The 88312-nt window shown below is 42.0% G+C and carries 87 protein-coding genes, 1 rRNA gene and 2 pseudogenes; 39 read left to right on the plus strand and 51 right to left on the minus strand.

Annotated elements, in window-relative coordinates; genetic code table 11:
* Positions 1–309: 309 nt before the first annotated feature.
* The 6 genes from lysM to FTV52_RS08145 form a co-directional block, all read right to left on the minus strand.
* A complete protein-coding gene (gene lysM / locus FTV52_RS08120; protein ID WP_004972325.1) occupies positions 310–783 on the minus strand; it encodes a peptidoglycan-binding protein LysM in 474 nt (157 codons plus the stop codon).
* A gap of 246 nt (positions 784–1029) precedes the next feature.
* Entirely contained in the window at positions 1030–1266 is a 237-nt protein-coding gene (acpP, locus tag FTV52_RS08125; protein WP_001279871.1) for an acyl carrier protein, read from the minus strand.
* A gap of 83 nt (positions 1267–1349) precedes the next feature.
* Positions 1350–2084, minus strand: coding sequence for a 3-oxoacyl-ACP reductase FabG (gene fabG, locus FTV52_RS08130; protein ID WP_019837736.1), 735 nt, complete (start codon positions 2082–2084; stop codon positions 1350–1352).
* A complete protein-coding gene (gene fabD / locus FTV52_RS08135) occupies positions 2081–3067 on the minus strand; it encodes an ACP S-malonyltransferase (protein ID WP_096902067.1) in 987 nt (328 codons plus the stop codon). Before fabD ends, fabG begins: the two co-directional genes overlap by 4 nt.
* A 204-nt stretch (positions 3068–3271) precedes the next feature.
* Positions 3272–3454 carry a 50S ribosomal protein L32 gene (rpmF, locus tag FTV52_RS08140; RefSeq protein ID WP_004972331.1) on the minus strand — a complete coding sequence of 61 codons (183 nt, stop codon included), beginning with the start codon at positions 3452–3454 and terminating at the stop codon, positions 3272–3274.
* 76 nt (positions 3455–3530) lie between these two features.
* Positions 3531–4088 (minus strand): DUF177 domain-containing protein, encoded by a 558-nt coding sequence (locus tag FTV52_RS08145; RefSeq protein WP_131260705.1) that lies wholly within the window; start codon positions 4086–4088, stop codon positions 3531–3533.
* 98 nt (positions 4089–4186) lie between these two features.
* Between FTV52_RS08145 and FTV52_RS08150 the strand changes: the two genes are divergently transcribed.
* The 6 genes and pseudogenes from FTV52_RS08150 to rluB all read left to right on the plus strand — a co-directional run.
* On the plus strand, positions 4187–4849 hold the full coding sequence (locus FTV52_RS08150; RefSeq protein WP_096902070.1) for an elongation factor P hydroxylase: 663 nt from the start codon (positions 4187–4189) through the stop codon (positions 4847–4849).
* 91 nt (positions 4850–4940) lie between these two features.
* Positions 4941–5558 carry an L-threonylcarbamoyladenylate synthase gene (locus FTV52_RS08155; RefSeq protein WP_004972336.1) on the plus strand — a complete coding sequence of 206 codons (618 nt, stop codon included), beginning with the start codon at positions 4941–4943 and terminating at the stop codon, positions 5556–5558.
* A 68-nt stretch (positions 5559–5626) separates the two neighbouring features.
* A complete protein-coding gene (locus FTV52_RS08160; RefSeq protein ID WP_096902074.1) occupies positions 5627–5899 on the plus strand; it encodes a hypothetical protein in 273 nt (90 codons plus the stop codon).
* A gap of 227 nt (positions 5900–6126) precedes the next feature.
* Complete coding sequence (locus FTV52_RS08165) at positions 6127–6921, plus strand: ScpA family protein (protein ID WP_179990527.1); 795 nt, start codon at positions 6127–6129, stop codon at positions 6919–6921.
* Entirely contained in the window at positions 6918–7511 is a 594-nt protein-coding gene (gene scpB / locus FTV52_RS08170) for an SMC-Scp complex subunit ScpB (RefSeq protein WP_154320996.1), read from the plus strand. The genes FTV52_RS08165 and scpB overlap by 4 nt, the downstream gene beginning before the upstream one ends.
* 41 nt (positions 7512–7552) lie before the next feature.
* Positions 7553–8473 (plus strand): annotated as a pseudogene (gene rluB, locus FTV52_RS08175) (23S rRNA pseudouridine(2605) synthase RluB); the annotation flags it as partial.
* Positions 8474–8804: 331 nt separating this feature from the next.
* Here the strand turns inward: rluB and bioD are convergent.
* The 6 genes from bioD to bfr form a co-directional block, all read right to left on the minus strand.
* Positions 8805–9455, minus strand: coding sequence for a dethiobiotin synthase (gene bioD, locus FTV52_RS08180; protein ID WP_179990530.1), 651 nt, complete (start codon positions 9453–9455; stop codon positions 8805–8807).
* Complete coding sequence (gene bioC / locus FTV52_RS08185) at positions 9452–10261, minus strand: malonyl-ACP O-methyltransferase BioC (RefSeq protein ID WP_179988531.1); 810 nt, start codon at positions 10259–10261, stop codon at positions 9452–9454. Before bioC ends, bioD begins: the two co-directional genes overlap by 4 nt.
* A gap of 8 nt (positions 10262–10269) precedes the next feature.
* Complete coding sequence (locus tag FTV52_RS08190; protein ID WP_004972348.1) at positions 10270–11427, minus strand: 8-amino-7-oxononanoate synthase; 1158 nt, start codon at positions 11425–11427, stop codon at positions 10270–10272.
* A complete protein-coding gene (bioA, locus tag FTV52_RS08195; RefSeq protein ID WP_179990564.1) occupies positions 11424–12707 on the minus strand; it encodes an adenosylmethionine--8-amino-7-oxononanoate transaminase in 1284 nt (427 codons plus the stop codon). The genes FTV52_RS08190 and bioA overlap by 4 nt, the downstream gene beginning before the upstream one ends.
* A 99-nt stretch (positions 12708–12806) precedes the next feature.
* Positions 12807–13538, minus strand: a complete 732-nt coding sequence (locus FTV52_RS08200) for a hydrolase (protein WP_179990532.1) — start codon at positions 13536–13538, stop codon at positions 12807–12809.
* 188 nt (positions 13539–13726) lie between these two features.
* Positions 13727–14191 (minus strand): bacterioferritin, encoded by a 465-nt coding sequence (bfr, locus tag FTV52_RS08205; protein ID WP_004972356.1) that lies wholly within the window; start codon positions 14189–14191, stop codon positions 13727–13729.
* A 324-nt stretch (positions 14192–14515) separates the two neighbouring features.
* Here bfr and FTV52_RS08210 point away from each other — a divergent pair, with 324 nt between their 5' ends.
* A complete protein-coding gene (locus FTV52_RS08210) occupies positions 14516–15577 on the plus strand; it encodes an aldehyde reductase (protein WP_136144292.1) in 1062 nt (353 codons plus the stop codon).
* An 86-nt stretch (positions 15578–15663) separates the two neighbouring features.
* Here FTV52_RS08210 and ligA read toward each other — a convergent pair whose 3' ends face one another.
* The 5 genes from ligA to FTV52_RS08235 all read right to left on the minus strand — a co-directional run bounded on the left by ligA (position 15664) and on the right by FTV52_RS08235 (position 24135).
* Positions 15664–17700 (minus strand): NAD-dependent DNA ligase LigA, encoded by a 2037-nt coding sequence (gene ligA, locus FTV52_RS08215; protein WP_004972359.1) that lies wholly within the window; start codon positions 17698–17700, stop codon positions 15664–15666.
* Positions 17701–17884: 184 nt separating this feature from the next.
* Positions 17885–18934, minus strand: coding sequence for a cell division protein ZipA C-terminal FtsZ-binding domain-containing protein (locus FTV52_RS08220; RefSeq protein ID WP_179988528.1), 1050 nt, complete (start codon positions 18932–18934; stop codon positions 17885–17887).
* 1 nt (position 18935) lies between these two features.
* Positions 18936–22400 carry a chromosome segregation protein SMC gene (gene smc, locus FTV52_RS08225; protein ID WP_179990534.1) on the minus strand — a complete coding sequence of 1155 codons (3465 nt, stop codon included), beginning with the start codon at positions 22398–22400 and terminating at the stop codon, positions 18936–18938.
* A 10-nt stretch (positions 22401–22410) separates the two neighbouring features.
* Positions 22411–23106 carry a GntR family transcriptional regulator gene (locus tag FTV52_RS08230; protein WP_004972365.1) on the minus strand — a complete coding sequence of 232 codons (696 nt, stop codon included), beginning with the start codon at positions 23104–23106 and terminating at the stop codon, positions 22411–22413.
* Between the two features lie 219 nt (positions 23107–23325).
* Positions 23326–24135 (minus strand): sulfite exporter TauE/SafE family protein, encoded by an 810-nt coding sequence (locus tag FTV52_RS08235; protein WP_004972366.1) that lies wholly within the window; start codon positions 24133–24135, stop codon positions 23326–23328.
* Positions 24136–24163: 28 nt separating this feature from the next.
* Between FTV52_RS08235 and FTV52_RS08240 the strand changes: the two genes are divergently transcribed.
* A complete protein-coding gene (locus FTV52_RS08240; protein ID WP_004972369.1) occupies positions 24164–24931 on the plus strand; it encodes a biotin--[acetyl-CoA-carboxylase] ligase in 768 nt (255 codons plus the stop codon).
* Positions 24928–25668 (plus strand): type III pantothenate kinase, encoded by a 741-nt coding sequence (locus FTV52_RS08245; RefSeq protein ID WP_004972372.1) that lies wholly within the window; start codon positions 24928–24930, stop codon positions 25666–25668. Before FTV52_RS08240 ends, FTV52_RS08245 begins: the two co-directional genes overlap by 4 nt.
* A gap of 136 nt (positions 25669–25804) precedes the next feature.
* On the opposite strand, the gene ffh is transcribed toward FTV52_RS08245, so the two are convergent.
* Positions 25805–27214: a signal recognition particle protein gene (gene ffh, locus FTV52_RS08250; protein ID WP_096902093.1), complete on the minus strand. Its 1410-nt coding sequence runs from the start codon at positions 27212–27214 to the stop codon at positions 25805–25807.
* 139 nt (positions 27215–27353) lie between these two features.
* Between ffh and FTV52_RS08255 the strand changes: the two genes are divergently transcribed.
* A complete protein-coding gene (locus FTV52_RS08255) occupies positions 27354–28163 on the plus strand; it encodes an inner membrane protein YpjD (protein WP_004972376.1) in 810 nt (269 codons plus the stop codon).
* A gap of 316 nt (positions 28164–28479) precedes the next feature.
* On the plus strand, positions 28480–29415 hold the full coding sequence (locus tag FTV52_RS08260; RefSeq protein WP_026438289.1) for a tRNA-dihydrouridine synthase: 936 nt from the start codon (positions 28480–28482) through the stop codon (positions 29413–29415).
* A 331-nt stretch (positions 29416–29746) separates the two neighbouring features.
* Here the strand turns inward: FTV52_RS08260 and FTV52_RS08265 are convergent, their stop codons facing one another.
* The 14 genes from FTV52_RS08265 to acnD all read right to left on the minus strand — a co-directional run bounded on the left by FTV52_RS08265 (position 29747) and on the right by acnD (position 41261).
* Positions 29747–30814, minus strand: a complete 1068-nt coding sequence (locus tag FTV52_RS08265; RefSeq protein ID WP_154321003.1) for a DUF1176 domain-containing protein — start codon at positions 30812–30814, stop codon at positions 29747–29749.
* A gap of 146 nt (positions 30815–30960) precedes the next feature.
* On the minus strand, positions 30961–31302 hold the full coding sequence (locus FTV52_RS08270; protein ID WP_004972386.1) for a YegP family protein: 342 nt from the start codon (positions 31300–31302) through the stop codon (positions 30961–30963).
* 240 nt (positions 31303–31542) lie between these two features.
* Complete coding sequence (locus tag FTV52_RS08275) at positions 31543–31884, minus strand: zinc ribbon domain-containing protein YjdM (protein WP_004972388.1); 342 nt, start codon at positions 31882–31884, stop codon at positions 31543–31545.
* A gap of 93 nt (positions 31885–31977) precedes the next feature.
* Positions 31978–32343 (minus strand): DUF488 domain-containing protein, encoded by a 366-nt coding sequence (locus FTV52_RS08280; RefSeq protein ID WP_179990536.1) that lies wholly within the window; start codon positions 32341–32343, stop codon positions 31978–31980.
* Between the two features lie 115 nt (positions 32344–32458).
* A complete protein-coding gene (locus FTV52_RS08285; RefSeq protein WP_004972392.1) occupies positions 32459–32836 on the minus strand; it encodes a ribonuclease E inhibitor RraB in 378 nt (125 codons plus the stop codon).
* Between the two features lie 185 nt (positions 32837–33021).
* Entirely contained in the window at positions 33022–33954 is a 933-nt protein-coding gene (locus FTV52_RS08290; RefSeq protein ID WP_154321004.1) for a DUF5660 family protein, read from the minus strand.
* A gap of 281 nt (positions 33955–34235) precedes the next feature.
* The gene (locus FTV52_RS08295) at positions 34236–34901 is read right to left on the minus strand and encodes an RluA family pseudouridine synthase (RefSeq protein WP_179990538.1); all 666 of its coding nucleotides are present in this window, start codon (positions 34899–34901) and stop codon (positions 34236–34238) included.
* A gap of 207 nt (positions 34902–35108) precedes the next feature.
* Entirely contained in the window at positions 35109–35822 is a 714-nt protein-coding gene (locus tag FTV52_RS08300) for an SIMPL domain-containing protein (protein WP_004972399.1), read from the minus strand.
* A 119-nt stretch (positions 35823–35941) separates the two neighbouring features.
* On the minus strand, positions 35942–36193 hold the full coding sequence (locus FTV52_RS08305) for a DUF6868 family protein (RefSeq protein ID WP_179990539.1): 252 nt from the start codon (positions 36191–36193) through the stop codon (positions 35942–35944).
* A 562-nt stretch (positions 36194–36755) separates the two neighbouring features.
* Positions 36756–37328, minus strand: a complete 573-nt coding sequence (locus FTV52_RS08310) for a DUF4126 domain-containing protein (protein WP_179990541.1) — start codon at positions 37326–37328, stop codon at positions 36756–36758.
* A gap of 106 nt (positions 37329–37434) precedes the next feature.
* A complete protein-coding gene (locus FTV52_RS08315) occupies positions 37435–37578 on the minus strand; it encodes a zinc ribbon-containing protein (RefSeq protein WP_004972403.1) in 144 nt (47 codons plus the stop codon).
* 130 nt (positions 37579–37708) lie between these two features.
* Positions 37709–38128, minus strand: coding sequence for a type II toxin-antitoxin system VapC family toxin (locus FTV52_RS08320; RefSeq protein WP_136144745.1), 420 nt, complete (start codon positions 38126–38128; stop codon positions 37709–37711).
* The gene (locus FTV52_RS08325) at positions 38128–38358 is read right to left on the minus strand and encodes an antitoxin (protein ID WP_004972406.1); all 231 of its coding nucleotides are present in this window, start codon (positions 38356–38358) and stop codon (positions 38128–38130) included. The genes FTV52_RS08320 and FTV52_RS08325 overlap by 1 nt, the downstream gene beginning before the upstream one ends.
* A 296-nt stretch (positions 38359–38654) precedes the next feature.
* On the minus strand, positions 38655–41261 hold the full coding sequence (gene acnD, locus FTV52_RS08330; RefSeq protein WP_096901558.1) for a Fe/S-dependent 2-methylisocitrate dehydratase AcnD: 2607 nt from the start codon (positions 41259–41261) through the stop codon (positions 38655–38657).
* Between the two features lie 256 nt (positions 41262–41517).
* Between acnD and FTV52_RS08335 the strand changes: the two genes are divergently transcribed.
* The gene (locus FTV52_RS08335) at positions 41518–42240 is read left to right on the plus strand and encodes a folate-binding protein YgfZ (RefSeq protein WP_179990543.1); all 723 of its coding nucleotides are present in this window, start codon (positions 41518–41520) and stop codon (positions 42238–42240) included.
* Positions 42241–42426: 186 nt separating this feature from the next.
* On the plus strand, positions 42427–43233 hold the full coding sequence (locus tag FTV52_RS08340; protein ID WP_026438287.1) for a tetratricopeptide repeat protein: 807 nt from the start codon (positions 42427–42429) through the stop codon (positions 43231–43233).
* A gap of 162 nt (positions 43234–43395) precedes the next feature.
* Here FTV52_RS08340 and tnpA read toward each other — a convergent pair whose 3' ends face one another.
* Entirely contained in the window at positions 43396–43794 is a 399-nt protein-coding gene (gene tnpA / locus FTV52_RS08345) for an IS200/IS605 family transposase (protein ID WP_004970281.1), read from the minus strand.
* A 59-nt stretch (positions 43795–43853) separates the two neighbouring features.
* On the opposite strand from tnpA, the gene FTV52_RS08350 reads away from it, so the two are divergent.
* Positions 43854–45161 carry an RNA-guided endonuclease TnpB family protein gene (locus FTV52_RS08350; protein ID WP_004974356.1) on the plus strand — a complete coding sequence of 436 codons (1308 nt, stop codon included), beginning with the start codon at positions 43854–43856 and terminating at the stop codon, positions 45159–45161.
* Positions 45162–45216: 55 nt separating this feature from the next.
* On the opposite strand, the gene FTV52_RS08355 is transcribed toward FTV52_RS08350, so the two are convergent.
* Positions 45217–46149 carry an AEC family transporter gene (locus FTV52_RS08355; protein ID WP_167845805.1) on the minus strand — a complete coding sequence of 311 codons (933 nt, stop codon included), beginning with the start codon at positions 46147–46149 and terminating at the stop codon, positions 45217–45219.
* A 124-nt stretch (positions 46150–46273) separates the two neighbouring features.
* On the minus strand, positions 46274–47410 hold the full coding sequence (locus tag FTV52_RS08360; RefSeq protein ID WP_167845804.1) for an NADH:flavin oxidoreductase/NADH oxidase: 1137 nt from the start codon (positions 47408–47410) through the stop codon (positions 46274–46276).
* Between the two features lie 288 nt (positions 47411–47698).
* Between FTV52_RS08360 and mutM the strand changes: the two genes are divergently transcribed.
* Together mutM and FTV52_RS08370 are read left to right on the plus strand one after the other, a co-directional pair.
* Positions 47699–48559, plus strand: coding sequence for a bifunctional DNA-formamidopyrimidine glycosylase/DNA-(apurinic or apyrimidinic site) lyase (gene mutM, locus FTV52_RS08365; RefSeq protein ID WP_004972419.1), 861 nt, complete (start codon positions 47699–47701; stop codon positions 48557–48559).
* A complete protein-coding gene (locus tag FTV52_RS08370; protein ID WP_004972420.1) occupies positions 48556–48834 on the plus strand; it encodes a peptidylprolyl isomerase in 279 nt (92 codons plus the stop codon). Before mutM ends, FTV52_RS08370 begins: the two co-directional genes overlap by 4 nt.
* Positions 48835–48925: 91 nt before the next feature.
* Here the strand turns inward: FTV52_RS08370 and mscL are convergent, their stop codons facing one another.
* Both mscL and typA read right to left on the minus strand, forming a co-directional pair.
* Positions 48926–49360 (minus strand): large conductance mechanosensitive channel protein MscL, encoded by a 435-nt coding sequence (gene mscL / locus FTV52_RS08375; RefSeq protein WP_004972423.1) that lies wholly within the window; start codon positions 49358–49360, stop codon positions 48926–48928.
* A 200-nt stretch (positions 49361–49560) separates the two neighbouring features.
* The gene (typA, locus tag FTV52_RS08380) at positions 49561–51399 is read right to left on the minus strand and encodes a translational GTPase TypA (protein ID WP_004972424.1); all 1839 of its coding nucleotides are present in this window, start codon (positions 51397–51399) and stop codon (positions 49561–49563) included.
* Between the two features lie 171 nt (positions 51400–51570).
* Between typA and FTV52_RS08385 the strand changes: the two genes are divergently transcribed.
* The 3 genes from FTV52_RS08385 (at position 51571) to FTV52_RS08395 (ending at position 55504) form a co-directional block, all read left to right on the plus strand.
* Positions 51571–52941, plus strand: a complete 1371-nt coding sequence (locus FTV52_RS08385) for a uracil-xanthine permease family protein (protein WP_179990545.1) — start codon at positions 51571–51573, stop codon at positions 52939–52941.
* 65 nt (positions 52942–53006) lie between these two features.
* Positions 53007–54044: a methyltransferase gene (locus tag FTV52_RS08390; RefSeq protein ID WP_179990547.1), complete on the plus strand. Its 1038-nt coding sequence runs from the start codon at positions 53007–53009 to the stop codon at positions 54042–54044.
* Entirely contained in the window at positions 54041–55504 is a 1464-nt protein-coding gene (locus FTV52_RS08395) for an amino acid permease (protein WP_179989193.1), read from the plus strand. The genes FTV52_RS08390 and FTV52_RS08395 overlap by 4 nt, the downstream gene beginning before the upstream one ends.
* A 504-nt stretch (positions 55505–56008) precedes the next feature.
* On the opposite strand, the gene omp38 is transcribed toward FTV52_RS08395, so the two are convergent.
* Positions 56009–57043: an outer membrane protein Omp38 gene (gene omp38 / locus FTV52_RS08400; RefSeq protein ID WP_179990549.1), complete on the minus strand. Its 1035-nt coding sequence runs from the start codon at positions 57041–57043 to the stop codon at positions 56009–56011.
* Positions 57044–57417: 374 nt separating this feature from the next.
* Here omp38 and FTV52_RS08405 point away from each other — a divergent pair, with 374 nt between their 5' ends.
* Complete coding sequence (locus FTV52_RS08405) at positions 57418–57936, plus strand: GspH/FimT family pseudopilin (RefSeq protein ID WP_179990551.1); 519 nt, start codon at positions 57418–57420, stop codon at positions 57934–57936.
* Between the two features lie 130 nt (positions 57937–58066).
* Positions 58067–59242 (plus strand): thiolase family protein, encoded by a 1176-nt coding sequence (locus FTV52_RS08410; RefSeq protein WP_179990553.1) that lies wholly within the window; start codon positions 58067–58069, stop codon positions 59240–59242.
* A gap of 131 nt (positions 59243–59373) precedes the next feature.
* On the opposite strand, the gene FTV52_RS08415 is transcribed toward FTV52_RS08410, so the two are convergent.
* The 4 genes from FTV52_RS08415 to FTV52_RS08430 all read right to left on the minus strand — a co-directional run bounded on the left by FTV52_RS08415 (position 59374) and on the right by FTV52_RS08430 (position 64187).
* Positions 59374–60360, minus strand: a complete 987-nt coding sequence (locus tag FTV52_RS08415) for a diaminopimelate dehydrogenase (RefSeq protein WP_004972441.1) — start codon at positions 60358–60360, stop codon at positions 59374–59376.
* A 307-nt stretch (positions 60361–60667) separates the two neighbouring features.
* Positions 60668–61153, minus strand: a complete 486-nt coding sequence (locus FTV52_RS08420; RefSeq protein ID WP_179990555.1) for a DUF934 domain-containing protein — start codon at positions 61151–61153, stop codon at positions 60668–60670.
* Positions 61146–62789, minus strand: a complete 1644-nt coding sequence (locus tag FTV52_RS08425; RefSeq protein ID WP_096901566.1) for a nitrite/sulfite reductase — start codon at positions 62787–62789, stop codon at positions 61146–61148. Before FTV52_RS08425 ends, FTV52_RS08420 begins: the two co-directional genes overlap by 8 nt.
* 237 nt (positions 62790–63026) lie before the next feature.
* Positions 63027–64187, minus strand: coding sequence for a CaiB/BaiF CoA-transferase family protein (locus tag FTV52_RS08430; RefSeq protein ID WP_179989190.1), 1161 nt, complete (start codon positions 64185–64187; stop codon positions 63027–63029).
* Between the two features lie 209 nt (positions 64188–64396).
* Here FTV52_RS08430 and FTV52_RS08435 point away from each other — a divergent pair, with 209 nt between their 5' ends.
* From FTV52_RS08435 to FTV52_RS08450, 4 genes are all read left to right on the plus strand, one after another.
* Positions 64397–65407 (plus strand): AraC family transcriptional regulator, encoded by a 1011-nt coding sequence (locus FTV52_RS08435; protein WP_004972448.1) that lies wholly within the window; start codon positions 64397–64399, stop codon positions 65405–65407.
* Positions 65408–65636: 229 nt separating this feature from the next.
* Entirely contained in the window at positions 65637–66842 is a 1206-nt protein-coding gene (locus tag FTV52_RS08440) for an acetyl-CoA C-acetyltransferase (RefSeq protein WP_179990557.1), read from the plus strand.
* A gap of 11 nt (positions 66843–66853) precedes the next feature.
* On the plus strand, positions 66854–68989 hold the full coding sequence (locus FTV52_RS08445) for a 3-hydroxyacyl-CoA dehydrogenase NAD-binding domain-containing protein (protein ID WP_179990559.1): 2136 nt from the start codon (positions 66854–66856) through the stop codon (positions 68987–68989).
* Between the two features lie 171 nt (positions 68990–69160).
* Complete coding sequence (locus tag FTV52_RS08450) at positions 69161–69493, plus strand: hypothetical protein (protein WP_004972453.1); 333 nt, start codon at positions 69161–69163, stop codon at positions 69491–69493.
* A gap of 112 nt (positions 69494–69605) precedes the next feature.
* On the opposite strand, the gene FTV52_RS08455 is transcribed toward FTV52_RS08450, so the two are convergent.
* Positions 69606–70028 (minus strand): GNAT family N-acetyltransferase, encoded by a 423-nt coding sequence (locus FTV52_RS08455; protein WP_004972455.1) that lies wholly within the window; start codon positions 70026–70028, stop codon positions 69606–69608.
* A gap of 23 nt (positions 70029–70051) precedes the next feature.
* Positions 70052–71272: pseudogene (locus FTV52_RS08460) on the minus strand (SAM-dependent methyltransferase).
* 107 nt (positions 71273–71379) lie between these two features.
* On the opposite strand from FTV52_RS08460, the gene FTV52_RS08465 reads away from it, so the two are divergent.
* Positions 71380–72027, plus strand: a complete 648-nt coding sequence (locus FTV52_RS08465) for a hemolysin III family protein (protein ID WP_004972459.1) — start codon at positions 71380–71382, stop codon at positions 72025–72027.
* Between the two features lie 185 nt (positions 72028–72212).
* Positions 72213–73526 carry an MFS transporter gene (locus tag FTV52_RS08470; protein ID WP_131260737.1) on the plus strand — a complete coding sequence of 438 codons (1314 nt, stop codon included), beginning with the start codon at positions 72213–72215 and terminating at the stop codon, positions 73524–73526.
* Positions 73527–73592: 66 nt separating this feature from the next.
* Here the strand turns inward: FTV52_RS08470 and FTV52_RS08475 are convergent, their stop codons facing one another.
* Complete coding sequence (locus FTV52_RS08475) at positions 73593–74603, minus strand: metallophosphoesterase (protein WP_179990561.1); 1011 nt, start codon at positions 74601–74603, stop codon at positions 73593–73595.
* Positions 74604–74779: 176 nt separating this feature from the next.
* On the opposite strand from FTV52_RS08475, the gene FTV52_RS08480 reads away from it, so the two are divergent.
* Positions 74780–76390 (plus strand): phospholipase D family protein, encoded by a 1611-nt coding sequence (locus FTV52_RS08480; RefSeq protein ID WP_257221695.1) that lies wholly within the window; start codon positions 74780–74782, stop codon positions 76388–76390.
* A gap of 97 nt (positions 76391–76487) precedes the next feature.
* Here FTV52_RS08480 and FTV52_RS08485 read toward each other — a convergent pair whose 3' ends face one another.
* Positions 76488–77306: a 1-acyl-sn-glycerol-3-phosphate acyltransferase gene (locus tag FTV52_RS08485; protein WP_096901584.1), complete on the minus strand. Its 819-nt coding sequence runs from the start codon at positions 77304–77306 to the stop codon at positions 76488–76490.
* A 292-nt stretch (positions 77307–77598) separates the two neighbouring features.
* On the opposite strand from FTV52_RS08485, the gene hflX reads away from it, so the two are divergent.
* From hflX to FTV52_RS08515, 6 genes are all read left to right on the plus strand, one after another.
* Positions 77599–78939, plus strand: coding sequence for a ribosome rescue GTPase HflX (gene hflX, locus FTV52_RS08490; protein ID WP_104853075.1), 1341 nt, complete (start codon positions 77599–77601; stop codon positions 78937–78939).
* A gap of 35 nt (positions 78940–78974) precedes the next feature.
* Complete coding sequence (locus tag FTV52_RS08495) at positions 78975–79346, plus strand: hypothetical protein (protein WP_004972466.1); 372 nt, start codon at positions 78975–78977, stop codon at positions 79344–79346.
* A gap of 9 nt (positions 79347–79355) precedes the next feature.
* A complete protein-coding gene (locus tag FTV52_RS08500) occupies positions 79356–80030 on the plus strand; it encodes an LrgB family protein (RefSeq protein WP_154321022.1) in 675 nt (224 codons plus the stop codon).
* 88 nt (positions 80031–80118) lie between these two features.
* Positions 80119–80565: a DUF2147 domain-containing protein gene (locus FTV52_RS08505; RefSeq protein WP_154321023.1), complete on the plus strand. Its 447-nt coding sequence runs from the start codon at positions 80119–80121 to the stop codon at positions 80563–80565.
* 179 nt (positions 80566–80744) lie between these two features.
* The gene (locus tag FTV52_RS08510) at positions 80745–81191 is read left to right on the plus strand and encodes a DUF2147 domain-containing protein (protein WP_179990562.1); all 447 of its coding nucleotides are present in this window, start codon (positions 80745–80747) and stop codon (positions 81189–81191) included.
* Positions 81192–81295: 104 nt separating this feature from the next.
* Positions 81296–81748, plus strand: a complete 453-nt coding sequence (locus tag FTV52_RS08515; RefSeq protein WP_004972473.1) for a DUF2147 domain-containing protein — start codon at positions 81296–81298, stop codon at positions 81746–81748.
* 83 nt (positions 81749–81831) lie between these two features.
* Here FTV52_RS08515 and FTV52_RS08520 read toward each other — a convergent pair whose 3' ends face one another.
* From FTV52_RS08520 to FTV52_RS08535, 4 genes are all read right to left on the minus strand, one after another.
* Entirely contained in the window at positions 81832–82680 is an 849-nt protein-coding gene (locus tag FTV52_RS08520; protein WP_096901578.1) for a symmetrical bis(5'-nucleosyl)-tetraphosphatase, read from the minus strand.
* Positions 82680–83492 carry a 16S rRNA (adenine(1518)-N(6)/adenine(1519)-N(6))-dimethyltransferase RsmA gene (rsmA, locus tag FTV52_RS08525; protein ID WP_004972477.1) on the minus strand — a complete coding sequence of 271 codons (813 nt, stop codon included), beginning with the start codon at positions 83490–83492 and terminating at the stop codon, positions 82680–82682. Before rsmA ends, FTV52_RS08520 begins: the two co-directional genes overlap by 1 nt.
* A gap of 19 nt (positions 83493–83511) precedes the next feature.
* Entirely contained in the window at positions 83512–84480 is a 969-nt protein-coding gene (gene pdxA / locus FTV52_RS08530; protein ID WP_136144143.1) for a 4-hydroxythreonine-4-phosphate dehydrogenase PdxA, read from the minus strand.
* A gap of 62 nt (positions 84481–84542) precedes the next feature.
* The gene (locus FTV52_RS08535) at positions 84543–84953 is read right to left on the minus strand and encodes a hypothetical protein (RefSeq protein ID WP_136144144.1); all 411 of its coding nucleotides are present in this window, start codon (positions 84951–84953) and stop codon (positions 84543–84545) included.
* A gap of 265 nt (positions 84954–85218) precedes the next feature.
* Here FTV52_RS08535 and rplM point away from each other — a divergent pair, with 265 nt between their 5' ends.
* From rplM to FTV52_RS08560, 5 genes are all read left to right on the plus strand, one after another.
* The gene (gene rplM / locus FTV52_RS08540; protein ID WP_004909012.1) at positions 85219–85647 is read left to right on the plus strand and encodes a 50S ribosomal protein L13; all 429 of its coding nucleotides are present in this window, start codon (positions 85219–85221) and stop codon (positions 85645–85647) included.
* 12 nt (positions 85648–85659) lie between these two features.
* Positions 85660–86046: a 30S ribosomal protein S9 gene (rpsI, locus tag FTV52_RS08545; protein ID WP_004972483.1), complete on the plus strand. Its 387-nt coding sequence runs from the start codon at positions 85660–85662 to the stop codon at positions 86044–86046.
* A 249-nt stretch (positions 86047–86295) separates the two neighbouring features.
* Positions 86296–86949: a glutathione S-transferase N-terminal domain-containing protein gene (locus FTV52_RS08550; RefSeq protein WP_136144145.1), complete on the plus strand. Its 654-nt coding sequence runs from the start codon at positions 86296–86298 to the stop codon at positions 86947–86949.
* A 10-nt stretch (positions 86950–86959) separates the two neighbouring features.
* A complete protein-coding gene (locus FTV52_RS08555; protein WP_136144146.1) occupies positions 86960–87388 on the plus strand; it encodes a ClpXP protease specificity-enhancing factor in 429 nt (142 codons plus the stop codon).
* 16 nt (positions 87389–87404) lie between these two features.
* On the plus strand, positions 87405–88055 hold the full coding sequence (locus tag FTV52_RS08560) for a hypothetical protein (RefSeq protein ID WP_004972488.1): 651 nt from the start codon (positions 87405–87407) through the stop codon (positions 88053–88055).
* Positions 88056–88193: 138 nt separating this feature from the next.
* Here the strand turns inward: FTV52_RS08560 and rrf are convergent.
* A 5S ribosomal RNA gene (rrf, locus tag FTV52_RS08565) occupies positions 88194–88308 on the minus strand.
* Positions 88309–88312 lie beyond the last annotated feature (4 nt).

Raw genomic sequence — 88312 nt, forward strand, 5'->3', positions numbered from 1 at the left:
GAAAGTTGGGTGTATTTCTTCATTGTGTGCTTTCCAATTGCGAGTTGAAAAAGTCTAATGATTCTATGAATACACCTAACTTTTTCAACTAACTACAAATGTGTTGCACTTGGGATTTGAATCTGCGTTTTTAAAATTTCTACAAACCTTTAAAAATCGTCATCTTACAAAATATTTATAAAACAAAGCCGTTTTTTTACTTCTTTTATTCATTATGAGAATAGGACAATAATCTAACCCCCCAAAAATGACAAAAAATAAAATAAAAAAAGGCGCATCACGCGCCTTTTTTATTCAGGCTGCTCACATTTAAGCTGGAATACGCAACACTTGACCAGGGAAAATGTCATCGGCATTTTTCAATAATGGACGGTTAGCTTCAAAGATTTTGTTGTATTGGTTGGCATCCCCATAAAATTCTTTAGAAATTTTAGATAAGGTATCGCCTGATTTTACTGTATAGAACTTGCTTTCTGGTTCTGGGGTTGCAACTGTGAGTTGATCATCTACTTGTGCAACATGGTCAATATTACCCACTGCAAGAATAATTTTTTCACGGTCTGCCTGACTGTTGACCTGTCCACGCACTGTCGCTAAGTCAGTAGTTGCGTTATAACTCACCGATAAACCTGTCACAGGTAAGCCTAAACTTTTCACATGCCCCAAAAGTTTATTGGCAATTTCTTGTGCTGATGGTTCTGCAGGTGTGCTTGGTGCAGCTTGTGGCTCTGCAGGTGCTGTATTTTTCTTACCAATCCCTTTTACAAAATCAAAAAGACCCATGAGGTGCTCCTATTTTCTTTTCTGCTGTTATAAAGCGTCACTCATTTGCATGAGCACGATGTTCTCATTTATTTATAACTAAAAAATAAGCCACTTCGGTTGTGATTAGACATTAGCTTGGTAACAAAATGTAAACTGCATCACATATTCAAAAACAAGCCGTTTTTCATGTTTCATTTTAAAACTCCAGCACATAAAAAAGCCACCTTGCGGTGGCTTTCATTTCAGCAGAGCTGAAATCAACAATTAACCAAGTTTTTTAGTTACGTAGTCAATTGCTGATTGAACTGTTGTGATTTCGTTAGAATCTTCGTCTGGGATTGTGATGTCAAAATCGTTTTCGAAAGACATTACAAGCTCTACTAAGTCTAAAGAGTCAGCACCTAAGTCATCCATAAAAGATGCTTCGTTTTTGATTTCTTCAGCTTTAAGACCAAGTTGTTCTGCAACCGCTTGTTTAACGCGTTGTTCGATATCGCTCACAGGAATTCTCCTCATTGCTTGTGGCGTTTTTAATGCCGTTAGTTTAATTGAATCTATAAAATTTTGAAAGTTTATACTTGAGCTTAGCTCATGTATAAACCACCATTTACGTGTAACACTGTACCAGTGATGTAACCAGCTTTGTCAGAAGCCAAGAAACTCACTGCATTTGCGATATCTTGTGGATCACCTAAACGGTTTAATGCCACTTGCTCACTCATTTTTTTGCGAATTTCTTCACTTAACTGATCTGTCATTTCAGTTGCAATAAAGCCCGGCGCAACCGAGTTTACTGTAATTTGACGACTGCCCATTTCTTTGGCAAGGCTTCGGCTGAATGCTTCAATACCGGCTTTTGCCGCAGAATAGTTGGCTTGTCCTGGGTTCGCAAAATGTGCCACCACAGAACTAATATTAATAATGCGTCCAAAACGTGCTTTGGTCATGCCTTTCAAGACACGTTTAGATAAACGGTAAACTGCCTTTAAGTGAATGTTGAGAATGTCATCCCAATCATCTTCTGACATACGCAGTAACAAATTATCTTTGGTGATACCCGCATTGTTGACCAATACCAAAACTGAACCATAGCTTTGTTCAATGTCAGAAACTAAGGCATCAATGGCAGCACCATCACGAACATCTAAAACTTTACCTGCACCGTTTTCTGCAAAACTTGCCGATAATTTTTCTGCGCCCGCTTCAGAAGTGGCAGTACCTACCACAAAAAAACCGTCTTGAATAAGTTGCTGAGCGATGGCTGCACCAATCCCTCGGCTTGCACCTGTGACTAATGCAACTTTACGTTCTTGTGTCATGCAATTTTCCCTTCTGCCACCAAAATGGCATTTAGCGCATCTTCCATACGACTTTGTGTGTCGAGTGGGAATGCTTTTTCGATATTCGGTAAACGCTTCGCAAGATTCGCCAATACGTTGCCTGGCCCACATTCCACGATATATTCAATACCTTGATCTTGTAGATATTGCATAGTTTGTGTCCACTGCACCGATTGATACAATTGCGCAGTAAGTGCCTGACCTAATTGCGCAACATCTGCCGCGATTCCAGCGTTGACATTTTGTATTACAGGAATACGCGGTAGCTCAATGGCAGTTTGTTCCAAAGCTTGTGCAAACTGTTCTGCCGCAGGTTTCATCAATGAACAGTGCGAAGGTACAGATACAGGCAGGGCAATGGCTTTACCGCCATTTTCTTTGGCCAATGCCATTACTGCTTCGACTAAAGTTTTATCGCCTGCAATAACCACTTGCCCTTGTGCATTGTAGTTGGCTGCTTCTACCGAGCCACGACCTTGCACATTCACTTGTTCACATAGCTCAAGCACTTTGGCATCTTCAAGGCCTAAAATGGCAGCCATTGCGCCCTGACCTTGTGGCACAGCGTTTTGCATTAATTTGCCGCGCAAGTTTACCAGTTTAACGGCATCGCCCAAGCTCAAGCTGCCTGCAGCTACTAATGCGCTGTATTCGCCCAATGAGTGTCCTGCCAAATATTTTGGTGCAACACCACCCAACTCTAACCACACACGCCATAAAGCGATACTTGCAGTGAGTAATACAGGCTGAGTAAATTCTGTTTGGTCTAAACCTTCACCACTTTGTGCAATGTGCCATAAGTCAAAGCCAATCGCTTCAGAGGCTTCTGCAAATGTTTCGCGCACACCGCTAAACTGTTCTGCAAGCTCAGCCAACATACCGGCTTTTTGTGAGCCTTGACCAGGAAAGACAAATGCAGTTTTAGTGGCTTGAGCTGCTTGCTCGAGTCGTTTAGCAGACATAAAAAATCCTTTAATTAAGATGCGCAAATTGTAGTTTTTTGCAGCTACAACCCACACCTTCTCATGTAAGCTCAGTTATGGAGCGGAAATTTAACACTTAATTTTGTTTTTAGTAATTGCCAAATACAACAAAAATCGGGCACAAAAAAAGGGAGCTTACGCTCCCATTTTTTCTACTAAGCTTGACGCTTAATACATCACCAATTATTCAGCATCTGCTTTAGCGAATAATTGACGACCACGGTAGAAACCATCTTTAGTTACGTGGTGACGACGATGAGTTTCACCAGTAGCTTGGTCTACAGTTAATGCATTCTCGGTTAAAGCGTCATGTGAACGGCGCATGTCACGGCGAGAGCGACTTTTACGGTTTTGCTGAACGGCCATGATGGCTCCTTACAAAGATCGAAAAAATGGATCAGAACAAATTGAGTTGTCTTAACTAAAAATTATAACATAATTTTCAGTTAAGTTTACCTTTCAAACTTGCCAAAACATCAAACGGATTATCACGTTTTTCTTCGGCAATGTTCTGAATGGCAGGTTGATGCTTATGCTCGCAAGCGTCATGCTTAGGAGATAAAGGCAACAACAATAACAATTCATCTTCTATAAGTGACAGTAAATTAGCCGTCGCAGGCGAATCATAATCGCCTTTGGTGGTGGCTTCACTTTCACCTAATACAATGAAATCAGCATCCTCATCCAAGCGCTCTATCAGTGACTCATCATCCACAAGAGCTAGATGAAAATCTGAAACGAGGTCTATTTCTACAGAACCCAAGCAGCGTTGGCATTCCATTGGAACTCTCGTTTCAATATGACCATCTAGCCATACAATGCGATGATACGCATCCATTGATAGCTTACAGTCTATGTTAACCAATTGATCATCAATTGATCCAACAGCTTCACGGGCGATACGAGCAAAGCGAGACAATGGCAGGTTACCTGACCATGTAAAGCCCTGTTCAGCCCATTTAAACGGCTCAATCTGTGCCGGAAAGGTATTTGCTGACATAATTAAGGCGGCAATTCTACAAATTCATCAGTACTCTGTCAAAGATTAAGATACAATTTTGTACTTATTTAGACAGACCAATTTTGGGTAACACAGTCATGCATCTGTTGCAGCCGCAAACAGAAGTGAATTTTTCATCACTTGTGAGCACACTTCCAACCACCAATTCTGACACTTCGCACCCCCAAGTGCAACTCTCGGACTGGGCAAAACTCAATACAGAAACGGAACAGGTGGACTGGCTCATCTTACACTTTAATCACTGGTTTTCCCACCTAAATGTGAACTTGGTCAAAGGTGATTTTGAACCTGAGTACTTTCCTGCCACGGCAACACAGCCTGCACGTATTCAATTTGCACATGGTTTCTTTAATAGCGCTTTACATGAAATTAGCCATTGGAGCATCGCGGGCGAACAACGACGTTTACTGCCAGACTTAGGCTATTGGTATGCTCCCGATGGTCGTACTCAGGAACAACAAGCCTTATTTGAACAGGTTGAAATTAAACCTCAAGCCATTGAATGGCTGTTTGCTCAAGCGTTTGGACGAAAATTCCGTGTATCTTTAGATAACCTGACCGGTGAAGGTGGAGATGGCCGCACATTTAAAGACAATGTCTTTGCCCAAGTGCAGCGTTATTTTAACGGAGAAGCCAAATTACCACGCGATGCAAAACGCTTTATTGAATGTATTTGTTACTGCACCCGAGGTGGCAAAACATTACAAATTGCAGAGTTTGAACGAAAAAATTTGGATTAAATGTAATAAAGCACAAGGCAATGATTGCAACTGACATCAATCCCCTTTCATAATGAGCCTAACGTCACATTTACGCTACTGAGGAATTCATATGTTGCATTTAAGAGTACATCCTGAAAATCCACAGCCGCGTCTAATCAGCCAAGCGGTTGAACGCATACGCGCAGGCGATGTGGTGGTCTATCCAACCGATGCTGCTTATGCGATTGGTTGCCAAATTGGTAATAAAAACGCGATGGAGCGCATTTCACAAATTCGTGGTTTAGGTGCAAAACACCAATACGCCATTATTTGTGCCGATTTATCGGATATTGCCACCTACGCCAAAGTGGACAATGCCATGTATCGTCTGCTGAAAAACAATACGCCTGCGGTCACCACATTTATTTTACCTGCGACCAGTGAAGTTCCGCGTCGCTTGATGCATCCCAATAAAAAAACCATTGGTTTGCGTATTCCAAGCAACCCCATTTGTCGCATGCTGCTTAAAGAATTAGGCGAACCTTTACTGACCAGCACCCTGATTTTACCGGGGCAAGAAGACCCTTTAGATGATCCATACGAGATTGATCTACAACTCAACAAACGTATTGATGTACTGATTGATGGTGGCTTAGGCACACTTAGCACCACCAGTATTATTGATTTATCGGGCGACAACCCGCAAATTGTGCGTCGTGGTGTGGGAGATGTGAGTGCTTTTGAATAAGCATTCACTACCTTCAAAGTGATTGACAGCACGGCAGTTTAAAAGCCTTGCTTGCATGAATTAAACCGATGACTTTATTTCAGGTATTGTTAAATTTGCAGCAGTTCTCGGATGAGATGCACATTTATGTGCAACATCCTTGGACATTAGAGTCCGATGCAATCGTATGTTCCAAAACTGCATTCACAGCAACAATGCCTGAACCTCCCGCTACTTATACTTATTTTTTAGATGCAGCATTATGCAAAGCACTTTTGGCACAATCAGAAAGCCGTAATCTTTGCCTGCAAGATAGCTGCATGGCAATGATTGAATACGCATTACAGAATAAACAGAAATAAATACTTAAAGATTGAATGAGTTAATTTTTACAACTTGCCTTAAATCTCCCTCAATCCCGATTTATTTTAGGCTTTTTTTGATATTTGGTCGTAGAACAGATTTATTTCAATCACGATATCCTTTAGACTAGCCGCTATTAATTCTGAGCTATTTCTCCATCTCCTTCTTATCTGAAGCGGAAATAGCATTTGCATGCTTTTGAAAATTCGCGTGGCCCAACACTGTAATGAATCAATCCCTCCACAATGCGATGGAACCTGCCCAACACATTCGTGTGTTAGATGAGTGGCAAGAGTCGATTCCTGAGGATTTGTATATTCCTCCTGCAGCATTTGAAATTCTGTTAGAGCATTTCGAAGGACCACTCGACTTTTTAATTTACCTGATTCAAAAAAATGGCTTCGATTTACTTCAGTTAGATATTGCCCCGATTGCATCGCAATATTTGTCGTATATGAATGCCATGAAATCGCTAAATATTGAACTGACTGCCGATTATATGGTGATGGCGGCATTACTGGCCGATTTAAAATCCCGCCTATTGTTGCCTAAACCTGCCAGTATCAGCAGCATTGAAAAAGACCCAAAACAAGAGCTGATTGACCGTTTAGAAACCTATTTAAGAGTCAAACAAGCAGCTGAACGCTTGGGGCAAATGCCTGTTTTAGAACGCGATACTTTTGCTACCAATGTTAGCTTAGGGCATACCGCAGTCAATAATGTCGGCTATGCAGCCGATCAATTACGTGATGCCTTGTTCTGCATTTTTAATCGTCCTGAACCTGTCACCCATCAAATTTTGCAAGAACCTGTTTTACTTGAAGAACGGATTGCATTTATTGAAGCCAAACTCGCATCGGGTGAAGTACTGAGTTTTGATGCGTTGCTAAAACCAAGTCAGGGACGCATGGGCATGGTTGTGACCTTTATGGCGATTTTAGAACTGACTCGCCAGCAAAAAGTGTGCATTATCAGCAGTGGGATTGAAACACCATTGAGCATTCAAGGGGCGCAGGCATGAATCCAGAACCCATGATTTCTAGCTTGTCTGAAGGCGAACAACAGCATGAAGTGCTGATGCAACTCGAAGCAATTATTTTTGCCAGTGACAGTGCTGTGTCTTTAGCGCGTCTGAAAGAAGCTTTTCAAGATAAATATAGCAAAGCGCAATTACGCCAGTTTTTACAACAATTGGCCATGTTACAACATGGTCGCTCGATTGAACTGATCGAAACCGCACAAGGTTTCCGTTTTCAGGTGCGGGCAAAGTATCGTACAATTATTACACAGGTGTGGCCTGAACGTCCGACCCGACTTTCGCCCTCACTGCTAGAAATACTGGCGGTGATTGCCTACCACCAACCTGTGACCCGAGCAGATATTGAACAAATTCGCGGAGTATCAAACAATAGTCAAATTTTACGCACATTGTTTGATTGGAACTGGATTAAAGAATCAGGTTTCCGAGAACTCCCAGGAAGACCTGCGTTGTTGGTTACAACGCCTCAATTTTTAAATGCGTTTGGCTTGAATTCCTTAAGTCAATTGCCTCCCCTACAGGATGCCAAGGAAGCTTTCATGGCACTCGATGCATCTGCGTCTGTGTCTTGAATAGGTAAACTGTTGATGATCATTTCTAAGGTTATGCTGTCATGAGTGAAAAGTTGCAAAAGGTACTCGCACGAGTAGGCTTGGGTTCTCGCCGTTATATGGAAGAAGTCATTGCCGCTGGTCGTGTGAGTGTCAACGGCCAAGTTGCCCAAGTGGGTGAACGTATCGAACCAGGTGATGAGCTTCGCATCGATGGTCGTAAAGTTCAGTTCCAAATTGAAGATGAAATTCGTCGTCGTGTTCTGATTTACTACAAACCAGAAGGCGAAATTTGCTCACGCAACGACCCAGAACAGCGCCCAACTGTATTTGATAACCTGCCTGCAATTGCCAATGATCGTTGGGTAATGGTTGGTCGTCTGGACATTAACTCGACAGGTTTATTGCTATTCACCAACGATGGTGAATTAGCCAACCGTTTAATGCACCCATCGAACGAAATTGAACGTGAATATGCAGTTCGTGTGATGGGTGAAGTGACACCACAACTGAAAAACAACATGCTGCGCGGCGTAGTGCTAGATGATGGCCCTGCCAAGTTTGAATCTTTCTCTGAAATTGGCGGTGATGGTATTAACCGCTGGTATCAAGTGGTGGTAAAAGAAGGTCGTAACCGCGAAGTTCGTCGTATTTTTGAATCACAAGGTCTGAAAGTCAGCCGTCTATTGCGTACCCGTTACGGCACGGTAATTTTACCGCGTGAATTACGTACAGGTCGCTGGATGGAATTGGATAAAAATGACATCGATAACCTTGCCAAAGCGGTTGAGTTAAAACCACGTCAAGGCACAGGTTTGTACGGCATGGCAAAACGTCGCAATGAGCGTATGCAGGAAAAACCGTTGGCAGCACGTCGTGGTGGTTTCTTGCGTCAGCAACGTCGTGACACCGAAGAAGCTGCACAAAACACAGGTTTTGCACCGCGTGAACGTCGTCAGGACGGTAACAGTTACGGCAACCGTGAGCGTCGTCAAGATGGTAACAGCTATGGCAACCGCGAACGTCGCCAAGACGGCAATAGCTATGGCAACCGTGAGCGTCGCCAAGACGGTAACAGCTATGGCAACCGCGAACCACGTCAGGATGGTAACAGCTACAGCAACCGTGAACCACGTCAGGATGGCAACAGCTACGGCAACCGTGAACGCCGTGACGAAAATGCACCACGCAAACCGTTTGGCAATAAAAGCTTTAAAAAATTCTAAAAGCTGAAATATGCCAAATTGATAAAAAGCCACACATGAATGTGTGGCTTTTTTATTGGGCAAATTTGTTGGAAAAAAATAATAAGGATTAGATATTCGGCAATACAGGAATTTCAATCCACTGTGCCTTTGGAAAGCTTTTTGCCAAATAATTTTTTAAATATTTGGCAGTATCCTGCGAAATTAAAGGGTCTTGTGATTCATCGTTCAAATTATATGCCAATGCATGCAAATTCAAACCACGTGTTTTTAAAGCTTCCAAACTGAGCAAAGTGTGGTTAATACTGCCCAAACGACCAGAACTCACCAAAATAACAGGATACTGTTTTTGCTCAATATAGTCGATGGTGAGCAGGTCTGTGGTCAGCGGCACCATGAGCCCGCCTGCACCTTCCAATAATACCGCATCATACTTTGCCGCCAATTGCGCAGTTGCAGCCTCAATTTTAGCAAAATCAATCTCACGACCATCAATTTGTGTAGCCAAATGCGGTGAAGCAGGATAACTAAAAATTTCAGGCATGGTGAGCTTGTCATCATCTTCAGGCAACCATTCACTGCCCATAATTTTACGATGCTGCTCAATATCTTCTGAAACGTCTTGATTGCCTGTTTGAATCAATTTTTGGGTAATAGTCTGAATACCCTGTCCATTCATGGTCTTGGCCAAATAACCTGTGGCATAGGTTTTACCAATCCCTGTATCAATACCACTCACAAAATAAACTTGAGCTGTCATGGCATTCTCCGTGCAAGACAATAAATAGGATGATACGTGAGCGTATAACTTTTTTGCTGTGAGCTATGCTGCTGACTAAACTGTTCATAGCCCCGATAAAATTCGGTTAAAGTCGTTTTGTTCCAACGCTGCCCTTGTGCTGTACCCGTGACACCTGTGGCTTTTAAATGCTGCAAAATCTGTTTGGGATGTTCAAAACTTAATGATTCAAGCTGCTCTGAACAGTGTAATACTTCAAAGCCCTGCTGTTTAAGCTGTTGTTGTAACGCATCCATACTCAAATAATGTAAGCCTTGACCTGTTAATTGCTTAATTTCAGTCAAGTTTTGAGGGCCAAACGTCGAAAAGCACAAATACCCTTGCGGCTTTAACGCTTGATTCGCCTTGCGCAATAATGCTCCAAAATCTTCCACCCATTGCAAAGCCGAACTCGAACAAATTAAATCCAAAGACTGCGGAAAATCGAGCTGTTCTATATCGCCAATTAAGCCATGAATTTGCGTACTAGTTGTTTGAGGATGATGCAGATACGCATGCAACACTTCGGCATATAAATCATTTAAAGTCAGCTGTTGAATTTGAAATTCACGCAGTAGCAAGTCGGTTAAATTCCCTGAACCACAGCCGATTTCCAAGACGTTTTCAAAGCAAGGCTGAGGTTGATCTGACAACTTTTGCTGCACAATATATTGCTGCATTTTTGCCATTAACTGCTGACAAATTTGCTGCTGTACCACGGCATGCGTTTTATAACTCTGATGAGCGCGGGCAAAACGCTGTGCCACTTGTGCCTTATCTATACGCATACGCACACTCAAAGCAAATCCAGTAACTGTGTTAAATCTGCCGTTTCAAATTGCGTATTTAAACAAATCCGCAGTCTTGAACTGCCTTGCGGCACAGTCGGTGGACGTACAGGCATCACATAAAAACCTGCAGTCTGTAACTGTCGGGCTTTGCTTACAGTTGCAGTAGAGTCGCCAATAATCACAGGTACAATTTGCGAAGTTGATGGGCAAGCAAAACCTTTGGCCTGAATCCCCTGCTGTATAGATTGGCTCAAGGCCGCCAAATGCTGACGCTGTGCCTGCATGTGCACAATCTGATTCAGCATAAACTGCGTCCACGCCATACAAATAGGTGGCTGTGCGGTACTAAAAATTAGCGGGCGCATCCGATTAATTAGGTAATCACGGATAATCGGATCACAGATCAAATATCCCCCAACTGAAGCAACGGCTTTGCCAAACGTCCCAACCAGAAAATCAATGGCATCAATCACGCCATATTGTTCGGCACAACCTAAACCTTGCTGCCCACGTACGCCAATCGCATGTGCTTCATCGACATATAACATGACTTTGGCAAAATGCTGTTTCAGCGCGACCAATGCGGCTAAATCAGTTTCATCACCATCCATACTAAAAATGGATTCAGTCACCACAATAATGCGTTCATAATTATCATCGGCATGATATTGCGTCAGCAATTGCTGCAAATGTGCCAAATCATTATGCCGATAACGCAAATATTTTGCAGATGACAAACGAATGCCGTCAATCATGCTGGCATGTACCAGTTTATCGGCCAAAATTAGGGTTTTCGCATCTGCCAATGCAGGTAAAATACCAATATTCATGTGATAGCCGCTATTAAACAGCAAGGCAGCTCGCCCATGAAATAATTGCGTTAATGTGGCTTCAAGCTGTTCATAGGCAGGGAAATTTCCAGTCAGCAAACGTGATGAAGATGCACTCATTAAACGCTGTGCATTGGGCGTTTCATCAAAAAACTGTTCACGTAAGCGCAAATCAGAGGCTAAACCCAAATAATCATTGGAAGATAAATTCAGCATCTGCTGTTGCTGAATTTCAATTGTTTTACCTTGCTGCTGATTGCTGCGAAATTGACGAAAATTGCCCTGTTGGCGAAGCTGATCAAGCTGTTCTGCATAGTGATCGAGTAAACTCATGCGCTCGCTCCTTGCATACCTGTCACCACCTCAGCCAATTGCTGCAATAAAGTATTTAGTTCTGCTGCTGTAATCACATACGGCGGCATCACATAAACCAATTTACCAAATGGACGCACCCAAATACCGCGTTGCACAAATTCTTGTTGCAGGCTTTGCATATCGACAGCATGTTTAAGTTCTACCACACCAATTGCACCTAAAACTCGCACATCCTGCACCCATGCCAAATTAGCCAATGGTGTTAAATGCTGTTCAAGTTGCTGTTGTATACGTTGAATATTGGCTTGCCAGTCTTGTTCTAATAATAATTGGGTACTTTTTACTGCAACCGCGCAGGCCAGTGGATTTGCCATAAAGGTCGGGCCATGCATAAACACACCTGCCTCACCTTGCGAAATCGTTTCTGCAACATGCTTCGTGGTCAATGTGGCAGACAAGGTCATATAACCGCCTGTCAGCCCTTTGCCGATACACATAATATCGGGTTCGACCTGTGCATGTTCCCATGCAAACAACTTGCCTGTACGCCCAAAACCTGTGGCAATTTCATCAAAAATTAACAACACATCATATTGTTCACAGAGCAATTTGGCTTGACGCAAATATTCAGGATGATAAAAGCGCATGCCGCCTGCACCTTGCACAATCGGCTCAATAATCATGGCAGCAACCTGCTGATGATGCTCTGCCAAACTTTGCGCCAATTCTGCAATATCAGCAGGATTCCATTCTTGATCAAAGGCTGTTTTCGGTGCAGATACAAAATAACGACGCGCCAAACTTGAGCCAAAAACCTGATGCATCCCTGTGACAGGATCACAGACCGACATGGCATTCCATGTATCGCCATGATAGCCAGAACGGGTGGTAATAAAATTGGTTTTCTCGGTTTTGCCTTGTGCTGTCCAGTATTGCACCGCCATTTTCAGCGCCACTTCAACAGCAACTGAACCTGAATCTGCATAAAAAATTTTATCTAAACTCGGTGGGGTAATTTCGAGCAGCAAACGCCCTAACTCAATAGCAGGACGATGGGTCAATCCACCAAACATGATATGCGCCATACTGTCGAGTTGCTCGGTCACAGCACGGTTCAGTTTAGGATGGTTGTAGCCATGAATCGCACACCACCACGATGACATGCCATCAATCAACTGGCGACCATCTTCAAGTTCAATGGTGCTGCCAAATGCCCGCTTAACCTTAAAGGTTGTTAAGGGCTGAGTCATAGAGGTGTAAGGATGCCAAAGATGTTCACGATCAAAAGCCAAATCCATCTGTTCTGTCATCCCACCATCATCCTTGATCTTGTAAAAAACTTGATGTGCTAAATCTTAAACCTGTCTACAGATAAAATAAATTGCGAGATTTGTCACTTATGGACCTGTTGGCGGGTTTTTCTGTAAATATTGGCAGATTTTGCTAGTCAACTCATCGGCATGGAACAATGGCAGCCCATGCGAGCCTTGCAAAACATCTACGCTTAAAAACTTTGCAGCTAAATTTTGCAGTTTAGCTGCAACTTTGCAATCAACTAAAACATCATGCTCGGCAAAAAGATGATACTGCAGACCTGTATAATTTTTAAGCTTAGTCACCAAGTTTAAGTTTTCCAATAAATCCAAACCGTGTTGAAGCAAAGATTGCGGCTGTGGCTGAACCAAACTTTGTAATTGTAATAGGTCGGTTTTACTACTAGTGACACCCTGACACACCATAAAACCAAAACGCTTTAGGGTCAGAATTGGGTCTTGTGCAAAAGATTGTTTAAACTGGGCAAACGTGGCTTGTGGCATAGCGGTATCCCAATCGGCTTGTGCAACAAAACACGGATTGGATGCAATGGTAATTAAGGTTTTATATCCTGCATATTGGCTGGCAATCGCATCGACCAGTAGCGTTGCCAATTGCCCACCCAGTGACCAGCCCATAATTACATCAAACTGACGTGCAAATTCAACCTGTTGCTGCATGACTTGAGCATCAGTAGCGTTAAAAATATTGATGAGCTCAACCCGAAAACCTTGTGCAGTTAAGGCTTGCTGTAACGGATTTAAGAGTGCAGTACCACCGCCCCAGCCTGTAATCAATAAAATCTGTTGTTGCACGTGGCTTGCTCTCAAGTTAGAAAATCACCTCAGTATAATACTGAATCGGCTCAATCGACATCTGCAAAGCACCAAGATACATCCTTAAAAAAACCAATTGATATAAAAAAGCCAATCTATAAAAACCGATCTATAAAAAAACCCGACTTATCATAAATCGGGTTTTGGTCTATTTTGCTTTGATCAGATTACATTTGCGATTGAATGTAGTTTTGTAAACCAATCAATTCAATTAAACGTAATTGTTTTTCCAACCAGTACGTATGATCTTCTTCTGTGTCGGTCATTTGCTGACGCAACATATCACGGCTGACATAATCGCCTTTTTCTTCACACAATTTTACGCCTTGCGCCAATTTTTCACGTACTTCGTATTCCAGTTTTAAATCGGCTTTTAAGCAAGACACCACATCTTCACCCACGTCGATGTCATCGCGCTGCATATTTGGAGTGCCTTCAAGGAACAATACACGACGAATTAAAGCATCGGCATGCTGCGCTTCTTCCTGCATTTCATGGTCAATGCGCTCAAAAATTTTGCTTAAACCCCAATCTTCATACATACGCGAATGAATCAGGTATTGATCGCGAGCAGCCAGTTCGCCACCAATCAACATATTTAAATAGTCTACGACTTCTGGATTGCCACGCATTTGCTGTACTCCCTTTCTTAATCCAGTCATTATGGACACATTCAGGCAAAATTGCAAAAGTTAATTATTGTAAACCCATGATTTTTATAAAATTAAAATGAGAAACATACGCATTTGCAATATAACTTAAAAATTCCCATATATAAAACAACTGCTTGGCAAAACTTAGCTTTAAAAATGACAATACAATGATTTTGCATCATTTTGTAAATATTGAAAGAAACCATACTTTGACGCTCAAGTATCGTAAAAAACGCCTAAAAAGCGGATTTTAAAACCCAGCTGCTTTATGATAATCACGAGTTCCATCACTTTCTTAAAATAATGACAAATCTAAATACATCTGCACCCATTTTAGTCACAGGCGCAACAGGCTATATTGCCAGTTGGGTCATTAAAAACCTGCTTGAACAAGGACATACCGTACACGCGACGGTGCGTGATCTGAAAAAAACCCACAGTTTTCAACATCTGACTGATATCGCGGCAAAAAGCACAGGCAACTTACAATTATTCCAAGCCAACTTACTTGAAGAAGGTGCTTTTGATCCCGCCATGCAAGGTTGTGAAATCGTGCTGCACATGGCCTCGCCTTTTGTGGTCACCAATTATAAAGATGCCATCAAAGACATTATTGAGCCTGCCGTAATTGGCACTGAAAATGTGTTAAACAGCGTTAATCGTACTGCATCGGTAAAGCGTGTAGTGGTGACTTCAAGTATTGCTGCAACCTATGGCGATGCGATTGATATTTTAAATACGGCCAATAATCGCTTTGATGAAAGTCACTGGAATACTAGCAGTAGCCCTGAGCATCAGCCTTATCCTTATTCAAAAGTGGCAGCTGAACGCAAAGCTTGGGAAATCGCAAAGGCACAAAACCGCTGGGATTTGGTCTGTATCAACCCTGCTTTGGTGCTTGGCCCATCGTTGACCAAAAACACCCAATCGGGCAGCGTGGAAGTGTTATTGCAGTTTGCCAACGGTATGACCTTGGCAGGTGTCCCTGCTATGTGGAATGGCATTGTCGATGTGCGTGATGTTGCCGATGCTCACATTCAGGCCGCATTCAACCCTGCTGCTGAAGGTCGCTATATTATTAGCGGTGGCACACTCAGCTTATTGGAAATGGGCAAAATTTTAGCGCAGCACTTTGGACGTAAATACCCTTTCCCACGCAATCAGTTACCTAAATTTGCCTTTAAAGCCTTTGGCCCTCTACTTGGTTTTTCCCGTAAATTTGTGGAACTGAATATGGGCTACCCAATTTATTTTAATGCGGAAAAAAGTCAGCGTGAATTGGGTATGCACTACCGCAATATTGAAACCAGTCTAGTCGAACATTTTCAGCAACTCATTGATGATGGCATTGTGAAGAAACGTTAAACCTTCGACTTCTCTCAGTAAAAACCAAGGCACTTCATCGTTGAAGTGCCTTTGTACCTATTAGTGGATAAAATGTAGGATGATGCTTATTCAAGCACACCATATTCCTGCATCAGCTGAATAAACTCAGCTTCATTCATGACCTGCACACCCAACTTCTCGGCTTTTTCCAGCTTTGAGCCAGCTTTCTCACCCGCCACGACACATTTGGTTTTACCCGAAACACTACCACTCACCCGTGCACCCAAAGCCTGCAACAACTGAGTCGCTTCATCGCGTCCCATTTGGCTCAACGTCCCTGTAATCACCCAACTTTCACCATTCAAAGGCTGACGTGTCGGTGCAATCGGAGCATCCCAATGAATGCCTGCAGCTAATAAACGATCCAACACTTCTAAATTATGCGGCGCTTGGAAAAAGTCCAAAATCCATTCTGCCGTAATATCTCCCACATCTGGAGTTTTCTTTAACGCTTCTAAATCAGCTTCACGCAAAGCCTCTAAAGTCTGAAAAGTATTGGCAAGCATCCGCGCGGTGGTTTCGCCCACACCACGAATTCCCAAGGCATAAATAAACGCAGCCAAAGTAGTTTTTTTGCTGTTTTCAATCGAGTCAATCAAGTTTTGAACCGACTTCTCACCCATTTTTTCAATGCCGAGCAAAGTGTCGCGGTGTTCGTGTAAATGATAAATATCAGCCACATTTTGTAGCAAGTTCAGATGCAGTAATGACTCCACCCAACGATCACCCAAACCTTCAATATCCATGGCTTTACGTGACACAAAATGACGAATCGCTTCAATACGCTGTGCCGCACAATACAAACCGCCTGAACAACGCGCCAAAGCCTCACCTTCAGGCATCACCACAGGCGAATCACACACAGGGCATTGTTCAGGTAAATGCACTTCTTGCGCATCGGCAAGGCGAAATTCAGGCCAGACTTTTTCAACTTTGGGAATCACATCACCACTACGGTAAACACTGACCGTATCGCCTAAACGCACATCCAAACGGTGAATTTCACCAATATTATGCAAAGTAACATTGGATACCGTCACACCACCTACCGCAACGGGGTTTAAACGTGCCACAGGCGTCAACGTACCTGTGCGCCCCACTTGCCAATCAATATTTTCAATGGTGGTTAAAGCGGCAACTGCAGGGAATTTATAGGCAGTCGCCCAGCGCGGCTCACGACTTAAAAAGCCCAATTGCTGTTGCTGTTTCAAGTCATTGACCTTGACCACCATGCCATCAATTTCAACGCTTAAATTCGGACGCTCAAGGTTAATTTGCTCATAGGCCGCCTGAACATCTTGAATGCTCTTGCAGACAAAATGACGTTCGCCAATTTCAAAACCAAACTGCCCCAACCATGCCAAACTGTCGGACATGGTGCTTTGTCCATGAGGCGGCACACATTGCGCAATGCCATAAGCATAGAATGCTAAAGGACGTGAAGCCGCAATATTCGGGTCTAACTGACGCAAACTGCCTGCTGCTGCATTGCGTGGATTGGCAAAGGTTTTTTCACCTTTGGCTGTATTGGCCGCATTGAGTTTTTCAAAACCAAGTTTTGGCATCAACACTTCACCACGCACTTCCAAAAATTCAGGAATAGCCGTTTCTGTCGCACTCAAAACTTTCGGTAAATTGCGGATAGTTTTGACGTTGTGGGTAATGTCTTCCCCTGTTTCCCCATCACCACGGGTCACACCACGCACTAAAACACCATGTTCATACCAAAGTGAAATCGCCAAACCATCAAATTTGAGTTCGACATCGTATTCAATATTTTGGTTGGGCAAACGCTCTTCGACACGTCTTGCAAAGGCAAATAATTCTTCCTGATTAAACACATTGCCTAAAGACAACATTGGCACAGCATGTGTAACCGTGGTGAACTTTGCCAAAGGTGTGCCACCGACTTTATTGGTCGGTGTATCGGGTTGAACTAAATCTGGATACTGTTGTTCCAACGCTTTTAGTTGATGGAAAAGCTGATCATATTCACTGTCTGCAATTGTCGGTTGATCCATCACATAATAGGCATGATTGTGCTTGGCAAGCAGTTGAATCAATTGACGCATTTGCGCCACGACGGTTAAATCTACAGACATATTTTCCACCATAAAAAAGGGCGGTCTTGTTCCGCCCTTCAATTTTTTCTATGTAGCGCATGCTACAGCTTGTATTGCTGCGCACATTATAAAAATGCGGCTGCAAAGTTGCAATTTATCCTACTGCACTCAGTTCATTTGCCAAACACTTGACGTAGCTTATACCCAGTACGAGATCGCAATTCTAGACATGACTTGCCTGACCAGCACGATAATCTATCGCCTGATGACGCCAGTGTTCACGTAATTGTGGAGTAAACTCTAAATGGTTTTGGTCATAGACCGTTCCATCAATTTCACGTGCAATCAGTCCTGAAATGCTGACCATGGTATCAAAGGCATTTTGCACATCGCTGTGCGGCAAAGCGAGGAAGAACGCTAAACCTTTAACTTGTTCGCTCGATAAAGTTTCTAAATCAAAACCATCTGCGCCTTCATCATTAATTTGTAAAACTGAAAATAATAATTTAGTGCCATCTTCGTTATAGCGATGGAAACATGACATTTCACCGAAACGTAAACCATATTTCATCAAGACTTTTAAGGCTTTATCGCCCGAAAGTATGCGACGTTCAGGGAAGACATTCAGCGCGATAAAAGATTCAGCGGTTGCCAAGGCACTTTCTTCATCCATGATTTTTTGTTCATGCAAATGCGAATCTAAAATGCTGCTTTCTTCATTAAATTCTGAAATTTCGGCAGTTTCAATGTGTTGATTCAGACTGTATTCAGTCGAAGCTTTGTTTTGCTCGACAGTCTGCGCATTCGGTTCAGTTTCTACAATCACTTGCTGAATTTCATCCGATAATGAATATTCTGAAGTTGTCGCTGTCGGGCTTGGCGTGTCTTGTGCAACTTCAGACTTCGATATCGTTGTGGATGGATCAAGCTCAGAATTTTCTGTATTTGCCTGCAAACTCGGTTCAACTTTGTCAGTTTCTGTGCTTGAAGAAGCCACGACATCATCCGTTAAAGCCTGTGGTTCAGACTTGGCAGGCGCATCTTGCGTAACTTCATCTACCGTTAAAGTCGGCTCCACACGCGGTGGCGTAGCGTCGCTTTGCAATTGGTCACGTACATGGCGTGGAATAATCGGTTTTTGGCTTTCTGCATTAAATTGCAGTTCCGAATCTAAGGATGGCGCTGAATCTACAGGTTTTTTTAGAATCATTTTCAAACCAAACGCCATGATCACAATAGCGATGACAATTCCAACGATTGTGGTGATTTCCATATTATGCCTCCGCGACTAGGCCGTATTCTGCGGCTTCTTCTAAATTTACGGTTACTAATTTTGAGGTTCCCGGTTCAGGCATGGTAACACCTAAGAGGTCGGTTGCCATCGTCATAGCAAGTTTATTATGTGTAATGTAAATGAATTGCACTTGTTCAGAAAGTTCTTTTACTAAATTACAAAAGCGCCCCACGTTAGCATCATCTAACGGTGCATCAACTTCATCGAGTACGCAAAATGGCGCTGGGTTTAAACGGAAGATTGCAAAAACCAAAGCCAAAGCTGTCAGTGCTTTTTCACCCCCTGAAAGTAAGGCCAAAGAACTGTTGCGCTTACCTGGTGGACGCGCCATCAATTTCACCCCAGATTGCCAGTCATCTTCCAAGCTCAGACTCGCTTCACCGCCATTAAAGACTTTAGGAAACAACTCCTGCAATTCGGTATTCACCTGATCAAAAGTATTCATAAACAGTTTACGAGTTTCCTGATCAATACTTTTCATTGCCGCCTGTAACTGCGAAACGGTATTTTCCAAGTCTTCAATTTGATGGCTTAATTCTGCAAAACGGGCAGATACTTCTTCATATTCTTCCGAAGCCGCCAAATTGACCGCACCCAATTTATCAAACTGTTGCTGCGCTTTCGCCAGTTTTTGTTGATGCGCAGCGACATCAATCTGCAAACCTGTGATGATCTCGCTGTTTAAATCTTTTAACTGTTCAGAATAATGCTGATAGTCCGACTTTGCCGATTGCCATGCCAAGCGCTTTTCTTCGAGTTTGGCACGTAATTGTTCATCTTGCTGCTGTTGCTGCTGCCGTTGCTCGGTCAGTTGCTGCTGTTTGGACTGCACACTGTTCAATTCCACTTGCCATTCCTGCCAAGTTTTTTGCAGCTTTTCAGTCTGCTGCTGCTGCTCTGAAAACTGAGTTTCCAAGTCAGGCAACTCCAACTGAACAGGATCGACAAACTTTTTGGCTTGTTCCATTTGCGCCACAATTTGTTGATATTGTGCTTTTAAGAAAGTGGCATCTTTTTCTAACAGTTCAATTTGCTGCTGAGTTTGTACCGCTTGACGACGTAACAGATCCACTTCTTGTTGCTGCTGCTGAAACTGTTGCTGTGAACTATCCAGCTGCTCATTCAGCTGCTCGACCTGAAATTGCAAGATTTTATACTGCGGTAAGGCTTGCTCAAGTTTAAAAGCCAAAGCATGCAAATCAATTTCCAGATCATCTTTTTGCATGGCATCTTCTTCAAGCTGCTCATCTAATTGTGCCAATTGATGCTGTAATTGCTGTTGCTGTACTGCAAAAGCCTGTGCCGCACTTTCGGCTTTCGCCATTTGCACATCTAGCGTTTGCAAGGCTTGCTGTTGCTGTTTGAGCTGTTGCTGTTGTTGCTGCAATTGCTGCTGCAACTGTTTTACCTGTTGCTGCAATTCAGGCAGTTGCTGTTCTGCTTGCTCATATTGTGGCAGTTGCAACGCCAACGCCTGTTCAATTTCATCCAAGCGAATCCGATGGCTTAATGCCCCTTGCCCTGCCTGTGCCGCTTCATCATAAAACAGCCCGATTACCCAGTCTGCTCCCACATGATAACCATCTAAACTAAGGATAGACTGCCCTGCTTGTAATTGCACTTGCAATGCCAAAGCCTGCGATAAACTTTCTGTAATTGCGACACTTTGCCACAAGCTACTTTGCGGTGAAGCAATCCAGTCACTGAGCGACTCACACCCCGAAAGCTGTATTTTTGATGTTTTTGAATCTACAGCCAAATGAATTTTTAGCTGACGTGCGCGGCTGTCCTGAAATTCAATATCTGCTTCTACCACCTGCGCAGATAACCATTTAGCCAAGAACTTTTCAATTAAATTGGCATGTGGTTTCGCCACATCTGCAAGTTGTAATACTTGCATCAACTGCACCACATCGGTTTGGGCTTTTGGACTTTGCTTAATGAGCAATTGATTGAGGTTTTTCTGTTCTGACTGCAAAATCTGAATCTCAGATTTTAAGGTCGCACACTGTGCTTTGTGCTCATTATAGTTGGTCTGCAACGTGGCGAGTTGCTGAGTGCTGTCTTGAATATTCTGTTCTAGTGTTAGCATTTCAGCCTGCAAGCGGGTCTTTTCGTCTTGCAGTTGTTGCATTCTCTCTTGCTGATCTTGCGGCTGAATTTGTGCAAACTGCTGTGTCAGGGTTTGTTTTTGCTGTTCAATACGGCTGATATTTTTGGCTAACTGCTCACTTTGCGCCTGCATGTGCACATGCTTTTGTTGTTGCTGTTCTACTTGCGCTTTGACTTGGGCATATTGTGCAGCTTGGGTTTGTTGCTGTGCTTTTAAATCCTGAAATTGCTGGCTCTGCTGCTGCGCCAAATGATCTTGCTGCTGTAGATTTGCCTGTTGGTTTTCTTGCTGATCGACCAAACTCTCTAGCTGCAATTCAATCAACTGCAAACGCTCTTTGGTTTGTGCTTTTTGTTGTTCAAGCTGCGATAAAGTCGCGGTATTTTGCTGAAACAAACTTTGTTTTTGTTCCAAAGTCATTTTCAGTTCAGCCAGTTTCTTTTCTGCCTGTTGCCATTCTTGCTGTAGCGGTGTCGATTGCTGAATCAAACGCTGAAACAACTCACTGGTCGCAGTTAAGTCATGTTCCAAAGTGGTCAGCTCAGAGCGCACCAATTTAAAACTTTCCCCTAACTCATTCATACTCAGGGTATATTCTTGCTGTAAACGTGCACTTTGTTCACACTGAAAAGACAACACTTCGACTTTAATGGTGCGAATTTCGCTCTCAAGCGCTTTGTATTGAATTGCTGTTTCTGACTGACGTTTTAAGGTTTTTAATTGCGATTTTAGTTCTGAAGCAATATCTTCCAAACGCGCCAAGTTCTGCGTGGTGTGATCCAAATGCAGCATGGTTTCACGACGACGCGCCTGATAACGTGACACGCCTGCCGCTTCTTCAATAAACACCCGCATTTCTTCAGGTTTAGCATCAACCAAACGATTAATCATGCCCTGTTCAATAATTGCATAAGAACGCGGGCCTAAACCTGTACCCAGAAAAATATCGGTGATGTCACGACGACGACACTTGGTTCCATTTAAAAAATATTCAGACTTACCATCACGGTTGACCTGCCGACGTACCGACAGTTCATTATAGGCGTTATAAGCACCGCCCAATTTGCCATAGGTATTGTCAAAACGCAGTTCAACACTGGCTACACCTACAGGTTTGCGTTTGGCAGTTCCTGTGAAAATTACATCCTGCATACTGCCGCCACGCAACTGGCGCGCACTAGATTCGCCCATCACCCAACGAATGGCGTCAATCACATTGGATTTACCACAACCATTCGGCCCCACCACAGCGGTACGGTTGGCTTTAAAATGTAAGGTCGTACTGTCGGCAAAAGATTTGAAGCCAGAAAGTTTTAAACTGCTTAAACGCATAATGTCCCAATTAACGGCGTGAACGTCTTGCCCATGCAAGCTCGATCTGTTTCATACGGGTCAGAGATTCCAACACCAAGTTGCGCAAGTGTCGGCAAAAATCTTCCATAAATAAAGTGGCTTGTTGTGATTTTCTGCTTAAAATTGCATCACTCACCAGTTTAAATAATTCAAAAGATTCTTGTAACTCCCGACGCGAAGTATTTAAGGTCAAAAAGTAACTGCGTCTTAACGATGGCAATAACTCTTGATAGAACTTCATTAAATATAAATTTCCCACCATATCAGGCTGCCGTGCCAGATATTGAAAAATTAAATCATAAAACTTTTCAGTATTGCCCAAGCGACATTGCTCTGCCAGTTGCAGCAAAAGTTGTTGTAAGGCTTCGGCTTCATGCATTCGCCACGTGTCCGCAATACGCTGCACAATATAACCCAATAACAAACTGCTGCTGTCAAACAAAGCTCGGACTTGCTGTGCCGACATTTCCGACACAATTGCACCACGACGTGGAAAAATTTCAATCAGATGAGTACGTTGCAATAACAACAGCGCTTCACGTACCGAACCACGACTCACGTCCAGTTCTTTGGCGATGCGCAATTCCTGAATACGCTCACCTTCAACCAAATCACCGCTAATAATCTGTTCTGCGATGTGTCGGGCAATTTGTTCCGATAAACTTTCTGATTCTTGTTGTTGCATACTGTTCCTATCTTGTTTTTATAAGATGCAGTGATGAAAATTCGGAGCTACTCTCATTTAAGACATCTCAGGATCATCCTTCGACTGCAAGCATAGCTCCGATACAAGCATCTTTCTTTTTACTGCGAAACAGATCACAACGCCATGACATTGTCCGACAATTTCATGGCGCTAGAGCCAATTTTACATGGCTTAAAACAAAGAAAATAGCGACTCAACTTAGAAAAATACTCGCATACCCTGATATACAAAATAACAGCCAACGGTGGTCAGCAAGCAGGCAAAACATTTTTTCAACATCGCTGGCGATAACAAATGTGCCACTTTCGCACCAACTTTGGCAGTAATAAAGCTCATCACACTAATGCCTATAAATGCATAAATGTGGATATAACCAATGGTATTGGGTACTGCAACTTCGGCTTGCTTACCAAACCACATAAAGCCTAATGCGCCCGCCACCGCAATTGGCAAACCACAAGCGGCTGAGGTTGCTACCGCTTTTTGCATGACCACGCCGTAACGGTTTAAGTACGGCACTGTTAAACTGCCACCGCCAATCCCAAAAATTGCAGAGGCAATGCCAATCCCACCGCCCGCCATGACTTGCTTTGCAGTTGAAGGCAAATGATGTGAAGGATCAACCGCAATATTTGCGCCTCTAAACATCTTAAAAGCCACCCACAGTGCAAAACCGCCAATTAATAATTGTAAGCCTTGCCCCGAAAGGAAATCGGCAATACCTGCACCAACAAATGCACCCACAATTAAACCAGGCGCAAGATTACGAAATACAGGCCACATCACCGCACCTTTTTTATGGTGTGCCGTAACTGAGCTGATCGAAGTTACAATAATGGTTGCCAATGATGTCCCCACCGCCATGTGCATTAACACCGATGGGTCATAATTGAGTTGAGTGAACACAATATATAAAATTGGCACAATAATTAAGCCGCCGCCCACGCCAAACAGCCCTGCTGCAAATCCAGCAATTGCACCAATCAATAAATATATGATTAACTCCATAAATATATTCCACTATTTGTAAATTCGTATGGATGTAGAAACCCGACAACTGCAACAACAACTCACAGAAGCAGGACAGCTTCCAGAAGTACTCATCCTGAAGCCGATTACCACTTCCACCAATGATGATGTACGGGAAATTGCACAAAAAGGTGTGCAGAGTGTCTTGGTATGCAGTACCAGACAAACGCATGGTCGAGGACAACGTCAACGGCAATGGGTATCACCCGAAGGGAACATCTATTTAAGCACATTGCTAAATTTACGAACACCTGTAAATGGGCGTTTGGCTTTAGAAATTGCGTTAAATATCTTGCAAATGCCGAGTCTACAGGCGCTGAATCTACAAGTAAAATGGCCAAATGACTTATACAGCCCGCAAGGCAAATGGGGCGGCATCTTAATTGAGCCAATTTCTGCACAGCAAGTCATTGTTGGGGTTGGGCTTAATCTTGCACCTGTCAGCTCAGCAGTTATTGATCAAAAAACCACATCTTTAACCGAACTGGGTTTGGTATCTATTGATCGTGTGCGCCTGATCGCAGAGCTTTATCTTGCCATTCAACAAGCCTGCGACTGGTTTAATCACGATTGCTATAATTTGGCATCTCGCTTCAATCATCATGCCGCATTTATGCAACAACAAGTTGAATTTGAACATTTTAAAGGTACTTGTCAGGGTACTTTTTTAGGCATTCAGGATGATGGCGCAGTGCAAATTGAAACGGCACAAGGGCTTGAAGTTTTTTATCAGGGACGTTTACGCCCTATCGATCATGCCGAGTCATCTTCATGAAAAATTTATGGCTAGATATTGGTAACACCCGCCTGAAATATTGGGTCACAGAACAAGACCGCATCATCGAACATGAAGCAGAATTGCATTTGCAATCTCCTGCCGATTTGTTGCTGGGTTTGATTCAACACTTTAAAAGTCTGAATGTGCATAAAGTAGGCGTGTCATCGGTACAAGATCAGAAGAATAATCAACGCATTCACTTGATTTTAAAAACCCTGAATGTGCCTGTGATTTATGCCAAAGTGCATGCAGATTATGCAGGTTTGCATTGTGAATATGATATTCAACAACTGGGGATAGATCGCTGGCTGCAAGTGCTTGCCGTGGCAAATGACCCACAAGAAAATTATTGTGTCATTAGTTGTGGTACGGCGCTGACTATTGATTTGGCGGATGGACTGACGCATTTAGGCGGCTATATTTTACCGAACTTATATTTGCAACGTGATGCACTGATTCAAAACACCAAAGGCATTAAAATTCCCGATGCTGCATTTGATGAACTCACCCCAGGACGCAGCACCATTGATGCTGTTCATCATGGTATTTTACTCGGCTTGCTCAGCACCATTGAGCATGTAATTCGACAGTCACCACGTAAACTGATTTTAACGGGTGGCGATGCACCGCTGTTTGCCAAATTCTTGCAGCAATATCAACCGCAAGTCGAGCAAGATTTATTGCTCAAAGGTTTGCAGCGTTATATTCAATATGCAACCCATGAAGTGCACTAAAAACCAAACATTGCTCCATCTACGCTGATAAATCTTTCGGTGTAGCTGTCATCTACGAATAAAGAACAACAAAAAAGCAGGCGCATTTTTATGCGCCTGCTTTTTTAACACTTTGATTCTAAGATGTTTTTAACAATTATTTCTTGGTTGGGTCGTTGCCACCAAACAATGGCCCCATACCGCCGCCACTGAATTGCTTTTGTAAACCGCCCAGTGAACGCATCATTTTTGCCATGCCCGATGGATTGGCAAATTTTTTCATCATTTTTGCCATTTGTGCATGTTGCTTGATCAACTTATTCACTTCTGACACATCCATACCACAACCCGCAGCAATACGTTTTTTACGGCTTGGATTCATCAGGTCTGGGTTACGACGCTCTTTGATGGTCATCGACTGGATAATCGCTTCCATCTTTTTCACTTGCTTTTCAGGATTGGCTTGCGCAATTGCATCTTGAATACCTGAGTTGCTCATGCCAGGCAACTTGTCTAAGAAGCCCATCATGCCGCCCATTTTATTCATTTGTTCAAACTGCATCAGCATATCTTCAAAGTTGAAGCTGCCGCCTTTTTGCAGTTTTTTCGCCATTTTTTCGGCTTTTTCTTTGTCGATTTTACGTTCAACTTCTTCGACCAAAGACAGCACGTCACCCATGCCCAAAATACGTTGTGCAACACGTTCTGGGTGGAATGGCTCTAGGGCATCGAGTTTTTCACCCATCCCCAAGAATTTAATTGGTTTACCCGTAATCGCACGAACTGAAAGTGCTGCACCACCGCGCGCATCACCATCAGTTTTAGTAAGGATTACACCTGTTAATGGCAAGGCATCATTAAAGGCTTTGGCTGTATTTGCCGCATCCTGACCCGTCATGGCATCGACCACGAACAAGGTTTCAGTCGGTTTAATCGCTGAATGTAATGCCTTGATTTCATCCATCATGTCATCATCGACGTGCAAACGACCTGCAGTATCGACAATTAACACATCAGCAAACTGAATTTTTGCCTGTTCGATGGCACGGTTGGCAATATCGACAGGGTTTTCATTGGCATTTGAGTCAAAGAAAATTGCGCCAACTTCGCCTGCAACCGTTTGTAGCTGTTTAATTGCCGCAGGACGGTAAACGTCGGCAGACACCATCGCCACTTTTTTCTTTTGACGTTCTTGTAAGAAACGTGCCAATTTTGCTGCAGTGGTGGTTTTACCCGCACCCTGCAAACCTGCCAATAACACCACAACCGGTGGCTTGGCAGCAAGGTCAAGGCTTTCATTGGCCTCGCCCATCATTTTTGTGAGTTCGTCATAGACAATTTTGACGAACGCCTGACCAGGGGATAACTGAGTCATCACTTCCTGACCCAATGCCTCTTCCTTAACTTTCGCGATGAATTCACGAGTTACAGGTAACGCCACATCGGCTTCAAGAAGTGCCATACGTACTTCACGTAACGTATCTTTAATATTGTCTTCGGTTAGCTGCCCTGAGCCAGTAACATTTCTTAAACTCTGCGTGAGTCGTTCTGTTAAGGTATCAAACATTGCAAATTCCGCTTAAAATAGCCATTAGCAAAAAAATGTTTCTTTAAAATAGAAAATTTATGCACAAGATGCTATAGGATACTGTAGTTCGCATCGAATTTATATAAATGAATATTCATCATCCTGAAAAAGGTTTGACATGATCAGTCTCCCCTTGGTTTATACGATTTTAGCATTAATCGCTTATACCAGTTCTTTTTGGTATTTATTTTCACATTTAATGTCTAAACGTGCGCCAAATCACTGGTTTATTCGTTCTCTGCTCAGTTTGGGCTTATTGCTGCATGCTGCCGTGTTGTATAACGATATGTGGACGCCGATGGGTGTCAACTACAACGTGTTTAACCTAATGTCATTTACTGCGGGTTTAATGTTGTTATTGAGCTTGCTGTTCAGCAGTTACCGACCTGTAATTGCGCTAAATTTGATTGGTATTCCTGTAGCAGCAGTGGGTTTAATTGCAGGTTTTTCATTCAGCCAACATAATTTATTTATTAACCAAAACTCGATTGGTTTAGATATTCATATTATTTTATCGCTGTCTGCTTATGCCGTATTGTTGATGGCGACCATTCATGCCGTGCTCATGTGGTTTCAAAACCGCGAACTGAAAAACAAACAAAAACGTCGGGTTTGGGTAAATTTGCTGCCGTCTTTGCAAGATATGGAATCTTTGCTGTTTGATATGTTGATTGCAGGTTTTGCCTTACTCACAGTCGCACTAGGTTTTGGTTTCTTTACGGTAGAACATTTCTTTGCACAGCATTTAGCACATAAAACTGCCTTTAGTATTATTTCTTGGTTTGTCTATGGGTCGTTGTTACTTGGGCGTTATAAGTTTGGCTGGCGTGGACAAAAAGCGATTCGCTTTACCATTATTGGCTTCTTTTTATTGGCGCTCGGTTTTATTGGTTCTAAATTTGTGTTGGAAATGATTTTGAGTAAGTAAGGTGTTTTTATTTTGCTCATTCAAAGTGTAGGATGATCAATTATTTAATAGCATAGTCGAGGGGGAATGGGCTGTTTAAATTAAGCCAATCATTTAAATGATTTCTAACGATGTAAGAACTCAATTAAAAGATCTAGTCTAGGATGCACATCAACTGCATGGACTAGATAAAACTTGAGATACAGATCACTGTGTCAAATAAAACAGCTTAAATACCAGAACCTTAGCTACAACCACTTCAATTCAAAACCCTTTTCCTAGACAACCCACAGAAAAAAACGTATAACTCCACTTTTGTTTGAACTGGCAGCATCTTGTGAAACTGATTCTTGCACCCATGGAAGGCTTAACCGACCCCATCATGCGTGATGTAATCACGTCTGTAGGCAGTTTTGACTGGTGTGTAACAGAGTTTATTCGGGTCACAGACAGCATTTTGCCAGACCATATCTACCACACCTATTGCCCAGAACTACTCACCAATGGCAAAACTGCGGCAGGTACGCCTGTGCATGTTCAGTTTTTGGGGAATAATCCTGAAATGTTAGCCGCCAATGCAGCCAAAGTTGCGGCTATGGGTGCACCTGCAATTGATATGAACTTTGGCTGCCCTGCCAAAACAGTCAATCGGCATCGTGGCGGTTCAGTTTTACTCGATGAACCCGAAGTAGTATATGAACTGGTTAAAGCGGTTCGCGATGCCGTTCCTGCTCATATTCCAGTTTCCGCCAAAATGCGTCTAGGCTATATGGATCGGAACTTCATGCTAGAAAATGCGCACGCCATTGAAGATGCAGGCGCAGCATGGGTTACAGTACATGCACGTACCAAAGCCGATGGCTATACGCCTCCCGCATTTTGGGATCAGCTACGTCCTATTCGTGAAGCCTTGAAGATTAACGTCATCGCCAATGGTGAAATTTGGAACAATGCCGATGCCAAACAATGCCAGTTAGAATCGGGCTGTGAAGATTTGATGATTGGTCGTGGTGCGGTCACCACCCCAGATTTGACCCAATGTATTCGTCAAAATTCAGACCTGCCTTTGCTGAGTTGGCAAGATTTGCTGCAACTACAAATTCGCTTTATTCACGGCCCTGCCAAAACAGAAATTGGGATGCTGGGACGTTATAAACAATGGCTCGGCATGATGTCGAAACATTATCCCGAAGCCAAAGCTTTGTGGGATGAAATCAAGCGTCTGAAAAAGCTGGATGAAATCATTGAAAAATTAGTCGCGCACACGACTTAAACATTGAATCCATCAAACTCAAGCTTCATCTAAAAAATTTCAGCTTTTATTAGGGTCTGCTGACAATTCGTCTATGTTTGCGGCGATGCATATTTTTTAGCTGATATAAGGCATGGGACAGGAAATTTAGTCATTCTAAATGACTGGCACATAACGCAATAGCAGCAAAAAATATGCTCGCCCTGAAAGGCTGTGGCTAAAACTTTCTCAGATTGTGTTATGAAACTTAGCAATAGTCTCGCTATTACTTGCGTTTCATGCCTGATCTGCTCAGTTTTAGCCTACAGCGCAAGCCATTTATGAAATGTCAAAAGCCCCTAGTGAATATCGGCTATTCAACCTTGCTGACAAAGCTTGGCATTTCCCATGCACTGCCTGCAAAACCTTTGCATTGTCCTGCATCGAATTGATAGCTTTTGACAAACTGCTGACCATTCCACGCCCACTCAATTTGACTGAAACAATCGCCAATTCCACGCCCTTTTTGATAGGCAAAAATCTGTCCATTGCTAAATTCTGAAGCAGAATCAGTTACAAATTGCTGTATCTTTTGCAGTTTTTTATCCATAACCCAATAAGCCACACCCCAATTATAAGCCCCTCGCCAACAACTTGCCTCAACCAACACGCTATCTTGATTTAAGGGATAAGTATGAATCTGCTGTTCTGCTTGTTCAGGTTCAAACAGCATATAACAATCTTCACGATCTACGGTTTTTTGTAAAATTGGATATAACTTTTCTGCACTGGCCGCGGTAAGCACCTGTGCTTTGGCGGTTCGGTGTTGAGGCTGCATGAGAATGTTAATTTTAGGCATCGCTTGCGCTTTTAAGACCTGCGTGGATGCTTGATTGCCTTTTGCCAATATTGCGGAGTCTGTACCCACACGTTTTTGAAATTCATCCATTTTTAGCAACACTGCACTCATGCCTGCATCAGACAATTTCCAGCGTTGTTGACCATGTTTTAACTCGATCACGACATGCTGACGCGCCTGCGCCAACAGCTTTTGCACACTGGCAGCAGATAAATTGGCGATACTTTCATGAAAGTTTAATTGTTGCAAAGTGCGTCCATTTAAAAATAAAGTCGCTTGAGCAATATCTTCTTGAATTTGCAATTGCCCTTGTACAGCACTCTTTGCACCTGCTTGACGGGTCAATAACATACTGATCGGTTGTTCAAAATCATCATCGCTTTGGTAGCCTGCGGCACGGCAGGTTCCTGTATTATCACAGGCCAACTCCCAATCTTGATGCTGAAAATACAGTCCTTGCAAAGCAGTCGGCTGGCTTGAAGCAATCGTTTTTTCAGCAGTGATCGGTGCTGCAAAAATACCAACACTACCGAATAAACCACTGATCGCCAGTAATATTTTTAGATTGCATTTGAAATTCATAATCTTCGCAACTCCTGAAATTGTCATCTGTGATTCAACGGCTTAATCAAGGCTAGATTTAACACCTTGCCTACTTAGCTCAATAAAAAAGCACGCCAGAGCATGCTTTTCTAATGCAATTTAACATCAAGATTTAATGCAAAAGATTACGATTCCTGCGTTAAATCCTTGACCGTGGTGCTTGCGCCATTGGTTTTCACCGACTCAATGCCTTTGTCACGTGATTGCTCAGAAGTATAGAGCTGACTCGTACCAATAATCTGATGGTTGGCAGCTTTTAAATTAAAATACGGCTTATCATTCTTAGATGTCAGTCGATCATAACGCCCATCATCCTGACTGTTCTTTTGTACCGAAGCGATGCCATTTTTTGCCGATGCTTTCGCCTTATACTGTTCACTGGTTAAGATAATTTCGCCATTCCCAGCTTTAAGTACAAAGCGGTACTGACCATTGCTTGCTTGTGAAATCTCAAACCATCCTGACATACTTGCCCCCAGTTTTCTTATGAGTGGTGAAGTGTGTTGTTGAATGATGCTAGGCTTTAAACTGCCTAAAAATTATTCTTTTCACTTAAAATATAAAGGACTTAGGCACAAGAAAACAGTATTAATTTTGTACACTCTTAAAGTTATTGTTGCTCAATTTGAATACTAAAATACTTTTATAAACTCCATAAAAAAGCGCAGGCAACTCAAGTCGCCTGCGCTGTTGAAATCTGCTTAAACTTAAGCTTTTTTCACATATTCAGATTTTAATTTCATAGCCCCCATGCCATCAATCTTACAATCAATGTCATGACCATCTGCTGCATCTGGAATTAAGCGAATATTTTTCACTTTCGTTCCCACTTTTACAGCAGCCGAAGAACCTTTAATCTTCAGGTCTTTAATCACAGTCACCGTGTCGCCATCTGCCAACACGTTGCCGTTTGCATCTTTAATCACAGCAGCAGTTTCTTCTAGCTGTTCCCCTTCTTTCCACTCATGTGAGCATTCAGGACAAATCAGTAGGTCGCCATCTTGGTAAGTGTATTCTGATTGGCATTTTGGGCAATTTGGCAAAGACATAAAAAACCTCAAAAACTATATTATAGCATTTTTTACTGAATTTTCATAAACTTAAAATCCTTATAAAGCACAAGGATAATCAAATAAAACTCTTTAATTGGACTGTGCTAAGCGTTGCAGCATCACGTGTTTTAATACCACTACATGATTGTGCTGCTCATCTTTAGCTGCTGTGACCAGAGTGATTTTTTGCTGCTGTGCCAGTTCACACAACGCCTGTAAAGCCTCTTCTTGCTCTGCTAATTCAGCTATATAACGCTGCTGAAACTCATCCCAATGTTGTTCAGGGTTTTGATGATACCATTTACGCAGCCCAGTCGAAGGCGTAATTTCTTTGGGCCATAAGTCAATACGAGCGCGTTCTTTACTCACACCACGCGGCCATAAGCGATCAACCAGCACCCGTGTTCCATCTGCCTGAGTCGCTTCAAGATAAGCGCGTTTCATTGCAATATCCATATTTGCACCTCTGCATCTTTTATGATGACGTCATCAGCGCCAAAGTTTTAGGCAGCAGATTATGTATCACAAATAAAAAAGCATGTGATCAACACATGCTTTTCAGATACCCGATTTAATCTTCGTAATCGTCTTCGTCTTCATCATCGTAGACGTAAGCCATACAGCCCCAGCCATCGTATTCACCGCCATGTTCTTCAGCAATTTTGCTGAACCATTGCTCTAAATCGACAATGTCTGAATACTCTGGTTCCATGTAAACATAAATGGTAATGATCCATTCAACTGCGTCAGATTCTTCATCTTGGAATAATGAAATTTTTTGTTCTTCGGCCAACAAATACAAAGCACATTTTTCAGCTTGTTCTTGTGTGGTAAAAGCGATGGAGTACTCAATCTCATGTGGCTCTGTCAGGTCATCCCCATCTTCATGCATTTGCCAAAGTACATTGCCATTATCATCATCAGGGAATTGTTCATAGTCACGTGTCATGCGAATATCCTTGTTATCTTTTTAGCCAATATATATCTGGCAAGTGACAAAATAGTGAATTCAACATAGCACAAATTTGCCCGAAGGACTCAATTTTCATCTCGTTTTACACTGACTTTAGTCTGAATTACCCAGAAGCTTGCTTTTACATGACACTACAATTGCTTTAAGCATTTGCAGCCAGTTTAATTTGTGGCATCTGACAAGATGCTTTCCTGTTTAAATGCCAACAGTAAAGCAGCAAACTTTAATTCTTCTTGTCGAAGTGTTAAGTAAGAGTCTAGAATTTTTGCGTGTCCAAATGCAGCCGCATAATGATTGAGCAAAGTAAAATCATCCTGCAAAGCTTGAAGCGATTCAGCCAGATTATGTTCAGTCAGCTGCGCCAAATATAAATCTGCTTTACTATTAAATGCTTGAGCCAGCAAAGTCACTGCCGCTAGACGGCGTTGCTCATCGACAAAAGCACAATGCGCAACTTCTTGATTTTTGACCGCATCTTGAATCTTGTGTCGTACTTGCTGCAGGTGTTGTGCTACATCACTATAGCCATAACCTTCAATCAGATCATCCAATAGCTGCTGTGCAGGCAACTGAAAAGCAGGCGTATGATGTTCAATTTTATGATACAGCGCGGTCATAATCTGTTCGAGTTGCTGACGTTCTTCAACCAAGTTATAAAAAGCACCCAATTGATCTTGTGCTGTTTTAAGCGTTTTGGCTTTGGTTTTTTGCTCATGCTCGGCTAAAAAATCTCGGACTTTTTCAACTTGTTGCTTGCACTGCTCCCGCGTATTTTCCGCTTCGGATTTAATCATTTCTACAAACATTTCTACTTGTTGACGACGTTCTAATACATATTGCTCAACGTCTAAAATATGTTGATAGTGCTGCAAGGTTTCTAAACGACCTTTTAAACTGCCTATTTCGATGCGTAGCATGGTGAGCTGATGCTCTAATTCATTACTTTCTAACTCATCGGACGCCAAATTGGAGCGAGTGCGGTCTAAATTGCTTTGTAAAGATTGAATGCTGGCAGACAACTCACGGCGGCGCTGAGATTGCCAAAAAATAATCACCACCAAAACAATAATGATTGCACCCAATATATACAGCATATAACTTCTCCCACCCGCATTGGTCTGCCATATTTTGAAAAACCATCTTCAGTTTTTAAAGACGCTTTCTAACCCGCTTTGACAGCCCACCACACTCAAAAACACAAAATTTTAAAACAGCGAGTTATTCATTTCCTTCATTTATGCCAAGGCAAATGAATAACGACAGCTCTAAGGATACGTTAGCGAGTTAGCGGCACGAAGACTATCCCAATTTTTGAGTATTTTCACAAAAAAATTGAAAAATGTGCGCCTGTTAGAAAAATTAAATCCCAAAATCTCTAAAAAGGAAGCTGTGCTCGAATTGCAACAGGAACTTGGCTTAACGGTTGCGTGAAAGCCAAATAACTGGCATGCAGCGCCATCCGACCTAACGTGCTTTTTTGAGGTTCAGGATGATATAACTTATCACCTGTAATGGGATGTCCAATATATTGCATGTGTACTCGTAACTGATGCGAGCGCCCTGTGATCGGGGTGAGCAACACACGGGTAACATCTTCAACCGCACAATATTCCAAAGCCTGATACAGCGTTTGCGCAGGCTTGCCTAAATCGAAATGCACAATTTGGCGTGGACGGTTTTCCCAGTCAGTAATTATAGGCACATCGACACTGCCCTCACCTTCAAGCTTGCCTTGAATTAACGCAATATAGTTTTTTTCAACTGTTCGCGCCTGAAACATTTTGCTCAACGCGACTTCTGCATCACGGTGCTTGGCAAACATGAGAATACCCGATGTCGCCATATCTAAACGATGGGCAATTTTTGCCTGAGGATAATTTGTGAGCACTCTTAAATATGCACTGTCCTGATGTTCAGGCAAACGCCCAGGCACAGACAATAAACCTGCGGGCTTATCAATCACCAGTAAATCGTCATCTTCATAGACAATTTTTAAAGGCTCTTGTGGAGGTGCATAAATAAAGTTGTCGTTTAAAGCCATGAACATACAGCATACAAAGCGGTGCCGGCAAAATATCAAGCACAGCCCGAACTGTCAATTCAGTCGGGCGATGTGCTTTTTAATGTAAAGATTTAGATTTTGAATTGGCTGAGTCTGCCAAGCTAAATCTGCCAAGCTAAATCTGCCAAACTTAGTCTGCCAAACTTAGTCTGCCAAACTTAGTCTGCCAAACTTAGTCTGCCAAACTTAGTCTGCTAAATAGTATTCCACCGTAGACACCACACGTACTTTTTTCAAATATGGCGTGTTGCTGTCACGGTCTTCAATACTAAATACGCCCTGATTGGCCGATTTAATTTTGCCTAAACGACTGTCAGAATCTGCAGCAAATTTTTCTGCAACACTGCGGGCATTTTGTGTGGCTTGCTCAATCATGGCAGGTTTAATGTCATTGAGTTGGGTATATAAATATTCAGTGCGTTGCCCATAATCTTCACCACCAAAGGCTATTCCATTTTTGCCTAAATCGACCAAGCGACTTTGTGCGCTGCGCACTTTATCAATATTTTTGGTATAGACCGTAATGGTTTGATGTGCGGTATAACGTAAAGCGACATTGCCATCGCCACCATATTGTTGGGCGTATTTATCGGTAATTACAGGTGCAGCAATGGTGATTTCTTCAGGACTAAAACCTTCATTTTTTAAAAAGTTTTGAATTTGGGAGGTTTGGCTTTGCATGGTGTCATATAATGCTGCCAAGTCTTGACTGGCAGTACTAAAACGAATTGGCCACACCGCCACATTGGCTTTTACTTCACGTTCAGACAAACCTTTGACTGAAACTACACGCTCATATTGTTTAATTTTAAGTGCGCTATTGCCTAAAATCCAACCCGCCAGCACCATCCCCAAACAAATTAGACCGCCTAAAATCAGTGCAGGTTTAAATTGATTCATGTTTACCAACTCCTTAAATTGCGGGCTTTTCGCCTCTATTTCGATGACCGTGTGTTTTTAATGTACTGTTTAAAGCGGTTGTTTCTATGCTTTTCGATGCTTGTTTATAGAGTTCTAAATCAAGATCGCATCATGTACAGCGCGATAAGTGGCGCGATATTCAATAGCAATACCCCAATTTTATAGACTGCCATGCCGCCATAATGAATGGCATCAAAACTTGCATCTGACAGTTTAAACCATCTGCCATGTAACTGTCGAAGCCAGTCATGCGCGAAAATCACCACCACAAGCCACAGCATTAAAATGGTATAGTTAATCAGTGCGCAGGTCAGTAATAAACGACACCAAAAATCGTAATCAACACTCATATCCCACCTAATTAGATGTGGATGATCATTACAAATTAACAGATTTAAACGAAAAACTTGATGGGAGTTTTGTAGCGGAAAGATGGTTTAAAATTCATTTAAGTCTTTATTTTTTGATAATTTTATTTCTTGATCTTGTTTTGTTTTTTATATTTTTAACAATATTCTTTAGGGTGTTAGGGAAAACAACTGTGGTTTACTTCAACTATCATGCTGGATAAGCCATGATCTTATAGCCTATAAACTTCTGGTTTATAGCGTCCTAAGCCGAATCGAGACCTTTTGGGTAAGTACTACACGCACGTTGTACGCAACTGGTAGCAATCTACTCTTTTCGATCCCCATCACACCCTTGAGATATATAGTAGTGATTTGAGGATGGGATTGTTTCCCCGAAATGATTTTATTTTGATTAATTTTTAAAATTTTTATCACTTTTTAAGTCATATTTTAAAAAATTTCCCAAATAGACATTTTTTATGCATTTAAATCATCAAATAAAGCTTAAATATTGAATTTATTACCATGATTATTTTCAAATGTTTTCAAACTGACCAAAAATCTATGTGGAGGATTCAACAACTTTCTTTTTGCCTCGAATCCAGCGAATTGCCCAAATTAAGGTCAGTAGCACTACAAAAACCACCAATATAGGCACAATGAAAGACAACACTGAAAGTACGGCAGCCCCAATCCACTCTCCTGTTGAAATTACAGGATTAGCAACACCGCCTGTGGTTGCGGTTGATACGCCACGTGCCGCAACTGTACTCATTTGCACCACACCCGCTGTACCGCCACCGACAATAATGGCCGAAGCCCAACTGGCAAATTGCGACATTTCGCCACTGCTTACAGCCATTGTGGTGAGTGTACCTGCAATCATGGCGGCAGGCGTTGCAACAGTGTCGAGCAAATTATCGACCCACGGCACATAATACGCAGCAATTTCACTGATTGTTGCCACGGTCAAAGCTAGACAAACAGCAGGCATCGCCAACCATTCAAAACCTTTCAAGGGTTCAAACCAACCCATGAGCGCCGCAACACTCATGACCATCAAAGGCACAAAAACCCGAAAACCACTGGCAGCACTTAGCCCAATGCCGACACATAAACCGAGTATTGTTTCCATGTTGTACCTCATTGCCTTGGGTTTTCTATGGCTAAAATAGCAAAAAGCCCCATCGGGTGATAGGGCTTTAGATTAAAACAGGATCTGCTGTTTTATGTCGTGTAGCTTAGGCAACCTTGTTGTTATATTGGGTGCCATGGCATTTGGTACACGGTGGTAGACGGTCTGTACCAATTTCTAAGTAAACGCGATGCCCGCATTGGACACAAAAATAGAAGCCTGTTCCTGGTTTATCACCTGCAGTTACCATCTTTGTTCTCCGTGTGGTTTAGAAATGGTCAATCCAGTATATCTATTCTGTGATGATTGTCTATTGTCCATTTTGACGGGTGATGAGGGCAGTTGGGCGAAGGATGATTTTTATAAAAAATCTAACTCAATTACAAAGGATTAGATACCCAGTTTTCGACTTTTAATCCATCGACACGAGTAAATTCTTTTTCGTTATTGGTGACCATGACCCAATGATTTGCACGTGCATGTGCTGCTAACCATAAGTCATTTGCGCCAATGATCTGCCCCTTAGATGCAAAGTTCTGGCGTATTTCTGCATAATGGTGTGCAACATTTTCATCCAATTCAACCACTTGAATCATTGATGTTAATTCATCTATGACTTTTAAAGCCTTTTCTTTATGTTGACTTTTTTCTGCACCAAAACGTAATTCTCCCAACGTAATGACAGAAATTAATATATTTCGATGCGGAAGATGTTTTTCAAAATACTGACGCACAATTTCAGGTTGGTATTTAATAATGTAAATACAAATATTTGTATCTAATAAATATTGTACTTGCATTAGAACATTTCCCGTTCTTGAGGCGGCAGATCTTCTCTTTCATCTGCATAAAAGTCATTTGGCATTTGGGATAACGCTTTAAATAACCGATCTACCGTGACTGGTTTTTCACGAAGAATCACTTCATCACCACGACGAAAGATTTCAACTTCTTTGCCTTCAAAGCGAAATTCTTTAGGCAATCGAATGGCTTGACTTCGTCCTGTCATAAAAACTTTTGCGGTAGTCATTGGGCTACTCCATCGTTTTTGATACATATCTTATGATAGGTATTTATTGGGTGTTTTTCAACCAAATAAACTTCTACTTTTAAATTTTATTGTTTTTGATAACTGCTGATTTTTTGAATGAAAGATACTTTTTAGAAAATTAAGTTAGGTTTACAAGGAGTTTGCTGTTTAATTCACAATATATTCATCTTCCAAAAAAAAAAGACCTCACTTAACAATGAGGTCTTTTCTCAACAATAATCATTCTCTAACATTTCTTTAAAGAAGAAAAATTAAAGAAGATTCTTAAAACATCATCAAGCCACATTCCCTTCCAAGAAATCCTGCGCAAAGCGTTGCAATACACCGCCCGCCTCATACACAGATACTTCTTCTTCGGTATCTAAACGACAAGTTACTGGCACTTCAATTGTTTGGTTTTTACCATCATCCGTTGAACGCTCAATCACCAAAGTCAAAGTCGAACGTGGCGCAATATTACCAATCACGCTATAAAGTTCCGTACCATCCAAACCTAAAGTTTTACGGTTAACACCCGCTTTAAACTCAAGTGGCAATACGCCCATACCCACCAAGTTGGTACGGTGAATACGCTCAAAACCTTCAGCCACAATCGCTTCCACACCCGCAAGACGCACGCCTTTTGCAGCCCAGTCACGGCTTGAACCCTGACCATAATCTGCACCCGCAATAATAATTAACGGCTGCTTACGGTTCATATAAGTTTCAATCGCTTCCCACATACGCATTACTTCGCCTTCTGGCTCAACACGCGCTTTAGAACCTTGCTTAATTGTGCCGTCTGAACGTACCACCATTTCATTAAACAATTTCGGATTCGCCAAAGTTGCACGCTGTGCAGTCAAATGATCACCGCGATGCGTTGCATAAGAGTTGAAATCTTCTTCTGGCAAGCCCATTTTTGCCAAATATTCCCCTGCTGCCGAGTCTAAAATAATCGCATTCGATGGAGATAAATGGTCTGTGGTGATGTTATCGCCCAAAATTGCCAACGGACGCATATTGGCTAAAGTACGTGGCGCAGCCAATGCACCTTCCCAATATGGTGGACGGCGGATATAAGTACTTTGTGGACGCCAGTCGTAGAGTGGACTTTCAGATTTTTCCGACTCTCCCAAATCGAACATTGGAATGTACACTTGGCGGAATTGTTCAGGTTTAACCGATTCTTTCACCAAAGCATCAATTTCAGCATCAGATGGCCAAATATCTTTCAGATAAATCGGGTTACCATTTTGATCTGTGCCCAAAGCATCTTTTTCGATGTCAAAACGAATCGTTCCTGCAATCGCATAAGCCACAACCAACGGTGGCGATGCCAAAAATGCTTGTTTCGCATACGGATGGATACGACCATCAAAGTTACGGTTACCCGACAGCACAGCAGTCGCATACAAGTCACGGTCAATAATTTCTTGTTGAATCGCTGGGTCTAATGCACCAGACATACCGTTACAAGTAGTACATGCATAAGCGACAATACCAAAACCAAGTTTTTCTAAGTCTTTCAGTACGCCTGCTTCTTCCAAATACAATGCAGCCGCTTTAGAACCTGGTGCAAATGATGATTTCACCCAAGGCTTACGCACTAAACCTAACTCATTGGCTTTACGTGCCAACAAACCTGCTGCTACAGTATTACGCGGGTTTGAGGTATTAGTACAAGAGGTAATCGCAGCAATGATGATGGCACCATCTGGCATTAAACCATCAGTACGGTTTTCAACCACACCTGCAATGCCTTTTTCTTTTAAGTCTGCAGTTGAAACACGCGCATGCGGATTCGATGGGCCTGCAATGTTACGAGTTACTGTTGAAAGGTCAAAACGTAATACACGTGGATACTCTGCCTGTGTCATTTCAGATGCCCAAAGACCAATTTCTTTAGCATAAGTTTCAACCAGTTTGACCTGATCTGCTTCACGACCTGTTAAGGTTAAATAGTCGATGGTGTTTTGATCGATGTAGAACATAGCGGCAGTTGCACCATATTCAGGTGTCATGTTGGAAATCGTGGCACGATCCCCCACCGACATGCTATCTGCACCTTCACCAAAGAATTCTAAATATGCACCGACCACACGTTCTTTACGCAAAAACTCGGTTAAAGCCAATACGATGTCCGTTGCCGTAATACCAGCCTGACGCTGACCGACCAACTCCACACCAATAATGTCTGGCAGACGCATCCAAGAAGCACGACCCAACATCACGTTTTCAGCTTCAAGACCGCCTACACCTACAGAAATGACACCCAAAGCATCGGTATGTGGTGTGTGTGAGTCTGTACCCACACAAGTATCTGGGAATGCAATGCCTTCACGGTTTTGAATGACTGGTGACATTTTTTCCAGATTAATCTGGTGCATGATGCCGTTGCCTGCAGGAATCACATCAACATTTTCAAATGCAGTTTTCGTCCATTCAATAAAGTGGAAACGGTCTTCATTACGACGATCTTCCACTTCACGGTTTTTACGGAAAGCATCTGGGTCAAAACCGCCATATTCCACAGCTAAAGAGTGATCGACAATTAACTGGGTAGGTACGACAGGATTCACTTTAGAAGGATCGCCGCCCTGATCGGCAATCGCATCACGTAAACCTGCCAAGTCAACGAGCGCAGTTTGCCCCAAGATGTCGTGACACACCACACGCGCTGGATACCACGGAAAATCATGCTCTTGTTTACGCTCAATCAATTGTTTTAAAGATTGTTCTAAAATTGCAGGGTCACAACGGCGCACTAACTGTTCTGCAAGTACTTTTGAGGTATAAGGAAGTTTGGCATAAGCGCCTGGCTGGATATCTTCAACGGCTTGTCGCACGTCATAAAAATCGAGCTGAGTGCCTTGCAGTGGTTTGCGGTAGTTGTTATTCATCTGGTATTCGCCCTTACTCTATTGTTCTCAACATCTTATGGGATGATTGTTTCCACCCGTCGAAAGCATTGTACGCTGCCAAAAACCCATTTCCCAAATCCTATATATTTCATATACTTAAATATAAAAACAGGGGTTTTTGAAACATTTAATTACATTTTGAGTAAAATTCTTGCCCTAAAAATGCTTTTTTTTGAAAAATAGCGCAAAATTGACCTCATTCTTTAGTCTTAGATTTCAATGTGAAAGGTTATTCATGCGCGATTTAGCTTTCAGTGCTTTAAGTTTAAACGGTGTCGATGCACAAAAATTCCTGCAAGGTCAGGTAACAGTCAATGTCGAAGCATTAGCTGAAAATACAACCTGTTATACCGCAATTTGCAGTTTAAAAGGACGCGTTCAGTTTGGCTTCTGGCTTAAAAAAATCTCGTCCGAATGTTTTGAAATCATCAGCACAGCCGACCAAGCCGAAGATTTAGCCAAACACATTAAAAAGTTTGGTGCATTTTCAAAAATGCAGCTTGAAACCATCGGTACGGTTTACCCAACCATTCAGGGCAATCAAACTGAATTTTCAGCTGAAGTGACTGATTTAAACGCATGGCAACTACAAGCGATTGAAACAGGTCAGGCATGGATTCAAGCCTCAACAGCAGAAGTGTTTCAACCGCAGGAATTGCGTTTGCATCAACGAGATGGCGTGCATTATGACAAAGGCTGTTATTTGGGTCAGGAAGTCGTGGCACGTTTATGGTTTAAAGCCAAACCAAAACATTGGTTGCATTTAATTCAGGGTTCAGGCGAAGCACCTGCACCTGCCGCCAAACTGAATAATGATGTGGAAGTGGTGAATAGCATAGCGACTGCAGAAGGTTTTAAAGCGTTGGTGGTTGCCAAACCAAGTGCTTTGGAAGAGTTAGCTGTACAAGTATTGGCTTTGCCTGAACATTTGAATGGCGATGTTGCACGTCCGCAATAAAATAGATTCCACCCGCTCAGGTTAAGGGAGTCGCAAGATTCCCTTCAAATGACAATGAAAAAGCATTCGTACACATTTTTTATATTTACATTCACACTTTTCAACTTATGATGAATGCACCACTGTAAAAACAAAACGCACATCAACGGAATGATGTGTAAAAGAGAACAAGGTACAACTCAAATGATGAAAAAACTACTCATTGCGGGTGCAATCGCCCTATCTAGCAGCATCAGTATGGCAAATAGTAACATTCCAACCGATCCTGCTTTTGCCAAAATTGAACAATTAATGCAAGCCAACAAGGTTAAAGATGCCTATCAGGAATTAGAAAAGCTTGCCAAAACAGGCAATGCGCAAGCCATGTATAACTTAGGCTATTTGACACAAACTGGACAAGGCACAGCAAAAAATGAAAAGAAAGCCATTCAGTTGTATGAGCAATCTGCCCAAAAAGGCTACCCAGTTGCGAGTTATGTTTTAGGCAAAAACTATCTTACTGGCGCACTGGGTTTAAAACAGGATGCTGCTAAAGCCAAACAATATTTACAGACGGCATCCAATCAGGGTTTTAATGATGCCACAGTCGATTTAGCCGTTTTATATTTCTCGGAAAATACGGCAGCATCTGACCAAAAAGGTTTAAAACTATTACAACCTTTAATTGCCAAAGATCATTATCAAGCCATACATGCAAAAGCCTTGTACGAAATTAGCACAGGCTTTAAAAACAAAGATGAAGCACCAATTAAGCAAGGGCTGCAAAGCATTCAAAACTTGGCGCAAAAGGGTTATATTCCTGCACTCATGGCAGTGGGCAATATGTTTGTGAATGGCAATATCGTGCCGCAAAACTTGCCTGAAGCGAAAAAGATTTTTGCCTCACTGGCACAGGAAAATGTAGCGCAAGCCAAAGAATCATTGGCTGTGGTTGAAAAAATGATGGCAGATCAAGCCAAAGCTTCCAACAAGGCAACCGCTAAGAAAAGTTAAGATAGTTTCTTTATAAAGGCTATTAATCAGAGAAATTTTAAAAAAAGTCTGTATCAGCATGGTACAGACTTTTTTATGATTTGAGCACTTCGATACCGTTGCTATCTCCAAGTGAAAGAGGACTCCACCCGTCAGTCAGGGTGGAGGTGAATTTCACAAATTTCAACCTTGTTGATTCTGAATATATTGTTTGATTATTTCCAAAGGCGCACCACCACAAGACCCTGCAAAATATGATCTTGACCATAAAACAGGTTTTGTATAATTCCCTCTCAAGTCTAAAAACTCATTTCGCATTCTTCTACTTGTTACAGACTTTAAATTATTAACCAATTTGCTTAACTGTACCGTTGGTGGATACTGAATAAGCATGTGAACATGGTCGGATTCACCATTACATTCCTTTAATTCAGCATCAAAATCTTTACATATTTCAGTTGCACACTCATTGAAATATTTATGATGCAACTCACCTAGTATTTTTTTTCGATATTTCGTTATAAAAACTAAATGAACATGAAGATTAAAGGCTGAATGTCGGTTTTTATATATCTCACTCATTGAAAAAATATACCTAAAATGTTAGAATCAGCACCATATTAACAGATACACACTCATTAATGAAAATCAACAAAGCGTATAAATTTAGGCTTGAGCCTAATGTCGAGCAAGAGGTTATTTTAAATAATCTCGTTGGCTCTGCACGCTTTGTTTGGAATCAAATATTAGCAATTTCATTTGAAATGTTTGCTCAAAATAAACACATTAATGCGGTGAATCTAGTAAAAAAGATAACAGCACTGAAAAAGAATCCTCAGTTTAGCTTTTTAGATGGAAATTCAAATGCTGTGTCACTTCAACAAAAAGTTCGTGATCTTGCATCAGCATGGGGGAAGTTTTTCAACCCTAAAGAACATGCTCGACTAAAAGAAAAAAAGCGCAAACCTAAGAAACCTAAATTTTTTAAATTGGCTGATGGTACTGAGGTTCAGTTGCGCCCACTTATGCCTAGATTTAAGAAAAAATCAGACGGTTATGATTCCATTCGCCTTGTACAATTCGATAAATACTGTTGGGTTAAAGGAAATAAACTCAAACTCCCTAATGGCGTAGGTGTTATTAAATTCAGGAAGTCGCAAGAGATTCTAGGCACAATAAAAAATGTGACGATCAGTAAGGTGTCAGGACGTTGGTACGTTTCATTCTGTACTGAAACAGAACTTAGTGAAATGCCGATCCACCCATCAAAATCAGCGATTGGTGTTGATCTTGGTGTTAAGAAATTAATCACTACCTCAAATGGTCAGGTCTTTGACCCGATCAATAGCTTTAAAACCAATCAGATTAAATTAGCTAGACTTCAACGGAAGCAGAGAAAGAAAGTTAAATTTAGTCAAAATTGGAAAAAACTGAATTTTAAAATCAATAAACTACATCATCACATTGCCAATATTCGTCATGACTACTTGCAAAAAATCACTACAACGCTCAGCAAAAACCACGCAATGATTGCTGTTGAGGATTTAAAAGTAGCAAATATGTCGAAGTCAGCAAGTGGCACAATCGAAAATCAAGGAAAGAATGTAAAAGCTAAGTCAGGCTTAAACAAATCAATCCTAGATCAAGGTTGGGGCATGCTCGTTAGTATGTTGGAATATAAGCAACAATGGCGAGGTGGATTACTTGTAAAAGTTGATCCGAAGTACACAAGTCAAACCTGCTGTGAATGTGGTCATGTAGCAAAAGAAAACCGACAAACTCAAGCTAAATTTGAGTGTGTCGGATGCGGTTATGTTGCGAATGCGGATTTAAACGCATCTCGTAATATATTGTCGGCAGGACATGCCGTTTTGTCTGTGGAGGGTGGATGCGGTAAAGGTCGCCCTAAGAAGCAGAAAGCAAGCGAAATCCGTGAGGAAGTCGCCTAAGAGCTTTGCTTTTAGAATCCCCCACTTGAGTGAAAACGAAAGTGGTGGGAGTATGTCAAAAATACTTACCCGATTGTGTCAATAAAATCGCCACCATCACAAAACCAAAAACTGTACTCAACACCAAGGGGGCTAAGGCTTTTTCATGTAAACCATAGTGCTGCCCGAAAATACCAAAGGCAATTGGCATTGGTAAAGCCGCAAGCAAAGTCCCGACAAATAGCATTTCTCGGTTCACATCTAATGCCCATAAAATTCCAAAAATCGTGAGTGGCATCAGCAATACTTTGAATGCAACCAAAACAATACTTTGCAAATTCACCGACTTGATTTGCATGCCGACCAAACTTCCACCAATCACAAATAAAGCCAAAGGTGAAGCAGTTTTGCCCAACATTTCCAGCACTTGTGCAATAGCTTGCGGCAGTTTGAAATTCAACAATACGCACAGCATACCCAATAAAATAGATAAAATTACTGGATTTTTCAGTAAGCGCTGCACAGTTTCGGCATACACCTGCCAACCTGATTTCGCTGAAGATTGTAGCCCTCGTTCTGCCAAAATCAGCATCAATGCCACAATAATTAAATTTTCGACAATTAAAGTTAAAGACAAATAAATTGCCGATTGACTGCCAATCAACAAAGTCAAAATAGCAGTGCCAATAAACCCTGTATTTGACATTGATGCACCCATTGCCAAGACACTGGCATGGGTTAAGTTTGAATTAAAATAATGCCGATACAGTAAAAAGGCAAAGATAAACAGCAGAATAGAACCGCCACCGTAACCTAAAAAATAAGCGGGATGCCAGATTTCTGACAAACTTTTACTGGCCAATGCCTGCAATAGAAATGCAGGCAACGCCACTTTCATGACAAATTGACCTAGAAACTGAATCGCACTGGTCTCAATAAATTGGCTTCTGACGGCAAAATATCCCAACAGTACTACGGTACAAATGGGAAATAAAATACTCAGTAACACCCTGACATCCTTTTTCAGTGTTGCCCATGATCGACATGGTTTTTACTGATTTACCTTACACCGAATCTCCCTATAAAGCACGGCAAAATAGTTTAAGTTTCACTTATTTTAAGCAGATAAAATATTAGGATTCCACTTCCGTATCTGTGGATTTAAACGGCGCAAATAAAGTACGAAACCCATGCGGCTGACAGCGCAAATATTGCGGGGCAATCTCAATTTTTTCACCCAATTCTGCCGCAGCATGCCATGGCCAACGAGGGTCATATAAAATCGCACGTGCGATCGCAATCGCATCGGCCTGTTCATATTGCAAAATACCTTCTGCCTGCATCGCTTCGGTAATCAAACCCACCGCAATTACAGGAATTTTTACAGCTTGCTTAATGGCATGTGCAAATGGTGTTTGATAACCCGCATGTAAATCAATTTTTTGATCGACATGCAAACCACCGCTCGACACGTGAATATAAGCCGCACCTAAATGCTCCAGTGCTTTTGCCAAACCTACTGAAGATTCCACATTCCAACCCTCTGCATCATCCATCCAGTCTGTTGCAGAAATTCGCACCCCAATTGGATAGCCTTGTGGAACAGCATTTTGAATCGCTTGAAATACTTCCAATGTAAGGCGAATCCGATTTTCCAAACTGCCGCCATATTCATCTTGGCGGTGATTAGACAATGGCGACATAAATTGATGCAATAAATAGCCATGTGCGGCATGAATTTCGATTAAGTCAAAACCTGCATCCACCGCTCGTACTGCGGCGCTGGCAAAGTCTGCAATGACCTGTTGAATTTCATCTTGCGTTAAAGCATGCGGTGGATGTTCGTGCGATTGAAATGGCAACTCACTGGCCGATACCGTCTGCCAACCATGTTCTTCATTCGGTGCAAACTGTCCTATGCCCTGCCACGGTTTATCGGTTGAAGCTTTACGACCCGCATGTGCCAACTGCACAGCAAATGGCATAGGCGATATACTTTTGACTTTATGCAATAGTGCTTTCATCTGCGCACGCTGCATGTCATTCCATAAGCCTAAATCTGCATAACTAATACGTCCTGCTGCCTGCACTGCCGTGGCTTCTACAATACACATCCCTGCGCCCGACAAGGCATAATTGGCCCATTGCTGCTCATGCCAATAGCTCAATTCACCTTGTTCATTGGCAGAATATTGACACATCGGGGCGATAACAATTTTGTTGGCAAGTTGCAGTGATCCAAATTGAATCGGCTGAAAAAGTAATGTCACGCTGCAAGCCCTCATACAGTGCGATTCACCAAAAGCGAATCATTAAATAAAAAAGAAGTAATCACTCAGAATCTGCCATCTGTTTTAGATGGTTTTTCTATAATAGATGTTTAAAAATGATTTATTTATAACGTGTTGTATGGTTTTTGCAAAGCCTGCTTTTGTTTTACACAGAATAATTTTGCGACAGCACACTATGGCTTGTATTCTATGGATAATGCCCAATATTAAGCGCATTACTGTATGTCCTTGCCTGCTTAATTTCTAAAAGCGGATTGAATTTGTACCATGCCAGAATTACCAGAAGTTGAAACTACCAAAACTAGTCTATTGCCGCTACTTGATCAAAAAGTCCTGAATGTAGAAGTACGTCAAGCCAATTTACGCTGGCCCATTCCAGAAAACCTACATAAACTCACAGGACAAAAATTACTGCAATTGACCCGCAGATCCAAATACATTCTGGCGCAATTTGAACAGGACAGCATGTTGTGGCATTTAGGCATGTCGGGCAGTTTTCGTCTTTGCGATGCGCAGGAAGATTTACGCAAACACGACCATTTGATTATTCAGTTTGAAGATATACAATTGCGCTACCACGACCCACGTCGCTTTGGCTGTATTTTATGGCTAAATGAAAGCTCTCAACGCAAACTGATAGATCCACTTGGCCCTGAGCCGTTGAGTGATGCCTTTAACCCCGACTATCTTGCACAGAAGCTCAAAAACAAAAATGTTGGCATCAAAGTTGCAATTATGGATAACCATGTCGTGGTGGGTGTGGGCAATATTTATGCCACGGAAAGTCTGTTTAATTTAGGTATTCACCCTGCACAACCTGCATCATCACTCAGTTTGAAACAGATTGAAAAACTAGTGCTCGAAATCAAACGCATTTTAAAACAAGCGATTGATTTAGGCGGTTCGACCTTACGTGATTACAGCAATGCGATGGGCGAAAATGGCTATTTCCAACAAACCTTGTTGGCGTATGGACGTGCAGGTGAAATGTGTGTGAACTGTGAAACCACACTAGAAAATTTAAAACTGGGCCAACGTGCCTCGGTATTTTGTCCTGAATGTCAGCCTTTGAAAAAAGTACTCACTTCGACTAAAGCTGCAACAAGCAAACGAGGTAAAAAAGTATGAGAACCGCTATTGTGCGTCATATTTTAGTGAAAGATAAAGAAACCTGTGAACAACTGAAAAAGCGGATTCAATCAGGTGCTGATTTTGCCAAAATTGCCAAACAATTTTCGACCTGCCCTTCAGGAAAAAAAGGTGGGGAATTGGGTGAGGTCAAAAAAGGACAATTGGTACCCGTGATTGATAAATTAGTGTTTACCGCAGCAGAACGCGTACTACACGGCCCTGTAAAAAGTCAGTTTGGTTTTCATTTGGTAGAAGTAAAGTTTCGGATGTAATTTTTATGCCTTCAGCGCCTCTCCATCCTAGAGAATAGGGTGCAAACAAACGGCGCATAAAGCGCCGTTTGTTTTGATTGCGTATTAAAAATTATTGACGTTTTTTCAATTCATCACGAATTTCACGTAGCAACGCGATATCTTCTGGCGTTGCTGCTGGTTCTGGCGCTGCTTCTTCTTGTTTACGGCGCATACGATTAATCATTTTCACCATTAAGAACACCACCCATGCCAAAATGATGAAGTTAATTAAAATCGTAAGGAAGTTACCATAGGTCAGGACATTTACACCTGCTTTGGTTAACTCATCTAAAGACTGTAAATTGTTTGGGTTATCGCCCAAAACAAAGAACTTTTGTGTGAAATCCACACCACCGCCAGTGATCACAGTAATCAATGGCATGATGATATCTTTCACTAATGAGTCAACAATTTTACCAAATGCCCCACCAATAATCACACCGACAGCCAAGTCGATCATATTGCCTTTTACCGCAAATTCGCGGAACTCTTGAATAATACTCATTTAAATCTCCAGTTTTTTTTGACTTTAATTTATGTGACGAAGTATACATTAACTTTATAGCTTCATTTCCACGTAATTTACTTGGAAATCATCTGCTTTTATATATTGGTTTGCTAATTTAAACAAAAAAATGCCATCAATAAATTGATGGCATTTTTAAATTTTGCTGCCCCGCATGAGGACAACATCATTTTTAAAACTTATTTACCAGAACGGTTACGTTTACGTTCGTTTTCAGTCAACCAGCGTTTACGGATACGGATTGACTTAGGTGTTACTTCAACTAATTCATCATCTTCAATAAATTCAAGCGCTTGTTCAAGCGTGAATTCAATTGCAGGTACCAATGTCAACGCATCATCAGTACCAGAAGCACGTACGTTAGTTAACTGTTTCGCTTTAGTTGGGTTAACTGTCATGTCGTCTGAACGAGAGTTAATCCCTACGATCATACCTTCGTAAACTTCTAACTGAGGTTTAGCAAATAGACGACCACGGTCCTGCAATGTGAACAATGCATAGCCAAGGCAAGTACCTTGAACCATAGAAATCAACACACCGTTTTGACGTTTCGCAACTTGACCTGCTTTCATTGGGCCATAGTGTGAGAAGCTTGACGTCATGATACCCGTACCAGAAGTCATGGTCATGAATTCAGAACGGAAACCAATTAAACCACGTGAAGGCACAGTGGCTTCAATACGGATACGACCTTTACCGTCTACTTCCATATTGGTCATCTCACCTTTACGGTTACCCATTTGTTCCATCACAGCGCCTTGGTGCTGTTCTTCTACGTCAAAAGTCACGTTTTCGTATGGTTCTTGCATTTCGCCATCAATCTCTTTCAAGATGACTTGCGGACGAGATACACCCATTTCGAAGCCTTCACGGCGCATGTTTTCAATCAATACAGAAAGGTGAAGCTCACCACGACCAGATACTTTGAAACGGTCTGGACTGTCAGTATCTTCTACACGAAGTGCAACGTTGTGAATTAATTCGCGGTCTAGACGTTCACGAATGTTACGTGAAGTCACGAACTTACCTTCTTTACCCGCAAAAGGTGAGTTGTTGACTTGGAATGTCATCGATACGGTTGGTTCGTCTACAGAAAGCGGCGGTAAAGCTTCTACATTTTTCGGATCACAAATCGTGTCAGAAATATGTAATTCGTCCATGCCTGTTACACAAACGATGTCACCTGCAGATGCAGATTCGATGTCGATACGCTCTAAACCGTGGTAACCCATGATTTTTAAGATACGACCGTTACGTGTTTTGCCTTCTTGGTCAATCACGGTTACAGGTGTATTCAATTTCACAGAACCACGTTGAATACGACCCACACCAATCACACCCACGAAACTATTATAGTCAAGTGAAGAGACTTGCATTTGGAATGGACCATCAACATCAACTGCTGGTGGCTCGACGATATCTACAATTGTTTGGAATAACGGCGTCATATCTTCCGCTAATTCGTCTGGCGCAGGACCAGCAACACCACGTAAGCCTGATGCATATACGATTGGGAAGTCTAATTGGTCATCGGTTGCACCCAAGTTATCAAACAAGTCAAATACTTGATCAATAACCCAGTCTGGACGCGCGTTTGGCTTGTCTACTTTGTTGATGATCACGATTGGCTTCAAACCACGTGCGAACGCTTTTTGCGTTACGAAACGTGTTTGTGGCATTGGGCCTTCTTGTGAGTCAACCAAAAGAAGTACGCAATCCACCATCGACATTACACGTTCAACTTCGCCACCGAAGTCGGCGTGTCCCGGGGTGTCCACAATGTTAATGCGGTATTCAGTATCAGTACGTTTGTCTAACCATTTGATTGCAGTGTTTTTTGCAAGAATGGTAATACCACGTTCACTTTCAATAGCGCCTGAATCCATGACACGCTCAATCTCGCCCGCTCGTTCACCGAGTGCGCCCGATTGTTGTAAAAGTTTATCCACAAGAGTTGTTTTTCCGTGGTCAACGTGCGCAATAATTGCGATGTTGCGGAGAGTTTTAATATCAGACATTTAAATTCAATACGCTATAAATTTGAGGGCAAATTATACAGAAAAATACTAAAGTTTTATAGTGACACTTTATTGACACACACAATTTTTTTGATGAGTGGCGTGCTTTGGGTTTTGTAAAGCTGTGTAACTCGATTAGAATAGCGCCACTTTTGCAATTTTTTATGACTCATGTCTGATTTAAACCACTCTCCCCACCCAAAAGACCAGCTCGATTTGGTCTATGGTCTGAATGACCGTCCAAAACCATTCATCGCTTTTTTAGCAGCTTTTCAGCATTTACTGGCAATTATTGTTCCAATTGTCACACCAGGTCTCTTAATTTGCTTGGCTTTAGGTGTTTCCAAACAAGATACCAACATGATCTTGTCAATGTCTTTGGTCATTTCAGGCATTGCAACCTTTTTACAATGTAAAAAAGTCGGCCCTTTTGGTGCAGGTTTGCTCATTGTGCAAGGCACCAGTTTTAACTTTATTGGCCCAATCATTGGTATTGGCTCTGCTATGGTCGCCGCAGGCACACCTGTTGAATCGGTCATGGCGGCAATTTTTGGCGTGGTCATTGCAGGTTCGTTTATTGAAATGGGCGTATCGCAAATTTTACCGTGGGTCAAAAAGCTGATTACCCCATTGGTCACTGGTATTGTGGTACTTCTCATTGGTTTGACCTTAATTAAAGAAGGTTTAATCAGTATGGGCGGTGGCTACCAAGCCATGAGCAATAATACCTTTGCCAATACCGACAACCTGATTATGTCGTGTACCGTCTTGGCAATTATTATTATTTTGAACCGCATCAATATCACGTGGATTAAAAGCTCTGCCATTTTAATTGCCTTGGTGATTGGTTATGCAATGGCAGGCTTGATGGGTCATCTCGACTTTTCAGGTCTGAAAGATGCCCCTCTGGTACAAGTGCCGACTCCGATGCATTTTGGACTGGATTTCTCTTGGAGCTTATTCATTCCATTGGCATTTATTTATTTGGTGACTTCATTGGAAGCGATTGGTGATATTACCGCGACCTCTAAACTCTCCAATCAACCTGTCGATGGCCCACAATGGATGCAACGCATTAAAGGCGGTGTATTGGTAAATGGCGCTAACTCATTCTTGGCAGGGATTTTCAACACCTTTCCAAGTTCGGTATTTGCCCAAAATAATGGCGTGATTCAACTTACAGGTGTTGCTAGCCGTTATGTCGGCATTTGGATTGCTGCCCTACTCATCATTTTAGGTTTACTTCCTGCAGTTGCAGGTGTGATTCAGGCTGTGCCTCAAGCCGTACTAGGTGGTGCTGTGATGGTGATGTTTGGTGCCGTTGCCGCTTCGGGAATCAATATTCTTTCAGGTGTCGCTTTAGATCGTCGTGCCTTGCTGATTATTGCAATTTCATTGGGCTTAGGTTTAGGTGTTGCACAAGTGCCACAAATTCTGGAACACTTACCTGAATTATTCCGTAATATTTTCAGTTCAGGCGTTGCAACAGGCGGTATTGCAGCACTCATTTTAAATATTGTGCTTCCTGAAACTAAAAAGTAATTGCATGTCCAAAAAACACTGTCTGAGCTGAACTTAGACAGTGTTTTTCTATTGGAGAGAGAACCATGAACCCCCAAAGCGAAGTTTTACTCAGACAATATGACTATTTGTCTGGTCGCGTTCTACTGATCAATGCCCCGACCGATCAACTCCTCGCAGAATTGGGTGACTCAATCCAAGCTTCTGTTTGGACATGGAATTTTAACGACTATCAATACTTTCAAAATCAACAGGCGCAAGTGCATTTTGGTGCAGAATTGCCTGTCGGTGAATTTGATCAGGCGGTTATTTTTGTACCGAAATCTAAGGAACTGCTCAATTACCTGATTCACACCATTGCCGCACAACTCCCACAAGGCAGCAGCGTATTTTTAGTCGGTGAAAAGAAAGCAGGAATTGAACGGGCTGCAAAGCAATTACAACCTTATGGCAAAACACTCAAACTAGATAGCGCCCGCCACTGCCAACTATGGCAGCTGATTTTAGACTGCAAGGTTCAAACTAAAGCCTTAGCAGATTGGGCGCAAAACTATACAGTTGCTACACCTAAAGGCGATTTACAGATTTGTGCCTTGCCGGGTGTATTTAGCCAAAAACACTTGGATGTTGGCACGGCTGTATTACTGCCTTATTTGAATCAGGTTACTGCTGGGAAAATTGCAGATTTTGGCTGTGGTGCGGGTGTGATCAGTGCTTACTTAGCCAAACTTAACCCTGAAAATCGTATTTTTGCCTTAGATGTCGATGCCTTTGCTTTAGCGTCAACGCAAATGACGTTTGAAAAAAATCAGCTCAATCCACAACAGCTTGAAATTAAAGCCGTGACAGGCATTGAGGATGCACCGCTATTTTTGCATGCCATCGTGAGTAACCCCCCGTTCCACCAAGGCATTCACACACATTACGATGCCAGTGAAAATCTGTGCAAAACCTCACGTCGTCATCTGAAATCGGGTGGTGAACTTTGGATTGTGGCCAATCGCTTTTTGAATTATCCACTCTTAATTGAACAAAGTTTCGGTCAATGCACAATCAAGGCAGATCAACAAGGCTTTAAAGTGCTGTTTGCCAGCACGCAAAAAAATACAAAGGAAGTAGGATGAGCGACTCACACAACAGTAGAAAACTGCAGCGTAAGCTCGGTGCGCGTCATTTAAACATGATCGCCATTGGTGGCTCAATTGGTACAGGTTTATTCCTTGCTTCAGGTGCGACCATTGCCAATGCAGGTCCTGGTGGCGCCTTGCTTGCGTATGCCCTAATTGGCGTCATGATTTATTTTTTGATGACCAGTCTAGGCGAACTTGCAACGCATAATCCAACTTCAGGCGCGTTCTTTACCTATGGCAGTAAATATGTCGAAGGTGGTTTCGGTTTTGCGCTAGGCTGGAACTATTGGTACAACTGGGCTATTACCGTGGCATTTGAATTGGTTGCGGTGCAATTCATCATGAAATTTTGGTTTCCTGATATTCCTGGCTTTTACTGGAGTGCATTATTTTTAGCGGTGGTTTTCGCAATTAACGCATTAACCGTCAAAGGATTTGGTGAGTCTGAGTTCTTCTTTTCTTTGGTCAAAGTACTTGCGATTGTGGCATTCATCATTATCGGTATTTTTATGATTGTCAAAATCATGCTCAACCCTGATGTTGCTACATTTGCCAATTGGAGCAAAGGCGAAGCGCCATTTGTAGGTGGACTATCTGCCTTAATTGGTGTGGCGATGATTGCAGGATTCTCATTTCAAGGTACTGAAATGGTTGGCGTTGCAGCGGGTGAATCTAAAAATCCTAAGAAAACCATTCCTATTGCAATCAAACAAATCTTCTGGCGTATTTTATTGTTTTATATCGTGTGTATTTTCATTATTGGTACGTTAATCGCCTATGATGACCCACGTTTACTTCAAGCAGCCGCCACCGATAACATTGCGCTCTCTCCGTTTACTTTATTATATGAGCAAGCAGGCTTTGCCTTTGCTGCAAGTGTCATGAATGCGGTGATTTTAACTGCGATTCTTTCTGCAGGGAACTCGGGTATGTATTCATCGACCCGTATGCTATTTGATATGGCACGTAAAGGCAGTGCACCAAAAGCTTTTGCCCGCTTGGATGCTCGTGGCGTCCCAATGAATGCACTGTATGCCACAACAGCAATCGCTGCACTATGTTTTTTAACAACATTTATTGGTGAAAAACAAGTATTTAACTGGCTTCTGAATATGTCAGGCATGTGTGGCTTTATCGTTTGGCTCGGAATTGCTGTATCGCATTACCGCTTCCGTAAAGGCTATTTGGCACAAGGCTACAAACTTGAAGATTTAGATTACCGCGCCAAATTCTTTCCTTTTGCGCCATGGTTTGCCTTTATTTTATGTGCGATTGTTGTATTAGGGCAAAACTACCAAGCAGTGCTTGAAGGTGAATGGCTCGCTGTTTTATCGACTTATATTGGTATTCTTTTGTTCTTGGTCATTTGGTTAGGCTATAAATGGAAACACAGAACCAAACTGATTGCATATCAGGATATGGATGTGAAACCACTACACCCTGATCATGACTAAAGTAAATCTTCTTCTATTGCACTTCGTTTGAGAAGCCAAGATTCTAAAAACAGCCAACATTTGGCTGTTTTTTTATGGCGTAAATTTAAGACAAATTTTATTTTTAAAGCACTTTCATTATTGATAATACGGCGAGAGATCACATCACAAACTGCTCAATGTTGATTTTATAATCGCTAAACAACGACTTGATCGACTGATAGACATCGAGTACATATATCTTATTTTAAAATTTTGATCTGCGACGACGCTTTGGAGTTTTTTAATGAATTGACGATAAACTTGGTATAAAAATTCGACTAAGTTTACGAGTCAACAGACCGAAATATTAAGCACCATCAGCCTCTACCTTATTTACTCTTTATTCTAAAAATCATACTTTTACAATATTTTTTAAACGTATTGAATGTAAATTATTTCAGGCACTCTTTAATCCAAACACCTCATAAAAAAAGAAGTATAAAAAAACGACTCCGAAGAGTCGTTTTTTCAACTTAACTCAAATTATTGAGCTTGTTGTTCAACAGTCACTGTACGGCTGCCAGTGATCGTCGCGAATACACGACGGTTCATAGCACGACCTTCTTTAGTGTTGTTGTCAGCAATCGGTTGATCCCAAGCGAAACCTTGAGTAGACAAACGAGCTGGATCTACATTGTATTCATTTACAAGTGAAGATTTAACAGAGTTCGCACGCGCTAAAGATAAACGTTCGTTCAATGCACGTGGACCAGTGTTGTCAGTGTGACCTTCGATGCGAGCAGTAGCGTTTGGATATTCAACTAACTTCTCTGCAACTTTAGCGATTTCTGGCTTGTACTGATCTTTGATGTTTGATTTGTTCGTATCAAAGAACACACGAAGTTCCATGTTCAGGTCTTCAGTCAACTCTTGTGGAGCTGGTTGAACTGGAGCAACGGTTTCAACTGGAGCAACTTCTACTACAGGAGCAGCTGGCTTCAAGTGACCACCAAGAACAACGTTAAGACCAGCTAAAGCTGTGTAGTTCCAGAATTTTTCGTCAAAATTATGTGTAGCACGCGCTTCTGTACGTAGAGACAAAGCATCGTTTAAGCGCCAGAAAGCACCTAAACCTACATTACCTAAAGTACCTTCGTCATCAGGTAGCAAACCATCATAATCATATTTGTAATGACCAGCACCTAAAAGTACGTATGGCTTGATTTTGCTGTCATAGTTTTTAGTGATCAAATCAGAAGTAACATAGAAGTTACCATTGATTTGAGTTTGCTTATATTCACCATATGTTTCAACGCTATCTTCAATATCACCTTTTACTTGGTTGTATTCAGCTTCGAAACCTAACCATGGAGTCAATTCAACACCAATAGCGGCACCAACAAATAAATCATCTTTTAATTCAGCTGATTCTTCATAAAGATGATCTTCGTAGCTGTTATTGTGTTTAGTGTCTTGCCAAGTATAACCAAGCATTAAAGGAGTAATAGTTACGCCCGCGTTTGCAGCAGCTAAAGGAGCAGCTACGAGCATTGCTAATGCAATACGACTCATTTTCATGGATTTATCCTCCAGAGATAACAATTGTTGTTCAAGCTCAAGCTTAAATTTTCGACTACCCTGAGATAGGCTTTCTTATACCCCAGTATTATTTTTAAGCTAGTCACTTTGAATCATACAAACACTTTTTTACTTTTCCAAGTGCTTGATAATTTTAATCAAGTAAATTATTGACAAAATTACTTACAATTTCCGTTGTAATTCGGTAACTTTCTACTCAATTATTTGGTGCGAATAGCCTATCTTTCTTACGGTTTATTCTAGCACTTTCGCGAGAAGTTGTTTAGTAATTATTATACAACAAATAAAGCGCTATAAAACAACAAATTACTCAAATTAATCATAAAAAACATAACAATAACAGGTAAAGACTTATGTCGAATGTAAGAAAAAACGGCTTCACGCTGTTTGAATTGATCGTCACGTTAGCGATTAGTGCGATTTTAGTCATGATTGCCCTGCCCTATTTTCATCAGCTGATGGCACAACAAGAACTCAAGCGAATTCAGTATTCATTACAGTCCAGCCTGAAAATAGCACGCTCCCATGCCTTCACCCATCATAGTAATGTTGTGATCTGTCCAACACATGACTTTAGCCAATGCAGTAAGCAAAACTGGAATACGGGTTTTATGATTTTTATTGATCGAAATAAAAATCGTCAGATAGACAACAATGAATACATTCTTTATACAGAAAAAACTGCACTTAAATACGGAACTCTGGATTGGCGTGGCACTTTAAACATACCCAGTGTAACTTTTAATGCACAACAAGGTTTGCCGATCGGCTCGAATGGTAGTTTCTTTTACTGCTCTACTCACGTCGCGAGCAAACGACTGGTGCTTAGTAAAATGGGGCAAACTCGAGCTGAAGACATCAATGGATGTTAACTGAGCAGTCTAAATGATCTTTATATTGTCACTTTATTCTCATCTTTTTTTGCCTATACTGCTGAAGTGATCTATTCCTGCTTGGAATTAAATCTAGACAAAAGCACATATAAAAAACTGGGAGAATAAAATGACGGATATCGTTATTGTAAATGGTGCACGCACTGCAATGGGTGGCTTTCAAGGCAGTTTAGCCAATGTGACTGCACCAGAATTAGGTGCGGCAAGTATCCAAGCGGCCATTCAACGTGCGGGGGTACAAGCAACAGAAATCGATGAAGTCATTATGGGCTGCGTCCTGCCTGCAGGCTTAAAGCAAGGCCCTGCTCGTCAGGCGATGCGTCAAGCAGGCTTACCAGATTCTACAGGTGCGGTCACCATCAACAAACTCTGTGGTTCTGGTATGAAAGCTGTCATGCAAGCAGCCGATGCAATCAAAGCAGGTTCTGCCTCAATCATTGTCGCTGGTGGTATGGAGTCAATGAGTAATGCACCTTATATTCTGACTAAAGCACGTGCGGGTTACCGCATGGGACACGGTGATGTGAAAGATCACATGTTCTTAGATGGCTTAGAAGATGCAGAAACAGGGCGTTTAATGGGCTCATTCGCACAAGATATGGCCAATAGCAAAGGCTATACCCGTGAACAAATGGATGATTTTGCGATTCGCTCTCTCAAACGCGCGCAAACTGCCGTAAATGAAGGCTATTTTGCCGATGAAATTGTGCCTGTACATGTTTCAACACGTAAAGGTGATGTGGTTGTCGATAAAGACGAACAACCATTTAATGCCAATATTGAAAAAATTCCAACTCTTCGTCCAGCTTTTGCCAAAGATGGCACGATTACCGCAGCCAATGCCAGCTCAATTTCAGATGGTGCTTCAGCCTTAGTCCTAACGTCTGCAGAAAATGCAGCAAATAAAGGTTTACAACCATTAGCAAAAATTGTGGCTTATGCCACCAATTCACAACACCCATCTGAGTTCACCATCGCCCCTGTTGCTGCGATTCAAAAAGTATTGGATAAAGCGGGTTGGCAAGTTGCAGATGTAGATTTATGGGAAATTAATGAAGCTTTTGCTATGGTCACCATGTGCCCAATGGATGAGTTCAAGCTTGATCCTGAAAAAGTGAATATCAACGGTGGTGCATGTGCACTTGGGCATCCTGTGGGTTCTACAGGTTCACGTATTATCCTGACTTTAATTCATGCGCTTAAACGCACAGGTGGCAAACGTGGCGTTGCTGCTCTCTGTATTGGTGGTGGTGAAGCAACTGCAGTTGCGATTGAATTGCTTTAAGTGCCTTGCAACCCCTATTTCGTAAAGAGGGATTGAGGTAGATTGAATAAAGTCATTCCCTAACCCTTCTTTATTCAAAAAGTAAAAAGACGAATCATTGATTCGTCTTTTTGCTTATAGCTTTAAAAAGTTTAGAGCAATTCTGCACGCAACTGTTCAGGCGATTTCATTGACAATAAACCTGGCGCAACATCATAAGCAGTTTTTGCACCATATTGCTGCATTTGGTTTAAACGATAGCAAGCACGTGCATAAGCCACCAAAATACTCGCGGTAAACTCAGGATTGCTGTCTAACTTCAATGAGAATTCAAGCACTTGTTTTTGTTCATCGCTGGTATTACCACTGCGAATGACAAAACCACCATGTGGCATGCGTTGGTGATCTTTGGCTAAAGTCGCTTCATCAATGAAATTTACGGTTGTGTTGTAGTCAGCGAAATAATCTGGCATGGTCACAATCGCTTGCTCTACCGCAGCAGCATCGGCACCTTCTGCAAGTACGACATAACATTCACGAGTATGTTTATCTTTGGTGCTTAATACAGGACGCGCACCGCTACGCACTTGTTCAATGGCATCATTCGATGGAATGGTATATTGCACACCTGCTTTTACACCATCAACACGACGAATGGCATCTGAGTGACCCTGACTTAAACCTTTACCCCAAAAAGTATAGGTTTCACCATCTGGTAACAACGCTTCACCAAATAAACGATTAATCGAGAACATGCCTGGATCCCAACCAATTGAGATGAGTGCAGTTTTCTTGTTCGCTGTCGCAGGTGCATCTACAGATGCATAATATTCAGGAATACGTGCATGCGTATCGAAACTATCGACAATATTAAATTGGCTCGCCAGTACTGGACCTTGTTGTGGCAAGTCGTCTTTTGAACCACCACATAAAATCAGCACATCAATTTTGTCTTGAAAATCTGACAATGAATCCATGTGAAACACTGCTGTTTCAGCAAAACATGGTGAAACGCTTTCAGGCGCACGACGGGTAAAAATACCCACCAATTGTAAATCTGGGTTTTTATGAATCGCCGTTTCAACACCACGACCTAAGTTGCCATAACCAGCAATACCAATACGGATAGAATTTTGCATAAAGACAAATCACTTCATCATGAAAAAATTGAAAAATAAATCAGAGGATAATCACATCAAATTATCGTCTTGATTGATTTTTGATAATGTAAAAATAACGCCTACATAAGACTGCGATGCTACATCAGCGTGCTTATACTACAGCACTTTGCGGTAAATTAAATCATTAAGAAGTGCGATAAAACAAGCCGTTTGATCATTTTAAGGCAAACAAAAAGCCTGCACATGGCAGGCTGTTTGTAAATGTGTGAACCGCGATATTTCGATAAAATCTATCTACATTTCGATGAAATCCATCATCAATATATTACGCACCTGTTTGATAATTTGGTTTTGGCACTGCGGTAGAAGCTTGATAAGGATGGGTAAAGTCCGCCAAACCTGCTGCAGCTTCTTGCACATCTTTACCTTCTTTAATCACGAAAGTATCGAAACCTGCACGTTTCATATAATTTAAGACGTCTTTAAAGACATCACCGACTGCGCGAAGTTCACCCTGAAAGCCTTGACGGCGTAACAATGCCGCAAAAGAATAACCACGGCCATCGTTAAAACCTGAAAATTCAATAAAAATTGCATCCAGTTCTGCCAATGGAAATTCATGGTTTTCAGGCGAAGCATCTACCGTTAAATATAGGGCTTTTTTACCTGAAATTTGTGCCAACTGATCAAGCTGTTCAACGCTGAGCACCACATCACCTTGCGGTAATTCTGCATCTTCAGCAATCACTTGATAAGTATTGTCTGCAATCGTGCCATCTTTTGCGAGCACAGGTAGTGCAGTATTAAGCATAAGCGCGCTCCTTAAATGGTTGAATGCCGACACGGCGATAAGTGTCGATGAAGTCTTCACCTTCACTACGCAAATCTAAGTAGGTATTTAAAATTTCTTCCACCACATCAGGAATCACTTCAGCAGCAAAAGATGGCCCTAAAATATCACCGATTGACGCATCATGGTCTGCATGCCCGCCCAAAGTGATTTGGTAGAATTCCGCGCCTTTTTTATCGACACCTAAAATCCCGATATTACCAACGTGGTGATGACCACAAGCGTTCATACAACCTGAAATATTTAAATCCAGTTTGCCAAGATTATAAATGGTATCCAAATCATCAAAACGGCGTGAAATGGCTTCTGAAATTGGAATAGATTTGGCATTGGCAAGTGAACAGAAATCACCACCCGGACAGCAAATAATATCGGTAATAAAGCCAATATGCGCGCGCGCCAAGTTATTGGCATCGAGCACTTGCCACAATGCAAACAGGTCTTTTTGTGGCACATCTACCAAAGCAATATTTTGCTCATGCGTGGTACGCAACTCACCAAAGGTATATTGATCGGCTAAATCTGCAATCAGATTCATTTCTTCTGTCGTCATGTCACCCGGTGCAACACCTGCACGTTTCAATGAAATGGTGACAATACGATAGCCTTGTACTTTGTGCGCATTGGTGTTGATGTTGAACCATTGCTTGAATTTTGGATACTGCGCAAACAGCTCGCTAAAATCTTCATCGGCATAGTTTTGATAAGCAAATGGCGTGAAGTTTTTATCCATTTTTTGCAAAGTTTCTGCATCAATTTTTAAGGTTTTCACCGTATGTGCAAATTCAGCTTCAACTTTTTCTGCAAATACTGCTGGAGTTAAGGCTTTTACCAAAATTTTGATACGCGCTTTATATTTATTGTCGCGACGACCATGCAAGTTATAAACACGTAAAATAGCTTCTAAGTAAGCAATCAAATCTTCACGTGGCAAGAACTCACGAATAAAGCTACCGATAATTGGAGTACGACCTAAGCCGCCACCAACTTTAATTTTATAGCCAATTTCGCCTGCTTCATTTTTAACAATATAGACGCCAATGTCATGAAATGCAGTCGCAGCACGGTCAATTTCTTCCAGTGCAGACACCGCAATTTTGAATTTACGTGGCAAGAAGGCAAATTCAGGGTGGAAAGTCGACCACTGACGAATTAATTCACAGGTTGGACGTGGGTCAGCAATTTCGCCCGCCACGACACCTGCATACTGGTCTGTGGTGGTATTACGAATACAGTTACCCGAAGTCTGAATTGCGTGCATTTGTACGGTTGCAAGCTCTGCCAGCATGTCAGGCACATTTTCCAGTGCAGGCCAGTTAAACTGAATATTTTGACGTGTTGATACGTGCGCATAGCCACGGTCATAGTCTTTGGCAAGCTGCGCAACTTTACGCAATTGCTTAGAGTTCATCAGACCGTAAGGCACCGCAATACGCAACATTGGCGCATAGCGTTGTACATACAAACCATTTTGCAGACGCAATGGACGATATTCATCCTCAGTCAATTTGCCTGCTAAATAACGTTCCGTTTGGTCGCGGAACTGTGCAACACGTTCATTAATCAGTTGCTGATCGAAATCAGTATATAAATACATGGCGTACAGCTAGTCATTTCTATTATCACGGCTGACAGCATAGCGAGATTCAATCTATCAACAAAATGTGTTTTTTACATATTTCTTAGCGGTTTTATTGATAAGCCATTGCAACATCACAGCCTGTAAGCCTTTGCCAAAATTTACAGGCTTTTTATAGAGCTATCACAAAATAGTGCATGCTTTAGCACTTTTTCTGCTATAGCATCTGTTCGAACTTTTATTGATTACCTGTGGTTATGACTTGGCTTTATCTTCATCCTGATTTTTAGTCTGAGATGACCACTGCCCTGCGCCCAAAGCCTGCCCGATATAATCGTAACGCATTTGAGAACGTGAAAATTTAATTGGACACGCCAACTGAGTTTCAGTTTTTTCGGCATTCTGCTGAATAGGAACTTCTACTGTCCAACCGCGTTGCTGTGCCAAAGGTGAATGTAAGGCTTCATCTAAAGTGAATACAGGTTCAACGCAGACATCATATTGCGCGAATACCTGCTGCCATGTGGCAAAACTTTGTGTTTTAATTTTATCTTGAATAGCGTGTTTGACTTGCAAGCGCTCTTGCGGATCTAAAGATGCCCCTTTTTCCAAAAGTATCGGTAAGTTTAAAATCTGTGCCAAACCCTGCATAAACTGCGGCTCTAAACTACCGACTGAGAGATAACGGCCATCTGCTGTTTCATAATAGTCATAATAGGTGCCACCATTTAAGTAAGATTGCTCAGCATATTGAGGAACCTGTGCCGCCAAAACTGCTGAAGCGGCCATATTGTTTAAAGTCGCAGCGCAATCGGTCATCGAAATATCAATATACTGCCCTAAACCACTGCGCTGACGTTCTATCACTGCACTTAAAATCGCCACCAAAGCATGCAATGATCCACCTGCTACATCGGCCACTTGAATCCCGAGCGGTGGCGGCCCACCCGCTTGCCGTCCACTATGCCCCGCAATGCCAGACAAGGCTAAATAGTTGATGTCATGTCCTGCCCTTTGTTGATAATCGCCTGTTTGTCCATAACCTGTGATGGAACAATAGATCAGTCGCGGATTAATTTTTGCCAAGCTGGCATAGTCCAGCCCTAAACGCTGCATCACGCCTGGTCTAAACTGTTCCAATACAATATCGAATTCGGCAATTTTATCGTGAATAAGCTGAATACTTTCGGGGGATTTTAAATCCAAAGTAATTGACTGTTTATTCCGATTCAAATAACTGTGCGAAGTCGCTTGTCCATTGGCATAGGGCGGAAATAAACGAATTAAGTCAGGACGGGTTGCCGATTCAATATGAATCACCTCTGCACCCATATCCGCCAAATACAAACTGGCAAAAGGGCCGGGCAATAAGGTAGAAAAATCTAAAACTTTTAAACCGCTCAGTGCATGTGTCATTGTTGTGATTACTCGATTTTTACTGATTTTCCGTTCATCTTATAAACAGCAAAACTGTAACACAATGTCATGTTCAGCCATTTACCTTGATCATTTCGGCAATTTATTATGTAAAATAAGTAAAATTGGTATTGTAAATTGCCAATTTCAATTTTTAGCGTCATTTAGGTCAAGCTTACGTGAATACAAAAGAGACTGAAGGATTTAACATGAGCAGAGATACCATTAGTATCCATTTTGTAAATGCAGCGCTCACGGGTGTTAAGCGACTCGGCATGGATGTCGAAACCTTATTATCTCATGTCGGTATTGAGGCAGAACTTCTGCGCCAACCGAAAGCACGTATTTCACCTGAACAATATACTCGCTTTATTAAAATGTTGTGGATGGTGACCCAAGACGAACACGTGGGTTTTGATTCTCAGCCACGTCGTTTGGGTACATTCGCGATCATGTGCCAATTGGTAATTCACGCCAAAACACTGGGCGATGCCTTAGAACTCTCTTCGCAATTCTACAAACTGTTTGGTGATGATTGGTCGGTTACCTTAGAACGTGATAAACACGAAGCACGTTTGGTACCATCTATTCCACAAGCTATGGATCCTGATCACTTTATTACTGAAAGTATGTTGATGATTTGGCACGGCTTGGCATCTTGGCTGATTGAACGTCGCCTGCCTTTGGAGCGCGTACATTTTGGCTATCCACGTCCTGCACATGCAGATGAATACGATGCGCTGTTCTTTGCGCCTGTCATGCAATTTGACATGCCACGCACCGAAATTACCTTTGCTGCCGACTACTTGGATTTACCAATTCGTCAAACCCAAGAAACCTTAGACGAATTCTTAAAAACCGCGCCTGCGCAATTGTTGGTGAAATTCAAAAACACCAATTCTTTAACTTCGCGTATTCGTGACGTGTTAAAGAGCCAAATTGGCGAAGAAATGCCAACCTTGAACGATGTTGCATCCATGCTGTACCTATCGCCACAAACCTTGCGTCGTCGTTTGGCTGCAGAAGGTAAAAGCTATCAAGGGGTAAAAGATGCATTACGCCGTGATGCCGCGATTCACCTATTGCTGAATCCTGAACTTACCCTTGAAGATGTGGCACAACAAGTTGGCTTTAGCGAAACCAGTACTTTCCACCGTGCTTTCAAAAAGTGGACTGGCGTCACACCTGGTTTATACCGTCAGTTGCACGGTTATCATTAATTTAGAATCGACAATTCACAATAACTCGTAATTCCAATCGATTGCCCTTGCACACCGCAAGGGCTTTTTTTATCGCTCTATTATAGCTTCAATCTTTCTGCCAAATTACTGCGTCATCCCAATTAGCAAAAAACCTCACTGACCTGTACCGTTCTCGTCATTGCACTTCAAAATTTTCAGATTACACTCAAAAGCAATCATAAAGAAAACTATCGACAAGGGATTGATTATGAGCGAGGCCTACATCATTGATGCTATTCGCACTCCGCGCGGCAAAGGAAAAAAAGATGGCGCATTACACGAAGTTAAACCCATTCGCCTACTCACAACCTTATTGAATGAATTGCAACAACGACACAACCTAGACACCTCACAAGTAGACGATATTGTTTTGGGTTGTGTCACACCAATTGGCGATCAGGGTGCAGATATTGCCAAAACCGCAGCGATTGCCGCAGGTTGGGACAATGATGTTGCTGGGGTACAAATCAACCGCTTTTGTGCCTCAGGTTTAGAAGCCGTGAACCTCGCAGCGCAAAAAGTTCGTTCGGGTTGGGAAGATTTAATCGTTGCAGGTGGTGTGGAATCTATGTCACGCGTGGCAATGGGTTCCGATGGTGGTGCTTGGGCATTCGACCCTGAAACCAATATGGCTTGTGACTTTATTCCACAAGGTATTGGCGCTGACTTAATTGCCACACTCGATGGCTATAGCCGTACAGAAGTCGATCAATTTGCAGCAGCATCACAGCACAAAGCCGCAGCAGCACAAGCACAGGGACATTTCGAGCGCTCGATTGTACCTGTCAAAGATCAGGCAGGTGTGGTGATTTTGGCACAAGATGAATTTATCAAACCACAGACCACGGCTGAAAGCTTGGCACAGCTCAAGCCGAGTTTTGCCAATATGGGACAAATGGGTTTTGATGCGATTGCCCTGCAAAAATATCCTGAAGCAGGACAAGTCAATCATGTGCATCATGCAGGCAATTCATCAGGTATTGTTGATGGCGCGGCATTGGTCTTGATTGCATCGGAACAAGCGGTACAACAACACAACTTAAAACCACGCGCCAAAGTGCTTGCTACCGCACTGGTTGGCACAGACCCTGCCATTATGCTCACAGGACCCGCGCCTGCAGCACGCAAAGCCTTAGCCAAAGCAGGACTGAACATTGAAGATATTGATCTGTTTGAAGTCAATGAAGCCTTTGCAGCCGTGGTTCTGCGTTTTATTACAGAACTTCAGGTTGATCCCGCCAAAGTCAATGTGAATGGTGGTGCTATTGCCTTGGGTCATCCACTTGGCGCTACAGGTGCCATGATTTTAGGCAGCTTACTGGACGAGCTAGAACGACAAGATAAAAAACGCGGCATGGCTACATTATGTGTAGGCGGTGGGATGGGAATTGCCACCATTATTGAGCGAGTATAAGGAGTATAAAAATGAGCGCCATTCACTATTATAAAAATGCCGATAACATTGTCATTCTAACCTTTGACTCACCAAATCAATCTGCCAACACCATGAATGCTGACTTTAGAGATGCATTAGCGCAAGTGGTACAAAAGTTAAAAGCAGACGAACAGGTGGCGGGAATCATTTTCGCCTCTGCGAAAAAAACCTTTTTTGCAGGCGGTGACTTAGATGAGTTGATTCAAGTACAGCCTGAGCATGCCAGCTCATTTTTTCAGATGATTGAAAACCTAAAAGCACAGCTGCGTTATATTGAAACCCGTGGTATTCCTGTGGTAGCTGCCTTAAATGGCACGGCACTCGGCGGCGGATGGGAACTTGCTCTGTGCTGTCATCATCGTATTGCAATTCGTGATGCAAAAACCAAGTTTGGTTTACCCGAAGTGACTTTAGGTTTATTGCCTGGTGGCGGTGGTATTGTGCGGATGGTACGTTTATTGGGTTTACAAACTGCCCTGCCGCTGTTGATGGAAGGCAAACAGCTGAGTGTGGAAAAAGCACAAAGTTTAGGTTTAATCCATGATCTTGCTGAAAATGAAACAGAATTACTCAGCAAAGCCCAAGACTGGATTCTTGCACATCCTCAATCACAACAAGTATTTGATGTCAAAGACTATAAAATCCCTGGGGGAACACCATCTACACCTGCTGTCGCGCAAATGCTTTCCATTGCTCCTGCCATGCTACGCGACAAAACCAAAGGCTGTTACCCTGCGCCTGAAGCAATTTTGAGTGCAGCAGTAGAAGGTGCGCAGGTTGATGTCGATACAGCCTTACGCATTGAATCTCGCTATTTTACCCAGCTCGCAACAGGTCAAATTTCTAAAAATATGATTGGCACCTTTTGGCATGGGCTGAATGCGATTAAATCGGGCAGTGGCCGTCCGCAAGGCATTGCACCACATCAAACTCAAAAAGTCGGTATTTTAGGTGCAGGCATGATGGGTGCAGGCATTTCTTATGCCACAGCAAGCAAAGGTATTACGGTTGTTCTGAAAGATGTATCCATCGAACAAGCTGAAAAAGGCAAATCTTACAGTCAAAAACTACTCGATAAACAAGTATCACAAGGTCGTATAAGTGCAGAGCGAGCGGCACAAGTCTTAGCCAAGATTCATCCAACGGCACAGGCTGCCGATTTACAAGGCTGTGATTTGATTATTGAGGCGGTATTTGAAAACCCCGCACTCAAGGCGCAAGTCACTCAAGAAGCCGAAGTTTTTCTGGCAGAACAAGGTGTGATGGCATCCAACACCTCAACCCTACCCATTAGTGAACTTGCCCAAGCGTCGCAAGACCAGCAGCGTTTTATTGGACTGCATTTCTTTAGCCCTGTCGATAAAATGCCATTGGTCGAAATCATTAAAGGAAAAAATACCTCTACCGATACTTTGACAAAGGCCTATGATTTTGTGCAGCAGATTGGTAAAACACCGATTGTGGTCAATGACAGCCGCGGCTTTTTTACCAGTCGGGTGTTTGGCACTTTTGTGCAGGAAGGCTTGCGCTTACTGGCAGAAGGCGTACATCCTGCCAAAATTGAAATGGCTGCTTTAAAAGCAGGCATGCCTGTTGGCCCACTTGCCATTCAGGATGAAGTATCTTTAACCTTATCTGAACACGTGGCACAGGAAGCACGTAAGGCGTTGCAAGCCGAAGGAAAAGACCGACCACTGTCGAGTGCAGATGAAGTCATTCAAACCATGATTCATCAATTCTCGCGTAAAGGCAAAGCTGCAGGTGCAGGCTTTTATGACTATCCTGAACAGGGTAAAAAACAGCTTTGGTCGGGGTTAAGCCATTGGTATCAAAATACCGAAATCGCTGAACAAGAGATGATAGATCGCTTTTTATTTGTGCAAGCACTGGACAGCTTACGTTGCTTAGAAGAAGGTGTTTTAGAATCTGTCATTGATGCCAATGTTGGTTCAATTTTTGGCATTGGCTTCCCTGCATGGACAGGTGGTGCTTTACAATTTTTGAATCAATATGGTTTAACACAGGCTTTGGCACGAGCACAGCAACTTACTGCTGAATATGGCGAGCGTTTTACCCCACCTAAAATCTTGCAAGATCGTGTTGCTGCAGGTGCTAAAAGCATTTAAAGCTAAACTTTAAATTTAAAGCAATCTGGGAGGGATATATCATCCCTCTTTTTATTTGCTCAAAATTACAATGAATATCCCTGCATAAATAGAATTTAATCCGTTTTTCATGCATTTTATGTTATAAAGTTACATAATTTTAAGATTTAGATTCAAATTGGGTAGATGCACATGACCGAACGCCTTACTCCTGAAAAATCACCTTGGGGTTGGAAAGCACTCTTTATTTTCTGTATTTTGGGTGGAATTTTCATGTTTATTTTCTGGTTAGCGGTCACGAATGAACCTGACTACATGCCTAGCCAGCAACAAAAGCAGAATACTCAGCAACACGCCTTTAAAAATGCGCCAGCTATGTCACAAGAAGCATTGGCAAAAGCACAAGCAGATCGTGAAGCACGTGAAGCTTTGGCTGCTGAAACTGCAGATGCACACGGTATGACTGAAACAGAACATGCCAATATGCCTGAAAACCATGAGCCAGCACCCGCACATGGACATTAATATGCGCTAGCGGCTCTGTTCATACAGTTTATAAAAAGAAATCGCCATGATCACATTCCATCATGGCGATTTTTATTTTGCACGATTAAAATCAGGACTATCGACAATTCGTTTAAAATATCAATCGCATATCTACATGCGGAATACCACAATCTAAATACGACTCACCCTCAACCTGAAAACTCAAACTTTGATAAAACGGAATCGCGTGTTCCTGCGCAGACAACTTGACCCACGGACGTTGCTGCTGCTTTGCCACCTGAATAATATGCTGCATTAAAACACGTCCCACACCTAAACCGCGCTGTGATTTCAACACTGCGACCCGTCCAATACTGTGATTTTCCAGTAAACGTGCTGTTGCAATCGCCTGTCCAGTTGCATAGACCACAAAATGCAAGGCAACTGCATCTTGTGCATCCCACTCATCTTCAGGCGCAATTCGCTGTTCCTGAATAAAGACTTGCTCACGAATAGATTTGGCCTCTGCAGCAAATTGTGTCCAAGTGCCCGATTGAATTTCATAATCTTGCATCTTTATATCCTGTTCCATCTTGCTTAGCACTTAGAACCAATGCCCTGTTGATCCCACTGATCGTTCAACAACAACTCCAAAGAATGTTTTTGAATACCGTACATGGTTTTTAAATCACGAATTTGTGCCAAAACTGCTTGATCAGGTTCACTCCAATTTTGACGTTTGGTTGCCAAAATCATTTTGTTTTTACTGGTGTGTTCTAAAGCGACAAACTCAAAAACTTTGGTGTCATAACCATAGGCTTTGAGCAATAAAGCGCGGATGGTATCGGTTAACATTTCCGCCTGTTGCCCTGCATGAATGCCAAATTACAGCATCGGTTGCAACACGCTTGGGCTTTGTAATTGTGGACGCAACTCTTTATGGCAACACGGCGCGCACATAATCATTTGTGCATTCAGGCGAATACCAGTATGAATTGCAAAATCGGTGGCGACATCACAGGCATGCAAAGCAATCATTACATCTAAATGTTCTGGCTGATAGGTGCGCACATCGCCCTGAAAAAAATCTAGCTGCTGAAAGTCTGAAGCACTCGCCACCGACTGACAAAACTCAACCATTTTCGGGTTTAGTTCCACCCCAGTCACAAAGGGAATAAATTGCTGCTTTTGCAAATAGTCATAGAGCGCAAAAGTTAAATAGCCTTTGCCTGAACCAAAATCCACCACGCGCAAGGTATTTTCCGAAATTTTGATTTGCGCCAAGGCACCCGAAAAAATTTCAATAAATTTATTAATCTGTTTCCATTTACGCGCCATGCTCGGAATAATTTGCGCTTTGGCATCGCTAATCCCCAAGTGTTGTAAAAATGGGCTGGATTGATCGACATAACGCTGCTTTTCTCGGTCATGTCCTTGTGGTTCTTTCGGTTTCGCTATAGTCGGTGCTGTTTTACTAATGCTGAGCATGGCTTTCTTTTTGTTCTTTTTTAGCTGAATTTCCTGATCTGTCGTAAATAAATTGGCCTGTTTACAATCTGCCAATAAGTGACTCAATTGTATCTGTGCTTCTGCCAAAGGATAGTTTTTGGTGATATCCTGCGTTTTATGGCGATACAAACAAGTTAAAACGGTGTCTTGATTTAGCTGAATCACCCGTAAGGTGATTTTTTCTAATTGTTCCAGTTCGCCTTTATATTGACTCAGCACCACACGATCAAGCTTTTGTGTATCAATGGCTTGCTGAAAAGCCTCTAAGAATTGTTGTTCCTGCACAGAGGGAGAAGCCAAAGTCGACATAATAAAAACCTGAAAAAATTACAATTCAAGTTTAATTGTTATTACCCTAAAAGCAAAATTGAATTACGATACAGTTGTATAATTAAAGAAATTAAAGCAGATTCGCCATGAAATTAAATGCCCCTTTAGTGCCTGATTATGACCTGCAAGAAGAACGGATTAACTATCTGAGCCATGGTGTTGGTGCGGCTTTGGCATTTATTGCAGGTATTCTTTTAATCATTAAAGGTGCGTATTTAAGTACGGGACAATGGCTAGGTTTGTGGGCCTATGCAATAAGCATGGTACTGCTTTTTTCTGCTTCAATGCTGTATCACATGGCAACCGCAGCAGACCGTCGTTATTTTTATAAAAAGTTAGATCACACCGCAATTTATTATTTAATTGCAGGGACTTATACCCCATTTTTATCCATCGCGATTCCTACTCAAAAAGCACAATATTTGTTAATTGCCCTGTGGATTATTGCCCTGATTGGCACCCTATTTAAACTGGTATTTATCAACCGTTTTCATAAAATTTCTTTAATTGCCTACTTGGTGATGGGTTGGTTAGCCGTTCTGGTCATGGACGATATGCAAGCCTATTTAAGCAGCCAAGCCCTGACCTTTTTGCTAATTGGCGGCATTGCCTACACCGTGGGTGCATTGTTTTATGCCTTAAAACGCGTAAGATATACCCACGCAATTTGGCATGTATTTGTCTTAATTGGTGCAGGCGCACACTTTCTGGCAATTTATCTGTATGTGATTTAACGCTGAATATCGCTCATGTCTTACAGATAAAACGATCAGATTTGAATGGTGTTCATGGATGCAGTTTTGTAACCGACTTCTTGTTCAAAAAAGTATAACTACAAGAAGTATCTACTATTTTTCTGCCAGTGCGGTCTGTGCCAAATTGCACTTTCATTTAAAATTCACTTTACATAAGGTCCTGTATGGCATCTTCATCTACTGCTGCCGCTGAACAGCCGACTCAAAATTCTAAATTTCGAGTACTGACTGCAAGCTTGGTCGGTACCACCATCGAGTTTTTTGACTTTTATATCTACGCCACTGCGGCAGTCATTATTTTCCCGTATCTGTTCTTTCCGATCAGTACTGACCCAATGACGGCAACCATTCAATCTCTCGCCACCTTTGCAATTGCCTTTATCGCCCGTCCAATTGGCGCAGCTTTATTTGGACATTTAGGAGATCGGATTGGACGCAAAGCCACTTTGGTCGCGGCATTATTGACCATGGGAATTTCTACAGTCTGTATTGGTTTACTGCCGACGTATGCACAAATTGGGATTATCGCGCCATTACTGTTGGCGTTGTGTCGCTTAGGGCAAGGTTTAGGCTTGGGCGGTGAATGGTCGGGAGCAGTACTGTTAGCCACAGAAAATGCCCCTGAAGGTAAACGTGCTTGGTATGGCATGTTCCCACAATTGGGCGCTCCGATTGGTTTTATTCTTGCCACAGGTTCATTCCTTATTTTAGGTGCGCTGATGTCTGAGCAAGACTTTATGACATGGGGCTGGCGCATCCCGTTTATTTCGAGTGCCTTATTGGTGATTGTCGGTTTATGGATTCGCTTAAAACTGCATGAAACGCCTGCCTTCCAAAAAGTGTTGAATAAACAAAAAGAAGTCAATGTGCCATTTATTCAGGTCTTTAAAAAACACGCTAAAATGTTAGTGCTCGGTACAATCGCTGCAATTTGTACCTTTGTGGTGTTTTATCTGACTACGGTATTTGCCTTGCAATGGGGCACCAAACAACTGGGTTATTCACGTGAAGAATTCTTAAAACTTCAACTACTAGCCACATTGTGTTTTGCTGCTTTTATTCCCCTCTCAGCCGTTTTAGCCGAAAAATTTGGACGTAAAACCACCTCTATCGCAGTGTGCATCATCTCTGCAATTTTTGGCTTATTTTTTGCCGATATGCTTGCTTCAGGCAGCACGTGGATTGTATTTATTTTCCTGTGTATTGGCTTGGCAATTATGGGACTTACTTACGGGCCCATTGGTACAGTATTGTCTGAAATTTTCCCAACATCTGTACGCTATACAGGCTCCGCACTCACCTTTAACTTGGCGGGTATTTTTGGCGCATCGTTTGCCCCACTCATTGCCACCAAACTTGCCACCACTTATGGCTTGGCTGCAGTTGGTTATTATTTAAGTGCAGCATCCATATTGTCTTTAATCGCATTTTTAATGATTCGAGAAACCAAGCATGATGATGTAAACAATCAAATTTAAGCGCAAAAATTGCATCAAAAAACCAGCCTCGGCTGGTTTTTTTCATGTAGGCGATGGTGACGGTGCTTACAATAATTCAATAATATCAATCGTGGGCGGCACACCAAAACGAAAAGGAACACCGACCATTCCTGTCCCTACAGTCACAAATACATCGGCATGATCATGGCGATATAACCCCTTTTTATGCCCTAAAATAGATACTTTTTTCATCACATAATCGGTCAGCCACGGCAGTTCAACCTGCCCACCATGGGTATGTCCTGCCAACATCAACGGACGTGTCGGCAATTTTGGCACCATATCCACTGTATCGGGGTTATGTGATAACAACACCCACGGCTTATCCTGAGGTAAATCGGGCATATAGCGCATGTCGGTTTTACCTGCCCATAAATCGCCAATACCGAGCAAACGAAACTCATCAAACTCGACAATTCTACCTTCAATATCAATCACGTTATTTTGTTCTAAAGCCGTTTTTAACAGCTCTTGAATGGGCGGGCCAGGATACTGCTCATCATGATTACCATTTACCGAATATACAGGCGCACAAATTTCTTTTAATACCGCCAATTCTTCGACCAATTTATTTTCAGGCTCATAAGTCCAGTCGCCTGCTACAACGACAATATCGGGGTTTTGCAAATTGAGTTTTTTCACAATTTGCTTCAATTGACGCTCATGCCCAGAAAACAAGCCAATATGTAAATCTGCAATTAAAGCAATTTTGACAGGCTTTAATAAACGGCGATCTGCATAAATTTGATATTTGGTAGTTTTGACTTGAATCAAATGCGGTTCAATAAAACGCGCATAGCTCAACACAGCACTGACTAAAAATACAAAAATCGCTTCGTGGATGGAGTAATAGCCCTGAATACCCGCATAGACACTAAAAAAAACCAAAGGCGGCAACAGGTAAGACAAATAAAATACCAACAAATGCACAAAGGCCTTAAACGGGTGAATGGTTTCTGTATTGGCCTGACTGCGCCATGCTTGCGAAACTGCCCACAGCGCCAAAATTGCCATACCCATATAGAAATACAACACGACTGAATCGTTATCCCACATATTTATTCTCTATTACTTCATACTTCTGCTATTCAATGCTGCGCTAAACCCAGATGTCGCATTTAACCCACACACGTCATATATCTGTATTGTCATATTTATCTTTTCATAGCTGACAATTATACTCAAACCCTATTTTTAACTTATTTGCTCCTCGTGCTAAAAAGGAATTTAATTTGGCAAACCGCAGCTCATCCGCTCCATTTCAAAATATTCGGCACAACGTCTTGTGGCTGAGTTGCGCCTTCGTTTTGACACTCTCAGGCTGTAGCACGCTGCCCAAACAGATTGAACATCCGATCCGGATGGCGTTTGAAACCCCAACCGATCAAACCAGTTTGGCCAAAATTGTACTGCCGCTACGCGAAAAATATCCGCAGCTTACGGGTTATCATGTCCTGTATGATCCGCTCGAAGCCCTAGCAGCACGTATCTATCTGATTAATAAAGCAGAAAAATCTTTAGATTTACAATATTATATTTGGGATAACGATAAAATTGGCGCGCTTGCACTACACGCCATTATTCGTGCGGCAGATCGTGGGGTGAAAGTCCGCTTATTGGTCGATGATAACAATGCCAAAAAAATGGAAGGCATTTATCTCGCGCTCGATCAACACGTCAACATCGACATCAAACTGTATAATCCATATCGCTTTCGACATTATCGTGCCATGGACATGATTTTGGATTTGAAGCGTATTAACCGTCGTATGCACAACAAAAGCTTTATTGCCGATAACCAAATTTCTCTGATTGGTGGGCGCAATATGAGCAATCAATACTATAACGTCAGCGACAATTATCAATTTTCTGATGTCGATGTGATGTTAGTCGGCTCGGCTTCGGATGAAATTATTCACTCTTTTGATGAATACTGGAATGATGACTATGCTTATTCAGTCAAGCAATTGGTCAATCCACAACATTACACCTTGCGTTATGAAAGCTTAAAACAGCAATTAGAACAGCACGATCAAGAAGCCACCGTACAAAATTATTTAGATTTGGTGACTCGTTCTAAAGCGATTGAACAGTGGATGACGCGTAGTATTAAGTTCGATTGGGTCAGTGCTGAAGTGGTCAAAGATGCGCCGAGTAAAATTAAAGACCGCGCCTCAAAAGAAGAACATCTCAACTTTCAATTGCTGACGCATTTAGAGAAGCCAAGCAGTAGTGTCGATATTATTTCTGCGTATTTTGTCCCTGAACAATCGGGGGCAGAAAAACTAAAAGACTTGGCGGATGATGGCGTTCAGGTACGCGTACTGACCAACTCCTTTAAAGCCAACGATGTTCCTGTGGTGCATGCTTTTTACGCCAAATATCGAGAAGATTTATTGGCAAATAACGTGCAGCTGTATGAGTTTTTGGCGCGACCTGAAATGGAAAACCTAAACACACATACGCACGAAATTTCCAAAAAAGCCAAAGTCAGTATGAAAGGTTTAAGCCGTTCTAGTTTACATGCCAAACTCATGGCATTGGATGAAAAACAGGTATTTATTGGTTCGTTTAATTTTGACCCACGCTCGGCATATTTAAATACTGAAATTGGAGTAATTTTAAATAGTCCACCATTGGCTCGCGCAGTTCACCAGACCATGGATGTCAATTTATCCAAATATGCTTATAAACTGGTTTTAGATGCGCAACAAAACATTCAATGGCAGATGAAAAATCCACAAGGCGAAACTCAAATTCTAAAAAAAGAACCAGGGATGAAATGGTATCAACGTGCGGCAATGAAAATTACCTCATGGCTGCCAATTGAAGGCTTTATGTAGCAACATAATATTGAAGCTGTTGGATGATGACCATTATTCTTAAAAAAATGTGATGTGCTTAGGCTATCTTTAACATGAAGATGCGCCTAAGCATGTTTTATGATGTCAGCACTTGTGGTTTTAATACCTGACGATGCAACTCAGCCAAACCTTCTGTCATGCGTTCCTGTACCACAGCAGTTAAAGATTCAATATCGTGGCCTTCTACCACAATTGCAGGTAACGCCATTAAATGCGCTGTCACTTTCGGCATTTCCAAAACATCTTTCACATGATCAACAAAGGTCATGTCATTAATAAACGGCGCAACAGTATCTAACTCACCTTGCTGATTCACATAACAAATCAGACAAATTTGCACAGGTCGTTTGGCTTCAATTGCTGCCCCTAAAATACGACCATGCACTTTTTTAATTTTGCTTCCATCTGACGTGGTCGCTTCAGGAAAAAATAATACAGGAATATCTTGTTTTAAAAATTGCGTGATTTGTTCACGAATTTTGACTGAATCGCCAGAGCCACGCTTAATAAATAGCGTCCCCCCACCTTTGGCTAACTTACCCAATAACGGCCATTTTTCAATTTCAGCTTTGGCCAGAAAAAATACCCGCGCACTAGAACCCAATACCGCTACATCTAACCACGAAATATGATTACTGACCCATAGCGCAGGGTCATGCGGAATTTCACCATGAATTTGCACTTCAATATTAAAAACTTTGCACAATTGACGGCAAAAATATTGCACATAGCGCGTATTGTTCGGGTTGTTGGTGTCTTTATACAATTGATGACGATAGACCAAATAGAACCCTTCACCAATCGCGCCAGCCGTTGCCAGAACTTTTTTGCTATACAAAGCAAGCTTTGCAAAACCATGAATTGGAGATGTGTGAGTTTCAACAGCTGGGTTCATAGGGTCATCACTAATTGTTAAACGCAAAACAACGTATAAAGGTCTATATTTTGCTCATTCTATACTGTTCAATCTGAACTTGCATTGATAATAAAAACCGAAACCTGCATGCAAACATGCGACTTTTGGCAAAATCTAAATAGATAAATTCTATATTGGGGTCATCCTTATAATTGAGTTTACATACGTTGATATAGCATCAAATCAGGGCGCAGGAAAAATCCAATCATCTATTTCCCTGCACAAACATTTTTTCTACTAGAATATAGCTTTAGCATGGAGATTGCGCTGAGTGGAAAATTTTGTGCCACATCAAGATGGCGAGCGTGTTGTACTGGTCAGTGTCGCTGTCCAAATTTTAGAAGACCTAGATGCCGAAGAATTTCAGCTCTTGGCTGAATCTGCGGGTGCAGAAGTTTTACAACATGTCCACACTCAACGTAGTAAACCCGATGCCAAACTCTTTATTGGCTCAGGCAAAGCCGAAGAAATTGCCGCATTGGTCAAAGAACACGACGCCAATTTGGTCATTTTTGATCATGCACTCAGTCCTGCACAGGCACGTAATTTAGAAAAAGTGATGCAATGCCGTGTAGTTGACCGTACCGAACTCATTTTAGATATTTTTGCTCAACGCGCCCGCACTTACGAAGGTAAATTACAGGTCGAATTGGCACAATTACAACATTTATCTTCACGTTTGGTGCGTAGTCGCAGCAACTTAGACAGTCAAAAAGGTGGTATCGGCTTACGTGGTCCTGGGGAAACCTTGCTTGAAACTGACCGACGCTTATTGCGTATTCGCATGGGACAACTAAAAACCAAACTCGATAAAGTCCGTCAAACCCGTGCACAAGGTCGTGTGGCTCGGCAAAAAGCCGCCATTCCTACCGTTTCATTGGTCGGTTATACCAACGCAGGCAAATCGACCTTATTTAATATTTTGGCGCAAAGTGATGTCTATGCTGCTGACCAACTGTTTGCTACGCTTGACCCTACTTTACGGCGTTTAGAATGGGATGGCATCGGACGTCTGGTATTGGCAGACACCGTTGGCTTTGTAAGAAACCTATCTCACTCTTTGGTGGAATCTTTTAAAGCAACTTTGGAAGAAACCTTAGAAGCCAGTTTATTGCTGCATGTGATTGATTCAAGCAACCCCGATGTGTTGGAACAAATTGAAGCAGTCGAAGGTGTGCTAAAAGAAATTGGCGCAGATGTACCTATTTTGCGGGTTTACAATAAAATTGATGTCTCAGGCGAAACAGCCAAAATTATCTATGAAAAACCGCATCAACCTGACCGTGTCTATGTATCGGCACATTCAGGGCAAGGTTTAGACTTGTTAAAACAAGCCGTACATGAATGTTTGATGGGGCAAATTCAAAAGTTTGATCTTAAATTACAACCTGCTTATGGCAAACTGCGCAATCAACTGTATGCGCTCAATGTCATTCAGGCAGAACAGTACGATGATGAAGGTCAATTACATCTACAAGTCAGCATGGCACCACATAAACTGGAACAACTGATTAAACAGGCACATTTACCGATAGACGAAATTTTAGGTGCACAGGCAGAACAATTTAAACGTCCGCTTGAAGCATTTGAAATTGACGATCAGATCGGTTAAAACGTGATAAGTAAAATTTTAATGAAAGATCAAAAATGAGCAGGATAAAACATATCGATTGGCCAGCATGGATCGGCACACTCCTTTTGATTATTGTGTTTCGTGAAGCCTCTGTATGGATCATGACCCAATTTAATCACCCAGAATTAGGCAATTTAGTCGGTTTGCTCAGCCTGCTGGCGGTATTATTTACATGGCGCAAACTCAGTAAAATTCCTGCTCGTCTGGTCGATACCAACAACAAAATCATGAAAGAAAGTGCCTTTGCCTTTTTACCCATCAGCGCGGGTTCATTAATTATGCTCACGCACATGGGCAAACAAATTCCAATCTTCTTAATTGTGTTGTTTATCAGTACGCTGATCCCGCTTTGGCTGTATGCCAAAATGGCAAAACGCTGGCTTTAGGAGATTAAAATGCTGTCAATTCTATATGGTTTTTTAATCACTCTCGTTGCATATTTACTGGCAAAACCTTGCAACCAAAAAGTCCCGCAAATCCCTGTGATTGTCTTTGGCATGTGTTTTGTGTTGCTACTGTTGTATTTTTTCGGGATTCCATACGAAACTTACGTCGCACAAACCAACCCTTTGTTTAATCAATTATTGGGCTATGTGACAGTTGCACTCGCCATTCCTCTAGCAGCCATGCGTTATGACGATTTACCCCTCAAAGCGATTTTAGGTATTTTGTTCTTTGCCAGTCTTAGTGCTGTGGCGCTGCCGATGGGGCTTGCTTATGCGCTACATATGTCCAGTGCCGATATTATGGCATTTGCCACCCGTGCAGTGACCACGCCGATTGCGATTAATATCGCCACGCTTTTGGAAGCCCCAATTCAACTGGCAGTCTTGATTGTGATTTTATCGGGTGTTGTAGGTGCTGCTTTCTCACCTTTTATTTTAAGACACATCAATGATGAACGTGCCTCTGGTTTGGCTCTAGGTCTGGCTGCGCATGCAATTGGTACCGCCCAAGCTTGGCAACGAGGTAGCGTAGCTGGACGTTATGCCGCCTTTGGTATGGCCGTCAATGCAGTATTTACCGCAGTATGGCTGCCAACTTTTATACTGTATTTACAAAAAATGTGACTGAGCAATCACTTATTTAGACTTGTCGAGTTTTAACTTTCTTTTTACTATGAAATATCCAGTTAGCCAAAAACAAGGAACATTGAACATGGTCAAGATGAAACTCACCGTTGCCTTAATCTGCTCAGCGTTAGGAAGTTTTGCGCTAGCTCAAGATATTACGGGTACTTGGAAAAATATTGATGACAAAACAGGTTCATCAAAAGCAATTTTAGAAATTCGTCAGGAAGCCAATGGCACCTATACGGCTAAAATTGTCAAAGTTACCCCTCGTCCTGGCTACACCCCTAAAGATACCTGTGTCAACTGTCCTGCGCCTTATACCAACCAACCTATTTTAGGAATGGATATACTTAAAGGCTTAAAACATACAGGTGGTACTAACTTCTCTGGTGGAAAAATTATTGACCCATTAAACGGCAATATCTACAGCACCAAAGCCAAATTAAGCAGCAATGGTAAACGTCTGACCATGCGTGGTTATGTGGGCGTATCTGCTTTAGGACGTAGCCAAACTTGGATTAAAAGCGACTAATTAATTGCTTCACTTTTCACTTAAAATGCCACACGTTCGTGGCATTTTTTATTGGTTTTCTTACATTTTAGTCGCAACTTTAAGATTAATTTTTTCTCAAATCGCTTGACTCCTACCACAACTCGCTTTATATCTTGAATAAACCTCTGTGATCAATTTCGGCAATCAAAGGAACTGATATGAAGAAAAATTTACTGATAGGTGCATTTGCAAGCTTAATGTTCAGTGGCAGTTTATTTGCTGCAGACTTAACTGGAACTTGGCAAAGCATTGATGACAAAACTGGCTCACCTAAGGCTTTAATTGAAATTACCAAAGCGGAGAATGGTACGTTTACGGGTAAAATTATCAAAGTCACACCACGTGCAGGCTACACCCCTAAAACCATTTGTGTCGATTGCCCTGCCCCATATACCAATAAACCACTCGTCGGCTTAGAAATTATTAAAGGTTTACAACATGTGGATAACAACAACTATGCCAACGGGCGTATTCTTGATCCACTTGCAGGCAAAATGTATAGCTTAAAAGGACGTCTTGCTGCCAACGGTAAACGCCTAACCTTGCGTGGTTACGTCGGAATTTCAGCCATTGGTCGGACACAAACGTGGATTCGCCAACAATAAGCGAGTAATTGTGTCTCATCGGTCATTTTTTCTGGATACTCGGGACTTTGTGTCCGTTAATTCACAGATTAGACTAGCCGCAAAGACCGAGTAAGGGAAATAAAATGATTCAGAAATTGGCTTTAGGAATAGCCGTCATCTTCGGCAGTCTAAGCACTTTGGCGATGGCACAAGATTTAGCAGGAACTTGGCAACAAATTGATGATAAAACAGGCTCACCCAAAGCTGTCATCGAAATTCGTAAAGAAGCCAATCAAACCTATACGGGTAAAATTGTGAAAGTAACCCCGCGTCCGGGTTATACCCCACGTGAACTTTGTAATAAATGCCCTGCGCCTTATACCGACCAACCTATTTTAGGGATGGATATTTTAAAAGGCTTACAACAAGTCAAAAACAGCAACAATTACGAAAAAGGACGCGTAATTGATCCATTGGCAGGTCGTATTTACGATGCAAAAATTCGCCTCAACTCAACAGGTAAACGTTTAACTTTACGTGCTTATATGGGTGTATCTACACTAGGTCGCAGTCAAACTTGGATTCGAATTCAATAAAATTCAAGATAAAAAATAGCCACCTCAATAGGTGGCTATTTTCATTTCATCATCACATTTTTAAATTTTAAAGATGAATGTTATTACCATTCTGCCAGCGGATTATCCACTGCAAACAATTGCTGATCTTCCAAACGATAAGCCACAAGCTGATTGCCCCACACACAACCGCCATCCACATTTTGAATATTGTCGGCTACCGTTTGTCCCTGCAATGCTGCCCAATGACCAAATACGATTTGATGTGTTTGCGCAGCTAAAGATGGATATTCAAACCACGGTTTAAAACCTTCTGGCATCGGATCATCTAAGGCATCTTTAAAGCTGAATTCCAAACCACCCTGTGCATTGGCTAAACGCATACGGGTCAAATAGTTGGTAATACAACGTAAACGCGCATGCCCCTCTAAATCATCCGACCAAACTGCAGGTTCTGCCCCATACATTTCCTTTAAGAATGCATCCACTACCTCAAAGTCCTCATGCCCAATCACCGCCTCAACTTCTTTTGCCAAAGCTGCGGTTTGTTCCGCATTCCAAATATGTGGAATACCTGCATGAGTTAAAATGGTGTTTTCATTAGGAAAAAGACACAATGGTTGTTTACGCAACCAATCAATCAAATCATCACTGTCAATTGCATCAATCACATCACGAGTGTTGTCTTGTGCTTTGATTTTCTTTAAGCCACGTGCGCCTGCCAACAAGGTTAAATCGTGATTGCCTAACACCGTTGCTGCAACGCCACGATCTACCAGTTTTTTAATAAAACGCAAAGCACCTACCGAGTTTTCACCCCGCGCGACTAAATCGCCTGCAAACCAAATAAAATCTTGATCGGGATCGAACTGTATTTCTTTTAATAATAGTTTTAAGGCTTCAAAGCAGCCCTGCACATCACCAATGACATAGTTGTATCGAATTGCTGCCATTAATTCACCATCTGATCTGCCAATGCGACAAATGCACTCAAACTTAAAGTTTCAGGACGTGCCATTGGGTCTACCCCTGCACGTTCAAACGCATCTTCAGCCAACATGCCTTTTAAGCTATTGCGCAATGTTTTACGACGTTGGGTAAATACATGCGCCACCAAACGTGCCAATGCTTTTTCATCTTTGGCAATAATCGGTTTAGTCACATAAGGCTCTAAACGGAATACTGCAGAAGTCACTTTAGGCGGTGGATTAAATGCGCCAGGCGGTACTTCAAACAAGAACGTTGGCTTACAATAATACTGCATCATCACCGATAAACGCCCATATTCTTTGGTATTCGGTTCAGCCGTGATACGATCTACCACTTCTTTTTGCAGCATAAAGTGCATGTCTTTAACTTTGTCACCAAACTCTAAGAGATGAAACAAAAGCGGCGTCGAAATGTTATACGGCAAGTTTCCAACCACACGTAGCGGGCGCCCTTCCTGAAATAACTCGGTAAAGTCATATTTCAGCGCATCACTTTCTACAATAGTTAAACGCTCAGGATGTGGCACACGTCCCGGTAAGCCTGCGGCCAAATCACGGTCTAATTCCACTACAGTCAAAGCATCACACTCACCAATTAAAGGTGAGGTCAATGCCGCTAAACCCGGTCCAATCTCGACAATATTATCGCCTGGACGTGGGTTCACTGAGCGGACAATTTTGGCAATCACGCGTTGATCATGCAAAAAGTTTTGACCAAAGCGTTTACGAGCCTGATGCCCTTCATCTTTTGGGTTTAGGGCATTAATTTGATACATAAAGATTTCCAAGCTGAAATTATGAACGTGCTAAATCCAGCGCTAAATCGACAGCAACATGCAAGCTAGAACTTTTCGCAAGTCCCGTACCTGCGAGGGAGAGCGCTGTGCCGTGATCGACTGAAGTGCGAATAAACGGTAAGCCTAAAGTAATATTGATTGCTTCACCAAAGCCCTGAGATTTTAACACAGGTAAACCCTGATCGTGATACATCGCTAAAACTGCATCGGTATCTTTTAAATTTTCTGGGGTAAATAAAGTATCTGCAGGTAAACTTAAACTGAGATTTTCACCGCGATTACGGTAATTTTGCAGCACAGGATTAATCACCTCAATTTCTTCCATGCCTAAATAACCATCTTCGCCCGCATGTGGGTTCAAACCACAGACCAATACTTTAGGATGTTCAATTTTAAACTTGCTTTTTAAATCGTGCAGCAAAATATCAATTACTTGTTCTAAACGTGTTTTGGTAATGGCATCTGCCACGGCACGTAAAGGTAAATGCGTGGTCGCCAAGGCAACGCGTAAGGTTTTGGTGGCTAACATCATCACCACACGCGCAACACCTGCAAACTCCTGATAATATTCAGTGTGCCCACTAAAAGAAATACCAGCTTCATTAATAATAGATTTTTGCACGGGTGCTGTCGCCACGCCCACACTCTTACCTGTCATTGCATAAGAAGCTGAGCGACGTAATTGCTCCAAAACGTAAGCTGCATTTTGTGCATTTAAATGCCCCAACTCAACATCTACAGCCAAAGGCACATGCTCAACATATAACTGCCCAAGCGCTGCAGGCTGTTGCTGACCTGAATATTCAATCAATTCGACTTGTTGCTTTAGAATTTCGGTGCGTTGTTGTAATAATTGATGATCTGCCAATACCACAATTGGACGCTCATCTTGTCGAGCTGCCAGACTTAGACAAATATCAGGTCCAATACCTGCAGGTTCACCACTGGTGACATATAAAGGGCGCATGCAGCTTCATCCACTATAGCTAGGTGTAGCTGAATTATAGCGCCATCCTGAGCAAAATTGTTTTATCTCCAATCTAATCTAAATCGGCTATCTAAGATGCCCATCTGATGCGCCCATTCCGAAATGCCAATCACGACCATACATAACAACAAACCTATAAATAGTATTTTGGGCGCTTGTTGAGTGACTGCTCGATAGTTTTGATCAGATAGACTCAACATGATGAAGCCACCGATGCCATATAGCATAAAAGGGAGCAAGGTGATGTGCATAAATACAGAATAGATTAAGATAAAATCAAATACATCAGTACCATAAGCTGCACCTACCAACAAAAATGCCAGTTCATACAGACCAATCAATGTGATGAAAAAACCTGCTATAAATTTTAGCAGTTTATTTGGTTGCGGCTTTAATGCTTCTGTCGTTAATGCTTTTGTCGTTGTAGCGATGCGTTCTAAATCATCAGACATAGTGATCCGTCCTCATCATTATTATTAGCTGCGACCATACAGAAAAAGCTAAAACAGCACTAGATAAAGAAGATCAATACCTGATTTTTACTGTCGTGAAATGGTCGCTAGAGGTGATTTTGCTTTTATAACCAAACTTGATAAAATATAGCGCTTAAAATGTGACTTTTCCATTGTAGTTCTACCCACTCTCAGGTAGAATTCGGACTCCTTTTTGTTTGGACAGCTTCCATAGTCCAAACCAACTATAATAGGTAGTGGTTTAATGAAAACTCTCAGCGCTAAGCCAGCTGAAGTTCAACACGACTGGTACGTTGTTGATGCTTCTGGCAAAACTCTAGGTCGCCTTGCGACAGAAATCGCTCGTCGTTTACGCGGTAAGCACAAAACTTCTTATACTCCTCACGTTGACACTGGCGACTACATCGTTGTCATCAATGCTGAGCAAGTTCAAGTGACTGGTAACAAATCACTTGACAAGAAATACTATCGCCACACTGGTTTCCCTGGTGGTATCCGTGAAACTAATTTCGAGAAATTAGTTGCTCACAAACCAGAAGAAATCTTCCAACGCGCTGTAAAAGGCATGTTGCCAAAAGGTCCTCTTGGTTATGCTATGATCAAGAAAATGAAAGTGTACGCTGGTGCTGAGCATCCTCACACAGCTCAACAGCCACAAGTTTTGGACATCTAAGGGATACAGCACATGGCTACTAACTATGGTACAGGTCGCCGTAAGACCGCAACTGCACGTGTTTTCTTATCAGCTGGTACAGGTAAACTCGTAATTAACAACCGTACTCTTGAGCAATATTTCGGTCGTGAAACTGCTCGTATGATCGTACGTCAACCATTAGAGCTTCTTGAAGCTACTGAAAAATATGACCTTTACATCACTGTTGCTGGTGGTGGTATTGGTGGTCAAGCTGGTGCAATCCGTCACGGTATTACTCGTGCATTGATCGCATCTGACGACACTTTAAAACCTGCTCTTCGTCAAGCTGGTTTCGTTACTCGTGATGCTCGTGAAGTTGAACGTAAGAAACTTGGTTTACGTAAAGCTCGTAAACGTCCACAATTCTCTAAACGTTAATTCGTTTACCGAATCGGACACAAAAAAAGCCTTGGATTTTCCAAGGCTTTTTTTATGCAAATCAACGAGCTGAGCATTTTAAGCCAGATAAACAATTCGGATTCACATACACCAAAAATCAAAATTCAATACAGTCCAAAAATTGAAAACCAATCAACAAATATCTCATACACTTTTATCAGCTTTGCTGGGTGATTTTAGTGGCTAAGTTTAGTATCCTATTCTATTCATTTGGTTTTATTTCGGATTATGTCAGTCGAGAACGCACCCTTACAAGGCATTACCCTCTACAGTCATGCGGACGACTTTCGCTCACATTGGATTCGTTACGTTCTGGCCGAAAAACAAATCAAATATCAACTGATTTTGGTCGATTATGAAGATGAAGATCTTGCAAGCCTGAATCCGTATAATCAACTTCCAATGCTGCTAGAAAACGATTTAAAACTCTTTAATACTGCGATTATTTCCGAATATCTGGATGATCGTTATCGACAAAATAAACTCTATGCAGATGCACCTATGCCACGTGCAGAACAAAGACAATATATTTGGCGCTTTGAACAAGACTGGTTCAAACTTGCCGATCAGATGCTACGTCATCCTGATAGCTTAGAGTACACAACACAGCGCGCTGCACAAAAAAAATTACGTGATACACTCATTTCACTGACACCATTATTTCAGCATTATCCTTATTTCATGTCAGAAAATTTCAGTATTTTAGATTGCATGCTGGCACCCTTATTTATACGGCTAAAAGCCATGGGCATAGAATTACCCCAACAACACTGTCGTCCAATTTTCCTGTATTGTCAGCGGATTTTTTCACGCCCTGCCTTCACTCAAGCAATGACTTTGCAAGAAAAAAATCGCTATCAAGAATTTTTAATTCATACTTAAAGAGCATATTATGTCTGAATCTGAAATCAATTTAAGTCCAACCCGTCCTTATTTAGCCCGCGCAATTTATGAATGGATTTGTGATCACCAACTCACACCACATTTATTGGTCGATGCTACACAGCCGAATACGCTTGTTCCTGAACAATTTATTCAGGATGGTCAGATTGTCCTAAATATCGTTCCACATGCAGTGCATGCCTTACACATGAGCAATGATGCAATCACCTTCTCTGCACGCTTTGGTGGCGTATCACGCGACTTATATGTACCTATGAATGCCGTCGTAGGTATCTATGCAAGAGAGAATGGACAAGGCTTATTCTTTGATCCAAGTGAGTATGCACATATCCAAAATGATCAAGATGCTTTAGAATCAAAGACTGAAGAAAAAACCGAACAAACTAAGAAAAAACCAAGCCTTAGATTATTAGATTAAAACAATGGAGTAGTGAATGGCTTTTGATTTAGTACAATATTTTGCAGCGCAGATTAAACTTCAAAAGCCCTCGCTTTTGAAACAATATAATGCTGTTGATCGCGACCAATATATTCAAGAAATCAATGCGCTGAGCTTAGGCAAACTGGTCAGTCTGTGGCGAGAAGACAACCAAAAACTTTATCAAGAAATTGATCATCAAGATGAATTATATATTCAGGAAATTGCACGTCGACTCACCACATCTCCACACAATCAGTCACCTCTCTCCAAAACTGAGCTTGAACAGAATATTAGTGAAGTCTTAGCCTTACAACTCACAGAGCTCAAGCAATTGGATCAAACTGGTAATTTTGGCAATAAAGGTCTAGGTGAATTATTGCTAGGTCAAATTGAACATTTATCTGGTCAAGCGGATGATTGGGTTTGGTCAACAAACGATCTAATAGAGTTAAAAGGTTCTAAACCAATTCCTCAAGAAGAGCTATCATTAGAGGCATCAATGAAGGAGTTTAATCAAATGGTTCAACAACATACCCACGATGATCATCAAAATATTGAGCCTGTAGAAGCAATTGTACCCACTTGGTCTAAAGTACTAGAACCTATCGTTGCGATTGCGATTTTAGCAATTCTATGGTGTTCCGTTACTCAATTATTCGCTTAAATCAATCTTCTATCTAAGCCGTAATAAAACCATCATCATCTGATGGTTTTATTTTGCCTTCACTTTTTATAGTTTTAATATTTTCTTTCTCCCATAAAAAAACACCCCCAACGCTAGTTGAGGGTGTTTAGAATAATGAGCTGGCGATGACTTACTCTCACATGGGTAACCCCACACTACCATCAGCGCGAAGAGGTTTCACTTCTGAGTTCGGGAAGGGATCAGGTGGTTCACTCTTGCTATGGTCGCCAGCACAA

The organism is Acinetobacter sp. YH1901141 (assembly GCF_013416935.1).
In the GTDB taxonomy this organism is placed as follows: Bacteria; Pseudomonadota; Gammaproteobacteria; order Pseudomonadales; family Moraxellaceae; genus Acinetobacter; species Acinetobacter towneri.

What these genes read in the sequence shown, in the direction of transcription:
- lysM (WP_004972325.1), bottom strand. Translation starts at nt 783, where the DNA reads ATGGGTCTTTTTGATTTTGTAAAAGGGATTGGTAAGAAAAATACAGCA.
- fabG (WP_019837736.1), bottom strand. Translation starts at nt 2,084, where the DNA reads ATGACACAAGAACGTAAAGTTGCATTAGTCACAGGTGCAAGCCGAGGG.
- fabD (WP_096902067.1), bottom strand. Translation starts at nt 3,067, where the DNA reads ATGTCTGCTAAACGACTCGAGCAAGCAGCTCAAGCCACTAAAACTGCA.
- rpmF (WP_004972331.1), bottom strand. Translation starts at nt 3,454, where the DNA reads ATGGCCGTTCAGCAAAACCGTAAAAGTCGCTCTCGCCGTGACATGCGC.
- FTV52_RS08145 (WP_131260705.1), bottom strand. Translation starts at nt 4,088, where the DNA reads ATGTCAGCAAATACCTTTCCGGCACAGATTGAGCCGTTTAAATGGGCT.
- FTV52_RS08150 (WP_096902070.1), top strand. Translation starts at nt 4,187, where the DNA reads ATGCATCTGTTGCAGCCGCAAACAGAAGTGAATTTTTCATCACTTGTG.
- FTV52_RS08155 (WP_004972336.1), top strand. Translation starts at nt 4,941, where the DNA reads ATGTTGCATTTAAGAGTACATCCTGAAAATCCACAGCCGCGTCTAATC.
- FTV52_RS08160 (WP_096902074.1), top strand. Translation starts at nt 5,627, where the DNA reads ATGACTTTATTTCAGGTATTGTTAAATTTGCAGCAGTTCTCGGATGAG.
- FTV52_RS08165 (WP_179990527.1), top strand. Translation starts at nt 6,127, where the DNA reads ATGAATCAATCCCTCCACAATGCGATGGAACCTGCCCAACACATTCGT.
- scpB (WP_154320996.1), top strand. Translation starts at nt 6,918, where the DNA reads ATGAATCCAGAACCCATGATTTCTAGCTTGTCTGAAGGCGAACAACAG.
- bioD (WP_179990530.1), bottom strand. Translation starts at nt 9,455, where the DNA reads ATGACAGCTCAAGTTTATTTTGTGAGTGGTATTGATACAGGGATTGGT.
- bioC (WP_179988531.1), bottom strand. Translation starts at nt 10,261, where the DNA reads ATGCGTATAGATAAGGCACAAGTGGCACAGCGTTTTGCCCGCGCTCAT.
- FTV52_RS08190 (WP_004972348.1), bottom strand. Translation starts at nt 11,427, where the DNA reads ATGAGTTTACTCGATCACTATGCAGAACAGCTTGATCAGCTTCGCCAA.
- bioA (WP_179990564.1), bottom strand. Translation starts at nt 12,707, where the DNA reads ATGGATTTGGCTTTTGATCGTGAACATCTTTGGCATCCTTACACCTCT.
- bfr (WP_004972356.1), bottom strand. Translation starts at nt 14,191, where the DNA reads ATGCGTGGCAATCCAGAAGTCGTAGACTATTTAAATATGTTGATTGGT.
- FTV52_RS08210 (WP_136144292.1), top strand. Translation starts at nt 14,516, where the DNA reads ATGACAAATCTAAATACATCTGCACCCATTTTAGTCACAGGCGCAACA.
- ligA (WP_004972359.1), bottom strand. Translation starts at nt 17,700, where the DNA reads ATGTCTGTAGATTTAACCGTCGTGGCGCAAATGCGTCAATTGATTCAA.
- FTV52_RS08220 (WP_179988528.1), bottom strand. Translation starts at nt 18,934, where the DNA reads ATGGAAATCACCACAATCGTTGGAATTGTCATCGCTATTGTGATCATG.
- smc (WP_179990534.1), bottom strand. Translation starts at nt 22,400, where the DNA reads ATGCGTTTAAGCAGTTTAAAACTTTCTGGCTTCAAATCTTTTGCCGAC.
- FTV52_RS08230 (WP_004972365.1), bottom strand. Translation starts at nt 23,106, where the DNA reads ATGCAACAACAAGAATCAGAAAGTTTATCGGAACAAATTGCCCGACAC.
- FTV52_RS08235 (WP_004972366.1), bottom strand. Translation starts at nt 24,135, where the DNA reads ATGGAGTTAATCATATATTTATTGATTGGTGCAATTGCTGGATTTGCA.
- FTV52_RS08240 (WP_004972369.1), top strand. Translation starts at nt 24,164, where the DNA reads ATGGATGTAGAAACCCGACAACTGCAACAACAACTCACAGAAGCAGGA.
- FTV52_RS08245 (WP_004972372.1), top strand. Translation starts at nt 24,928, where the DNA reads ATGAAAAATTTATGGCTAGATATTGGTAACACCCGCCTGAAATATTGG.
- ffh (WP_096902093.1), bottom strand. Translation starts at nt 27,214, where the DNA reads ATGTTTGATACCTTAACAGAACGACTCACGCAGAGTTTAAGAAATGTT.
- FTV52_RS08255 (WP_004972376.1), top strand. Translation starts at nt 27,354, where the DNA reads ATGATCAGTCTCCCCTTGGTTTATACGATTTTAGCATTAATCGCTTAT.
- FTV52_RS08265 (WP_154321003.1), bottom strand. Translation starts at nt 30,814, where the DNA reads ATGAATTTCAAATGCAATCTAAAAATATTACTGGCGATCAGTGGTTTA.
- FTV52_RS08270 (WP_004972386.1), bottom strand. Translation starts at nt 31,302, where the DNA reads ATGTCAGGATGGTTTGAGATTTCACAAGCAAGCAATGGTCAGTACCGC.
- FTV52_RS08275 (WP_004972388.1), bottom strand. Translation starts at nt 31,884, where the DNA reads ATGTCTTTGCCAAATTGCCCAAAATGCCAATCAGAATACACTTACCAA.
- FTV52_RS08280 (WP_179990536.1), bottom strand. Translation starts at nt 32,343, where the DNA reads ATGGATATTGCAATGAAACGCGCTTATCTTGAAGCGACTCAGGCAGAT.
- FTV52_RS08285 (WP_004972392.1), bottom strand. Translation starts at nt 32,836, where the DNA reads ATGACACGTGACTATGAACAATTCCCTGATGATGATAATGGCAATGTA.
- FTV52_RS08290 (WP_154321004.1), bottom strand. Translation starts at nt 33,954, where the DNA reads ATGCTGTATATATTGGGTGCAATCATTATTGTTTTGGTGGTGATTATT.
- FTV52_RS08295 (WP_179990538.1), bottom strand. Translation starts at nt 34,901, where the DNA reads ATGGCTTTAAACGACAACTTTATTTATGCACCTCCACAAGAGCCTTTA.
- FTV52_RS08300 (WP_004972399.1), bottom strand. Translation starts at nt 35,822, where the DNA reads ATGAATCAATTTAAACCTGCACTGATTTTAGGCGGTCTAATTTGTTTG.
- FTV52_RS08305 (WP_179990539.1), bottom strand. Translation starts at nt 36,193, where the DNA reads ATGAGTGTTGATTACGATTTTTGGTGTCGTTTATTACTGACCTGCGCA.
- FTV52_RS08310 (WP_179990541.1), bottom strand. Translation starts at nt 37,328, where the DNA reads ATGGAAACAATACTCGGTTTATGTGTCGGCATTGGGCTAAGTGCTGCC.
- FTV52_RS08315 (WP_004972403.1), bottom strand. Translation starts at nt 37,578, where the DNA reads ATGGTAACTGCAGGTGATAAACCAGGAACAGGCTTCTATTTTTGTGTC.
- FTV52_RS08320 (WP_136144745.1), bottom strand. Translation starts at nt 38,128, where the DNA reads ATGCAAGTACAATATTTATTAGATACAAATATTTGTATTTACATTATT.
- FTV52_RS08325 (WP_004972406.1), bottom strand. Translation starts at nt 38,358, where the DNA reads ATGACTACCGCAAAAGTTTTTATGACAGGACGAAGTCAAGCCATTCGA.
- acnD (WP_096901558.1), bottom strand. Translation starts at nt 41,261, where the DNA reads ATGAATAACAACTACCGCAAACCACTGCAAGGCACTCAGCTCGATTTT.
- FTV52_RS08335 (WP_179990543.1), top strand. Translation starts at nt 41,518, where the DNA reads ATGCGCGATTTAGCTTTCAGTGCTTTAAGTTTAAACGGTGTCGATGCA.
- FTV52_RS08340 (WP_026438287.1), top strand. Translation starts at nt 42,427, where the DNA reads ATGAAAAAACTACTCATTGCGGGTGCAATCGCCCTATCTAGCAGCATC.
- tnpA (WP_004970281.1), bottom strand. Translation starts at nt 43,794, where the DNA reads ATGAGTGAGATATATAAAAACCGACATTCAGCCTTTAATCTTCATGTT.
- FTV52_RS08350 (WP_004974356.1), top strand. Translation starts at nt 43,854, where the DNA reads ATGAAAATCAACAAAGCGTATAAATTTAGGCTTGAGCCTAATGTCGAG.
- mutM (WP_004972419.1), top strand. Translation starts at nt 47,699, where the DNA reads ATGCCAGAATTACCAGAAGTTGAAACTACCAAAACTAGTCTATTGCCG.
- FTV52_RS08370 (WP_004972420.1), top strand. Translation starts at nt 48,556, where the DNA reads ATGAGAACCGCTATTGTGCGTCATATTTTAGTGAAAGATAAAGAAACC.
- mscL (WP_004972423.1), bottom strand. Translation starts at nt 49,360, where the DNA reads ATGAGTATTATTCAAGAGTTCCGCGAATTTGCGGTAAAAGGCAATATG.
- typA (WP_004972424.1), bottom strand. Translation starts at nt 51,399, where the DNA reads ATGTCTGATATTAAAACTCTCCGCAACATCGCAATTATTGCGCACGTT.
- FTV52_RS08385 (WP_179990545.1), top strand. Translation starts at nt 51,571, where the DNA reads ATGTCTGATTTAAACCACTCTCCCCACCCAAAAGACCAGCTCGATTTG.
- FTV52_RS08390 (WP_179990547.1), top strand. Translation starts at nt 53,007, where the DNA reads ATGAACCCCCAAAGCGAAGTTTTACTCAGACAATATGACTATTTGTCT.
- FTV52_RS08395 (WP_179989193.1), top strand. Translation starts at nt 54,041, where the DNA reads ATGAGCGACTCACACAACAGTAGAAAACTGCAGCGTAAGCTCGGTGCG.
- omp38 (WP_179990549.1), bottom strand. Translation starts at nt 57,043, where the DNA reads ATGAAAATGAGTCGTATTGCATTAGCAATGCTCGTAGCTGCTCCTTTA.
- FTV52_RS08405 (WP_179990551.1), top strand. Translation starts at nt 57,418, where the DNA reads ATGTCGAATGTAAGAAAAAACGGCTTCACGCTGTTTGAATTGATCGTC.
- FTV52_RS08410 (WP_179990553.1), top strand. Translation starts at nt 58,067, where the DNA reads ATGACGGATATCGTTATTGTAAATGGTGCACGCACTGCAATGGGTGGC.
- FTV52_RS08415 (WP_004972441.1), bottom strand. Translation starts at nt 60,360, where the DNA reads ATGCAAAATTCTATCCGTATTGGTATTGCTGGTTATGGCAACTTAGGT.
- FTV52_RS08420 (WP_179990555.1), bottom strand. Translation starts at nt 61,153, where the DNA reads ATGCTTAATACTGCACTACCTGTGCTCGCAAAAGATGGCACGATTGCA.
- FTV52_RS08425 (WP_096901566.1), bottom strand. Translation starts at nt 62,789, where the DNA reads ATGTATTTATATACTGATTTCGATCAGCAACTGATTAATGAACGTGTT.
- FTV52_RS08430 (WP_179989190.1), bottom strand. Translation starts at nt 64,187, where the DNA reads ATGACACATGCACTGAGCGGTTTAAAAGTTTTAGATTTTTCTACCTTA.
- FTV52_RS08435 (WP_004972448.1), top strand. Translation starts at nt 64,397, where the DNA reads ATGAGCAGAGATACCATTAGTATCCATTTTGTAAATGCAGCGCTCACG.
- FTV52_RS08440 (WP_179990557.1), top strand. Translation starts at nt 65,637, where the DNA reads ATGAGCGAGGCCTACATCATTGATGCTATTCGCACTCCGCGCGGCAAA.
- FTV52_RS08445 (WP_179990559.1), top strand. Translation starts at nt 66,854, where the DNA reads ATGAGCGCCATTCACTATTATAAAAATGCCGATAACATTGTCATTCTA.
- FTV52_RS08450 (WP_004972453.1), top strand. Translation starts at nt 69,161, where the DNA reads ATGACCGAACGCCTTACTCCTGAAAAATCACCTTGGGGTTGGAAAGCA.
- FTV52_RS08455 (WP_004972455.1), bottom strand. Translation starts at nt 70,028, where the DNA reads ATGCAAGATTATGAAATTCAATCGGGCACTTGGACACAATTTGCTGCA.
- FTV52_RS08465 (WP_004972459.1), top strand. Translation starts at nt 71,380, where the DNA reads ATGAAATTAAATGCCCCTTTAGTGCCTGATTATGACCTGCAAGAAGAA.
- FTV52_RS08470 (WP_131260737.1), top strand. Translation starts at nt 72,213, where the DNA reads ATGGCATCTTCATCTACTGCTGCCGCTGAACAGCCGACTCAAAATTCT.
- FTV52_RS08475 (WP_179990561.1), bottom strand. Translation starts at nt 74,603, where the DNA reads ATGTGGGATAACGATTCAGTCGTGTTGTATTTCTATATGGGTATGGCA.
- FTV52_RS08485 (WP_096901584.1), bottom strand. Translation starts at nt 77,306, where the DNA reads ATGAACCCAGCTGTTGAAACTCACACATCTCCAATTCATGGTTTTGCA.
- FTV52_RS08495 (WP_004972466.1), top strand. Translation starts at nt 78,975, where the DNA reads ATGAGCAGGATAAAACATATCGATTGGCCAGCATGGATCGGCACACTC.
- FTV52_RS08500 (WP_154321022.1), top strand. Translation starts at nt 79,356, where the DNA reads ATGCTGTCAATTCTATATGGTTTTTTAATCACTCTCGTTGCATATTTA.
- FTV52_RS08505 (WP_154321023.1), top strand. Translation starts at nt 80,119, where the DNA reads ATGGTCAAGATGAAACTCACCGTTGCCTTAATCTGCTCAGCGTTAGGA.
- FTV52_RS08510 (WP_179990562.1), top strand. Translation starts at nt 80,745, where the DNA reads ATGAAGAAAAATTTACTGATAGGTGCATTTGCAAGCTTAATGTTCAGT.
- FTV52_RS08515 (WP_004972473.1), top strand. Translation starts at nt 81,296, where the DNA reads ATGATTCAGAAATTGGCTTTAGGAATAGCCGTCATCTTCGGCAGTCTA.
- FTV52_RS08520 (WP_096901578.1), bottom strand. Translation starts at nt 82,680, where the DNA reads ATGGCAGCAATTCGATACAACTATGTCATTGGTGATGTGCAGGGCTGC.
- rsmA (WP_004972477.1), bottom strand. Translation starts at nt 83,492, where the DNA reads ATGTATCAAATTAATGCCCTAAACCCAAAAGATGAAGGGCATCAGGCT.
- pdxA (WP_136144143.1), bottom strand. Translation starts at nt 84,480, where the DNA reads ATGCGCCCTTTATATGTCACCAGTGGTGAACCTGCAGGTATTGGACCT.
- FTV52_RS08535 (WP_136144144.1), bottom strand. Translation starts at nt 84,953, where the DNA reads ATGTCTGATGATTTAGAACGCATCGCTACAACGACAAAAGCATTAACG.
- rplM (WP_004909012.1), top strand. Translation starts at nt 85,219, where the DNA reads ATGAAAACTCTCAGCGCTAAGCCAGCTGAAGTTCAACACGACTGGTAC.
- rpsI (WP_004972483.1), top strand. Translation starts at nt 85,660, where the DNA reads ATGGCTACTAACTATGGTACAGGTCGCCGTAAGACCGCAACTGCACGT.
- FTV52_RS08550 (WP_136144145.1), top strand. Translation starts at nt 86,296, where the DNA reads ATGTCAGTCGAGAACGCACCCTTACAAGGCATTACCCTCTACAGTCAT.
- FTV52_RS08555 (WP_136144146.1), top strand. Translation starts at nt 86,960, where the DNA reads ATGTCTGAATCTGAAATCAATTTAAGTCCAACCCGTCCTTATTTAGCC.
- FTV52_RS08560 (WP_004972488.1), top strand. Translation starts at nt 87,405, where the DNA reads ATGGCTTTTGATTTAGTACAATATTTTGCAGCGCAGATTAAACTTCAA.